The 115,343-nt window shown below is 39.6% G+C and carries 95 protein-coding genes and 2 tRNA genes; 59 read left to right on the plus strand and 38 right to left on the minus strand.

Translation table 11 applies throughout. The features are described 5' to 3' along the window. Positions 1-214: 214 nt before the first annotated feature. From HMPREF9145_RS00150 to glmM, 6 genes are all read left to right on the plus strand, one after another. Positions 215-1,747, plus strand: coding sequence for a leucine-rich repeat protein (locus tag HMPREF9145_RS00150; protein ID WP_052026725.1), 1,533 nt, complete (start codon positions 215-217; stop codon positions 1,745-1,747). A 19-nt stretch (positions 1,748-1,766) separates the two neighbouring features. Further along, a complete protein-coding gene (locus HMPREF9145_RS12540; protein ID WP_021824429.1) occupies positions 1,767-1,952 on the plus strand; it encodes a hypothetical protein in 186 nt (61 codons plus the stop codon). Positions 1,953-2,465: 513 nt separating this feature from the next. Further along, entirely contained in the window at positions 2,466-3,521 is a 1,056-nt protein-coding gene (locus HMPREF9145_RS00155) for a DUF6261 family protein (RefSeq protein ID WP_021824348.1), read from the plus strand. 240 nt (positions 3,522-3,761) lie between these two features. Next, entirely contained in the window at positions 3,762-4,799 is a 1,038-nt protein-coding gene (locus HMPREF9145_RS00160) for a DHH family phosphoesterase (RefSeq protein ID WP_021824395.1), read from the plus strand. A gap of 99 nt (positions 4,800-4,898) precedes the next feature. Then, positions 4,899-5,525, plus strand: coding sequence for a DUF4827 domain-containing protein (locus HMPREF9145_RS00165; RefSeq protein ID WP_021824376.1), 627 nt, complete (start codon positions 4,899-4,901; stop codon positions 5,523-5,525). Positions 5,526-5,536: 11 nt separating this feature from the next. After that, positions 5,537-6,925 (plus strand): phosphoglucosamine mutase, encoded by a 1,389-nt coding sequence (glmM, locus tag HMPREF9145_RS00170; protein WP_007134193.1) that lies wholly within the window; start codon positions 5,537-5,539, stop codon positions 6,923-6,925. A 141-nt stretch (positions 6,926-7,066) separates the two neighbouring features. On the opposite strand, the gene HMPREF9145_RS00175 is transcribed toward glmM, so the two are convergent. From HMPREF9145_RS00175 to epsC, 12 genes are all read right to left on the minus strand, one after another. Next, entirely contained in the window at positions 7,067-7,543 is a 477-nt protein-coding gene (locus HMPREF9145_RS00175; RefSeq protein ID WP_021824390.1) for a DUF4112 domain-containing protein, read from the minus strand. Next, a complete protein-coding gene (locus tag HMPREF9145_RS00180) occupies positions 7,527-8,273 on the minus strand; it encodes a hypothetical protein (protein WP_021824403.1) in 747 nt (248 codons plus the stop codon). The genes HMPREF9145_RS00175 and HMPREF9145_RS00180 overlap by 17 nt, the downstream gene beginning before the upstream one ends. Next, entirely contained in the window at positions 8,254-9,276 is a 1,023-nt protein-coding gene (queG, locus tag HMPREF9145_RS00185; protein ID WP_021824383.1) for a tRNA epoxyqueuosine(34) reductase QueG, read from the minus strand. The genes HMPREF9145_RS00180 and queG overlap by 20 nt, the downstream gene beginning before the upstream one ends. Beyond that, the gene (locus HMPREF9145_RS00190; RefSeq protein ID WP_021824380.1) at positions 9,254-9,865 is read right to left on the minus strand and encodes a polysaccharide deacetylase family protein; all 612 of its coding nucleotides are present in this window, start codon (positions 9,863-9,865) and stop codon (positions 9,254-9,256) included. The genes queG and HMPREF9145_RS00190 overlap by 23 nt, the downstream gene beginning before the upstream one ends. A gap of 22 nt (positions 9,866-9,887) precedes the next feature. Beyond that, positions 9,888-13,238, minus strand: a complete 3,351-nt coding sequence (locus HMPREF9145_RS00195; protein WP_021824404.1) for a glycosyltransferase family 117 protein — start codon at positions 13,236-13,238, stop codon at positions 9,888-9,890. 853 nt (positions 13,239-14,091) lie between these two features. Further along, a complete protein-coding gene (locus HMPREF9145_RS00200) occupies positions 14,092-14,790 on the minus strand; it encodes a metal ABC transporter ATP-binding protein (RefSeq protein WP_021824453.1) in 699 nt (232 codons plus the stop codon). Further along, a complete protein-coding gene (locus HMPREF9145_RS00205; protein WP_021824370.1) occupies positions 14,787-16,016 on the minus strand; it encodes a metal ABC transporter solute-binding protein, Zn/Mn family in 1,230 nt (409 codons plus the stop codon). Before HMPREF9145_RS00205 ends, HMPREF9145_RS00200 begins: the two co-directional genes overlap by 4 nt. Beyond that, positions 15,992-16,933 (minus strand): hypothetical protein, encoded by a 942-nt coding sequence (locus tag HMPREF9145_RS00210; RefSeq protein WP_021824423.1) that lies wholly within the window; start codon positions 16,931-16,933, stop codon positions 15,992-15,994. Before HMPREF9145_RS00210 ends, HMPREF9145_RS00205 begins: the two co-directional genes overlap by 25 nt. Further along, positions 16,934-18,202 carry a phosphoribosylamine--glycine ligase gene (gene purD / locus HMPREF9145_RS00215; RefSeq protein WP_021824382.1) on the minus strand — a complete coding sequence of 423 codons (1,269 nt, stop codon included), beginning with the start codon at positions 18,200-18,202 and terminating at the stop codon, positions 16,934-16,936. A 9-nt stretch (positions 18,203-18,211) separates the two neighbouring features. Then, a complete protein-coding gene (locus HMPREF9145_RS00220) occupies positions 18,212-20,389 on the minus strand; it encodes a S9 family peptidase (protein ID WP_021824402.1) in 2,178 nt (725 codons plus the stop codon). A 3-nt stretch (positions 20,390-20,392) separates the two neighbouring features. After that, entirely contained in the window at positions 20,393-21,886 is a 1,494-nt protein-coding gene (locus HMPREF9145_RS00225) for a THUMP domain-containing class I SAM-dependent RNA methyltransferase (protein ID WP_021824408.1), read from the minus strand. Then, a complete protein-coding gene (epsC, locus tag HMPREF9145_RS00230; protein ID WP_021824357.1) occupies positions 21,870-22,811 on the minus strand; it encodes a serine O-acetyltransferase EpsC in 942 nt (313 codons plus the stop codon). The genes HMPREF9145_RS00225 and epsC overlap by 17 nt, the downstream gene beginning before the upstream one ends. 869 nt (positions 22,812-23,680) lie before the next feature. On the opposite strand from epsC, the gene HMPREF9145_RS00240 reads away from it, so the two are divergent. Both HMPREF9145_RS00240 and HMPREF9145_RS00245 read left to right on the plus strand, forming a co-directional pair. Continuing rightward, the gene (locus HMPREF9145_RS00240) at positions 23,681-24,460 is read left to right on the plus strand and encodes a GIN domain-containing protein (RefSeq protein WP_231369730.1); all 780 of its coding nucleotides are present in this window, start codon (positions 23,681-23,683) and stop codon (positions 24,458-24,460) included. 110 nt (positions 24,461-24,570) lie between these two features. Beyond that, a complete protein-coding gene (locus tag HMPREF9145_RS00245; protein WP_021824416.1) occupies positions 24,571-25,008 on the plus strand; it encodes a GatB/YqeY domain-containing protein in 438 nt (145 codons plus the stop codon). A 94-nt stretch (positions 25,009-25,102) separates the two neighbouring features. Here HMPREF9145_RS00245 and HMPREF9145_RS00250 read toward each other — a convergent pair whose 3' ends face one another. Beyond that, positions 25,103-25,600, minus strand: coding sequence for a hypothetical protein (locus tag HMPREF9145_RS00250; RefSeq protein WP_021824409.1), 498 nt, complete (start codon positions 25,598-25,600; stop codon positions 25,103-25,105). 351 nt (positions 25,601-25,951) lie between these two features. Between HMPREF9145_RS00250 and HMPREF9145_RS00255 the strand changes: the two genes are divergently transcribed. The 15 genes from HMPREF9145_RS00255 (at position 25,952) to HMPREF9145_RS00325 (ending at position 55,036) form a co-directional block, all read left to right on the plus strand. Further along, complete coding sequence (locus HMPREF9145_RS00255) at positions 25,952-26,674, plus strand: nucleotidyltransferase family protein (RefSeq protein WP_021824442.1); 723 nt, start codon at positions 25,952-25,954, stop codon at positions 26,672-26,674. After that, positions 26,671-27,465, plus strand: coding sequence for a hypothetical protein (locus HMPREF9145_RS00260; protein WP_021824450.1), 795 nt, complete (start codon positions 26,671-26,673; stop codon positions 27,463-27,465). The genes HMPREF9145_RS00255 and HMPREF9145_RS00260 overlap by 4 nt, the downstream gene beginning before the upstream one ends. Beyond that, positions 27,462-28,382, plus strand: coding sequence for a CDP-alcohol phosphatidyltransferase family protein (locus HMPREF9145_RS00265; RefSeq protein WP_021824437.1), 921 nt, complete (start codon positions 27,462-27,464; stop codon positions 28,380-28,382). The genes HMPREF9145_RS00260 and HMPREF9145_RS00265 overlap by 4 nt, the downstream gene beginning before the upstream one ends. Positions 28,383-28,423: 41 nt before the next feature. Then, on the plus strand, positions 28,424-29,122 hold the full coding sequence (locus HMPREF9145_RS00270) for an HAD family hydrolase (protein ID WP_021824407.1): 699 nt from the start codon (positions 28,424-28,426) through the stop codon (positions 29,120-29,122). A gap of 31 nt (positions 29,123-29,153) precedes the next feature. After that, positions 29,154-31,679: a DUF5686 family protein gene (locus tag HMPREF9145_RS00275; protein ID WP_021824430.1), complete on the plus strand. Its 2,526-nt coding sequence runs from the start codon at positions 29,154-29,156 to the stop codon at positions 31,677-31,679. Positions 31,680-31,791: 112 nt separating this feature from the next. After that, on the plus strand, positions 31,792-32,430 hold the full coding sequence (locus tag HMPREF9145_RS00280) for a helix-turn-helix transcriptional regulator (protein WP_021824364.1): 639 nt from the start codon (positions 31,792-31,794) through the stop codon (positions 32,428-32,430). A 777-nt stretch (positions 32,431-33,207) separates the two neighbouring features. Next, positions 33,208-34,218 carry a LacI family DNA-binding transcriptional regulator gene (locus HMPREF9145_RS00285; protein WP_021824347.1) on the plus strand — a complete coding sequence of 337 codons (1,011 nt, stop codon included), beginning with the start codon at positions 33,208-33,210 and terminating at the stop codon, positions 34,216-34,218. A 203-nt stretch (positions 34,219-34,421) separates the two neighbouring features. Next, entirely contained in the window at positions 34,422-37,571 is a 3,150-nt protein-coding gene (locus HMPREF9145_RS00290) for a SusC/RagA family TonB-linked outer membrane protein (protein WP_036906053.1), read from the plus strand. Positions 37,572-37,590: 19 nt separating this feature from the next. Next, positions 37,591-39,303 (plus strand): RagB/SusD family nutrient uptake outer membrane protein, encoded by a 1,713-nt coding sequence (locus HMPREF9145_RS00295; protein WP_021824419.1) that lies wholly within the window; start codon positions 37,591-37,593, stop codon positions 39,301-39,303. Positions 39,304-39,346: 43 nt separating this feature from the next. Then, a complete protein-coding gene (locus HMPREF9145_RS00300) occupies positions 39,347-41,182 on the plus strand; it encodes a hypothetical protein (protein WP_036906085.1) in 1,836 nt (611 codons plus the stop codon). 42 nt (positions 41,183-41,224) lie between these two features. Continuing rightward, positions 41,225-42,907: a hypothetical protein gene (locus HMPREF9145_RS00305; protein ID WP_021824454.1), complete on the plus strand. Its 1,683-nt coding sequence runs from the start codon at positions 41,225-41,227 to the stop codon at positions 42,905-42,907. Positions 42,908-43,014: 107 nt separating this feature from the next. Continuing rightward, on the plus strand, positions 43,015-44,745 hold the full coding sequence (locus HMPREF9145_RS00310; protein ID WP_021824361.1) for a cellulase family glycosylhydrolase: 1,731 nt from the start codon (positions 43,015-43,017) through the stop codon (positions 44,743-44,745). 619 nt (positions 44,746-45,364) lie between these two features. Further along, positions 45,365-49,483 (plus strand): hybrid sensor histidine kinase/response regulator transcription factor, encoded by a 4,119-nt coding sequence (locus HMPREF9145_RS00315; RefSeq protein WP_036906056.1) that lies wholly within the window; start codon positions 45,365-45,367, stop codon positions 49,481-49,483. Positions 49,484-49,618: 135 nt separating this feature from the next. Beyond that, positions 49,619-52,564, plus strand: a complete 2,946-nt coding sequence (locus tag HMPREF9145_RS00320) for a TIM-barrel domain-containing protein (RefSeq protein WP_036906089.1) — start codon at positions 49,619-49,621, stop codon at positions 52,562-52,564. Continuing rightward, positions 52,565-55,036, plus strand: a complete 2,472-nt coding sequence (locus HMPREF9145_RS00325) for a glycoside hydrolase family 2 TIM barrel-domain containing protein (RefSeq protein WP_021824389.1) — start codon at positions 52,565-52,567, stop codon at positions 55,034-55,036. A 1,066-nt stretch (positions 55,037-56,102) separates the two neighbouring features. Here the strand turns inward: HMPREF9145_RS00325 and HMPREF9145_RS00330 are convergent. Beyond that, positions 56,103-56,741, minus strand: coding sequence for a DUF4230 domain-containing protein (locus tag HMPREF9145_RS00330; protein WP_021824358.1), 639 nt, complete (start codon positions 56,739-56,741; stop codon positions 56,103-56,105). Then, complete coding sequence (locus HMPREF9145_RS00335) at positions 56,731-57,405, minus strand: DUF4230 domain-containing protein (RefSeq protein ID WP_021824354.1); 675 nt, start codon at positions 57,403-57,405, stop codon at positions 56,731-56,733. Before HMPREF9145_RS00335 ends, HMPREF9145_RS00330 begins: the two co-directional genes overlap by 11 nt. A 216-nt stretch (positions 57,406-57,621) precedes the next feature. Between HMPREF9145_RS00335 and HMPREF9145_RS00340 the strand changes: the two genes are divergently transcribed. Further along, a complete protein-coding gene (locus HMPREF9145_RS00340) occupies positions 57,622-58,197 on the plus strand; it encodes a DUF4738 domain-containing protein (RefSeq protein ID WP_007134155.1) in 576 nt (191 codons plus the stop codon). Positions 58,198-58,310: 113 nt separating this feature from the next. Then, entirely contained in the window at positions 58,311-58,796 is a 486-nt protein-coding gene (locus HMPREF9145_RS00345; protein ID WP_007134154.1) for a ferritin, read from the plus strand. Positions 58,797-58,960: 164 nt separating this feature from the next. Here HMPREF9145_RS00345 and HMPREF9145_RS00350 read toward each other — a convergent pair whose 3' ends face one another. The 3 genes from HMPREF9145_RS00350 to HMPREF9145_RS00360 are packed head-to-tail and all read right to left on the minus strand — an operon-like array spanning position 58,961 to position 60,526. Then, positions 58,961-59,341: a hypothetical protein gene (locus HMPREF9145_RS00350; protein WP_007134153.1), complete on the minus strand. Its 381-nt coding sequence runs from the start codon at positions 59,339-59,341 to the stop codon at positions 58,961-58,963. A gap of 8 nt (positions 59,342-59,349) precedes the next feature. Continuing rightward, complete coding sequence (gene ribH, locus HMPREF9145_RS00355) at positions 59,350-59,826, minus strand: 6,7-dimethyl-8-ribityllumazine synthase (RefSeq protein WP_021824451.1); 477 nt, start codon at positions 59,824-59,826, stop codon at positions 59,350-59,352. A 1-nt stretch (position 59,827) separates the two neighbouring features. Then, positions 59,828-60,526 (minus strand): tetratricopeptide repeat protein, encoded by a 699-nt coding sequence (locus HMPREF9145_RS00360; protein ID WP_007134151.1) that lies wholly within the window; start codon positions 60,524-60,526, stop codon positions 59,828-59,830. A 163-nt stretch (positions 60,527-60,689) separates the two neighbouring features. On the opposite strand from HMPREF9145_RS00360, the gene recF reads away from it, so the two are divergent. Together recF and HMPREF9145_RS00370 are read left to right on the plus strand one after the other, a co-directional pair. After that, positions 60,690-61,790 carry a DNA replication/repair protein RecF gene (gene recF / locus HMPREF9145_RS00365; RefSeq protein WP_021824431.1) on the plus strand — a complete coding sequence of 367 codons (1,101 nt, stop codon included), beginning with the start codon at positions 60,690-60,692 and terminating at the stop codon, positions 61,788-61,790. Further along, positions 61,790-62,080, plus strand: a complete 291-nt coding sequence (locus tag HMPREF9145_RS00370; protein ID WP_021824369.1) for a DciA family protein — start codon at positions 61,790-61,792, stop codon at positions 62,078-62,080. The genes recF and HMPREF9145_RS00370 overlap by 1 nt, the downstream gene beginning before the upstream one ends. Positions 62,081-62,294: 214 nt before the next feature. Here HMPREF9145_RS00370 and HMPREF9145_RS00375 read toward each other — a convergent pair whose 3' ends face one another. The 12 genes from HMPREF9145_RS00375 to HMPREF9145_RS00430 all read right to left on the minus strand — a co-directional run bounded on the left by HMPREF9145_RS00375 (position 62,295) and on the right by HMPREF9145_RS00430 (position 72,993). After that, entirely contained in the window at positions 62,295-62,951 is a 657-nt protein-coding gene (locus HMPREF9145_RS00375; protein ID WP_021824372.1) for a DUF4476 domain-containing protein, read from the minus strand. 141 nt (positions 62,952-63,092) lie between these two features. Beyond that, complete coding sequence (locus tag HMPREF9145_RS00380; RefSeq protein WP_021824410.1) at positions 63,093-63,839, minus strand: outer membrane beta-barrel protein; 747 nt, start codon at positions 63,837-63,839, stop codon at positions 63,093-63,095. Between the two features lie 27 nt (positions 63,840-63,866). Further along, the gene (locus HMPREF9145_RS00385; protein WP_021824426.1) at positions 63,867-64,397 is read right to left on the minus strand and encodes a 5-formyltetrahydrofolate cyclo-ligase; all 531 of its coding nucleotides are present in this window, start codon (positions 64,395-64,397) and stop codon (positions 63,867-63,869) included. After that, positions 64,390-66,096 (minus strand): S41 family peptidase, encoded by a 1,707-nt coding sequence (locus HMPREF9145_RS00390; protein WP_036906060.1) that lies wholly within the window; start codon positions 66,094-66,096, stop codon positions 64,390-64,392. Before HMPREF9145_RS00390 ends, HMPREF9145_RS00385 begins: the two co-directional genes overlap by 8 nt. Then, entirely contained in the window at positions 66,077-66,529 is a 453-nt protein-coding gene (locus tag HMPREF9145_RS00395; protein ID WP_007134144.1) for a deoxycytidylate deaminase, read from the minus strand. Before HMPREF9145_RS00395 ends, HMPREF9145_RS00390 begins: the two co-directional genes overlap by 20 nt. Then, positions 66,519-68,615 carry a M3 family metallopeptidase gene (locus HMPREF9145_RS00400; protein ID WP_021824432.1) on the minus strand — a complete coding sequence of 699 codons (2,097 nt, stop codon included), beginning with the start codon at positions 68,613-68,615 and terminating at the stop codon, positions 66,519-66,521. The genes HMPREF9145_RS00395 and HMPREF9145_RS00400 overlap by 11 nt, the downstream gene beginning before the upstream one ends. Positions 68,616-68,627: 12 nt before the next feature. Beyond that, a complete protein-coding gene (locus HMPREF9145_RS00405; protein WP_021824417.1) occupies positions 68,628-69,314 on the minus strand; it encodes a Crp/Fnr family transcriptional regulator in 687 nt (228 codons plus the stop codon). A gap of 6 nt (positions 69,315-69,320) precedes the next feature. After that, the gene (locus HMPREF9145_RS00410; protein WP_021824406.1) at positions 69,321-70,352 is read right to left on the minus strand and encodes an FAD:protein FMN transferase; all 1,032 of its coding nucleotides are present in this window, start codon (positions 70,350-70,352) and stop codon (positions 69,321-69,323) included. Next, on the minus strand, positions 70,349-71,041 hold the full coding sequence (locus HMPREF9145_RS00415; RefSeq protein ID WP_052026726.1) for a DUF6048 family protein: 693 nt from the start codon (positions 71,039-71,041) through the stop codon (positions 70,349-70,351). Before HMPREF9145_RS00415 ends, HMPREF9145_RS00410 begins: the two co-directional genes overlap by 4 nt. Next, positions 70,992-71,438 carry a DUF6452 family protein gene (locus HMPREF9145_RS00420; protein ID WP_394357107.1) on the minus strand — a complete coding sequence of 149 codons (447 nt, stop codon included), beginning with the start codon at positions 71,436-71,438 and terminating at the stop codon, positions 70,992-70,994. The genes HMPREF9145_RS00415 and HMPREF9145_RS00420 overlap by 50 nt, the downstream gene beginning before the upstream one ends. A gap of 70 nt (positions 71,439-71,508) precedes the next feature. Further along, positions 71,509-72,459: a glycosyltransferase family 2 protein gene (locus tag HMPREF9145_RS00425; RefSeq protein ID WP_036906066.1), complete on the minus strand. Its 951-nt coding sequence runs from the start codon at positions 72,457-72,459 to the stop codon at positions 71,509-71,511. A gap of 18 nt (positions 72,460-72,477) precedes the next feature. Then, complete coding sequence (locus HMPREF9145_RS00430) at positions 72,478-72,993, minus strand: DUF4199 domain-containing protein (protein WP_021824355.1); 516 nt, start codon at positions 72,991-72,993, stop codon at positions 72,478-72,480. Between the two features lie 122 nt (positions 72,994-73,115). Between HMPREF9145_RS00430 and HMPREF9145_RS00435 the strand changes: the two genes are divergently transcribed. Continuing rightward, complete coding sequence (locus tag HMPREF9145_RS00435) at positions 73,116-75,665, plus strand: endonuclease MutS2 (RefSeq protein WP_021824439.1); 2,550 nt, start codon at positions 73,116-73,118, stop codon at positions 75,663-75,665. A 192-nt stretch (positions 75,666-75,857) separates the two neighbouring features. Further along, positions 75,858-75,931: transfer RNA gene (locus tag HMPREF9145_RS00440), tRNA-Thr, on the plus strand. An 819-nt stretch (positions 75,932-76,750) separates the two neighbouring features. On the opposite strand, the gene HMPREF9145_RS00445 is transcribed toward HMPREF9145_RS00440, so the two are convergent. After that, complete coding sequence (locus HMPREF9145_RS00445; protein ID WP_036906068.1) at positions 76,751-77,437, minus strand: hypothetical protein; 687 nt, start codon at positions 77,435-77,437, stop codon at positions 76,751-76,753. Positions 77,438-77,618: 181 nt separating this feature from the next. On the opposite strand from HMPREF9145_RS00445, the gene HMPREF9145_RS00450 reads away from it, so the two are divergent. Together HMPREF9145_RS00450 and HMPREF9145_RS00455 are read left to right on the plus strand one after the other, a co-directional pair. Continuing rightward, a complete protein-coding gene (locus HMPREF9145_RS00450; RefSeq protein ID WP_021824438.1) occupies positions 77,619-78,158 on the plus strand; it encodes a hemerythrin domain-containing protein in 540 nt (179 codons plus the stop codon). A gap of 94 nt (positions 78,159-78,252) precedes the next feature. Further along, positions 78,253-78,630 carry a rhodanese-like domain-containing protein gene (locus tag HMPREF9145_RS00455; protein WP_007134132.1) on the plus strand — a complete coding sequence of 126 codons (378 nt, stop codon included), beginning with the start codon at positions 78,253-78,255 and terminating at the stop codon, positions 78,628-78,630. A gap of 141 nt (positions 78,631-78,771) precedes the next feature. Here HMPREF9145_RS00455 and HMPREF9145_RS00460 read toward each other — a convergent pair whose 3' ends face one another. Then, on the minus strand, positions 78,772-79,101 hold the full coding sequence (locus HMPREF9145_RS00460) for a DUF2752 domain-containing protein (protein WP_231369733.1): 330 nt from the start codon (positions 79,099-79,101) through the stop codon (positions 78,772-78,774). Here HMPREF9145_RS00460 and HMPREF9145_RS13880 point away from each other — a divergent pair. Beyond that, a complete protein-coding gene (locus tag HMPREF9145_RS13880) occupies positions 79,034-79,174 on the plus strand; it encodes a hypothetical protein (protein WP_021824440.1) in 141 nt (46 codons plus the stop codon). The genes HMPREF9145_RS00460 and HMPREF9145_RS13880 overlap by 68 nt on opposite strands. A 33-nt stretch (positions 79,175-79,207) precedes the next feature. Here the strand turns inward: HMPREF9145_RS13880 and HMPREF9145_RS00465 are convergent, their stop codons facing one another. After that, complete coding sequence (locus HMPREF9145_RS00465) at positions 79,208-79,639, minus strand: acyl-CoA thioesterase (protein WP_021824360.1); 432 nt, start codon at positions 79,637-79,639, stop codon at positions 79,208-79,210. A gap of 539 nt (positions 79,640-80,178) precedes the next feature. On the opposite strand from HMPREF9145_RS00465, the gene HMPREF9145_RS00470 reads away from it, so the two are divergent. The 26 genes from HMPREF9145_RS00470 (at position 80,179) to HMPREF9145_RS00595 (ending at position 108,003) form a co-directional block, all read left to right on the plus strand. After that, positions 80,179-80,358, plus strand: coding sequence for a hypothetical protein (locus HMPREF9145_RS00470; RefSeq protein ID WP_021824368.1), 180 nt, complete (start codon positions 80,179-80,181; stop codon positions 80,356-80,358). After that, entirely contained in the window at positions 80,342-81,955 is a 1,614-nt protein-coding gene (locus tag HMPREF9145_RS00475) for a hypothetical protein (protein WP_155945242.1), read from the plus strand. The genes HMPREF9145_RS00470 and HMPREF9145_RS00475 overlap by 17 nt, the downstream gene beginning before the upstream one ends. A 520-nt stretch (positions 81,956-82,475) precedes the next feature. Continuing rightward, positions 82,476-83,513, plus strand: a complete 1,038-nt coding sequence (locus HMPREF9145_RS00480) for a DUF6261 family protein (protein WP_052026728.1) — start codon at positions 82,476-82,478, stop codon at positions 83,511-83,513. Positions 83,514-84,136: 623 nt separating this feature from the next. Further along, positions 84,137-85,321: a UDP-galactopyranose mutase gene (gene glf, locus HMPREF9145_RS00485; protein WP_021824356.1), complete on the plus strand. Its 1,185-nt coding sequence runs from the start codon at positions 84,137-84,139 to the stop codon at positions 85,319-85,321. 231 nt (positions 85,322-85,552) lie between these two features. Continuing rightward, entirely contained in the window at positions 85,553-86,326 is a 774-nt protein-coding gene (locus HMPREF9145_RS00490) for a LicD family protein (protein ID WP_231369731.1), read from the plus strand. A gap of 36 nt (positions 86,327-86,362) precedes the next feature. After that, positions 86,363-87,814 (plus strand): lipopolysaccharide biosynthesis protein, encoded by a 1,452-nt coding sequence (locus tag HMPREF9145_RS00495; protein ID WP_021824378.1) that lies wholly within the window; start codon positions 86,363-86,365, stop codon positions 87,812-87,814. A gap of 15 nt (positions 87,815-87,829) precedes the next feature. Beyond that, entirely contained in the window at positions 87,830-88,798 is a 969-nt protein-coding gene (locus tag HMPREF9145_RS00500) for an acyltransferase family protein (protein ID WP_021824398.1), read from the plus strand. Continuing rightward, positions 88,764-89,741 (plus strand): glycosyltransferase family 2 protein, encoded by a 978-nt coding sequence (locus HMPREF9145_RS00505; protein ID WP_021824377.1) that lies wholly within the window; start codon positions 88,764-88,766, stop codon positions 89,739-89,741. The genes HMPREF9145_RS00500 and HMPREF9145_RS00505 overlap by 35 nt, the downstream gene beginning before the upstream one ends. A 3-nt stretch (positions 89,742-89,744) precedes the next feature. Continuing rightward, entirely contained in the window at positions 89,745-90,431 is a 687-nt protein-coding gene (locus HMPREF9145_RS12440) for an acyltransferase (RefSeq protein WP_021824346.1), read from the plus strand. A gap of 220 nt (positions 90,432-90,651) precedes the next feature. Next, positions 90,652-91,023, plus strand: a complete 372-nt coding sequence (locus HMPREF9145_RS00515; protein ID WP_231369732.1) for a DapH/DapD/GlmU-related protein — start codon at positions 90,652-90,654, stop codon at positions 91,021-91,023. Further along, positions 91,023-91,889 (plus strand): hypothetical protein, encoded by an 867-nt coding sequence (locus HMPREF9145_RS00520; RefSeq protein ID WP_021824363.1) that lies wholly within the window; start codon positions 91,023-91,025, stop codon positions 91,887-91,889. The genes HMPREF9145_RS00515 and HMPREF9145_RS00520 overlap by 1 nt, the downstream gene beginning before the upstream one ends. A 6-nt stretch (positions 91,890-91,895) precedes the next feature. Beyond that, on the plus strand, positions 91,896-93,143 hold the full coding sequence (locus HMPREF9145_RS00525; RefSeq protein WP_021824413.1) for a glycosyltransferase 61 family protein: 1,248 nt from the start codon (positions 91,896-91,898) through the stop codon (positions 93,141-93,143). Positions 93,144-93,269: 126 nt separating this feature from the next. Further along, a complete protein-coding gene (locus HMPREF9145_RS00530) occupies positions 93,270-94,310 on the plus strand; it encodes a glycosyltransferase family 4 protein (RefSeq protein WP_021824396.1) in 1,041 nt (346 codons plus the stop codon). Positions 94,311-94,370: 60 nt separating this feature from the next. Next, entirely contained in the window at positions 94,371-95,306 is a 936-nt protein-coding gene (locus HMPREF9145_RS00535; protein WP_021824436.1) for a glycosyltransferase family 2 protein, read from the plus strand. A gap of 633 nt (positions 95,307-95,939) precedes the next feature. Further along, positions 95,940-96,875, plus strand: a complete 936-nt coding sequence (locus tag HMPREF9145_RS00540) for a hypothetical protein (RefSeq protein WP_021824424.1) — start codon at positions 95,940-95,942, stop codon at positions 96,873-96,875. Positions 96,876-96,877: 2 nt separating this feature from the next. Further along, positions 96,878-97,699, plus strand: coding sequence for an acyltransferase family protein (locus HMPREF9145_RS00545; protein ID WP_021824444.1), 822 nt, complete (start codon positions 96,878-96,880; stop codon positions 97,697-97,699). A gap of 190 nt (positions 97,700-97,889) precedes the next feature. After that, a complete protein-coding gene (locus tag HMPREF9145_RS00550; protein ID WP_081697664.1) occupies positions 97,890-99,062 on the plus strand; it encodes an EpsG family protein in 1,173 nt (390 codons plus the stop codon). A gap of 2 nt (positions 99,063-99,064) precedes the next feature. Continuing rightward, positions 99,065-100,060, plus strand: coding sequence for a glycosyltransferase family A protein (locus HMPREF9145_RS00555; RefSeq protein WP_021824386.1), 996 nt, complete (start codon positions 99,065-99,067; stop codon positions 100,058-100,060). 23 nt (positions 100,061-100,083) lie between these two features. Beyond that, on the plus strand, positions 100,084-101,124 hold the full coding sequence (locus tag HMPREF9145_RS00560; RefSeq protein WP_021824445.1) for a glycosyltransferase: 1,041 nt from the start codon (positions 100,084-100,086) through the stop codon (positions 101,122-101,124). After that, positions 101,114-102,019: a glycosyltransferase family A protein gene (locus HMPREF9145_RS00565; protein WP_021824441.1), complete on the plus strand. Its 906-nt coding sequence runs from the start codon at positions 101,114-101,116 to the stop codon at positions 102,017-102,019. Before HMPREF9145_RS00560 ends, HMPREF9145_RS00565 begins: the two co-directional genes overlap by 11 nt. Positions 102,020-102,030: 11 nt before the next feature. Continuing rightward, positions 102,031-102,993, plus strand: coding sequence for a glycosyltransferase family 2 protein (locus HMPREF9145_RS00570; RefSeq protein WP_021824367.1), 963 nt, complete (start codon positions 102,031-102,033; stop codon positions 102,991-102,993). 373 nt (positions 102,994-103,366) lie between these two features. Next, on the plus strand, positions 103,367-104,476 hold the full coding sequence (locus tag HMPREF9145_RS00575; RefSeq protein ID WP_036906111.1) for a glycosyltransferase: 1,110 nt from the start codon (positions 103,367-103,369) through the stop codon (positions 104,474-104,476). A 21-nt stretch (positions 104,477-104,497) separates the two neighbouring features. Next, positions 104,498-105,601: a glycosyltransferase family 4 protein gene (locus HMPREF9145_RS00580; protein ID WP_021824400.1), complete on the plus strand. Its 1,104-nt coding sequence runs from the start codon at positions 104,498-104,500 to the stop codon at positions 105,599-105,601. A gap of 37 nt (positions 105,602-105,638) precedes the next feature. Next, a complete protein-coding gene (locus tag HMPREF9145_RS12445) occupies positions 105,639-106,715 on the plus strand; it encodes an acyltransferase family protein (RefSeq protein WP_021824351.1) in 1,077 nt (358 codons plus the stop codon). Between the two features lie 41 nt (positions 106,716-106,756). Beyond that, positions 106,757-107,326, plus strand: a complete 570-nt coding sequence (locus tag HMPREF9145_RS00590; RefSeq protein ID WP_021824401.1) for a GNAT family N-acetyltransferase — start codon at positions 106,757-106,759, stop codon at positions 107,324-107,326. Beyond that, complete coding sequence (locus tag HMPREF9145_RS00595) at positions 107,323-108,003, plus strand: sugar transferase (RefSeq protein WP_021824414.1); 681 nt, start codon at positions 107,323-107,325, stop codon at positions 108,001-108,003. Before HMPREF9145_RS00590 ends, HMPREF9145_RS00595 begins: the two co-directional genes overlap by 4 nt. Positions 108,004-108,158: 155 nt before the next feature. On the opposite strand, the gene HMPREF9145_RS00600 is transcribed toward HMPREF9145_RS00595, so the two are convergent. The 5 genes from HMPREF9145_RS00600 to sppA all read right to left on the minus strand — a co-directional run bounded on the left by HMPREF9145_RS00600 (position 108,159) and on the right by sppA (position 113,170). Then, positions 108,159-108,231 (minus strand) — tRNA-Phe (locus tag HMPREF9145_RS00600). 158 nt (positions 108,232-108,389) lie between these two features. Next, positions 108,390-109,508 (minus strand): thiamine-phosphate kinase, encoded by a 1,119-nt coding sequence (thiL, locus tag HMPREF9145_RS00605; protein WP_021824420.1) that lies wholly within the window; start codon positions 109,506-109,508, stop codon positions 108,390-108,392. A 16-nt stretch (positions 109,509-109,524) separates the two neighbouring features. Further along, a complete protein-coding gene (locus HMPREF9145_RS00610) occupies positions 109,525-110,334 on the minus strand; it encodes a purine-nucleoside phosphorylase (protein ID WP_081697665.1) in 810 nt (269 codons plus the stop codon). Continuing rightward, on the minus strand, positions 110,219-111,400 hold the full coding sequence (gene lpxK / locus HMPREF9145_RS00615) for a tetraacyldisaccharide 4'-kinase (RefSeq protein WP_021824428.1): 1,182 nt from the start codon (positions 111,398-111,400) through the stop codon (positions 110,219-110,221). The genes HMPREF9145_RS00610 and lpxK overlap by 116 nt, the downstream gene beginning before the upstream one ends. Positions 111,401-111,403: 3 nt before the next feature. Continuing rightward, positions 111,404-113,170, minus strand: coding sequence for a signal peptide peptidase SppA (gene sppA / locus HMPREF9145_RS00620; RefSeq protein WP_021824422.1), 1,767 nt, complete (start codon positions 113,168-113,170; stop codon positions 111,404-111,406). Between the two features lie 499 nt (positions 113,171-113,669). Between sppA and HMPREF9145_RS00625 the strand changes: the two genes are divergently transcribed. Continuing rightward, positions 113,670-115,091 carry a GDSL-type esterase/lipase family protein gene (locus tag HMPREF9145_RS00625; protein WP_021824418.1) on the plus strand — a complete coding sequence of 474 codons (1,422 nt, stop codon included), beginning with the start codon at positions 113,670-113,672 and terminating at the stop codon, positions 115,089-115,091. The last annotated feature ends 252 nt before the right edge of the window (positions 115,092-115,343 follow it).

Genomic DNA, 115,343 nt, shown 5'->3' on the forward strand with positions numbered 1-115,343 from the left:
GTCTACTCTCTCTCTCTCTCTCTCTCTCTCTCATAGGCGCCACGCCAATAACTACACTTTAAAATTTTTTCTCCTACGCGCGCGTGAGGCGTGGTGTATCTCCCATAAACAAAGGGCTTTTCAAGGTTCCCTTTGTTCGCTTTTTCATGCCCTTTTGCTAAGCTGCACAAGAGGGAAATAACAAAAGTTTTCATAATATAATTCACATAAAAAAATGATGAAACAAACATTTACACTTTTCTTATTGCTTGTAGCATTATTGCTGCCCGAAAGCTCAGCAGCGCAAACGGTCTACAGTGTCGTTTCCGAAGGACTTACCCTCAACTTCACCGTAAACGGCACAGAAGCAACCATTACGGGAACGCCAGACAAAACACCATCGCCCACAAAAAGTTCCAGCTATGTATTAAACAATGGTGGTGTTCTTAAAATCCCTGCAACGGTGAATGTGGGAGCAAATACTTACACGGTCACTCGAATAGCAAGACAAGCATTTTATGCCTGCGGTATTACCTCTCTAACCTTACCTCCCACACTGAAAGTAGTAGGGGAAGGAGCTTTTTCCATGAATAGCACTGACATTGCTTATGATAATTTAATTATCCCTGCCAGCGTTCAGAGGATTGAAAGCCAAGCATTCAGAAATCATCGAATCAAGCATCTTTCTTTCGAGGCAGGCTCACAACTCTCTTATTTAGGAACTGCCGCTTTCGGAACTTATCGTCCTGCATCAATATCATGGGATGATACTTTTACTGGGCAGTCTTCTGAATACAACATTGAATACTACGACTTTTCCAACACACAATTGACGAGTGCTATGTTTGATTCTTATCGTCAACAGTTTTATGCGTTCTTTCGGCTTCGAGGCCGAATCTTGATGTATCTCCCGGCGACTTTCAATGTTTATCCTTGTGGAGGTTTAAATGAGCCTGATATGAATGGTGGTGACATAAGCCAAACTGCAGACGAGACTAACATCGTGCGTGCCGACGGTTACTGCGACAACCTGCTCATCAGCGACGACTTGTCGTTCCGCGCGCCCAAAGCATTCACGGCCAAGAAAGCCACCTACAACCGCACTTTCAGCAACACCACAGGCAAGGCCGTGAGCACCCTCTACCTGCCGTACCCCACCGACCTGCCCACCGGCATGCAGGCTTACACCCTCACCCAGAAAGGCCTTGACAGCAACGGTGATAAGGCCTTCTTGTTCTCGGCCGTACCCCTCGGCACCCGCCTTGAGGCCAACAAGCCCTACCTCGTGCGCATCACCGACGGTCAGTCTCACACCCTGCCCGAAATGCGAAATGTTCTTGTCCCTGTAACTCCAGACATACAATCTTCAGCTGTAGAAGCAACTGCTGATGGTGATTGGAAATTCTATGGCACCACAGAGTTTATACATAATACTGTCGCGTCAACTAAAAAGGCTTACTATCTTAATGGCAACAAGTGGTGGGCTGTACAAAACGGCGTCACGAACGACTACATTGCTCCCTACCGCTGCTTTATTGCCAGTCCTACGGGTGCTGTACCTGCCAAGAGTTTCCTTATGGTTTTGGATGATGAATTCAACAGCACAACAGCTGGAATTCGACAACTTGAGCATACCACCGAAGCAGACATCCAGAGTGGTCGTTATCCATTCTATTCCATTGATGGTCGTCAGCTCGGCACAAATTATAATGCTCTCAAAAGTGGACAAATCTATATTGTCAATGGCAAAAAATTCTATAAATTCTAATCATAGGAGGACTTGAAAAATGAAAAAACGGATTTATATACACCCCACGATACAAGTATTAACAGTAAATTCCGAGAACTTTATTTGTCTTTCTGTCCCCATCGCATCTGGCCCGGGTCCTGGAGGCGGCGGACAAGCTAAGCGCGACCCCTTCTTTGATGAAGAAGAGGTGTCTGACAACAATCCATGGGATGAAGATAACTAAGATATAGTAGGAAGTCCATAAATAAGTTCTTCGTCGGTCGACTAAAAGCTGAAAATAAAAACAAGCTGTTGTCGGCCGACGAAACATAAAAACCACGCTTCTGCACATTGCAGAAAGACCAAAAAGAAGTTTTTCGTGCTTCTGAACATTTCAGAAAGGCCAAAATGAAGTTTTTCACGCTTCTGAACATTTCAGAAAGGCCAAATGGAGATTTTTCACGCTTCTGAACATTTCAGAAAGGCCAAAATGAAGTTTTTCACGCTTCTGAACATTTCAGAAAGGCCAAATGGAGATTTTTCACGCTTCTGAACATTTCAGAAAGGCCAAAATGAAGTTTTTCACGCTTCTGAACGTTTCAGAAAGGTCAAAATGAAGTTTTTCATGCTTCTGAACATTTCAGAAAGGCTCAAAAGAAAGATAATGAAAGAAAGTAATGTGTAGAATACTAAGAAACAATAAAAAGAAGGTGGTACGTAAAACCATCTTTATAATTTTTACTTTAATATAATACAAATGGAAAAATTTAAGATTAAGATTCCTAAAATGGCGTTAGTAAGCGGCAGTCATTGTGCCCGCTACACCAATTCTCATCACCTCCAATTCATGTTCAACGTCTATGCATTGGTAAAAGCTGGCGACAAACTAAAGTTGCACCTCACCGACGAACTGCTCAAGAGCTGGAACGATTGCATAGAGTTAGAAACGGAGCTAAACAAGCAAGCCACGGCCACGGTGCACACTGAACAGATGGCAGCACTCGACCGCCAGCGCGACACACTGCTGACCAACCTCTTTGGCATCGTGCGTGTGCAACTGAAATCGCCCGTGCAAGCCGTTAAAGAGGCTGCCCAAAAGCTCGACAAGGCGCTCGGAGTTTATGCAGGCATTCAAAGCAAAGCGGCTGATGCCGAAACGGCCGAAGTGCGCGGATTGTTGAAAGATTTGGAGCGTTTCTCAGCAGAGATGACCACCTTGAGTCTTGCGCCTGTCATGACAGAGTTAAAGGCCGTGAACGAAAAGTTTCAAACCGTCTACAACGAACGCCAAGTGAAAGTTGTTGATGCAAAATTGCCCCCACTGGCTGAGGTTCGCCCTCAAACCGACGCCGTTTTCAATGCCGTGTGCCACTATATTGAGGCCAGTTATCTGCTCGCAGCGACCGAAGACGACCGTCCGCCGATTGAGCGTTTGGTGGACCAAATCAATCAGGAGGTAGACCACTTCAAAACGGCCTATAAACAGAGTGCGGCGCAGAAAAAGCCGTCGCCGGCAGTGAAAGAACGCGAAGAAAAACTCAAAGCGGCCATTCCGGCCTTCGCAGAAAAGGCTGGCTATGACGAGGGCACCCTCACCTACACGGGCAAAGGCAAGGGCGCAGGCATGAAACGCCAATATGAACTCGCCATAAAAGACCGCAAGGGCGCTGATGGCAAACCTGCCACAATTTGGGTGGTCATGGCCAAAGATGGCTCGCTGTTTCTCGTAGAAAAGGCAAATGAAAAGCCAAAAACGGGTGGCGGAACAACCGAACAGCCCGACTTTGGGATTAAACATAAAAACCAACCATAAAAATTGTCGAGCTTAGGGAAATGCGCAAGGCCGCATTCATAAATTAACTCTTATTGCGACGAAAACCTACGCAGCGGCGTAGTTATACAATAGGTATCGTCATAAATACTCCTAAGTCTAAAGTGGTGGTGCAGCGCTGTTGCGATAACAATGCTGCACCCTTTTTTTGCATTCATCTTTCATTTAACTCATCGCATTTTGTGTTGTCTCTCAACCTTTTTTATTATCTTTGTGCCCATTATGCAATTAGAACTAATCACAGAACAGGAAGTCGAAACCTTGAAGGCGGCTATCCGTGATGCCGAAAATATTATTGTTTTGGGGCATAAAAGTCCTGATGGCGATGCCCTGGGAGCATGTTTAGCCTGGACGGAATATTTGAAACAATGGGGGAAGACGGCCCATATTATCGTGCCTGATGCCTTTCCCGATTTTTTGAAATGGCTCCCTGGGACAGATGATGTGTTGCGTTTTGATAAACAAACTGACGAAGTAAAGGCACTTTGTCAACGTGCTGATTTGATGTTTTGTCTTGATTTTAATGACACGAGTAGACTTGAAGAACTTCAAGAAGTCATAGCGCTTTCAAAGGCAAAACGCGTGCTGATAGATCATCATCTCAATCCAACAATCGACGGCATTGTCACCATTTCTCATCCCGAAGCCAGCAGCACATGTGAACTTGTGTTTCGAGTTATCTGCCAATTGGGTGGATTTGAGCAGCTCACTCAACAGATTGCGGCTCCGATTTATTGTGGAATGATGACCGATACAGGAGGGTTTACGTATAATTCTACGCGTCCGGTAATCTATACAATCATTGGGATGTTGCTCACAACGGGAATAGATAAGGATAAAATCTATCGCAATGTGTTCAACAATTATAGTCAATGGGCCATCAGGTTACGAGGCTTTTTGATGAGCGAACGCCTGTGTGTATTCGATGAATATCATGCCGCCTACTTCACAGTGAGCCGTCGTGACATGAAGAGATTCCATTTTGTGAAAGGTGATTTGGAAGGACTTGTCAACGAACCACTGCGCATAAAGGGGCTGAAGTTTTCGGTTTCATTGCGTGAAGACGACCGACACGATAACCTGATTCTTGTGAGTTTGCGCTCGGTTGATGATTTTCCATGCAACGAAGTAGCTGCCGAGTTTTTCAATGGAGGTGGGCATCTGAATGCCAGTGGGGGCAAATTGCATTGCAGTTTGAAAGAAGCTGAAGTCATTATGCAGCGTGCGCTCTTGAAATATGCCGACCGATTGAAAGCTTAAAAATTGGGAAATATCAATAAAAACTATCATAGAAATCTATTAAAGTGTAAGGAAATTAGTAACTTTGCCACGTTATAAATAAGAACAAAACAGATAGAAATGAAGAAAATAATATATTTATTCGTAGGCCTTATCGGTGTGATTGCGTTTGCATCTTGCAAAGATAATGAAACATATGCAGACAAAAAGAAGAAAGAACGCGCTGCAATCAACCAGTATATTGCAGACCATAAGGTGAATGTTATTAGTGAACAACAGTTTCTTTCACAAGATACCACGACAGATACCACCAAGAATCAGTTTGTGCTTTTCAATAGTTCGGGTGTGTATATGCAAATTGTTCGTCGCGGAAGTGGTGAGGTTTTAGGTCGCAATGCCTCTGCAAATGTGTTACTAAGATACACAGAAACCAATCTGCTTACAGACTCGGTGCTTTCTTCTAACAATATCATGACCTTTTCATCTATCCCAGATGTGATGAACGTTAAAATGATTTCAGGTTCGCCTTACGCACAGTTTGAGTCGGGAGTAATGAAGAGTGTCTATAGAACAGCTACTGTTCCGGCTGGACTTTTGGCACCACTTTCTTATATCAAACTTGGCAAATTGTCGGCACAAGGCATTGCAAAAGTGAGACTGATTGTGCCTTCTGCACAAGGAACGGCTGTTGCTTCGGGAGCTGTTTACCCCTGTTTTTACGAACTAACTTACCAAAAAGGTAGATAAATCTAAATATTATGACTTTAATAAAATCTATCTCCGGCATCCGAGGAACTATCGGAGGACGAGCTGGTGACACATTAAATCCATTAGACATTGTTAAGTTTACATCGGCTTATGCAACCTTTATTCGCCGCAGTAATCAGTCGAAGAGCAACACGATAGTTGTCGGAAGAGACGCTCGTATCTCTGGAGAGATGGTGAAGAATGTAGTTTGTGGTACATTAATGGGCATGGGATATGATGTGCTTAATATAGGACTTGCTACCACGCCTACTACTGAATTGGCTGTTCAAATGAGCCAAGCTGCAGGCGGAATCATCATCACAGCAAGCCACAATCCACGTCATTGGAATGCCTTGAAGCTATTGAATCACAAGGGAGAATTCCTCACAAAAGATAACGGAAACGAGGTGCTTGCGATAGCAGATAAGGAAGATTTCGAGTTTGCCGACGTTGATCATGTAGGTAAATACAAAGAAGAATCTTTCAATCAACGCCATATTGATAGTGTGCTTGCATTGAAATTAGTAGATACTGAGGCTATTCGCAAAGCGCACTTTAAGGTGGCTGTGGATGCAATCAACTCGGTTGGAGGAATCATTTTGCCAGAATTGCTTGATGCTTTAGGTGTAGAATACACCTTCCTTAATGGTGAAGCGAATGGTGATTTTGCACATAATCCTGAACCATTAGAGAAAAATCTCAGTGGTATTATGGCCGAAATACGAAAAGGTGGCTATGATTTGGGTATCGTTGTAGACCCAGATGTTGACCGCTTGGCATTCATTTGTGAAGACGGAAAGATGTTTGGTGAGGAGTATACTTTAGTCTCAATAGCCGACTATGTGCTTAGTAACACGCCAGGAAATACCGTATCTAACCTGAGTTCTACACGCGCTCTTCGCGATGTAACCACAAAGCATGGCGGTGTTTATACGGCTGCTGCAGTGGGTGAAGTGAATGTAACAACGAAGATGAAAGAGGCGAATGCCATCATTGGTGGTGAGGGAAATGGGGGAGTAATCTATCCCGAGAGCCACTATGGACGTGATGCTTTGGTGGGTATTGCACTCTTCTTATCGAGTCTTGCACAGAAGAAATGTAAGGTAAGTGAACTCCGTGCTACCTTCCCTGAATACTTTATAGCCAAGAATCGTATAGATCTTACGCCATCAACTGATGTGGATGCAATCTTGGAAAAGGTGAAAGAGCAGTATGGAAAAGAACCCGATGTGCAGGTAACTGATATAGATGGCGTGAAACTTGACTTCCCTGACAAGTGGGTTCACCTGAGAAAGAGTAACACAGAGCCTATTATCCGCGTGTATAGTGAGGCATCTACAATGGAAGAAGCTGATGCTTTAGGAAAGAAACTCATGCAGGTGGTTTATGATATGCAGTAGAAAATAATGCTCTTTTGACTTGTTTTTATGGATAAGTACAGGCATTTTACATCATAGTTAAACAGAAACAGACCTTGTAAGTGAATCCTTGTTGCTTACAAGGTCTGTTTGTTTATATAGATTTTCGATAGAATCTTTGCGTTAAGTAAATAGCCAACTGCCTACCTGTTCTGCGAATTTGATTAATGCCCAAAGCAGGATTGCTATACAAACAAGTAGTAGGAATAGGATGATGGCAGACTGAACAGCCTTTTTGTTGACTTGATGAATGATATCTTTATCGTCATTTAAGAAGCCATCTATTAGTGCCATGTTCTTCTTATTGGACTTATAGAAGAAGTCAATGGCATCTCCTACATAGAAAGGTAGCATGCCAAGGAAGACATCGCGAAGCATATTGTTCAATAAAGCCAATGTCAAAGGAATCGAACGAAGCTTGAATAGGCCAAAGTATACATGCGAAAGAGAGAACAAGCCACCGAGAATGTCACCAAAACCACCTGGGATTAATCCGATGACAAAATCGAGATAATATCCATCTGCAAGCTGAGTGACCTTCTTAATATGGTGATATAGCTTGCTGTTTCGTAGTGCTTCTTTTCTAATTTCCTTGCTCATAGTGTGTGTAAAGTCCCTCTTCTTGTGCTAATTCTTCATAGATTTCATCCAACGAATTGAATAAAACATTGAGATTGTTTTCGTTTCCGCATGCCTCTTGGAACAGCAGTATGAGATCTTCTTCGTTTGATTTGAATGCACAATCATTGAGTAACAATTGTATGTTTATCAGCAATATGCGATAGATTGTGGCTTGATTGAAAGCTTGATGGTTTGTTTTTGTTGCTTTTATCCCTGCGGCATAGGCCTTTAAAATCACCCGAACCATAATGACAATAGCCTTCTGTTCGTCTATAACAGAAAGCTGCAAACCTCGTGGATAGCCTTTAATATGTTCATGAAGTGTTGTCATTTTACCTTGCAAAAGCATAGTAAAATTGCGTCTATATTCACTCAAAAGGGCCTGAAAAAGCTTATCTGTTTTGCAAGCAAATCGTAGATATTCTGTTACATTTAAGGCCTTTTCAGCACTTGCTTCCTTGAGCTTCTCCTGCATTTTCTGTTCATCTTGATAATTGAGTAGCGTCAAAGCAGGAAACATTACCGTGAAGAACTGCTGATTAATTTCTTCATAATGTTCGAGCATGGCTTGCTTAACAGCTTGTGGAGAACGTTTGTTCTCCTTGTTATTTGCCTCTGTCGAGCCATCTAAAATGCCATTTGTATAGGCTTCAAAGAATGCTCTTGTCAACGCAGCTACAGCCTTATAACTATTTATTTTTTTGTTCATTGTCCTTTGTTTTCGTGGATAAAGGTAGGTGTTTTCCTTGAGAATAGCAAGTCGCAGCCTTAATATTTCGCATCAATCCCTTATATTTTACCCGCTTAACCGCACTCCCTTTGAAGAGTTTTTGATAATCCTCTTCGCTGAGAATCTCCCATTCTTGTCGCGTCATTTGCATGAGTTCAGCTTTTGGTTGAAGTTCGGGTGTGTCGTTAGGTATGGCAAATTTATTCCACGGACAAGCCTTTAAGCAGGCATCACAGCCATAGATGGTGTTACCGATTGAGGCAGAAGCCTCTTCAGATAGACATTCTCTATTCTCTATTGTCTGGTAAGAAAGGCACTTCTCGGCATTGATTTCACGCCCTTCATCGATCGCTTTTGTTGGACAAGCATCAATACATCGGTGGCAGTTTCCACAGCGATTTTTTGCTGGTTGGTCATAAACAAGCTCTTCATCTACAATGATTTCGCCCAAGAAAAACATGCTTCCAGCGTGTGGAATGATAAGCTGATGGTTCTTACCAACCCATCCTAACCCTGCTTTTTCAGCCCAATAGCGTTCCAATATGGGTCCAGTATCAACAAAGATTCGGCACATTTTACGCTCCGATTTGAGGCATTTTAGTGCGTCATTAAAGTCAAATCGTGCGGCCAATTGACGCAGTTTGTTTTTCATTATATCATGATAATCCAAACCAAGGGCATAGGAAGCGAGATGAAATTCATTTTCATTGAACTTGTGTTGTGGGGCATAGTTCAACGCAACACAAATGATACTCTTTGCTCCTTCCATTAATAATCGGGGGTCAAGTCGTTTATCAGTGTAGTTCGCCATATACTCCATGTTGGCATATTTGCCTTCTTTGAGCCAGCGGTTGATATGGTCTGTTGTCGCTTTATCAACGTGTTCAGCACGTGCTATGCCACAAGCAAAAAAGCCGAGGCGCAGTGCTTCGGCTTTGATTTCATTCGTAAGGTCTTGTTTATTCAAAGATTTTGAACTCATATCCCTGCGATTTTAACCATTCAATTGATTCAGGTAAGGCTGTTTTTAGTTTATCGATACTCTTCAAAGAGTCATGAAACGTGATGATTGAGCCATTCCTTGCATACCTTTTTACGTTTCTTACCACATCTTTTGCAGTCAACCATTTAGAATAATCGCGTGTAACGAGGTCCCACATGATAATCCGATACCTTCTTTTCATCCACCAATAGACTGACATTCTCATCCATCCATGGGGCGGACGGAATAGGTTTGAGTGGATGAGTTCATCGGCTTTATGAGTATTAATGGCGTAGGTGATTGTCCAATGTTTGAAAGATCCTATATGGTTAAAGGTGTGATTACCCACTCGATGACCATCATTGATGATTTGATTATAAAGGTCATGGTATCTCAACACATTCTCTCCAACCATGAAAAAGGTAGCTTTGACATTATATTTCCTAAGCGTTTCAAGGATGAAAGGTGTCGACTCGGGGATAGGACCATCGTCAAACGTGAGATAAACAGCATGTTCGTTAGGGTCCATTCTCCAAGTCGCACCGGGATAAATCCAGCGTAACCATTTAGCAGGTTGCTCTATTATCATCGCTTGTTAGCTTAATTTTGCGTCAATTGTTCTGGTTAGGCAGCACGCCACCTTTGCCGCGATACATATTAAACAGACTTTGGAACTGATGTCCTGTGCGTTGAGCGAGCTTCGGATCTATGATACTTGCCACTCTGTTACACTCTTGCATGATTGACATTTCGCGTAGACAGTCATTCATAGACTGGGCAAAATGGTTGCTGTCGAGGCTCAAATACCAATTCATGTACTGTGTAGAGTTGTTCCAAACGTCGTTAAACAATTCCTTAGCTTTAGCCTTTTGACCTAATATTGCATAGCACTCTGCAAGATCAAGGCTACCACTTACGTAGTTGTTTGGCACATTATAAGCTGGTATTTCAGCTAAACATTTATTCAAAACAGCTAATGCCTGTTTATCTTTATGCTCCATAATGAGTTGTTTTGCCAGCTGAGCAAAGAGACGACGGTGGGTATAACACATACGCATTACAGTTTCATCGATATATAGTCCCTTAGTCTTTAAGCCACCAAACTTATAGCGCGTCATCAAGTTTCGATAGGTTTTGGCTGTATCAAAGTTAGTCATTCCCTTGACAACCTTACCATCTATATTCGTCGTGAATGGCGTAATGCGGTTTGCAAGGCCTTCCTGTACGAAGTTGTTCCCTAAGTTCATGTAGTTATCTTCACCCACAGTGAGAGCTACATAGATAGGGCGCGTCCAGTTACATTGGGCAATCATCTCAAGCATCATTAGGTCGTTCTTGTACAAAGCGTTCTTTCCTGCGAGAGAAATCACCATCTTGTCGGGGATAGAATCAGTCTGCATGAGCATTCCACTGCGTCTAACGGCCTGCTTATCTATAGTTACATAGACTGTATCTGTAGGTATAAAGTGCATGTCATTATCCTTAGATCGTACCCAATACTTCATGATATTCTTCAGTTCAAACGGTTCATCTCCGAACTGAGCCTTAGCTTGTTGTGGGTTATCCTTATAGAACTGAAGGATCTGTTTCTTAGCTTCCGGCTGCACAGTGATATAATCATTTGTCCCCGAACAGAAGTCAATACGAGGCCAACTGATTGGAACCGCAGGCGAATTATAGGCAGGTCGCTTCATTTGGTCAATGTACCAGTCGGTAGCGAGATAGCTTAGGTTGCATACTCTGGCATCAGTTCTGACACCTTCTACCTCTTGATTATACCAAAGTGGGAACGTATCATTGTCTCCATTGGTAAAGATGATAGGGAAACCTTTGTCTTGTAGGGTCATCAAATAGTTCTGGCCAAAGTCTCGACAAGTATATCTTCCACTACGATCATGGTCATCCCAGGTCTGACTTGCCATCTGAATAGGAACCAACAACGCTAAGATTGAAACGACAGATGCCAGTACCTTTTCATTGATATGTAGGTATTTCTTTAGCAAATCATAAATAGCTGCCACACCAATTCCACACCAAATAGCAAATGCATAGAATGAACCTGCATAAGCATAATCACGTTCTCGTGGCTGCATTGGCGTCTGATTAAGATAGATAACAATAGCCAATCCTGTCATAAAGAATAGGAAGAACACAACCCAGAACTGGCGAATACCTCGTTTTCCACGCCAAGCTTGCCAGAAAAGTCCTATGATTCCCAGAAGGAGTGGAAGACAATAGAACACGTTATGGCCTTTATTATTTTGTAAATCGGCTGGAAGTTTACTTTGATCTCCTAAGCGTGCATTGTCAATAAAAGGAATACCAGTAATCCAGTTGCCGTGTTCAAGCTCACCATTACCTTGTATATCATTCTGACGTCCAGCGAAGTTCCACATAAAGTAGCGCCAATACATGAAGTTACATTGGTAAGATAAGAAGAAACGTAGATTCTCTATTTGACTCGGCATCTTAACCGTCATTGGCTCACCACAGCGATCATACGGCACTTCCGAGCCGTCAACACCGCCCATCCAGTCTTCATACGCTTGAGCATATTTCTGTTCATACATGCGCGGGAATACCATATTCTGCGCAAATACGTATTTATTCTTGTGACTAACAACAAAGTATGAGTCTTTCTCATCAGCGCTTTTCTTTTCCTTTCGAGCATAGATTGGCGCACCTTCACTCATTACTGGCTTGCACATCTTACCGTCGTTTTGCAGTGCAACCTGTGAAGTGTAGGCCTGACCATAGGCTAATGGTCTGTCACCATATTGGTCACGACTGAGATAACTGCCAAGAGTGAAGATGTCTTCTGGCGAGTTTTGGTCCATAGGAGGATTAGCCGTTGAGCGTATAACTATAAGGGCATAGCTCGAATATCCAATCATAAGCATTAACATACACAATAAAGTTGTGTTCTTAATGCGTGCAGTTACGAAGCTGACTCTTTTCTTATTAATCGTTCGTTTGTAGTTTAATACAAACCAAAGTATCGTGAGAATAACTACTCCTATGAATACGGATGACCAGCCATATCCATAGAATGGGATGCCAAGCATAGCCACTGCAGCGGTAAACGAAATGTTACTCAGCTTCTCGTTTCGGTCTGAATAGCTTTCATAAATAGCCCAAAGAACCGTTGCTACAAGTAGAATGATGTAGATAATCTCACCAGTATTGAACGGACATCCAAGCACATTGACAAACAAAAGCTCAAACCATCCGCCCACAGTAATGATTCCTGGCACGACGCCATAAAGCACTGCAGCAACAAGAACGAATGAGAAGAACAGCGCAATCAATGAGCCTTTCAACTCAATATTTGGGAACTTGCGATAACAGAACACAAGAACGATGGCCGGAATGCATAGTAAATTCAACAAGTGCACACCGATACTAAGGCCTGTCATATAGGTAATCAACACGAGCCAGCGGTCACTATGTGGTTCGTCTGCATGGTCTTCCCATTTCAAAATGAGCCAGAATACGATTGCGGTGAAGGCAGATGAGTAGGCATAAACCTCGCCTTCAACAGCTGAAAACCAAAAAGTATCACTGAAAGTATAAATGAGTGCCCCGACAAGTCCAGCTCCTTCGATGATAATTGTCTTTGCTGTTGTCAGCTCATTCCAGTCTTTCAGTATTAGTTTTCTCGTCAGATGGGTCACCGTCCAAAAGAGAAACATGATCGTTGTGGCACTCAATAGAGCGCTCATGGTGTTGATCATGCGTGCAACTTCTGATGGATTACTTGCAAAATGCGAGAAAAGATTGGCTGTAAGCATAAAGAATGGTGCCCCAGGTGGATGCCCAATTTCAAGCTTATAGCCTGTAGTGATAAACTCAGGACAGTCCCAAAAGCTGGCTGTCGGTTCGATTGTAGAACAATAAACGACTGCGGCAATCAAGAAAGCAAGCCACCCCAGTAAATTGTCTACTAACTTGTACTGTTTCATTTATTTATAGAATGTATTATTTCGAAATAGTAGTGCAAAGATAATACATTTCATGTAAAGTCGTCTTTCCAATGGAGTATAAACTGCTTATATTTCACTTTTTTAAGCGCTTAGTCAGTGAAATGTCAGTGTTGGCCATAAGTTTTTGCCTTCTTTTGGGACCTTTTATTCTACTTTTTGCAGCTAATATTTTAATTATATGGCTCAAAAGATATTTCTTTCTCGTTTTAGTTGTTTTGTTATTGAATTTACATCATCTTCTACCTTTTGTTGATTTATAAGGCAACTAAATACTAATCATTTAACTTTACAATGCCTTTCAAATAGTGGCGATATTTTATGCGGAGGGACTTTTAATGGATAATACGTGAGTTTTTGATGAGTTTTATAAGCTGTTGAAAATCAAATGAGTATGAACTTTGTCTCTTTTTACAGCCTGTTTTTATGGTGAAATGGTTTGTCATCTGCGTCATATTATCGAGTAATTCAATACAAATCATGGCGTCGTTTGATGCAAATAGCGGAGTGTTTTGATAGAGATTACTGCTTGAAATTAGGCGAAAAGCTTTGCGAAAGCATACAAAACAATCTATGTTTAGACTATTCGCATGATTTATCTTCTATTTAATCAGTGTTCAAGTAGTGCTTTTATTAATATTAATTCTTACAAAAACGACATTTAAAACCTTTGCTTTTGTCCTGTTTTGTCAATAGAATTGCGTTTTCAACACGTTTTAATGGTCTTCTTACTTAATTTTAATTGGTTTAGGACGGATTAGTCATTTGTTCTTAATATTCTTTTATTTACTGAGCGAAGAATATGATTTTATATCACAATATCTATTATTCGCAGTTATATTTTGAGGAAATGTTCCTCCAATTTCTCTTGTGGTAAGTCTGTCGTTTCATGATAATGTAGTCCTTCATTAACGCAAGCGATGTGCTTAACATTATTGAGTATCTCGGCAATATCATGGCTAACCATGACTATTGCACACTGATGATTGATATCAGCTAACATCTCATACATCTGTTCTTGAAAGCGTTTATCAATATAAGTGTTAGGTTCGTCAAGGATAAGTACGTCAGGTTGCTGCACAATGGCACGCGCTAAGAGCACTCGTTGCAGTTGGCCTCCACTCAATGTGCCTATGGGTTGGTGTCTAAGTGCATTGAGTTCCATTTGTTCTATCGTTTGTTTTGCTTGCTGAAGTTGTTGAGTTGTGTACTTGCCAAATAGTTTTTTCTTGAGTCCAGAGATGACAACATCTTCAACATTTATGGGGAAGTTCTTATCAATATTCGTGTATTGGGGGAGATATCCCATGCAAATATGGTCTGTTTTTTGCCCGTTTTTATAGAACGAAAGCTGTCCTTCTTTCGGCTTCATCAAGCCAAGCATAATTTTGATGAGGGTCGTTTTACCGCCTCCATTGGGTCCAATAATCCCTAAATAATCGTCATCATAGACGGTGAGATTTACGTTTTTGAGCGCAGTTTTCTCAGGATATGCCGCAGTAATATGTTGTAATTTGATGATGGGTTGACTCATTTCAAGGCTTTTGCAATGGTTATCATTTGTTGATTCCAATGATAGTTTAGCGGGTCAATAGCCGTAGATGGGAGGTTCAAGTCTTTTGAAACGATCTCCGTATTGCGGTTATTGAACTGCTTTTGGATATATAATGTCTTAATCTTTTGTTGCTTTGCTAAGCGTATAATGCTTTGTAATTGGTTGGCACTTGGCTCGCGTCCCTCTTCCTCTATGGGTATTTGAGTAAGCCGATAGTCGTGAGCGAAGTAGGTTAGGATAGGGTGATAGATCAAGAACGCTTTTGTTTTACCTGCCAAAAGCTTGTTGACTTCTTTGTCTGTTGCATTGATTTTTGTGAGCAATTTATTGAGATTTGCCCTATAATATGCGCTATCCTTTGCGTTCGTTTGTTTCAAAGCATTGAAGATATTGTATGCAATCTGTCGGGCATTACGGCAACTCATCCACGTATGTGGGTCTATTATACCATTCAAAGTCTTTACCGGCGTGATGCCTACTGACGTGTCAACAATGCGTGTATGAGGTGCATTGGCTTTGAGTTTTGACATCCATGTGCGTTCAAAACCAATCTGTCCAACCTTTATATAGAGTGTACTTTCATTGAGGGCCATCATCTGTTGGGCTGTTGGTTCATAGGTTTCAGGGCTCATCCCACCAGGAACCATCGTCACAACTTTATACCGATTGCCAGCAATTTGCTCTGTAAAGTATCGCAAAGGCTCTATGGATACAGTGATTTGTTGACTGGTTTTAGGAGATGAAAAGCTGCAAGAGGTCAGTGTAATTGCCGAGAAAGCCAAGATAACATAACGTGCAAACTTTCCTGCTGTGATGCTAACTGTCGAGATAAGTAAGTTGGAACGCATCAAACCTAATACGATAGTGATGGCACTTCCAATAATCGGCAGAAAGGCAAAGAAGCCCATCCATGCGCCTCTTCCAGCCATAAAGCGTTGTGCTTTCTGAAGACTTGCTGGCTTAACATGTAGATATTTCTCTATCCAATCCATGCGTCCCATGTGTCCAATGGCATAGTTGAAGAGTCCGCCCAACACATTTCCTATTGTGGCATATAGTATAAGAGGCCATGGTTTCAGTCCCGCAGCAAGCAAACCTAACATGACTGCTTCGCTACTGAAAGGGAAAAAACTACCTGCAAGAAAGGCAGATAGCAACATACCTAAATAGCCCCAATCAATTAAAAAAGCAATGATGGAATCCATAAATTATAAGCAGTGAGTAGCAATATCAATACAATGACAACGTGGAACACAATGTTTGTAAACCACGTTCGCGTCAAAGCGAGGAAGTGTCCGAATAATATTGCTGTCGTAATAATCATGATGTGAATAAGAAAACCATAGAGTTGGGGTTGCAAGACAATGAAGATAGTCGTCACAACCTGCATCATTATGAATGTCTCATAGAACATTCTGGTCTTTATTTTGTCTTTATAACTGTTGCGAAGAAAATGGATTATACCAGCTAATCCAAGTATGGCAATGAATGAAAATGTAACAATTTGGTGTTCGGTTACTTGATGATAGTAACTGAAATCGCATAGAACAGCGAGATCGGAGAAGTGGGTCCACAACTTCGGAAGGCTGTTGGTGTAGACTGCATAGCCTGCAACAAACCAATAAGGGAATAGTAAGCCCAAGATTGAGGCTACGAAAGTGCGTAGGCTAAAGGCTAAAATGAAGCCTATGAGTGCTATCCAAAGGAAGGGAACGAAATAGAGAATCTTTACAAAGAAGATACTCGCAATGCCAATCATCGTAAAGGCATAGAAGATGGATGCAGCCCCGTAACGATTTTGATAGGCTTGAAACAGAAACAGGTAGAAAGCAATAGTGCAGAGCGTTACAATCGTTCCATCTGTTGAACTCGTTCGAAAACACACCATTGCAGATAGCAAGAGATATGTGCATGACAGCATACGACTATACACTCTGATGAGCGAATAGCGATTGTTGAGTATTGCAATCATCCCAGTTGCTATGAAAAGGCTGGCTGCTTGCACCCAGAGTCCTTGCTGGATGGTGCCTGCAGCCAATGCAACGACCATGCCATAAACAACTGTTATAGGCAGTGTCAGTCTGCTTGTTGCTATTCTTTCCTGTCTTCTTTTACTTGCCATTTAAAGGTCTTTGCCTATATCTCTTCTAAAATATTTGTCAGTAAACTGAATTTTTTGAGCCTCATTAAAACTCTTTTGCAGTGCCTCAGCTTTATCCTTCCCATAAGATGAAACGGCAATGACACGCCCACCATTCGTTAGAATCTGGCCATCTTTGCTGGCAGTACCACTATGAAAGACGATACTTCCATCTACTTTGTCGATTCCTGTGATAGGATAGCCTTTCTTATATGCTTCAGGATAGCCTCCACTAACAAGCATAACACAAACTGCAGCACGTTCATCGAACGCTATTTCTCTTTGATTTAAGTCACCGGTGGCAACGCCTTCAAAGAGGTCTACGATATCACTCTTCAGACGAAGCATAACACTTTCTGTCTCAGGATCGCCCATTCTGCAGTTATATTCGATAACCATTGGCTCACCATTAACATTGATGAGGCCGAAGAAAATAAAGCCTTTATAGTCTATTCCTTCGTGAGATAATCCATCAACAGTAGGCTTGATGATTCGTTCTTCAACCTTTTTCATCCAATCTTTGGTTGCAAATGGAACTGGAGAAATACTGCCCATGCCTCCTGTATTCAGCCCAGTGTCGTGCTCACCAATACGTTTATAGTCTTTAGCTTCAGGCAGAATCTTGTAGTGTTTACCATCAGTTAAGATGAAAACGCTGCACTCAATACCTGATAAAAACTCTTCAATGACCACCTGTGCACTGGCATTTCCAAACATTCCTCCAAGCATTTCACGAAGTTCTTTCTTTGCTTCTTCAAGGTTAGGAAGTATTAAAACGCCTTTTCCTGCACACAATCCATCCGCTTTTAAGACGTAAGGTGGTTGCAAAGTTTCAAGAAATCGCAACCCCTCTTCAAGGCTGTTGCCATCAAATGTCTTGTACTTTGCTGTTGGAATATGATGCCGTTGCATGAAGTTTTTAGCGAAATCTTTGCTTCCTTCAAGTACAGCTCCGGCTTTAGATGGCCCAATTACGGGGATGTTTTGCGTGCGTTTATCTTGTTTAAAGTTGTCATAAATCCCTTTAACTAAAGGGTCTTCAGGACCTACAACGACCATATCGACGTGGTGATCAACAGCAAAGTCCTTTAACTTTTCAAAGTCATCAGCCTTGATATTGACGTTTTCTCCGCAGTCAGCTGTGCCGGCATTGCCCGGAGCAATATACAACTTATCACACTTTTTGCTTTGGGCTATCTTCCATGCTAAGGCATGTTCGCGGCCACCTCCACCCAATAATAATAGTCTCATGATTGGAATCTATTTTAAATAATCAAAGAAATACTGGCTGATTCGTTCGTGCAGATGCACACTCTGATGTCCTCTCATGTTGTGAGGCTCGCCTGGATAGACGAAGAAGTCAGGCTGTGTTCCTGCTGCTATGCATGCCTTCAAGAAAGAAAAAGCATGCTGTGGTACGACAACGGGGTCGTTAAGACCGATGATTATCTCAAGTTTTCCCTTAAGATTCTTAGCTTTTGGCAGCAAGCTACATGCTGCATAACCTTGTGGATTGGCTTCAGGCGTGTCCATATATCGTTCTCCATACATGGCTTCATACCACTTCCAATCGATTACTGGGCCACCCGCTACGCCGACTTTGAATACATCTGGGTAGGTCGTCATAAGGTTTATAGTCATAAAACCACCAAAACTCCAACCATGTATTCCTAAGCGTTGTGCGTCAACATAAGGCAAAGACTTTAGGAATTTGACTCCTTCCATCTGATCTTTCATTTCTTCTTGGCCCAAATGTTTAAAGGTAACTTGTTCAAATTCCTTGCCTCTGTGCTCGCTTCCTCTATTGTCTAAGATAAAGAGAAGATAGCCGTGTTCGGCCATATAGGTTTCCCATCCACGACTACTATAGTGCCATCGTGCATCAACATTATGGGCATGAGGACCTCCATAGACATAAACAATGGTGGGATATTTCTTGTTTGGATCGAAGTTTAGAGGCTTAACCATTCGATAGTAGAGGTCTGTTACGCCATCAGCTGCCTTAATCGAGCCGCATTCATACGTTGGAACAGTGTAGCCTTGCCATGGATTAGCCGCCTTAAAGTAGCTAATTGACTTGCCGTTTGTTGTATTTACAATCGCAATATTACGAGGAATAGCCGGTGTTTGATAATTATCAACAATATAATTACTACTTTTACTCAAGCTGCCTGAATGCCATCCTTTCCCATTTACGTCAAGAAGTGTTTGCTTTCCTGACGCAAAGTCAATCGCAAAGAGATTCTTTTGTATTGGGCTACAAGCATTACTTTCGATAAAGATACGTTTATTCTTGGCATCGAAACCTAAGAGATCAAGGACTACATACTTTCCTTTTGTGAGCTGACGAAGTGCTTTTCCCTCCTTATTATATAGGTAAAGATGCATGTAACCATCCTTTTGGCTCCACAAGATAAACTTGTTGTTGTCCCAAGGAATGAATGTAATCGGATGGAGAGGTTCAACATATTTTGAATCCGTCTCATGGTAAATTTCAGCTATTGGCTGTCCCGTAATCGTGTTATAACTCATCAAACGACAATCGTTTTGGTCGCGATTAAGTTCAAACATGTATAGCGTTTTGTTGTCAGGTGCCCAACTTATATTCGAGAAATAACGGTCAGTGGGATCTCCTGCGGCAAGATATGTAATCTTGTTTGTAGCTAAATCATATACACCTACGGTCACTTTGTGAATGGTTTCACCTGCCATGGGATATTTATCTGGGTCTGCTTTGGCCATGCGGCTTTGTCCATTAGAAGGTTTCCAGTCAAGCTCTGGAATGTCAACTTGTGGATAATCGCTCACCATGCTTTGGTCCATACGATAGAAAGCCAATCGAGTGCCATCGTGATTCCAAAAGAGTCCACCCGTAATTCCAAACTCATTGCGGTGCACACTCTGTCCATAAACAATCTCACGACTACCATCTGTGGTCAGCTGATGGTCGTTTCCGTGTGCATCAATGACGTGAAGTTGGTTGTCTTTTACGTAGGCTAACGCTCTCGAAACACTGTTAAAGTCTTGTGCTTGCGCACCTTTTGCCATACTGATATTACCTTTCCATATAGCCTTTTTGTGTTTCCAGTCGAACAACATGCGTTCATTCCCGTCATTAAGCCATACCAATGACTTTCCATTTTCAGGGAAACTAAGATTATAAAGGTGCCGAAGTTTCATTCCGCTCCACTGATTTAATTCAGAGAGTGTAAACAATCGACTTTCTTTTCCCGTCGATTTATTGACGAGAAAACATTCTTCTGTATCCAAGTGCACAAGCTCATCACCCCACCAAGTGGTGTAACGCGTCTTGGGAACCATGTTATGATAGTTCGTTCCTCCAAAGTTTAAGTCCTCTAAAGTCAAAGGCTTTAACTCTTGTGCATGTACAGTTAATGCGGCAACCATTGTCAATATCAGTGTGAAAAACTTTCTCATGGCTTAATCTTCCTCATCAAAATGTGATCTTCCTTTATTGAATCCGTTTCGTTTACTGCCTTTATCAAATCGTTTGTTTCCTTTTCTTTCGTCACGACCTCCAAAAGAATTACCACGTTTTCCACGTCGGTTCTCATTGTCATGGCTATCGTCATGGTCTCTTGTTGTACGCTTTTTGCGTCCCGAGAAGCCATCAATCTCATGCTTGTGGAAGGTGAAATTACGAATATCTCCCTCTTCATTGCTGCTCTCTTCTTCAAGTCGTTTCGTGAATTCCCGATTCTTTTTAAAGCGATGTTTCTGTGCCATCTCTTTCTTTTCTGCAGCAGTTTTCACGATGCCTCCATCTGCTCTGAACTCTTTCATCTTGCCATCGAAGAGCGAATATTTACGGAATTCACACTCCAAACTACCATTATAAAGAGGTATTTTGATGCTGGGCTTAAGACCAATCTGGTCAAAGCATTCTTCACGATAACTCAAAACCCACGCTTCATTGCCTCCAAACTCGTGCTTTAATCGTTCACCTATCATCTTATAAGTGCCCAAAAGGTTTGGTGTTGAGATGCGTTCTCCATAGGGAGGATTAGTCATTATAATACTCTTTTCGGCTGGTTTCTTGAAGTTCTTGAAATCTTGTTGTTCCACGGTTACAAGCTGAGAAAGACCTGCTGCCTTAACATTCAAACGAGCAGTATTAACCGCTTTCATGTCAATGTCATAGCCATAGATGTGATGATCGAATTCTTTCTCTTGTGAATCATCATTATATATCCGGTCAAAGAGGTCCTGATCATAGTCTGGCCACTTCTCAAATGCAAATTCTTTTCTAAATACTCCCGGACTGATATTACGTGCGATGAGCGCTGCTTCGATGAGGATTGTGCCCGAACCACACATGGGATCGATGAAATCTGAATCCCCTTTCCAACCACTCATGAGTATCATTCCGGCGGCAAGGACTTCATTTAATGGCGCCTCTACACTCTCTTGACGATATCCTCTGCGATGAAGGCTCTCGCCACTAGAGTCAAGACTTAACGTCGCTTTATCCTCTGCGATGTGTATATTGAGTCGAATGTCAGGGTTACTCACACTGATGTTCGGCCTGATTCCAGTCTTTTCACGGAATTGATCAACAATGGCGTCCTTCACTTTATATGTGACAAAGCGCGAGTTTCTGAATTCTTCTGAGTAGACAACTGAATCAACACTGAAGGTCTTTCCCTTCTCAATATATTTACTCCAGTCTATTTTCTTCACCTCATCATACATATCTTCAGCCGAGCGGGCTTTGAAATGAGCGATTGGTTTGAGGATTCTTATGGCCGTATGTAGTTGGAAATTGGCGCGATACATCATCTCTTTATCTCCTGTAAACGACACCATTCGACGTCCAGTCTGTACATTATTGGCACCCAGTTGGGTGAGCTCTTGAGCCAAAACGGGTTCAAGTCCCATGAAAGTCTTGGCAATGAGTTCAAATTCCTGTTCCATTGTTGTATTGAATATCTATTATATCTTTCTTTATTTTCTTATATTTCTTAGTCTTGGGACGCATATCTTCCATCACCCATGTATTCGCTCCGATGACACAACTCTTACCAATGGTGATGCGACCCAGCACAGTTGCGTTTGAATATACCACCACATTGTCTTCTAAAATGGGGTGACGTGCGATGCCTTTTATTGGCTTTCCGTCTTTATCTAAAGGGAAACTCTTGGCCCCAAGTGTTACTCCTTGGTAGAGCTTTACATGCTTTCCGATAATACAAGTGGCACCAATGACAACACCAGTACCATGGTCTATCGTGAAGTATTCACTGATTTTAGCACCTGGATGAATGTCAATTCCAGTCTCAGAATGAGCCATTTCGGTAATCATTCTCGGTATCAACGGCACGTGCATCTCATAAAGTTCGTGTGCAATTCGATAGTTTGTCAGCGCCTTTATGACGGGATAGCACGAGATAATCTCAGCATAACTATCGGCGGCAGGGTCTCCGTTATAGGCTGCTTCAACATCGGTGGCCAGCAGATTACGGATGTGTGGCAACAAGGAAACAAGCTTTATAGAGATTGTTTCAGCCTGTTTTCGCAGCTCGATAAACTTTTTATCATCGGGTTTCTCACACATATCACCAAAGCAAAGACCTGCCAAAACCTGCTCATAAAGCCGCTTTTGCATGCGCTCTGCATTGACTCCAATGTGATATTTGATGGTTTGTGTGTTGACAGATGACTTTCCATAGTATCCAGGAAAGATGATTGCACGCGACAAATCAACGATTTCTTCAAGCGTTTTGCCTGAAGGTAACGGATAACCGTCATGATGATGATGGCACAAACCTTTCAAAGTGTCGGTCTCCGACAATTCTTTTACGGTCTGTGTCAGTACATGAGTCGGCTCTATATTGCTCATTTCGTTTGTTGTCTCAATATATATTATGTGCAAAGATACTAAAAAAGTGAAGAAGACAAAACGAAAGTTGAAGTTTTTACACGATTATTTTGAAAAACTTTTCAACGAGGATGGTCATTTGTCTTGCCTCTTTTCGTGGTGGCTATTCTATGGACAAATGAAACCAAGTGTGGGGCAATATTTTCTTAGAGAATAATCTTCAAGGTGCAAAGCCTATGTTTATTTTGGCTTGTTGGTCGTTATTCGCTTATGAAAGAGAATGTGTTGATATGTTGATTTATTTCAACTTGAATTTAAATTTAATTCAGTATGTCACATTCTTTGCTATGGAACAGGCAGTGAATGTTACTCTTCCTTCTAATGAATGGAAACATTCTGTTTATCAGGCGCTTACTAAGTGGTAGTCCAACGTCTGACTATTACGTTGTTATTTGTGTCATATTGTCGTGTAATTTGATAGCTTTTACGGCGTAAAATCATAGTCGTTACAAGGTGAATTGTGTGAGTTTGCGATAAGATGTGTGTGGATTGATGCGTTTGTTTTATTTTTGTCATGAATTAAGATGATTCTGACGGCTGGGTTTTTGAAGTATTTTCTTGAATAAACCTGAATGAGGCTGCAAGATGTATCCTTGTTTTCTTGCCTATTAATTCAATGAAATTGAACTTTGTTTTATGGGATATTGTTTCGGAAGAAAATTCGTTCTGTATATGAATAAAAGCTCATTCTGTTTGTCAGGTGATTGTAGCTGTGTTTTATTTTTTCTTTATTGGTTATTCAAATTAATATTTATTTTTTCTTGTTTTCCTGCAACTTTTCTTATTTTTGTTGCGTCTAAGTGATATAATTAATAATTAAAATGATGATTATGAAACGTATCTTTCTATTAACATTCAGTCTTTTCAGCCTCCTTGCAATGGCGAGTTGTGGCATTACATCAAACAATATACGCAAAATGGAGGGTAAATTCAGGGGCCCACAAGTTACGCGTTTGATTAAAAACAAATATTTTTCAAAGATTGAAACGTGTTTAGTTGGTGATGTCATTTATACGCAATCAGATTCCTCAAGCATTCGAATTGTGGGCTCGAAAGCTGCAGTTGAGGCTATAAAAGTAGATTTTAAAGGCGATAAACTCGTTATAACAACAGTCGGATCTAATAGTTTTAAGTTGTTTGGTAATGCTGGTCAAGGCGTCAAGGTCTATCTAAGTAGCCCCAATCTTGTGGAGGTTGAGAACGAAGGTGTAGGCGGTTTTAAGGCAAAAAAGATTGATACCGACCAACTGAAAGCTTCTCTTGAGGGGACTGGAAACCTACAAATTGATACCTTGATTTGCGATAATTTCAAAGGAGAAGTCGATGGAACGGGCAGCTTAAAAGTGGGGTATCTCGAAGCCATGTCAGTCAAAGCGTCTCTTGATGGCACGGGAGATATCAAGATGTTTATGGTCAAAGTGCCGAGTGCAGTGCTATCGCTTGATGGCACAGGAGATATCCGTGTTCGTGTGAAAGATTGCGGAACGGTCACTTCAACCATTGATGGTACGGGCGATGTAGTATTGAAAGGCACGTGCAAACATTGGATTCAGCATAATGATACGTTTGGTAAGAAGACAAAAGAGCTTTTTAATGTCAACATCAAATAAAGCTATAGTTTAACTATCTTCACAGTAAAAAGTGTGTGTTTTCATTGATAATTTCCTATCTTTGCAATCATTGTAAGGTGCAATGATTGCAAAATTAAATATTAAAGTGTATGTATAACGAGGAAATTAACAAGATGATTATGACTTCAATGAAGTCAGGTGAGAAAGAAAAAGCAGCCGTTTATCGTCTCCTAAAAAGTGAATTCCTGAAGTTTAGTACGGCAAAAGATGCCAAAACCTTAGACGATTCAGCAGAGATTCAGATAATCCGTAAGATGGTAAAAGAGCGCAAAGAGTCTGAGAAAGTGTATGCTGATGCAGGTAGAAATGACTTGGCTGAGAATGAGAAGAATGAGTATTTGATTCTTGAAGCCTTACTTCCTGCAGCACCAAAAGATGAAGAAATCGAAGCTTTTATTGTCGCTTCATACCCTGAAGGCATTGAACAAAAGCAGATGGGAAACGTGATTAAAGAAGTGAAAGCCAAGTGGAGTGCTGCCGATGGAAAGACAATTTCAGAGCTTGTTCGTAAGCATTTGAAGCATTAAATCATATTGATTAAAGTTTGAACTTTAGGAGTTGACTTGTTAAATAAAGGCAATCCTAAAGTTCAAATCTTATTTTTCAGCCCTCAGGGGCTTATTAATTGTTGGCAGCTTCAGTCATGGTTGCCAAGAATTCTGCAACTTTTTGGCTTTGATCTTCACCGAAAGTGTTGCGTTTACTGAAGTTCAATATCGTCTCTTTACCTTTGATAACGAAGGCCATTTTTGTTCCGTTGTCGTTGATTCCGATTTGTTGAATGCCCAAAAGTGGGATGTGTTCGTTTCTGTCTACATAGGAATCGGGGGCATTAAGCTGTGTACCTGTGAGATTACGTGTTGCAGGAATCAAGAAAAATTCATTCGAATTATAAGCGATAAGCACAGGGATGCGCACTTCAACAGCGCTATATGTTCTTGTACATTCTAAGAATTCATACTGCTGAATATCAAGAGCTGGGTAGATTTGTCTAAATAGTTGTCGTGCGGCTACAGCATAACTACCTTTTGCACCGAGTCCTTTTGTCTTCATATATATCATAGCTCCCACACCAACGAGAAACCATAAAATAATAATAACGAGCATAGTTGTGTTCATAAGCGTAATGTTTAATGATTGATATTAATAGTTGTTGAATAATGAGGGCAAAGATAATGTTTTTTCTTTGAGGCTGCAATAGGAAATGAAAAGATTTTCTTTGTGCATTGCTATTGGCTTAGTTGCAAGGTAGAATCGCATAGGAGATAATTTTTTAGGCGATGTTTTGGTATTGTGTTTGTAGCAGATGACAACACTTTTTGTTTGATATCAGGTTGAAATTCTGCTGTTTTTATTCCATTGTTTCCGTCATTTCCAGCGTTCAAAAAACAAAATATAAAATAAAAGTTTTCTCAGTTTCATATATAATATGTATTTTTGCAGCATATAAGAAGTATTAAACAAGAAGAAATGAATTATGTAATTATAGCCGCAGGTGAAGGTTCTCGGCTTGCACAAGAAGGGATTGTGACTCCTAAACCCTTGGTAAAAGTTAACAATGAACGGCTGATAGATCGTTTGATTCATATCTTTATGGACCATGATGCCGACCAAATCTCGGTGATATGTAACGCCTTAACATCGGATGTAAGCCGTCATTTGATGCACATAGAAGAGGATGGTCTCGAAGGAAGACCTATCCCTTTGAACTTCATTGTGAAGACAACACCAAGCTCAATGCATAGTTTTTATGAATTAAGTAAAGCCATGAAACCGGCTCCTTTCGTTCTAACAACTGTTGATACGATATTCAAAGAAGAGGAGTTTGACGCATTTCTTCGTGCTTTTCAGCAGCAGTTGGCAGACGGAGAAGATGGAGTGATGGGAGTTACTGACTTTATTGACGATGAGAAACCACTTTATGTGGAAACGGATGAGGCTATGAACATCACGGCTTTCCTTGATAACAACGTTGAAGGAACATGCAAATTTATTTCTGGAGGCATATATGGTTTGGCGCCAAATGCCTTTCAAACACTTCAAGAATGTATGCAACGAGGTGAAAGTCGCATGCGAAACTTTCAGCGAGGGCTAATTCGTGATGGTCGAAAATTAAAGGCTTTTCGCTTCTCTAAGATAATGGATGTCGACCATGCAGATGATATTCGTAAGGCCGAAGCATTCTTAAGATGAAAATAGTAGGCATAAAACGCGACGCAATCTTCTCGCCTAATTCAGTCGAAAAAGACCGAATGATTTTGCAACAAGTGCTTGATGGACTCGGAGATTCAATCAAAATGATTGATGAAAAGATGCTGACGAGCGAAGAAAATGCCGATGTTTATGTCTCGATGGCACGTCATTCGACGACACTTGAGCTATTGAAAGAAAAGGAGAATGAAGGTGCTTTGGTCATCAATTCGGCTTATAGTGTGGAGCGATGTGAACGTGGTTGGCTCAATGAAGCTATGAGAATAGAGGGCCTTCCCATTCCCGATTCAGAAGGAAAAGAGGGCTATTGGCTGAAAAGAGGAGACATGTCAGCTCAAAGTAAGGCTGATGTTGTCTATTGTAAAGACCGTGCAGCGTTGGCCAATCAACAGGCTTCATTTGTTATTCGCGGTGTAACGAATTGGATAGTTCAGGCACATATCCCAGGCGATCTCGTCAAATTCTATGGTGTTCGCGGTGGTTTCTTCCGTTATTATTATCCGAATGATGATGGAATATCTAAGTTTGGAGATGAAAAATTGAATGGAGAAGCACATCATTATGACTTTGATGTTGATGCTTTACAAGCCATTGCAGAACGTGTTTCAATGCTTACGGGCGTGGAAGTCTATGGAGGTGACGCCATTGTTACAGCCTCTGGAGCCTTCTATATCATTGATTTCAACGACTGGCCCAGCTTTTCACGCTGTCGAAATGAAGCATCTGAGGCTATCATTCATTATATAAAGAACAAAATAAACAGTCAGATATGAGTAATTTCAAAGCCTTGTTACAGGCTTCTTTCAAGTCCAACGATACAGAAGAATGGTTAGATGTGCACTTCACTCGACCCATAGGACTCGTCTTTGCCTTGCTATGGAATCGGTTAAATGTACATCCTAACGCGATAACTATACTCTCAATATTCCTTGGAGCAACGGCAGGTTGCATGTTTTATTATACCGATTTGCAACATAATCTGATAGGGATGGTGTTGCTGATGCTGGCAAATTTCTGTGACTCTACAGACGGACAGATGGCTCGTTTGTCGGGAAAGAAAACACTCATTGGGCGTATGCTCGATGGCTTTTCAGGCGATGTGTGGTTCTTTTTCATTTATGTTGCGATAGCTTTACGTTTATATCATCAACAGATTCCATTCACAGATGTGCATTGGGGCATAGGAAGTTGGGTGTTATGTAGCGTTGCTGGCTTCCTATGTCATGCTCCTCAAAGCTCTCTTTCCGATTATTATAGGCAGATACATCTATTCTTTTTAAAGGGAAAAGAAGGCAGTGAACTTGATAGTTACCAAAAACAAGCAGAGATCTTAAAGGCACTTCCCAAGCACGGGGCATTCTGGGATCGACTCTTTTACAGTAATTATGCGAAGTATTGTCATAGCCAAGAGAAGCGAACTCCAGCCTTTCAGAAGTTCTTTATGAAGTGGAATGCAAGCTCAAAAGACGACGAATTGCGTCGCCGTTTCCTTGCCGGCTCACGCCCATTGATGAAGTATACCAACCTGCTTACATTCAATTTGCGCGCTATTGTCTGTTATATCGCGTGTCTAACGAATGAAGTTTGGGTGTATCCACTATTTGAAATCATCATCATGAGTGCCATGTATGTTCACATGCACCATGAACATGAGCAGCTATGTGAGCGACTTTACAAGGAGATGGCATAGTGTTTTTATCTTAATATAATGTTTCTTTGCAGTTAACGACAATGATAAAAGGTTATATTTTCGATTATGGCGCAACGTTAGATACGGCAGGTCAGCATTGGGGAAAAGTGCTTTGGCATGCTTATGAGCGTCAAAACGTGCCCATAAGTGAATCCGATTTCCGAGACGCTTACGTCTATGGAGAGCGCACTTTAGGTAGTTCTCCTTTGATAAAACACGATTATACGTTTCGTAAAACCTTAGAAATTAAGTTGCGTTTAGAGTTTGAATATCTCTGCAAAAAAGGGCTTTTGGACATTGATGAAACGTCATTCAATCGTTTACATCAGGTGCTTTTAGAAGATGTTTACGCCCAAGTGGTGAAGACAACAACGCATAGTCGTGCTGTGTTGGAACGTCTTCATGAGCGTTATCCAATGGTACTTGTGAGCAATTTCTATGGCAATGTAGGTGTTGTTTTGAAAGAGTTTGGACTCGATTATCTGTTTAATGATATTATAGAGAGTGCCGCAGTAGGGATTAGAAAGCCTGATCCGAGGATCTATAAGCTTGGTGTTGAGCGACTAAACTTACGTGCCGAAGAGGTCGCAGTCGTAGGAGATAGCTTCTATAAAGACATCGAACCGGCTCATAAAATCGGTTGTCATACCATTTGGTTTAAGGGAGAAGGCTGGACCAATCAGCAGTATGATGAAACGCTTCCCAATCAAATTATCACAGATATTGCCCAACTTCTTTAGCTAACGACAATATAAATAAGGTAATAAAGATATGATTTTCAGGAGATATATATTCGTTCTTTTAGTGCTTTTTGCTGCATCTCTTTCTGCAATGGCACAGATTCGAGGCGTTGTAATAGATGCACAGACTGGGGATACTATATTATATCCGAGTGCAACTTATAAGGGACATCAGATTGCAGTGAGTGGAGATGCACACGGACAATTTACAATTGACCGTCACGAAGGATGGTTATTAACGATTAGTGCCGTAGGATATCAGAGCAAAGAATATGCAATCAAGGAAGGCTCTGCGGCCTTTTTGAATGTTAAACTCAAACCCGACACACGTACTTTGAAAGGTGTTGTTGTCAAGAGTAGGCGCAATCGGTATAGCCGAAAGGATAATCCTGCAGTCGAATTAATGCGTCGTGTCATTGCCGCAAAGAAGAAAACAGACCTCAACAACCATGACTTCTATCAGTACAATAAGTATCAAAAGATAACTGTTGCAGTCAATGATATTCATCCTTCCGATTTAGATAGTGGCTTTTTTGCCAAGAAACAATGGCTCATTGACCAAATAGAGACGAGTCCTTACAATCATAAACTGATTCTTCCTCTATCGGTTGACGAGACTGTCACCCAACACTTATATCGCAAAGACCCAAAAAGTGAGAAGGATATCATTATGGGGCAGCAGTCAACGGGTGTCAATCAATTCTTGGAAACGGGGGATATCATCAACACGATGCTCAAAGATGTCTTCACAGATGTAGACCTTTATGACAATCAAGTGCGGCTATTGCAGCATCCATTCACAAGCCCTATCGGCAAGGATGCTATCTCTTTCTATCGTTATTATATAGAAGACACGGTCTATGTTGACCAGAATCTCTGTTATCATTTGCAGTTCTTACCCAACAATCAGCAAGACTTTGGCTTCCGAGGTGACTTATATATCCTGGCAGACTCAACACTTCATCTGAAGAAATGCGTGCTGTCAATACCCAAACGCAGTGATGTTAACTTTATAGACGACCTTACCTTGACGCAAGAATACACCAAATTGCCAAACGGAGAGTGGGTGTTGAGCGTAGATGATATGGTGGTTGAACTGAAGGTTGCTAAGTTCTTGTCGAAAGCTTTGGTAGTACGTACGACACGATTGAGTGATTATGCCTTCGACAAACTGCCCAAACAACTCTTCAAAGGCAAGGCTTCTACTCGACGAGAAGCCAATGCTATGATGCGCGATGAAGCCTTTTGGAATCAATATCGCACGGTAGAACTCACGAAGAGTGAAGACGGAATGTCGGCCTTTATCCATCGAATCGAACAACTTAACGGCTTTAAGTATGTTTTGTTTGCAGGCAAAGCATTGGTTGAAAACTTTGTAGAAACAGGCGATATGTATCATCCCAGCAAGGTAGATATAGGTCCTGTCAACACAATGCTTACTTCTAACTTCATTGACGGGCTTCGAACACGTGTGAGTGCACAAACAACTGCCAACCTCAATAAACACTGGTTCCTCTCTGGTTACTATGCACATGGATGGAGAAGTCGACGCAATTATTATAAAGGTGAACTCACTTATTCGTTCAATAAGAAAGACTATTTGCCACGAGAGTTCCCAAAACGCACGCTGACTTTTACCTCTACCTATGATATTATGTCGCCTTCTGATAAGTTCATGCATACAGATAAGGATAATGTTTTCACGGCTTTGAAGTGGGCAAAGGTAGATAAGATGATGTTTTATAACCGTCAGCAGCTTCAGTTTGAATGGGAGTCAGAAGGTGGATTGCGGTCTATTGTTGGCGTAAAGACTGAAGAAGATAAGCCCGCGGGTGCCTTGTTATTCCCTGTTGACCATCTTCGCACTACCGAATTTAACGTGAATTTCCAGTTTGCTCCAGGCAGAACATACATCAATACGAAGCAACGTCGCATACCAGTAAACTTAGATGCTCCAGTGTTTACCCTCGGTCATACAATGGGAGTAAAGCTACTTGGAGGCCAATATCATTATAATTTTACGGAAGCGGGTATCTTTAAACGCTTCTGGATGAATTCATGGGGAAAGATAGATGCTTATGCTAAGGCCGGGATTCAATGGAATAAAGTGCCTTATCCATTGCTAATCATGCCGGCAGCGAACTTAAGTTACATCACACAAGACGAGACTTTCAACATGATTAATAACATGGAGTTCCTCAATGACCGTTATGCGAGCCTGCATGTAAGCTGGGATTTGAACGGAAAACTATTCAATCGAATACCTCTTTTGAAGAAACTTAAGTGGCGAGAGTACCTTGGTGTGAAGACACTTTGGGGGAAATTGAGCGATAAGAACAATCCAAACTTGTTGGCAAATAGCGGAGATCCTGCCGTGTGGGCCTTCCCCACAGGCAGTTATGTCATGGATCCTAAGCGCCCATACGTAGAACTTATTGCTGGAATCCACAATATTTTCAAACTGCTTCACGTGGAGTTTGTTCACCGATGCAACTATAATTCGTTGCCAACGGCTAAGAAAAACGGAGTGAGATTCATGCTGCGTGTGACCTTCTAAGCAATAGATGAGGCTGATGATTGACAGAGTTTTGGATAGAATCATCAGCTTTTTTGGTTTCAATTTTTGCCTTTTCATGATTTTATGTATCTTTGTAGGAAATAGGATTTGAATGGAAATACTTTTAGCCGATAGGCAAGATATTACGCGAGCTGGCTTAATGTATGTCATCGAAAGCTTCAATGGAATCACCACACGCTATATAGAAGACAAAGCCGAACTGCTCGTTGCGCTGCAACATGATGCCAATCGTGTCGTGGTTCTTGACTATACACTCTTTGATATCAATGATTCTGCTGAACTGATGATATTGAGTGAGCGCTATACCAAGGTGCATTGGGTGCTGTTCTGTGAAGATTTGAGTGTTGATTTCGTACATGTTCTTGTGTCGTCTTCCCCTCGTTTTAGCATCTTACTTAAAGAATGTAATCTTCAAGAGATTAGAGTTGGCCTCGATTATGCCATTCATGACCGCCGATTTATATGCCAACGAATGGCTGAAATGCTACTCGCGCCAGCACAACCTCAATTGGAACACGTGAAACTGACGCCTACTGAAACCGAGATTCTAAAGGATATAGCACTCGGAATGACTACGCGTGAGATAGCAGAAAAGCGTTTTTCCAGCTTTCATACCGTCAATACGCATCGTAAAAACATTTTTCGTAAGCTTGGAGTAAACACGATTCATGAGGCTACGAAATATGCCTTGCGGGCTGGGTTGATAGATTCTGCAGAATATTATATTTGATAATAGGGCCTTACGCCATTCTCTTTTGGCCTCAAAATAAATATTTTAATATTATTTTACAATAGCTTACTCAGGATTAAGCTATTCAAAACCAAATGTTTTTCATTTCAGAATACGGCGGTTTTACAGCGGTTTAGTAAGATGCTGACTATCAAAGTGATAGGTGAAATCATGGAAAATACGACATGAAATGTTATGAAAATAAATGTATTTCCTATGATTTTATGTAGTAATATGGCTTGAATTATCGTGTGATTTGTGGGTGTTTACGATGTGATAACAGGCGTTTAGTGAGATGATATGACCCAGTTCATATCATGTTATCCGTTTTTTGAAGGAAACGTTTATTTGATTTCATGCCAGAAAGGCTCATGTTTCGTCTCCTCTTATTCTAATTGCCTTCTTCTCAACTCCTCTTTTTTAGGCTATATTTCTTTACAATTTATGTCGTAAAACACTTCATTATTTGCCTGTTTTTCTTTTTGTGAGGTGAGAGAAACTCATGACTTTTCATCCTTAGTTCAATAATATGATACCACGTTTTAATGGTATCGCTGAGCGAATTGTTATAATCTTACGAAAAAATATATCATGTTTCTTGCGCTTATATTTGCCGTTTTGTTATCTTTTAAGCAGTTTTTTAGATAAAAATAGGAGATATTTTGCATTGTGATTACTTATTTTATTGCAGATGTTTATTGTCATTTTTTATTTTTTTCGTATCTTTGTCATCGAGCAAAATGAATAAATCTTTTTCAAAAACATAATGATTTTGTCATGAAGCCACATAGAACCTCGTTGAAAGATTTAGCGCAAGCATTGGGTGTTAGCATTGCTACGGTGTCACGTGCACTGCGTGGTAGTCATGAAGTGGGGGAGGAGATGCGACAGAAAGTGAAGGCTTTGGCCAAGCAAATGAACTATCGTCCGAATCCTTTTGCACAGAGTCTACGCAAAGAAGCAGCGCGTGTGATTGGGGTGATTGTGCCCAATCTCGTCACACATTATTATGCTTCAGTGCTTGATGGCATTGAAGATTACGCCTCACGCCATGGTTATTCAGTTGTTAGTGCAAACAGTCATGAAAGTCATCTACGTGAAGAGCGGGCAATAGAGAACTTTCTTTCTCTGCACGTTGATGGCATTATAGCCTGTCTTGCGCAAGATACGGTCGACTATGAACACTATCTTCAGCTTTACGATATGGGCATTCCTGTGGTCTTTTTCGCCCGAACTTGCTTGCCGGAGAAGTTCTCTCAGGTTGTTGGTAATGGTGCAGAGGCAGCACAAGAAGCCACAGTTCATCTCATAGAACGAGGCTGTCGGCGTATTGCTTTCATAGGAGGGCCAAACCATCTTGACATGGTAAAGCGCCGTAAACACGGCTATCTTGAAGCCTTACGAGAGTATCGTTTGCCGATAGATCGTGACTTGGTGTGTTGTGGAAAGATTGATTTCGACGAGGCACGGCTGTCAACTTTGCAGTTGCTTCAACGTGAAAATCGCCCTGATGCCATTCTGGCGTTCAATGATATCCTTACTTATGCGGCCTTTGATGCTATCAAAACATGTGGTCTTCAAATACCGAATGACGTGGCAATTATTGGCTTTACAGATGGCGACTCGGCTGCTTTTGTGACACCAAAGCTTAGTGCTATCATGGACCAGGCACATGAACAAGGTTCTAAAAGCTGTGAATTGTTGCTTCGACATCTTGCAGGTGACAAGCACATTTATAAGGAAATAGTTCCTATGATCCTTAAAATCAGGGAGAGTTCCGAGAAATAATATGTGCCCATCTATGCCTGATTAACAAAACATACTACTTGAAGAAACATTTTATACACGACTAATTACGTTTAGTTTACACCTTGAAAACATCAACTATAAAGTGCTTTTAAGATTCTAACTAACTTTGCATACAATAAACCTAAAGAAGAATAGATAAACAACAAATTAACAATCAATTTTAAACCTAATACAAATTAGCTATGAGAAGATCGTTTCTTAGTCAAAGCAAAACAATCTTTTGCAAAGCTGTTTTAACAGTTTTCATGCTGTTATCAGTGTCAAATCTCTGTGCTAAAACCATCACAGGAAAGGTCATTTCGACTTCCGATAATGAACCTTTAATGGGTGCGACGGTTGTAGTGCAAGGCAAACAAGGCGGTACAGTGACCGACCTTGATGGAGTATTTACCATAGAAGCCGCAGAAGGACAGACGTTAGTGGTCAGTTATATCGGCTATGTGACAAAACGCGTAAAGATTAGTGATGGGCAATTGGTCATCAAATTAGATGAAGAAGCCAACTCTTTGAACGACGTTGTCGTAATTGGTTATGGCGTACAAAAAAAGAAACTTGTCACTGGAGCCAATATAAACGTGAAGGGAGATGACATTGCCAAGCTCAACACTTCTAATCCTTTGCAAGCTCTTCAAGGCCAAACTCCTGGTATGACTATTATCTCAGAGAGCGGTCAACCGGGTTCAGGCATGAAGGTAAACATACGTGGTATGGGAACGATTAACGGCAGTGATCCTCTTTATATCATTGATGGCATTCGTGGAGATATAGCATCTTTGAATCCCGCGGATATCGAAAGTATAGATGTTTTGAAAGATGCGGCATCGGCAGCTATATATGGTTCTCAATCAGCTAATGGCGTTGTACTCATCACAACGAAAAGCGGTAAGGAAGGAAGAGCCGTAGTAAGCTTTGACGGATATGTCGGATGGCAGAATAAACCGCGTTCGATAAAGATGCTAAATGCTAAGGAATATATGACAATCCTTGACGAACAAGCAGTGAACTCTGGTAAATTACCCTATGATTGGAGTGCCTTCAAGAGTATTTATCATGAAGATGGCAGCATCGTTGACACTGATTGGGTGGGACAGATGTTTAAGAAGAATGCGAAGACTGGCTCATATAATATAGGTGTTACAGGTGGAAGTAAGTCTGGAAACTATGCAATGACGTTAGGATATATGAATCAAGAGGGCATTGTTGGTGGTAAAGATGTCAGCAACTATGAGCGATATAACTTCCGTGTTAATTCAGATTGGGCCGTTAAACCATGGTTGAAAGTGGGCGAACAAGTTAGTTTTATCTATACGAAAAGCCGTGGAATAGCCGTTGGAGGCGCCTATGATAATAACTTAAGAGGGGCATTCGGTATGCCTCCTATAGTGCCTTTGTATGGTAAGAACAATTATAAGAGCCCCTACTTGAATACAAAATTCATGGATTGGCAAGACGTTCAAGGACTCGGAAACCCTTATGGTTTGATGATGACTAATACCAATAATGAAAACAATGCGGCTCGATTTAGCGCCAATGTTTATGCAGATGCCGAGATCATTAAGAACCTTCGGTTTCGCACAGTGTTAGGATATGAGTACTATAGTGAGGACTATCGCCACTTCACTCCACTCTATGAATTTAGTGATTTTTCTCGTAACATCAATCAAACTCGTGTTTCTCAGAGTGCAGGACACAATCAACAGTTGACTTGGACGAATACGTTGAGTTATAATTGGAAGTGGAATGACCATTCGTTTAATGCGCTGTTAGGAACAGAAGCCTATCAATTTTTTGGCGTAGGAGTTAGTGGTAATCAAGGAAAACTAAAGGGAGGATTTGATGATTGGCGGCATGCTTATGTGAGTAATGGCTCTGCTTCAACTCCCGAAGAAGGGCTTGGAGCAAGTGGTGCGCCTGCTTTGGATCAGCGAATGTTCTCATATTTCGGCAGAATTGGATGGAACTGGAAGGAAACTTACATGTTTAATGCAACGTTACGTGCCGATGCTTCCAGTAAGTTTGCTAAGGGAAACCGATGGGGTTACTTCCCTTCCATGAGTGCAGGTTGGTTAGTTTCTAACGAGAAGTTTTGGCAACCATTGGCCAAGGTGCTTGATTATTTCAAGCTTCGTGTTAGTTGGGGGCAAGTGGGTAACCAAAATATAGGAGACCTTATGTTTGTATCGCCAATCACAACAAGTTGTGTTTATTATCTGTTTGGCAACAAATATGGAGCTGCAGCGCAAGCCCCTTACTATGGAGCTTATGAAAGTCGTCTGGCAAATGAAAAGGTTCGGTGGGAAACTTCAGAACAGATTGATTTGGGATTTGATACGCGTGCGCTTGGCGGAAGACTGAATATAAACTTCGATTGGTATTATAAAAAGACGAAAGATTGGTTAGTTGTTGCTCCAATTCTGGCCACAGCAGGAACAGGTGCGCCTTATATTAATGGTGGAAGTGTAAAGAATACCGGTGTAGAATTAGGCTTAGGATGGAATGATCACATAGGAAAGGACTTCCATTATTATGTCAATTTGAATGGTGCTTACAATCATAATGAGGTGGGAAACATACCTACAGAAGATGGAATTATTCATGGAACAGACGGTAACGGACAGCTATATGACAACTCAACTGAATTTTATCGCTCAAGTAATGGACGCCCAATAGGTTACTTTTGGGGTTATAAGACGGCGGGAGTATTCCAGAATCAGCAGGACATTCGTAATTGGATAGCCGCAGGTAATGGCATCTTACAGAACGATGTGAAGCCCGGCGATTTGAAATATTATGATGTTGACCACAATGGTATCATCAATGATGCCGATAAAGTGAATCTCGGTAACGGCATGCCAGACTTTACTTATGGTTTCTCTCTTGGCTTTGATTATAAAGGTTTCGACCTAAACGTGACGGCAAATGGTATGGTTGGTAATGACATTGTACAGACTTATCGCAATGTTGGGGAGAAAACCGCGAACTATACTACTGAAGTTTTGAGCCGATGGACAGGCGAAGGAACGAGTAATCGCTATCCACGTGTAACGGAAATCAATGTTAACTGGCAGTTCTCTGATTTGTTTATACATGATGGAAGCTTTCTGCGTATTAGCAATATCACCTTGGATTATGACTTTGTTCGACTTATGAAGACAAAACTTTTCAGTCAAGCTCGCTTGTATTTACAGGTCCAGAATGCCTTCACCTTTACCAAATATAATGGTATGGACCCTGAAATTGGCTATGGAATCAATGGTTGGGCCTCTGGAATTGACCTCGGATATTATCCTCGTCCTCGTACCGTTTTGGTGGGATTAAATCTTAAGTTCTAATTAATAACAAGTATTTGATATGAAAACAAATATATTAATATTTTCTGTTTCCAGTTTATTCGTTGCAGGAACACTATCTTCTTGTACTGAAAGTTGGCTTGATGTTGCATCTAAAACAGAAAGTAATTCCTCCAATTATTATAAGAGTCAAGATGATGGTTTGCGTTCTTTATACGCATGTTATGATGGTTGGCAGCGTACGGTTTCAGGCGGACCAGACTTTACACTCTATCAACTTACTGAGACAATGAGTGATGAATGTTTCGGTGGAACAGGCAATACAGATGGTCGAAACACGCAAATCTTGGATCGTTTTGATATGAATGAGGCGCCCTCTTATACTGATATGCACAATAAGTTGTGGGGACTTTACTATGCAGCTGTATTCCGTTGCAATGAATTTATCGACAAAGCAGAAGGTATTTCGTGGGATGATACACGTGCAAAAGATACATATCTTGGTGAGACACATGCTATTCGAGCTATTTGTTACTTTGATATGGTGCGCACATGGGAACGTATTCCGCTGTTGATTCATGCCACAAAGGATAATGTTCCACAAGCAAATCCAGACTCAGTTTATTCACTTATTGTCAAAGACTTAACCTATGCAGCCGATAAAATCCCAGCAGATGCCTATCCAAAAGCCGATGCTGCCACAAACGATGGACACATAACACGTTATGCTGCCATGGGAATGTTGGCGCGAGTCTATCTGTTTTATGATGGTGTTTATAACAATAATGAAGGTAAACCCATGCCGGGTGGACTCACAAAGGCCAAAGCTTTAGCCTATTGTGAAGCCATTATACAAAGTGGAGAGTATGGCTTAGTGAATCGTTTCAAAGACCTTTGGCCAGCTTCTTCTGATGATAAGACCGGTAACTACATTGATCATTGGGTGGATAAATCGTCATATGCTGGCGTAGGTAATAAGGAAACGGTTCTCTCTTTGAAGTTTAACTATACGGGAGATTACGATGGTAACGAAGATGGTAACCGCTTTGTAGTGATGCTTGGCCTACGAACGAATGGCGATGTATATAATCGTTATGGACAAGGTTGGGGCGCATTAACGGTTAATCCAAAACAAGCTGCAGTCTATGGACAAGGAGATTCGCGTCGACAAGCATCCATAATAGACTGTCAGCAGCTGCAAAACTATGAACAGAAATACATAGCTGACCAGCGAGAATATACGGGTTATACCATTAAAAAGTATACCCCTTTGAGCAAAAATATGACAAATAGTGACGGAACGACATCGCTTGTATCTTACCTTCAAGGTGATATGGCGGGAGACTTTATGATTTCTCAGTATCAAGATTGGGTGCTTCTGCGTTATGCCGACGTGCTTTTGATGGCTTCAGAATTAGGGAGTAGTCACGCGCAAGACTATCTTAATGAGGTCAGAAAGCGTGCATACACTCAGTCAGATGGCTCACTCAACGGCAACTATACGGTGATTTCAGCCACGAAAGAAAACATTTGGCGTGAGCGTCAAAAGGAGTTTGCCTTTGAAGGCATTAGATATTGGGATGAACTTCGACAGGGATTGTCTGTTGCATCGAATCAAATTGCTGAACATAATACCGTGCTATTAAGTGGTGGAGTGAAGGAAAAGGTCAACATAGATGCTCTAAATATCGTGAAGAAACGCGGCTTCTGTCAGATTCCTCTCACTCAAATTACCTTGAGTAATGGCGTGTTAAAACAGAACGCCGGATGGTAAAAGACTGGTTATTTCAAAGATTTTATAGTTAAGAATGAAGTTTATGAAAATAAAACAATACTTATATCTGCTGATTACTTCAGTCATAATGCTCCTTCAAACGAGTTGTTCTCCCGACTCATTTAGCTTGGGTGATAAAGATTTATCAGCTGATGATCTCGTCGAAGGCATAGCTTATGAGATAAAACATGACGCTTCTAACCCCAATATTATCATCGTAAAGAGCTTGCTTCCTAATCGTTATTCGGTGACAATAGATACTCCTCAAGGACGTTATCAGAGTGATGAAGTGACATTGAAGATGCCTTTCAAGGGCACGTATAAAGTCAGAATGGGAGCTGAAACGCGTGGAGGCTTCGTATGGGGACCTTACACTGAGTTTACGGTTAATACCTTTTTTGCAGGCTTTGTCAATGATCCTTTGTGGACAATGATTAGTGGTGGAGTAGGTCATTCCAAGCGATGGAAACTCGATATCGATGCAAACAAGATTACCAAACATTCTGATTTATGGGCAGGTCCATTGGGTTTCTGGGGCACAGATGACAATTGGAATAGTGTGATGTTAGGCCAAGAGATCGATGGAGACACCTGGAGCTGGATACCAGATATAGCAAGTAACGGATGGGTTATGAAGGCTATGGACCATGGTTACATGGAGTTTGATTTGAAAGATGGTGCTCATGTCACGATCTATGATGCCGAATCAGGGAAGACAATGAAAGGAACTTATATGTTAGATCCCGAGAAACATACCATTACTTTCACTGATGTTAAGTTGCTTCACAATGCAGAACACGATGGTGTTGTAACCAATTGGAGTAGTAATCTATCACTCTTCGGCTTGGATAATGACCGACTTCAGGTAGCTGTTTTGCGTGATAACTCTTCAGAAGGTCCATGTAAATTGTGTTACAATTTCGTATCACAGGAATACTGGGATAACTGGAAACCCAACGCAAAGCCCGTCAATGATAATGTTAAACCTACGCTTGTTGAGGGTTGGAAAAACTTGCTTGAGAACACCACGAACCGCGAAATAACTTACAAGTTGGCTAAAGATGATGAGGGAAAAGCCTTTGATTACTGTAATCTTGACGGCACAACGAAGAATCTTTCCCTTGCTCCTGTCTCAGGGTCAGAGGATGCTAAGCTCGTAATGTATTTTGGAAAGGATGCTAACTCACGCACTTATGTCTATACTTCTCCAAGTGGTAGTCAAGTGAAAGGAACCTACACACTTTCTGATGAGGGTGTCTTTACATTCTCAAATGGCTTAGGAAATACTCCTTTATCAGCTGATTTTAATATGTCAACCAATGCTGATCATACGCTAAGAGTACTTTCGGTATCTACTGATAACTATTCTGGCGCACTGAAAGATCTATGGCTTGGTAAGTCTTGTATAGATGATCAAGGCCATGTTTTCCAATATCAGGGCTATCATTGGGTGGCACAAAATAATGCAAATGCAGCCATAAAACGTTATGCCGGCACGCTCTATGTCTTTGATTCTGGCTATAATTCTAAGGCAAGTAACCCTGTATTTATCACAGGAGATGGTGATTATACGTTTACATTAAATGGGTCTCAAACCAATGCTTATGGTGTTTACTTAGATATTCCAAAGCTTTTTAAAGACCATCATCAATGTGATGTGAAGATTGTCAGCATCAAAGTCGATGGTCATGATGTTTCTTTCAACGATGCAACGATTAATCGTGGTACTGCTGATAACGACCATTCAACAGCTCGTCGCTATATTGTTAATCCATGGGGAGCAACAAAGAACGACTGCGTTCATTATAATTTTTCTCATTCTTTGGCTGTAAAGGTACACGTTTCTTATGATTGTGGGTCAAATGTTATGGAGCCTTAACGACATAAAACAATCGATTTTGACAAATTAAATGTAAGGATTATGAAAATTAAACATATCGTTAGCCTCGTGGTTATGACGCTGTTCTTCACGTTATTCTCATGTAGTAACAATGAAGATTTTACGATAGCAACAGGTAAAGTCATCAAAACGGTTGAGACGGGTGATGCAACAGTGACAGCTGTTTCGGCCATAGTAAAAGGTAAAGTAACTGACCTTTCACAGATGAATGCTGCTTCTTACAACGTGGGAGTAGTCTATGGAACGCGTGAGGACCCTAAAACCACTGGACAAAGGGTCGTGGGAACTATCGATTCTTTAGGGGTAGTGACAACACGTTTGCAAGGACTTTCTAAAGGCGTTACTTATTATTATGCCACTTATGTGACGCTCGAAGGTCAGTTAACTACCTTTGGTGACGTGAAGAGTTTTGTCTCAACAGACGCTAAAATAACGACAGATGACGCTACAAATATAACGCCAACAAAGGCTACACTCACTGCTTCTATGCACGGACTTGATGGTATCATGGTTGAAGGACAAACCGAAATACGGTGTGGTTTCAAACTTTCGGCTTCACAAAATGATGTTGAACAAGGTGTTGATTATGCTTTTTCATCAGTAAAAAACAAGTTTTCTTATGACCTTTCGGGCCTTATTCCTGGCCACACCTATTATTATATACCTTACTTTTATTTAGGGGATGGGGTGGTTTATGGTGAAGTTAAGCACTTCAAAACACGTCCGCAAGAGATGGAATACGTTGATCTTGGCTTATCAGTACTATGGGCAAAGTGCAATATTGGAGCCGAAAAGGAACAAGAAATAGGTGTACTCACCGCCTTTGGTGACCCCACTGGACTCATGCAGAGTGATTTCTTGCCCGACTATCCTATAGTGAACGACATTGCTTCAACGGCAAACGACATCGCTACTCAAGCCGATATTGATGGTAATTCAATGGTGAAGTCTTCAATGCCAACCGCAAATCAGGTGAAAGAATTGGTCGAAAAGACGACTCAAAAGGAGGAAACCGTCGGTGGAGTGAAAGGAATCCGTTTCAAAGCAGCTAATGGTAATAGCATCTTTATGCCTTATACAGGCTATCGTAAAGGTCAGGTTGTTTCCACTTCTGATGCAGAAGGGCTATATTGGACAGGCAGTCACTACGATATTGTCAATGATTATAGCCACACCTTGAAGCTTTCCGCGGGCTCAGCAGCTTGTGGTTTATCTACACGTAACCTTGGTTTGGCCGTTCGTTCGGTACGGAAAACTACGGGATTACACCCTCTTTCCAATCGACTTGTTGTCGGAGACCTCGAAAACAACGGCCGAATCAGAATAGAACTCTATAATGAATATGGGGCAACAAAGAATGCTCCGGCTGTTAATCCGGCTCAAATCAAGTTTTCAAAAAACATGGTTGTCACCTTTAATATTACGGGAATAGCCGGTAATATGAAGCCTACAGCGGCAACTTCTCATATCGCTGGACTCGAATTCGCAGATGAATCATGGGCTGTGAATCATTGGAGTAGCCTCTCAGGGGACAAATATGACGCTACAATCCATGGTGATGGCACCTATAAAGTGTGGATGGAGACCACCTCTAATGCTGCTGGTGCAAAGGTGTTCTGCATAGATATAAAAAATCTTGCAACCGATTTGATTGATAGTTCGAAGTTAAAAGTCAATGTCATCAGTGTTGATTTTGACCATTAATAGCGGGATAAGCACTTCTCTTCTCAAAGGGTATATGCCATACCCCCTGTGCATCCGGCGAGAGAGAAGGTTTTCTTCCGACAATGATTAGATAAAAAATAAAGATAATGAAAAGAATAAATCTCTTATTGTTCCTATTGCTTCCTATCACCCTTTGGGCTTTAGCTTCTTGCTCTAAGGAAGACAATGTCACTCCTTTAGACGCTACGTTTACGTTATCTAAAGCCGAACTGCAGTTTGCAAAGTCAGGAGGTGAGACCTTACTTTATGTTCGTGGAAGTGAAAAGCCTGTTGTTTCATCTTCTGAAACATGGCTAAAAGTAACCCCTTTAGCGTCAACTTCGAAGGTAGTTTATAAATATCAGGTTGTCGTTGATTCCAATTCTACTTATAACGACCGTAAAACAACATTCTCAGTCAATGTTGGTGGTGAGACAAAGCAAGTCAATGTGTCTCAAATGTCAACTGAAGGCTTGGTAATTAAGTCAGAAAAGACCATGAACATTGATGCAAACGGGGGAGTAATCTCTGTCAAACTTCAGGCCAACAACCCACTAACGACGACCTTATCTGCTGATTGGCTGAGCGAAATTCCTTTGACTCGAGCGAATATGAAGGATGAAACTCATCAATTTCAAGTGGCAAAGAACTTTGGTTCTGCACGCACTTCAACGATTAGTTTCACACTTTCTCATGGCGATGTAAGCCTTACTGAGTCTGTGACTATCAATCAACAAGCTGGTACACACGCAGGGGGAATGACACACTCTGCCAAAGAACTCGCTGCGTTGATGGTCCCAGGGTGGAACTTAGGCAATACTCTTGAGGCCGGAGATGCTGTAAACAATTTCACGAATCAAGGCGGACTTTCAAGTGAAACGGCTTGGCAAGCAACGAAAACCACACAAAAAGTTATTGACGAAGTAAAGAAACAAGGTTTTAAGAGCGTGCGTTTACCTGTCTCATGGGTAATGGGTCACCTCACGGATAAAGCCAAAATGTCGATTGACGAGGCTTGGATGGCGCGTGTGAAAGAAGTCGTTAACTACTGTCTTGCCGATGGTCTCTATGTCATTATTAACGATCATTGGGACGGAGGCTGGCTCGAAGTAGATGGTTTTAGTAGGTCTCGTGATAATTTTCAAGTCGTAGATGAGGCTACAATCACTGAAAAGACAAAGCAGCTCAAAGCACTTTGGACGAACATAGCACAGGCTTTCAAAGACTATGACGAGCATGTTGTCTTCGCAGGTCTTAATGAACCCTTCCAGGAATATAAGCTTTTTAATGGTCATCATCAAGAGCTTACGCCGATATTGCAGCGTTATAATCAGGCTTTTGTAGACGCTGTGCGTGCTACCGGAGGTAATAACGCATCGCGTGTACTTGTTGTTCAGGGTCCAGCTACAAACATTCAGTCTACTTGCAACTATCTGCAAATGCCACAAGATACAAAGACTGATCGCCTAATGGTTGAGGTTCATTACTATGATCCGTGGAACTTCACAAGCGGAGCAGTGTCTACTTGGAATGATAAAAATAGCATAAAGGAAGACTTTGACAAATTAAAGACAGCGTTTATTGACCGAAATATCCCTGTAATTATAGGCGAATGTGGTGCTGGTTGGCAAAAGAATGAAGCCTCGTTCAACGCTACTTTGAAGTCTTGGTACGCTACAGTCTTCGAGTATGCAGTACGTCGTGGCATCGTGCCTTTTGCCTGGGATATCAATGTTTCCAATTATCCTAATATCTCAATCATAGACCGTCATCAATTGAATGTATGGAATAAACCGGCCATGGAGGGAATAAACGCGGGCGTAGCTGCAGCAAAATAAGAGGGCATTTTATATTCATGCTGTTGCCGTTACTTTTTTCTCAGAAGTTAAAGAAAGTCTGTTGACAACAGTCTCTCAATTCATTGATGTTCCTCATCAGGGTGATTCACATTAAGATTAGCCCCTGATGAGGACATTTTCTTTTTATTGCTGATGCTGAAAAGGTGCCAATACGCAAAACGATATATGTCAAATTACACGATAATCTCTATCATTTTATGCTGTGGTTAACGTCATATTACCCTGTGTTTTGATGTGTTTTAAAAAACACTAAGCAGGGAGTCATGTTGTCATAACTAAAAAACAAGATAATACAAAGGTTGAAACGATGCGTAAAATGCTGTTTTTATGGCTATTGTTTGCTCTTTGAAGATAGGTTAAGGCCTTAAAAAATAGATGGCTTTCTTTATTATCTTGTATGATTTTAACTTCTGAAATGATTTATGGTTATTCATTGCTCGAGGAAGCGAATGCAGTAGTTTGTCCAATCATTATTTGCTAATTTACAATAGCGTAAAAACATACTTGAGCGTCATCCCATGAAAAAAGTCAGATGAAAGTTTGGGATTGCGTTCAAAAAACATTACTTTTGTATCAATCTAAATCTACTATTTATCACATGAAACGTCTGTTATTGTCGCTTTTGTTGTTGTTAATGCTATCGTTTATGAAGGCATTTGCACTTCAAACCCCATTGACATTCTATCGTCTTGGCATTCGAGATGGTTTATCAAATAGCCAAATCAACAGCGTTTTTAAGGATTCAAAAGGCTATATATGGTTTGGAACAGCATCGGGATTAGACCGCTTTGACGGCTTTAGGTTTAGCAATTTCTTTCATAAAGCAGAAGATAAAACCTCGTTGCTCAATGATGTTGTCAATGAGATTCAAGAAGATGCAGCCTCTGATTTATGGGTAAGTACAGGGTCAGGTTATTGCAGATTTATTCGTAAACAGGGTGTTTTTGACATTCAACTTCAAGCGTGGATGCAGGCAAGAGGTATGAAAGGAGTACCTTACTACATGAAGATTGATAAACAAAAGAACATGTGGTTGGGAGTCAGAAAGCATGGTGTTTACTACTATGATGTACGAAAGAAGAAAGCCTTTTTATTTTCTTCACAAGACAAAGGGCGTCGAGTGATTCAAGAATCAGTTGTTACTGACATTGCCGAAGATAACGGATGCGCTGTTCTTATCTATGATGATGGAACACTTGTTAAGGCAGATGGCATGAAACGCCGCGTGGTTTGGGTGGATAAAACGTTGAAAATAGCGTCACGTGGAAAGTTCTTTGATTACAGAATCTTTATTGATAAAACGCACAACCTTTGGCTAACGTTCGCAGGAAAGACTAAGGTTTGGAGTGCAAGTGACCATCGATGGTATGATTCTGCAGATGCATTTCTGGTTGCAAAAGGATATAAATTACAGACAAAGAACATTGTAGTGAAGTGCTTAAACAACGACGAAACAGGACGTCTTTGGATAGCAACCGATCATGATGGACTGCTTTGTTTGGATCCCATTAGCCATCGTTCAGATGTTTATCAATATGAAAAAGGGCAGTCAACAAGTATCCCCGATAACACCATCACAAGTTTTTGTTTAGACAACAGAGGTGGACTTTGGCTTGGATCCTATAAGAATGGCGCTGCTTATTGTTCGACTGCAGATGCACGTTTCAAGCTAATTGCTTTGGGAGATGTGTGTTCTATTGTTGAAGACCAACGTGGAAATCTTTGGTGTGGGACTAATGATTGCGGCATCGTTACATACAACCCAGCAACTGGGAGCATACGTTCTTTTCGGTCGAATGAAACTGGTTTGGGCAATGATATAGTCATAAGTAGTACTGTTGGCAAGGATGGTGCCTTGTGGTTTGGTTCATTTAACGGAGGACTTACATGCTATAAGGATGGACGATTCAAGGCTTACAGGGCATCGGCAAATGGAAAAGGCTTGGTCAATGATAACGTTTGGGCCTTGAAGACAGAAGAAAATGGCAATATAGTGATTGCTACTTTGGGCGGAGGATTACAGCTATTGAATCCACAAACAGGGCAATTTACGACCTATACAACGCATAACTCACCGCTTGTTTCAAACTTCTTATCGTCAATAGCCTTTGATTTGACAGGCAACATCCTAATGGGACATGCGCAGGAATATTCGATTTTGGATGCAAAAACGCATAAAATAAGGAGGCTTATTCGCCCAAAGTCTCATAAGTTTTTATCGGTATCATCCATTAATCAGATATTTGTTGACTCACGAGGACTATTGTGGAATGCAGGTTCTTCAGGTCTTTCGGTCTATGATTCTCAGTCAGATAGTCTTATGACTATACCTTTGTTTGCCGATCGGAAAGCAGGTACTGTTTATGCGATTGCAGAGGATTTGTCACATACTTTATGGGTAACGACCGACCAAGGAGTTTCACATTTGATTGCAGATAAGGATGAAGGACGATGGAACTTCTTTGTAACTAACTATACAGATGTTGATGGTTTGCAAGACAGACAATTCAATAGTCGTGCTATTTTGTTGTGTAAAAATGGAACAATTATTGTCGGGGGACAAGATGGAATTAATCTGCTTACACCACAATCAGAGTCAAAGTTTGATGTGACAGCAAAGGCTTTATTTTCTGGTTTGCTTGTGTTCAATCAGCCAGTAAGGGTGGGTGACGACTATAACGGGCATATAATTCTTGATGAAGAGTTACATGATGGGGGAAAACTAAAACTGAATCATGACGAGAATGCATTTACAATTCAGTTGTCTTCTGATGCAGTTTGTTTGCCCAATCGATGTCGTTTTCTTTATCGTTTGAAAGGCTTTGATGACAAATGGCTACAGACTACTGACGGACAACCAGCTGTAACGTTTACTAATCTGACGTCGGGTAGCTACACACTTGAAGTGAAAGTGGTTAATGCAGACGGCATTCAAAGTAGCGAAGTCAGTCGATTGAAGATTTTGATTCGCCCTCCTTTCTACCTGTCGGCATGGGCTTATGCGTGCTATTTTGTGTTATTTTGTCTGTTGTTTTATGTCATAAATCGCATACTTCTTAGGCGGGCGAACGACCGAATGAGAATAGAACAAGTGACAAGAGAAGCCGAACAAGCGCGTCGTCTTGATAAGATGAAACTTGATTTCTTTGCAAATATCAGCCATGAACTGCGTGCTCCTTTATCATTAATCCTATCTCCTTTGTCGGTGTTGATTAGTCAAGAACATGACAAAGTGAAGAAAACAAAGCTGCAATTGATATCACGTAACGCCACGCGTTTGCTGGGATTGGTCAATCAAGTGCTTGACTTCAGGAAGATAGATGAGGATTGTCAGCAGATGAAACTTGTGACAGGAGATGTTGTTTTGTTTGTGCGTGATATCTGTAATACGTTCCTTCAGTTAATGGGACAACACAAGTCATTGACCTTTTATTCATCTGTGGATGAACAGATGATGTCATTTGATGCAGAGAAACTTCGTAGAATCATGGAAAATCTGCTTTCGAATGCATATAAATACACGCCTGATGGGGGTAGGATTGACGTCGCCTTACGTGTCATAATGCAAGGAAAAGAGTTGCAAGCAGAAGGCAAACAGCTTGAAATCAAGGTTAGTGATACAGGTGTTGGCATTGAGGATGAGGCAAAAGTACATGTCTTTGAGCGTTTCTATCAAGCTCCTCATGAAGGTAAAATCGTTGCCAGTGGGAGTGGTATTGGCTTGAGTATAGTGAAGAAGTTTGTCGAAATGCATGGCGGAAAGGTTTCTGTTACCGATAATCCCGGCGGTGGAACCGTATTTATTTGCTTAATTCCTTTGCGTAAGGAAGAAGGAGTTCCGATGTTAATACCTTCTAATGCTGAAAGCGAAGAGGTTGATATGCAGAATCAACTGCAACACGATGTGCATGAAGATGTGTTCGATGATGATGTGAAGTCAATGGCATTAAGGGTGGAAGGAACTCGAAAAGCAGACTTACTTATCGTTGATGATTCAGAAGATTACTTAGCGTTTATGGCGGAAGTACTATCACAATACTACCATGTTCGTGTGGCACATCATGGTAAAGAGGCTTTGGAGAGCATAAAAGTTCAGCGTCCTGATGTTATTTTAAGTGATGTAATGATGCCTGAAATGGACGGGAATACGCTCTGCAAAACATTGAAAGGCGACAGAAATACATGCGATATACCATTCATTATGCTTACGGCGCGTGTGGCAGATGCCCATAAATTGGAGGGCTTGGCACTTGGAGCAGACGATTATATCACAAAGCCTTTCAGCATAGAATTATTGATTCTCCGCATTAATAACCTCATAAAGTGGCATAATGGGACAAAGAATAAGCTTGTAGATCCTAAGATTAAGCAGGTGGAAATCACGTCAATGGACGAAAAAATGGTGAAAGATGCAACAGAATATGTTGAGAACAACTTGTCAAATGCAGACATAAGTGTTGAAAGTTTGAGTGCTTCGTTGGCCATGTCTCGTGTGCAATTATATAAGCGTTTGTTATCAATTACAGGATTGACACCGTCAGAATTCATTCGGAATATACGCTTACGGCATGCTGAACAGTTATTAAGACAGAGCCAAAGAAGTGTGAGTGAGATTGCTTATCAAGTGGGATTTAACAATCCTCGCTATTTTTCTCGTTACTTTTCAGAGATGTATGGTGTCACACCTTCAGTGTACAAGCAACGTTATGGTAAGTAGTTAACATTATATATGCGTATTGGAAACATTATGGTAGGCTTCACATCAGTTTCAAACATGCTCTATAAACAAAGTGAATGGCAGGCTTCTTTCACAATGAAGTATCTTTGCATTATGAACAAAATAAATGAAAACATGAAATCCGCAAAGACTCTTTTGATTGTTTTTTTAGCTTTATGCTGTGGTAAGATGACTGCAGCTGACTTTACACGTGATGGTAATTACGTGACAATTCCAGTGAAAGCTCCTGTTGTATCGGGTGCAAAGATGCTCCGTTTACAGGTTGTTGGTGACAAGATTATTCGTGTTCAAGCGACTAATGAGCTGTTGTTTAAGCCGAAAAAAAGCTTGATAATTGTTCCACAAACTGCTAATCCACGTTATCAAGTGATGGAGAAAGCAGGAAAAGTAATTGTTTCTACCGCTGCAATGAAGGCTATAGTTGAAGCAAAGACGGGACATATTGCCTTTTATTCTCATGATGGTAAGCCTTTATTGTCAGAGAGTAAATCTGGTGGAAAGACTATCGTTCCGTTTAAAGTTCCATCTCGTGAGATTGGCGCTGATAGCCATTTATCTGAAGAACAGCTTCAAGGTGTTAGCTGGCATGCCTTGTTTGATAGTCCAAAAGATGAGGCTTTCTATGGTCTTGGGCAGCATCAGGCAGAGGAATTAAACATGAAAGGGAAGAACGAAGACCTTTATCAATACAACACAAAGGTTAGTATTCCCTTTGTGATTAGTAACAAAAACTATGGTATTTTGTGGGATAGCTATAGCTTTTGTCGCTTTGGAAATCCTGAAGATTACATGCAATTGAATCGTGCTTTCACTTTATATAATAAGGAAGGAAAGCGTGGTTCGCTTACAGGTACATACATAGATAAAGATGGAAAGCGTCTTGTTCGTAATGAAGACAGCATCTATTATGAGTTCGCTTTACCCGAATTAGCGCGGAAGAAGGCTGGAACGGACGTTGGAGTAGCTAATCTTCCGGCATCATTTAAGTTGAATGGTGCCCATGTTACCTATGAAGGGTATCTCGAAGCGCCTGTAGAGAATGTCTATCGCTTTATGCTTTACTATGCAGGATATATGAAAGTGTATCTTGATGGCAAGGAAGTTGTGCCTGAAAGATGGCGAACCGCATGGAATCCCAATAGCTATAAGTTCACCTTTCCAATGAAAAAAGGTCATAAAGCGAAACTCTTAATCGACTGGTTTCCCGATGGAGATGTTAGTTATTGCGGTCTTCGTGTGGCGTCACCTCGTAGTGAAAATGAGCAGAATAAACTTAGTATATGGAGTGAAATGACTCCAGATATGGACTATTATGTTATTACTGGTAACACGATTGACGACATCATATCAGGTTATCGAACGTTAACTGGCAAGGCAAATGTATATCCAAAGTGGGCTTTAGGCTATTGGCAGAGCCGCGAACGCTATACAAATAGCAACGAGATTGAAGCCACTTTAAGTGAGTTTCGCAGGCGAAACATCCCAATAGATAACATTGTTCAAGACTGGAATTACTGGCGAACGGACTCATGGGGAGACCATACTTTCGATGCAACTCGATATCCAAACCCTCAACAAATGCTTGATAGTGTGCATGCACTTCATGGCAGATTTATGATTTCTGTGTGGCCAAAGTTCTATTGTTCTGTTAAGAATTACAAGGAGTTGGAACGTCAAGGTTGGATCTATCAGCAGGCAGTTCAGGACTCAATCTATGACTGGTTAGGTTATATGGGGTCTTTTTATGATGCTTATAGTGACGGAGCTCGTAAGATGTTTTGGCTTCAGATGAATGATAATCTCTATCAAAAGTATAAGTTTGGTATTGATGCTTGGTGGATGGATGCAAGCGAACCAAACGTTCGTGACTGTACTCCTATGTGGTATCGAAAGGCACTTTGCGGCCCAACGGCATTAGGAAGTAGCACTGAATACTTTAATGCTTATTCTATAGTTAATGCTGATGCAATCTATAATGGGCAGCGAAGCGTGAATCCGAATCAGCGTGTTTTTCTGCTGACAAGAAGTGGATTTGCAGGCGAACAGCGTTATAGCACAGCCACATGGAGCGGAGATATTGCCACAAGGTGGGAGGATATGCGTGCTCAAATGACTGCAGGCATGAACTATAGTATTAGTGGTTTACCGTTCTGGGGCATGGATCAAGGAGGCTTTTGCGTGGAGAATCGTTACGTAAAGGCACAGCAGTTATTTGATAAAACAGGTGAAGAGAATGAGGACTTAAAGGAGTGGCGCGAGCTACAAACACGCTGGAATCAGTTCGGTTGCTTTATACCTATCTACCGTTCTCATGGACAATGGCCTCTAAGAGAAGCGTGGAATATTGCTCCCGACAATCATCCTGCCTATCAAACCATCGTTGCTTACGACCGACTTCGTTATCGAATGATGCCTTATCTGTATAGTATGGCAGGTGCAGTGCATTTTAATGATTACACGATGATGCGCCCTTTAGTGATGGATTTCAATGGGGATGCACGCGTTTATGATATCAAAGACCAGTGGATGTTTGGCCCTTCGTTCATGGCTTGCCCTGTAGGTACATACCAAGCACGTACACGTGAGGTCTATTTACCAAAGCAACGAGGATGGTATAATCTTTATACGAACGAGTATTATGCAGGCGGACAGACGATCACTGCCGATGCTCCATACGAAAAAATACCTGTATTTGTGCCCGAAGGTGCTATCATTCCGTTTGGTCCTGCAATGGAATGGAGTGATGAAAAGCCTGCAGAGCTGATCACCTTATATATATATGGGGGGAAGAATGGGCAGTTTACACTCTATGAAGACGAAGGAACAAACTATAATTATGAGCGTGGAAAGTATGCTACTATACCTTTCTCTTATGATGATAAAACACAAACGCTCACGATAGGAAAGCGAGAAGGCGGCTTCGATGGCATGCTTCAATCGCGTCGTTTCAAGGTTGTCTATCGTCATCCAGGTGTGAAAGTACAGGATTTAGATATTGATGGAGTCGATGGAATGACTGTCACCTACTCTGGAAATGCGATGAAAATTAAACTCAAATAAATGAAAATTAAAATCTTAACAACACTCATTGGATTGCTTTTTGCCTTGAATGGCATGGCATCTGAACGTAAATTGTTTGATGATCATTGGCGTTTTGCTTTGCAAGACTCTGCAACAATGTCGTCACCTAACTTTAATGATAATGCATGGAGACGCTTATCATTGCCCCATGACTGGGCAATTGAAGGAGATTTTCAAGCTACTAATCCATCAGGAGCCACAGGTGGTGCGCTGCCTGGAGGCATAGCGTGGTATCGAAAGCATTTCGATGTACCGGCTTTTGACCGAAACAAACATTATTTTATAGACTTTGATGGGGTCTATATGAATGCTTCTGTCTATCTGAATGGCCACTTATTGGGCACACGTCCTTATGGCTTTATTGGTTATCGCTATGAGATGACCCCTTATCTTAAAGCAAAAGATAATGTGATTGCTGTCAGAGTAGACAATAGTGAGCAGCCAAACTGCCGATGGTATAGTGGTTGTGGCATCTATAGGCATGTCTATTTGGTTAGTTCCAACACCCTACATGTAGCCCATTGGGGTACATTTGTCACTGCAACAACCGATGGAAAGGTATCTGCAGAGATAAAAGTGGATAACCAATCTCAGCGTCGTGAAGTGGTAACGTTACGCAATACAATACTTGATTTGTCCAAGAAAGTCGTCTCTACAACCACATATAAGCAGACAATCCAGGCTGATGCACAGGCTACATTCAATGTGAATATGTTGGTTAACGAGCCAAAACTCTGGTCAATAGAACAGCCGAATCTTTACGTTCTGCGTACAGAAGTCATGCGAGGTAACCGTGTTGTCGACACCTATGAAACGACTTTTGGTTTCCGTTCGTTTCATTTCGATGCGCAAACTGGCTTTTGGTTGAATGGAAAGAATATGAAAATAAACGGCGTTTGCAATCATCATGATCTTGGTTGCTTAGGAGCTGCCGTGCATCGTGATGCAATCTATCGCCAGTTAAAGATGCTTAAGGACATGGGATGTAACGCAATACGTTGTTCTCACAATCCTCCCGCACCCGAACTGCTTGAACTTTGTGACTCAATGGGCTTTATTGTGATGGATGAAAGCTTTGATATGTGGCATCGAAAGAAAACAAAATACGACTATTCTCGTTACTTTGATGCGTGGTTTGAGCGTGATCTTAGCGACATGGTGAAGCGAGATCGCAACCATCCAAGTATCTTGATATGGAGTATTGGCAATGAAGTCTTGGAACAATGGAACTCTGCTGATGCCGATCAACTTACGCCAGAACAAGCCAATCTCATTCTAAATGCGGGCCATGCCATTACGCATGACAGTACAGACAATGGCACTTTGAATGTCAATTCCCAGTTAACCAAGCGCATGGTTGATATCGTTAAGCAACTTGATCCGACGCGACCTGTGACGGCAGGATGCAATGAACCTTCGCCCGATAACCTCTTGTTTAAGAGTAACGCCTTAGACTTGATAGGGTATAATTACCATATTGAGAACATCAAAGACGTACCAAAGAACTTCCCGAATAAGCCTTTTATCATGACCGAATCGGTCTCTGCATTGCAGACAACGGGCTATTATATGATGCCGAGTGACTCTGTTCGTCGTGCACCTCAAGAGTGGTGGATGCCTTATACCAATCCTTCCTTCATGTGTAGTGCCTATGATAACATGCACGCTGCATGGAGTAGTACGCACGAAAGCACTTGGGATGTCGTCAAGAACAATGACTTCGTGGGCGGCCAGTTTATATGGACAGGATGGGATTACTTGGGTGAGCCCACGCCTTATGGCTTCCCAGCTCGCAGTAGCTATTTTGGCATCATCGATCTTGCAGGCTTTCCCAAGGACGTTTACTACATGTATCAAAGCGAATGGACGCAAAAGCCTGTGTTACATCTATTCCCTCACTGGAACTGGTTAGACGGACAACAGATTGATATGTGGTGTTATTTCAACCAGGCTGATGCTGTTGAGCTCTTCATTAATGGCAAAAGTCAGGGCATTCGCCATAAGAAACCGCATGAATATCATGTGATGTGGCGTGTCAATTACGAACCAGGAACAGTCAAAGTTGTGGCATATAATCAAGGAAAGGCTGTGCGCCAAACGGAGATTTCCACTGCAGGAGCACCCGATCACATACGATTACGTGCTGAAAATAGCACTTGCAAACCAGGTGGATTGGCTTTTATTGAAGCCGAAGTTGTTGATAAAGATGGGCGCAGATGCCCTTGGGCAGACAATCAACTCTATTTCGAGACAGAAGGAAATGGCGAGATTGTTGGCGTAGATAATGGCAGTCAGTTTTCTATGGAGCGTTTCAAAGCAAACCAACGCAAGGCATTTTTTGGACGTTGTCTTGTCGTTGTAAAGATGGATTCACCTGCAAGCAAACTGAAACTTAAGGCTCGTGGCATAGACTTAAAGGCTGATACAATTACAATTGAAAGTGCAAAATAATCGCATTTCGACTGGTTTCAAGTGCTGGTTGTCTTGATTATTTGTATAAAAAGAATAGCTACTGCACTTTAATTTCAGGCATTGAAGCTTTGTATTCCATGCTTTAATGTACATAAAAAGATAGAAAGGGAGTCTTATAAAGGCTTCCTTTCTTCCTTTATAAGTAGTTGGTTATATGCCAAAGTAACTTTGTCCGCGTGGTACAAACGTATAGAGAACAAAGAATGTTAATAGTAATCATGAAACTTTACAATAGGTTTCGTAGAACTCGCGTATTTGAAACAGCTCCTCATTTCGTTGCAAATAGTCCCTGTTTTTAAGCACTTTGTTATCCGTTGAGCTTCAGTTGGTTACGTGAAGAATGGCCGTTGAGGCTATGAATTGTCATGTAAAAAGCTTGTAAAATGATAGGAATCACATGGTTTTTCCTATCGTTTTACGCTGTGAAATGCGTAATTTGGTAGTGTGGTTTGCATCATATTGTGTCATGAAACGTATCAAAACCAGTTAGGTTTTGGTCTAAATGACTACAAAATTAAGGTTTACTGACCTTATAATTTTACAGAAGGAGTCTTCTAAAGATGTTAAAAAATAGACGTAAACTTTACAAATTAGAGTGTGATAAACGTGGAATTAAAAGGAGAGACGGCTTATCTTTATTGAAAATATAATTTATTCAATCCTATTTTTTGCTGTAAAAAGGGCCATTCATGGGGACTATTTACGTCGTATTATGCAAACGTTTACCCAGTAGAATGTCAAAAAAACAACGTTCTTTTGAGTGATCATAAGAGATTAGTCCTATTTTTGTATTGTCATTAAGTGCTGTTGTTTTTACGCGAGTAAAGTCAAAACAGGCTGATATTGATAATTGAGAGAGAAATTAAACATGATATTTCGATAGGTTCTATATATTTAGGTTCAAAATGTTTAGGTGGTTTTGAAGTTTTTTTGTGTTTTGGTAGATTAATAATTTGATTACAAATCCCAGAATCACGGGATGTTAGTTTTTGTTGATTTAGTGAGAAAAGGCCCGATAGCGTGACGCTATTGGGCCCTTTGTTTTTTATTTATCTTCGTGTGCAAAGCTTGCTTTTACCTTGCTAAATCCCATACTTTTCATCAGGTTCTCTACCTGTTCGCATGCAATTTGCTGTGCCGTTGTGATGTTCTTTTGCGTCAAACTGCGTTGCTTCATGCGTTTATATGCGCGGTTGAAAAGCTGTTTTCTGTCAGCCTCCGACCATCTCCCAGTTTCATAAAACGATTTAGTTCTGGCTTCATCAATAAAGTCTTGATCGAGCAAATGAATGGGAGGGAGAGTCAGTTTCAGGCTGTCTTTGTCCTGATATATCCATCCTGGTGTTGCATGATGTAGGTTTATACCAAGTCGTAGCGTTCCATAGTAGATGCGAGCCAACTCACTATCGCCGAAGAAACCATGCTTAATGGTGTCTACAAGCTCTTCATCGGAGATTTGAAGAAACTCCCATTCGCCAATTTCTTCAATGTTTTTGATCAGTGCCGGCGTGAGGTCTATGTTCTTATTTTCACCAATTTGCAGGCTGGTTCCCGTCTTTACCCATTTCACTGCACAAGTAATCATGATGAATAGCACCACAATCAACACCAGTATAAATATGATTTTAGCCGTCAGTTTGTTGAGAACAGATAGCCCGAATGAATTTCGTTTCTTATTTTCCATGTTCAAAAGTTTTGTCTATCAGCGTTGGAAGATCATTGCTGTGCAGGTCGTTTCGGAAGCTGATTGTGATGTTTTGTTCCTTAAATCCTAATTGTTGAAGTATTGGAACGAGGATTCTTGTGGCGCTGATGCGTGCATTTTCTAAGATATCTGTTTGGGGAATAGCTTGCAATATCTGTTGACGTCCTTGACGTTCGAAGTCAGAAAGTTCAGCATCTGAAAAGTCTGAGCGTGTGAAACTAACGTATTTGCGGATTTGATCATGGTCAATCTTCGTGCTTGTCAATGTGATTCGTGGATCAGGAAGAATGATTTCAATCTTCTCTCCGTTACGTTTCACATTCTCGTTACTAAAGTCTGCGAAGTCAATATAGCCTTTAAGGGTCGCATCCATGGGTATAGCTACTCTGCGCTTTGTTAGCGGAATCTCTATATTTATATTCGCATTAAAGAGTTTTCCCTTAATTGCTTTCTCGTCATCATGCGTGATTATCTTATGAATCTTATACTCTATGGTGTAAAGTTTAGAGCATTTCTGGACACGATTGATTAGCATTGGAATCGTATCGACAGCCTTTTCTGTCTGCTGTTGCTTATTACTTTTGCAGTCAAGGAAGGTCAAAAGTAATAGTAATGAAATGGGAAACAGATGTTTATAATTCATTCTTTGTTGGTTGATTGAACGCTACAAAGATAATAAAAAAAATGGGTTTAGTGTCCTCTTCGATTATTTTTTGTCGGTTAGTTGAATGACGTTGTCGCGTGGAAAAATTGTACTTTCTTTTTGATATTTGGCAGTTTTATACTACCTTTGCATCAAGTTATCTACACACGGCAATTGAAGCATTTGATTGTTTGCTTGTAATTGAAAAAAGAAAAGATGAGAAAATACAATAGTTTACTAATCTGTTTTGTTGGAATCCTTGCTGTTTATGGTTGTAAGGAGAAGAAAAACACGGGAGATATCATTACCAAGAAGCCTGTGACAATTGTTCAACGAAAGATTCAGCAGACAGGAAACTATGTTCAAAGCCGTAAGATTAAATGGTTAGGTGGAGTGTATACGGTCGAAACAAAGCGTGTGGCTGATACTTCATTGCCATTGATTGAGGATGGAAACACTAAGTATTATGACAATAAAATCATGATAAGGATTTTGCGGTCAGATGGTAGTGAGTTCTTCAATCATACGTTTACGAAGGTTGATTTCAAGGATTATATTGATGGTACTTATTCAGATGGTGCACTCGTTGGTATTGTTTTAGACCGTGCCGAGGGGGATAATCTGTTGTTTGCAGCCAGTGTTGGCTCGCCAGATAAAATGAGTGATGAGTATATTCCATTGCTGTTGAAGGTGTCACGCCAAGGGAAAGTTTCGATTTCTAAAGACACTCAACTTGATACAGGAAGTTCAGAAGCGTCAGAACAAGACCTCTCTGAGGAAGAGGGAATGTAGGGATTAACAAAATATAAGATATAAAATAAGCGTTAAGAAAATGGCAAAAAGAAGCTTATTTCTTTGTTTTTTTGTATCTTTGTCTTATCAGATAACATTTAAATAATAACATTATGATTTCAAATTCACTTGAAAAGGCACTCAATAATCAAATTGTGTGCGAGATTTATTCAGCTAACTTGTATCTCTCTATGTCTTTCTATTTGGAGAAAGAAGGCTATACCGGTTTCTCAACTTGGATGAAAAAGCAAAGTGCAGAAGAGATGGATCACGCTTCACAAATGGCAAGTTACATCATTAAACGTGGTGGAACAGCTGAGGTTAACACTATAGAAGCAGTGAAAAAGACATGGGAAAACCCACTCAATGTATTCGAAGATGCTTATGCTCACGAGTGTAAGATTAGTGAAAGTATTAATAATCTGCTCGCACAAGCACAGAAAGAAGGCGATAATGCAACACAGGATTTCTTGTGGCAGTTTGTTCGTGAGCAGGTAGAAGAAGAGGCTACAGCAAGTGGAATCGTTGACCGTATCAAGCGAATGGGCAATAACTCTTTGTTCAATCTTGATGAACAATATGGTCGTCGCCAAGCTTAAGTATTAAGTTTTAAGGCATTTTAAGCCGATAATAAAGATAGAATAGGCAGTGATTGCATTTCGTGTAATCACTGCTTTTCTTTTATCTGATGGTTTTGTTATAAACAAAAAAATGAGATGAAAGATTCTACTTCCATCTCATTTTAATATGCTTTGTAATTCGTTTACTCTTTTAATAGCGCTTGATGTGCCTCTTCAAACTGACGAGGATAATTGCTTATAAAGCACATATTGACTAAACAATTGGCCAAAACCTCAGCATCATTGAGGTCAACTCCTTTCTCTCGGGAGACGTCTTTGCCGAGAATCACCTCCCAATTTCCTTTGAAATTCGCGTCCTCAGCACCCATATATTGTTCTTCTCCCTTGCCTTTGATGAGCTTATAACGAATGCTCTTGCTTGAGTTTACAGGCTTCATGCCTACCATTATGTCGTAAGCTTTCTTCAAAGGCTCACGATATTTCGCTGTGCCTGGAAACATTTCATTAATCACAGGCATAAGTTCGTCGAACTCATACGCTTGTAACAATTGGTGAAGTTTCATCTCTTTATTTAGAATTTAGCCATTTTTATTGCTACAACAGCACACTCATCACCTTTATTTCCCAATCTTCCTCCGCTGCGATCTTTTGCTTGTTGGAGGTCGTTTGTTGTCAAAAGGCCATACACAACAGGTATTTCCTGTGTGGCATTTAAGCGTGCTATGCCTTCAGTTACACCTTGACAGATGTAATCAAAGTGTGGAGTTTCACCGCGAATGACGCTTCCTAAGATAATGACAGCATCGTAACCGCCATGCAAAACCATTTGATGTGCACCATAAATCAATTCAAAACTGCCTGGAACTGTCCTCACATGAATGTTCTCTGGGAGTGTTCCATGCTTCTGAAGTGTCGTCATTGCACCCTCAAGTAAGGCATCAGTTATCTCTGGATTCCATTCAGATACAACGATGCCGAAGCACATATTACTTGCATCAGGAACTTTATTGACGTCATAATCTGACAGATGATGTAATTCTGTTGCCATGTTATCTTGATGCTCTTTCTATGTATTTATCAATCTCTTGGCTTTGTACAAGGCCAGAATTTACATACTTTTTCTTGATATCTTGATATGTCTTCAGTGCGTCATCTTTCTTTCCTTGGCTCTCCAAAAGAATGCCAGCTTGCAGTCTAAAGGTAGGAGAAAGGGAGTTGTTTGCATCATCTTTTGCCTCTTTGTCAGCCATATCAGCAGCTTTCTGCAAGTTTGTTATGGCTTTATCCAATTGATTTACGTGAGCATAAGCATTGCCAAGTGCCGCTACTGCAGCAGGACTTACCATGGCATCATCGGCAGGTGAGTATTCATCGAGATACTTAACAGCCTCATTCCACTTATTTAAGTTCGCGTAACATAAGCCAACATAGAGGTTCGCAAGATTTGCTGCATCCGTACTTCCGTAGTTATTGATGACATTAAGTAAGCCAGAAAAGCCTGCACCATCACCCTTAAGAGCTTTATCAAACTGCTCCGCGTTGAAGTATTCTTGGCCTTTTGCCAACTCCGTACTGGCCTTTTCTTCGCGTGGTTCAGCTACATAAGCTTTGTAAAGGAAAGCACCTACAATGATAACGACTATTGCTATAAGTGCAATAATGATTGCTTTCTTGTACTTCTCAAAGAAGACTTCCGACTTAATGAGTGCCTCGTTGTCGAGCGCCCCCTGTTCATTTTTGTTTGCCATTGTTATTAGTTGTTTTTATTTATTTTTCAATTTGTGGCGTTTCTACCCTCTAAATGCACGGTATATAACGTCGCAAAATTACGTAATAATTCTCACATATTGAAATTTATTCATTCTTTTTTTCGTTTTTCTCCTATTAAACGGTAACTTTGCAGAATAGATTATGATACTCAAAAGACTTTCAGTTATCAATTATAAAAACATTCGTGAAACAACGATTTCATTGTCTTCGAAACTCAATTGCTTTATAGGAAGCAACGGAGTTGGTAAGACTAATGTACTCGATGCGGTTCATTATTTGTCGTTTTGTCGTAGTGCTTTCAACCCAATTGATGCCCAAGTAATCACACATAATCAAGACTTTTTCGTCCTCGAAGGTAAGTATTCATCAGATGAAGGGGATGAAGAACAGATTTATTGTGGAATGAAACGTGGCACGAAAAAGCACTTTAAGCGTAATAAAAAGGAATATCGCAGACTGTCACAGCATATAGGTCTCATCCCACTTGTATTCGCTTCACCTGCCGATTCGATATTAATAGAGGGGGGAAGTGAAGAGAGAAGACGACTTCTTGACGTAGTAATCTCTCAGTACGATCATGCATATATCGAGGCTCTTTCAGCCTATAATAAAGCACTTCAGCAGCGAAATGCCTTGTTGAAAATGGAGGAAGAACCCGATAAAGCCTTACTCGAAATATGGGAAGAGCAAATGGCTTTGAATGGAGAAATCATCTATCAGAAGCGTAATTCGTTTGTAGAGAGACTCGTTCCCGTATTCCAAGACATCTACACGCATATCTCGGGAGGACATGAAACAGTAGCTCTGAATTATGTTTCTCATGGACAACGTGGGCCATTACTTGACACTATACAACGTGATAGGCATCGAGATAGGGCCGTAGGTTACTCACTTCATGGGGTACATCGTGATGATCTTGAGATGCTGTTAGATGGATATCAGATGAAGAGAGAAGGCAGTCAAGGACAACACAAGACTTATGCTTTGGCGTTAAAGCTGGCACAATTCGATTTCCTTCGACGCACTTCACACAATACTCCATTGTTGCTTCTTGATGATATTTTCGACAAGTTAGATGCCAATCGCGTTGAAAAGATAGTGCAACTTGTTGGCGGTGATGAGTTTGGTCAAATCTTTATAACTGATACTAACCGTGATCATCTCGACCAAATACTTGCTCGTGGTGACTTCGATTATAAGTTGTTTTCGGTTGATAATGGTGAAATTGAGGAGAAAAACTAATGTTTAAGCGTGATGTTAAATCTCTATCCGACCTCTTGCAAATGGTACTTCGCAAGGAAGGTTTTGAGACTCCACTGCTTCAAAGGCGGCTTATCGCGTCGTGGGATGCTGTGGTTGGTCCAACGATTTCGCGTTACACCAGTGATAAATTCATAAAAAACCAAACGTTATTCGTAAAGATTAATAATCCAGCTTTACGCCAAGACCTCAGTATGATGCGTCAGAAACTTGTGCAACGACTCAATAGTCAGGTTGGAAGTTTCATCATTAGTGATATTAAATTCTTTTGAATGGTGAGATAATATGCCTTATCGCTTCTCGCTGTTTGCGTCAAATGACCGTATGATGTGACGTATATCACACGGTCTTTTGAGGCAGATTGCAGTGTCACTTGATGCAAATCGCAGCGCGATTTGTAAGTGGTTGAGTGTCAATAAGATTGGAGAAATATCTCTTTTTATGTTTTTATGACTTTTAGTTGCTATTCAAATCCAGTGTTGTTTTCTATCGCATTTGACGCTCATGGATAATTCTTGCCGCCTTATCTTTATCGCTATCAAACGTGAAATCCTGATAGATAACGTATGCATTCTGTGGGTCTACAATCTGACGCGCCATGAAACGTAGGGCCTTTAGTTTGCTATCACTGAATGTAAACAACTTCAACAATTGTGCACTTTGACGGCAAGTGAAAAGACTTCTCAGGCAAGCCACCTCAAGAAGTGCCATTCTATTGTCATCAAAATTAGCTTTGTTCATTCGGTCATAGAGTATAGTAAACTCGTTTTCACTTAGACATTCATCGTAGAAAGCAGGGTAGGGATGACGAAATTCATCAGTAGGATTGCCGACAATCATGTTGTTTTGGTTAGCCGCTTGACGTGGTATAATGGTTTCTTGATAGTTGACGACGCGGTCACGGTTGTCAAATTCGATGCGCACATATACGTCGTAAATGTCTAACAACTTACTCTTGATGTACTCCCAACGCGTTCCTGCCTGATCAAAACTTGAGGCTTTCGGGGTACCGAGAATACTCATTACTTCCTGTTTTGTCATGCCTCTCTCAATGATTCGCTTGTCTTTTGCTGCAGCTTCAAAGCTGAAAGCCATGAGGAGCATAACGAATAATAGGCTGAATCTGTGTAGTTGTTGTTTCATAGTTGTATAGTTTTGTTTATCGCAAATATAGAAACAGAAAGTGATTTATCGTGAAGGATATCCCTATTTGCTTATAGGTTAATCCCTATTTCCTGCAACTTATTTTAGCGACTGATTAATTTCATGAGGCTATATAGGGTGTTAGAGCTTAAATTTATAGCCTGCTGTGATGCCAATATAAAGGTTTCGCAGTCCATGTTTGTCTGACATTCCGCCACCAGGAATATAGATTTTATCATACGTATAGATTCTATTGAGGTCGATATGCACAATTCCTGTCATGACAAACTGTTTGTAGTCATAACTGATTCCGACGGGAATAGCAACACAAACGCGTTTGAAATCGTTATTCTTCTCTGTTGTTTCATGATGACTATAGTCATGCCATACATACTTTGTAACGTCATCATCTGAGCTATATCCATCGTTTCCTGGTAGTGGATCGGCCATCTTTCCATAACTATGAGCGTGAAGTTTTGCCGTGAGCAGACCGCTAACTTCAACTCCTATCTTAAAGGCGAGATGGGGTTTAACGTAGAAATTATACATGACGGGCAGTGCAATATAGTTCATGTTGAGGCGTTCCAACTTGTCGGTGCCTTTCATGTACCACATGTCGTGAATCTCCTTGTAGTTGAACCCACAGCCAATCTGCCGATATGCTAAGCCAAAAGAGAGTGAATTGTGGGTGGAAACAAACCATTCTGCCTCAACACCTGCTTCATAACCAGCCTTCCATTTGGGACTATAAAGGAGTCCGCTACCAACGAATTTAGACATATTGAAGCCTAATCTGGGTTGAATGAAGAAGTCTCCTTTAGTATATTGTGCACTGATAGATAGTGAAAAAAGGCTTAATAGCAAGGTTGCAATGATATTCTTTTTCATAAGTGAATAGATTTTATTCGTAATTTATTAAAGAATTTCGTCCATTTTTACGTCATAATCTTCTACAGGTACGGCATCAACCTTTTGGAAATCGAAACATAATCCCAATTTATAGGCCTGAGGAACGAGTTTTAGAAAGCGGTCATAATAGCCCTTTCCACGTCCTAAACGATTGCCTTTTAGGTCGAAACTTAAGCCAGGAACAATGACGAGTTCAATCTTGTCAAGAGATGAAAAAACGTCACCAGTTGGTTCCATGATATGGAAAGCACGTCCTTCTTTAAGGCTTTTCTGCCCCTCATAACGCCTGACTTCGAGGCTGTTCTCTAAGGTTACAGGGAGCAATATCGTTTTTCCTTGTTTGTAGAGTGTGTCTATCAACTCGTGTGTATGCACCTCATCGGGCATGGAATAATAGAGAAGGATGGTTTGAGCAGCGTTGACACGAGGGTGGGAAAGCGCCTTATTGACAAGCAAAAGCGATTGCTCACGCAGCTCTTCACGTGTGAGTTGTCGCTTTTGCAAGTTTATTTCGTGTCGTAATTCGTCTTTACGCATGCGCTATAAGATTGCGTTCAAAATACAGGTTTTCGTTTCCTTGCAGTATAGCTAACTTCCTTTTTGTGGGTTTGGCCTTTTTCTTTTTGGGGAAAGCTGCATTGTTTTTGAACACGCGAAGTGCCGTTTGGATAACCGGATCATCTTGGTTGATGTATTCAATCCAAGCTTGTTCATCAAGCATATTATAGATAATACGACTATCTATGTATCGGTTGAGGAGCTTACGACTCTTCTGTATCATCAAGTTTCGACGCTTAAGTCCATGCCTGTCCGCATAAGTGGCAAACTTATCTACCATATTTTGCTTCTTAAGATAGTCGCTAAGTTGCATCATGTCTTTGAAGTTATTCAGCTTAATGCGGTTATCGTCGGTATAAGTATAGGCAAACTGGAGGATGAGTCCACTCATTGCAGCCTGTTTATAATAGGAGGTGATGTTCAAAGTATCTTCAGGAACGAAGATGTCTGGAGTGATTCCACCTCCTCCATACACGATCCTTCCGATGCCCGTATGATAGGCAGGACCTGTGTGCTTAATGCTATCTGATGAGAAGAACTCACCGTGTTGATAACGTGACATGAGGTCTTGTTGGTAGTCAATATCCTCTCCGTTGGTGTATGGTTTCTGTATACAACGTCCGGAAGGAGTGTAATATCGTGCGATGGTTAGACGAATCATACTTCCATCATTGAATCCAATCTGCTGCTGAACAAGCCCCTTTCCAAACGAACGTCGACCGATAATGGTTGCTCTATCGTTATCTTGCATGGCACCAGCAAAGATTTCTGCGGCTGAAGCAGAACCCTCGTTAATCAGTACAACGAGTGGAATGTTCTGATAACTACCACGTCCATCCGAGCGATACTCTTGGCGGGGACTCTTCCGTCCCTCTGTATAAACGATGAGTTTATTCTTTGGAAGGAACTCATTGGCTATCTGAACAGCACTATTCAGATAGCCTCCTGTGTTGTCACGTAAGTCAATGATGAGATTACTGAAACGGTTTTGAGAAAGCTTTGCCAAGGCAATGAGTAACTCAGGATAGGTGGTTTCACCGAAGTTTTTGATGCGGATATATCCTGTTTTATCATCAATCATATAGGTGGCAGATATGCTCTTGGTTGGAATTTCGCCACGTGTTACGGTGAAATATTTAACGGCTTTTTGACCATAGCGTTTCACTCCAATCTTCACTTTCGTATCTTTCGGCCCCTTTAATCGCCGCATAGCTTCTTCGTTTGTTACGATTTTACCGACAAAAGGTTTACCATCTACGTTGACAATCTTGTCGCCTGCCAGAATGCCTGCACGGTCAGCAGGACCATTTTTAATAACATTCTGCACATGGATGGTATCTTGTCGAATCGTAAACTCAATGCCTACGCCTGAGAATGAGCCTTTCAAGTCGTCGTTAGCAGCCTGAACATCCTTCGCACTAATATAGACAGAGTGAGGATCAAGCTCTCCCAATATTTGAGGAATAGCCTTATCTACGAGCGAGTCAATATTCACTTTGTCGACATATTGGTCGTCAATAATGTGCAAAAGGTTACTGAGTCGGCTGCTACCAGAATTGATAATGTTGAGTCGATTGCCCGAAAAATGATTGGCATAAAAGGTTCCCATGAAGATGCCCGCTATAACACAAAGGGCCATAATGAGTGGCATCCACCGGTTATTTTTCTTCTGTTCCATAGTCTTTCTTTTGTTCCATGTAAATCACTTCAGTCCCCGCTTTGCGCAATAAGTCTATTCCATCTTCCAAACGATACTTCTCTGCATAGACGACGCGCTTGATACCAGCCTGTATAATGAGTTTCGCACACTCGATACAAGGTGAAGCTGTCACGTAAAGCGTACTCCCATCACTATTATTATTGCTGCGAGCGAGTTTGGTAATAGCGTTTGCTTCTGCATGCAAAACATAGGGATAAGTAACTCCTTCGTTATCTTCGCACACGTTGTCAAAGCCACTTGGTGTTCCGTTGTAACCATCGCTGATAATCATTTTGTCTTTAACAACAAGGGCACCAACCTGGCGACGGAGGCAATATGAGTTCTCTGCCCAAATCCGAGCCATGCGAAGATAGCGGTTATCTAAATTATATTGTTTTTCTTCAGCTGTCATGTTGTGCTGTTTTATATTCTATTCCGTTTCTTTCTAACAGTGCTTTGATGGTGGGTTCTTGTCCACGGAAGCGTTTATATAGAGTCATAGGATGCTCTGTTCCGCCTTTAGAAAGTATGTTATCTCTAAAACTTTGTGCAGTCTTTTGATCAAAGATACCATTCTTTTTGAATACACTGAAAGCATCAGCATCAAGTACCTCTGCCCATTTATAACTGTAATAGCCTGCTGCATAGCCTCCAGCCATGATGTGACTGAATTGAACAGTCATGCACGTATTAGGTAATTGTTTGTTGAGAATAGCCTTTTCCCATGCCTTTTTTTCAAACGAAATAATATCTTCATTGAAAGGCTTTGTCTGCGTATAATAGGCCATATCCAAGAGACCGAAACTCACTTGGCGCAGACATGCATGGCCCGCCATGAAGTTCCTACTTTTGATGATGCGGTCAATAAGCTCGTCAGGAATTGGCTCTCCGGTTTTATAATGGAAGGCAAAGGTGCGTAGGAATTCTTTTTCTACAGCGTAGTTCTCCATGAATTGCGATGGAAGTTCTACAAAATCCCACCATACATTCGTTCCACTTAGACTCTCAAAACGAGTATTTGCGAACATTCCGTGCAGGGAATGTCCAAACTCATGGAGGAATGTTTCAACCTCTCCGAGTGTCAGAAGTGCAGGCTTTTCTGCAGTAGGTTTAGTAAAGTTCATCACCAAACTGACGTGAGGGCGGCTGTTGTTTCCTTTATAATCAATCCATTGTCCTTTGAATTCAGTCATCCATGCACCTCCCTGTTTCCCCTTACGTGGGTGGAAGTCAGTATAAAGCACAGCCAAAAAACTTCCGTCTTTGTCGTAAACTTCATAAGGTTTTACGTCAGGATGATAAACAGGAATCTTGTCGTTAGGTTTAAAAGTAATGCCATAGAGTCGATTGGCAAGCCCAAACACACCTTCAATTACTTTTGAAAGCTCAAAGTAAGGGCGTAGCATTTCCTCGTCTAAGTTATATTTTTCCATCTGCAACTTATGCGAATAGAAGCCAACATCCCATGGCTTCATTTCAAAATCTTCGCCTTCCAATCTTTTAGATAGGGCTACAAGAGCCTCTTTTTCTTTGATTGCTGTTGGCTTGTAAGCAGCTATAAGTTCGTCAAGTAGATTGTAAACATGTTTAACATCACTGGCCATACGATGCTTTAAGACATAGTCTGCATAGGTCTTAAAGCCTAATAGTTGTGCGATTTCACGACGCAGATTTATCAATCGTTTACAAATCTCAAGATTATTCTCGCTGTTGTTGTGCGTACATTCAGTGTTCTTGGCCATAAATAGCTGTTTGCGCAGCTCCCGTTGGGTAGAGTATGTCATGAAAGGAGAGTAGCTTGGGAAGTCAAGTGTAAACAACCAACCAGACTTTTCCTTTTCTTTTGCCAAATGAGCAGCTGCATCCTTGGCTGTGTCGGGTAGCCCATCAAGTTGCTTCTCATCTGTAATGTGCAATTCAAAAGCCTTTGTTTCTTTCAAGACATTTTGTGAAAATTGCAGTGCCAACATGCTTGCTTCTTCTGTAAGCTTACGTAGTTGCTCCTTTCCTGAAGCGTCTAAGAGCGCTCCACTCCTAACAAAGCCGTCGTAACTTTTGTTGAGTAGCATCTGCTCTTCAGGCGTAAGTTCGCGATTGGGATGGTCATATACATATTTAATACGTTCAAATAGTTTCTCGTTGAGGCTGACATCATTTGCATGTTTAGTGAGGATAGGACTCATTTTCTGTGCCAATGCGTCAAGTTCATCATTGGTTTCCGCACTTAACATGCACGAGAAAACGGTTGAAACATGGTCGAGGAGATCATAATAACGTTCTCCTTTCTCTACATCCACACGTGCTAAAGTGTTTTCAAATGTAGGAGTTGAAGGGTCATTGACCATCTTCTCTATTAGTTCATCATCTCGTCTGATTCCCTCCATAAAGGCTTCTTCATAATCAGAAGTCTTTATTTTAGGAAATGGTATTGTATAATGTGGTGTACCATAATCCTCAAAAAACGGATTAATTCTCTTTTGTTCAGTTATCTTATCCATATTAAGTCCTTCTTATAATTCAATATTTTGCAAGGCATCCTCTATATGTTTGATCTCAACGAAATTACGTTTGAGTGACACAATGCCTTCTGTTTCCAAATAATTTAAAGCTTTTGACACGTTTCTTCGACTGTCATTGAGTTCGAGTGCCAGTTGAGTCATCTTTATTTTGATTATCTTTCGTCCTGCTGGTCGTATGCATCTATCTGCAAAAAAGCGTATGATTCTGCTCTCAAGAGATTTCGCATGTTGTCGTAATAGCATACGTTCATACTTCTGTGTACACGTAGATAGGATATTGAAAAGATTAATTCTAAAGATTAAAAACTCGTCACTTAGTCGTATAACTTCACTCTTTTCAACCGTTAAAATGCTGCAAGTTGTCACAGCTTTAAACGTCTTTGAGAAGTGTTGAGTGAGTCCAAACAGGCGCTCAAGTTGTAGTAATTCGGGAGCCATTATGGTCTCCGTAATTTGGTAACTATGGCCTGCAGCTATGGTTGTTACTTCTATTTGTCCTTTTAAAAGGAAAAAGAGTCGATTACAAATATCATTTTCTGAGACGATAATCTCTCCTGCTTCATATTTATGAAAGCCTAATTTCGTGTGAGCAACGACAGATTCTAAGTCCGCCTTTCCTAATCCTTGGAATAATGGTAGGATTAATAACTGGGAATATAATTGTAGGTCGTACTCCATACTTTGTTATTTAGTAATCTTCTTTTCCAATGAAGGTGAATACCAAACTTTATTCTTCCCTCCCTTATCGGCATAGATAAAGTAGGCCATTAGTTCAGGATGTTTGTCCAAAACAGCCTTTGCTTTCTCTATTCCGAGCACCATAAAGGCTGTTGCATAGCCGTCAGCTTCAGCGCAACTTTTAGCTAATACTGTCGCAGAAAGAAGGCTATGTTGAACAGGATAGCCTGTACGTGGGTCGATAGTGTGGGCCAATTTCTTTCCTTTATTATAATAGAAGTTCCGATAATTACCACTGGTAGCCATACCCTTATCGGTCACATTCAAGACTGTTTGCAGTTCTTGCTTTGTATTTAAAGAGTCATCACTTGGTTTTGTTACGCCGATTTTCCAAGGTAAGCGCTTTTCACTTAGCCCACTGGTGATAACTTCTCCACCTATCTCTATCATGTAGTTTTTGATATCATGGCGTCGCATCACAGTAGCTACTGCATCACTTCCGTAGCCTTTTGCTATGGCGCTGAAGTCAAGCATTAATCCTTTGTGTGTCGATTTGATTAAAGTCTTTCCACGAGTATGTTCTATTTTGATGTATTGCATACCCATTAGAGCTCGTAAACTATCCACTTGTTGGCGGTCAGGTAATTGTTGGTGTTTGAATCCAAAGCCCCAAGCATTAACTAAAGGAGCAACTGTAATGTCAAAAGCATCGCCGGTTTCCTTATTAATGGTTTGGGAAAGAGTGAGTACCTGCATAAACATCTTATTGGCTTCTATCGTTTTTCCTTGGTTAAAAGCAGTTACTGTAGAATGTTTATTGAACATAGAGAACTCGTTATCCACCTTATTTAATTCTGCAATTATTTCCTTATTGAGGTCTTTATCGTATTGGTATGCGGCGTGATAAACCGTTCCAAAGATGAAACCTTCATTGTGTTGATAGGGCATATCACGTTGTTGACGAATAATAAGGATTGTCCCTACAATTAAGAAGAGCAGAAATGCCGCCTGAATATATATTTTTTTACCTTTTCTCATAGTTCCATTGTGATGTTAAACTCACCGCCAAGACGGCTATTCCCGTTACGACCGAAGCCAGGAATATACCATGGTTCTCCGATGTCTGCATGTGAATGGTAGAGCCTTCTTTTATAACGCACACTCCATCCCATTCTTAGTGGTCCCCAGATTTTAGCGTCAATAGAGAATGAAAACTCAAGCCAATGGTAGTCAGCTTTTTGTTGGTGTGCGGTGAAATCTATTTGATTTCCCCATATTGGGTCAGTAATATTCTGCCCATCAATATCATATTTAAATGTTGTATAAGCGTATCTTGCTCCTCCATAAATACGATAAATATCGTGTTTGTTTTTACTTAGGTTCCAATCCATACCGATTCGACCATACGGAGCGCTTGTCTTATAAGCCATTTTTGTCGTGATATCCTTAGCATCAGCTTTGCCATAGCCTAATTCTACAATAGGAAACCATTTGTCTTTTAAGTTCAATCGTAGCGAAGCTTGAACTTGACCATAGTCTCCAAAGGCTAATTGTGCAGGGCCAACCAAGTCTGTTGAGACCGCAATTCCCCTAAACAGAGGTATAGTGTCACGCTCAATCGTGTTGGTTTTCACTTTCTGTTGTGCAGACGTTGTTAATGAAAGTAACGAACAACTACTAAAAATCAGCACTCTTAAAGTAAATGAAGAAATTACTCTTTGTAACATTATTGGTTACGTTTGGTTGTTTGATGACAATAGAATCTATTGCGTGTTGCGTATAGTTTATTGCCGTAATCTTATGAAATATGGCAGGACTGCAATCCACAGATTCAAAATGTGGCATGTCGGTTTTCGTCACTGCAATCGTATCTCTCAAATTAGTTGTCGTACCATTGATATCAATGTAGAATGTATCTATAGGCATACTATAGCTCATTGGAAGTTCAAAGCTGTCGGTCTTTTCCGCTTGATTGATGATAACAGAATCATTCCCATTATGTAAATTGGCAGTAATGGTCATTTTACTATTAAGCGTTTTTATCTCACCTGCAAGCTTATACTTACATATTACACGATTATTGAGTGAACAATCGATAGTCGAACAGCCTACAAGTATAAGCATTACAGTGAGCAGACCGATGGAATAGGTTGCTAATTTTGATTGATTCTCCTTCATGATGTTGCTATCTTTGTTAGATTTTCTTTTCTATTTGATAGTCATTTCTATTTGGATTTTGTCGACTAATCAAGTCTCCAATGAAGCCTGCAAGAAAGAATTGACTTCCCAAAAGCATCATCGTTAATGCAATAAAGAAGTAAGGGGAGTCTGTGATAAGTCTTTGTGGAATATGACAAAAGAGTGCATAAGCCTTATCAGCTCCAATACATACCACTGCAATAAAGCCGATAAAAAACATTAAACTGCCTAAGAAACCAAATACATGCATGGGTTTCTTTCCAAAGTTACTAAGGAACCACAGTGTAATAAGATCTAAATATCCATTGAAAAAGCGATTTAATCCAAACTTACTCTTGCCATATTTGCGTGCCTGATGCTGCACAACCTTCTCTGCAATGCGGTCGAAACCTGCATTTTTTGCCAGATATGGGATGTAACGATGCATCTCTCCATAGACTTCTATGTTTTTAACCACGTCCTTCTTATATGCTTTTAACCCACAATTAAAGTCGTGAAGATTATGTATTCCACTAATCTTTCTTGCCGTAGCATTAAAGAGTTTTGTTGGTAAAGTCTTTGATAATGGGTCGTAACGTTTTTGCTTATATCCCGAAACGAGGTCGTAATTCTCTTCTTTTATCATGCGATAGAGCTCTGGAATCTCGTCAGGTGAGTCTTGAAGATCTGCGTCCATAGTGATGACAACATCACCTTCTGCTTCTGCAAATCCACAATATAAGGCAGGACTCTTACCATAATTACGGCGAAATTTGATGCCTTTTACATTTGAATCTTTATGTGCTAAGTCTTCAATTACATTCCATGAATGGTCTGTACTGCCGTCATTGATGAAGATAATCTCGTAGCTGAACTGGTTGTTTTCCATCACACGTTTAATCCATGCGTGGAGTTCGGGTAACGATTCTTCCTCATTATAAAGAGGGATAACAACTGTTATATCCATTGGTTTCAAATAAAAATTTTAATGTTTAAGTTTTGCAAAGAATGCAATAAATATCGAACAGAACCATCCTATCATTATTCCGTAGATGAAAATCAAGAAAGATAGTTCCATTGGGGTGAGCTGTTCAAGCATTGCCAAGCCATCTGTCAACTGTTGAGTACTTACTCCATTCTGCTTATAGAGTGGCATCATTTGGAATACTGCGGAGCTCATCACGCCAAGAAATCGGCCATTGTCTATGAATCTAAAATAGATAAAAAGGGCAACTCCGAATAGAAGTGAGGCGTAGAAGAACGTATAAAAGCAATAGACAAGCGCTCTGCGGTAGCTCATGATGCCGTCAAGAGCATAGTTGCGAAAGCGAATCATTCGCCACGCGACAAACAAAGGAGTCGAGAAAACGAGCAGTCCGCCAATGTCCGTCTTGGGCAAATAAACCACCAATGCAAAGGTTATCATCCATAACATACTCAGAAATACGCCGTCCTGTCGTGCAAACGCCTTTGTCTGGGTAATGGCATTAAAACTAATCATCAATTAAAATTACGTTTATAAACATTGCAAAGATAACGTTTTTCCACCACATATATATAATACGTCATTACTTTTTGTCTTATTTTTATTTTTTATTACCTTTGCAATCGATAGTAATAGTTATGATATATCCAGATAATTTTGAAATAAAGATTGGTTTCTCAGAGATACGTTCTATGTTGAATGAGCGTTGTCTTTCGCCTTTAGGGCAGTCTCAAGTCGAAGCAATGACCTTCTCTGATGATGTAGAAACTGTAAATGAATGGCATCAACAGACAGACGAACTTCGGTTGCTTCTTGAAGAAAATCCCGATTTTCCATTAGACAATATCTTTGATGTGCGCGAGAGTGTGAGCCGTGCACGTATAGCAAATACACACTTGGAAGAAGAAGATTTCTTTCATTTGCGCCGGTCGCTTGACACTATTCATAAGATTGTTACAATCCTTCATCCTGATGATGATGAGCAGATGGTTGGCAAAGCGCTATTCCTTTTGTCTGATGGTATAGCCACTTTCCCAAACCTTGTGCAGCGTATTGATCAGGTGATTGATAAGTTTGGACACATGCGTGATACTGCTTCGCCCGAGTTACAGCGTCTTCGACGTGAACTTTCGCGCGCCGAGGGTTCTGTTTCACGTACCATTTACGGCATTCTTCGTGCAGCACAAGTAGATGGACTCATTGATAAGGATGTTACACCGGCTGTTCGTGATGGCCGGTTGGTTATCCCTGTAGCTCCTGGTTTGAAGCGGCGCATCAATGGAATAGTACATGATGAGAGTGCAACAGGACGTACTGTTTTCGTAGAACCAACAGAAGTTGTTGAAGCAAATAATCATATTCGTAAGTTAGAGGCTGAGGAACGCCAAGAGGTAATACGTATTTTAACCGCATTAACACAGCATGTTCGTCCAAATGTTCGTGAGATATTAGATTCTTTTCACTTTCTTGGTATCATAGATTTCCTACAAGCTAAAGTGCAGTTTGGAAAGCAAATACGAGGACTTTCACCTCAGTTGAGCACTTCACCCTATATGGATTGGATAGAAGCTCGTAACCCTTTACTTGAAAAACAATTGGAAGTTCGCGGTGCAAAAATCGTTCCTTTGAACATTACTTTGACGCCTGAGAAGCACATACTTATTATCTCTGGTCCGAATGCTGGAGGTAAATCGGTTTGTTTGAAAACGGTAGGGTTGTTGCAATATATGTTACAATGCGGAGTCCCTATTCCTGTTAGTGAACGTTCTTCGTGTGGTATCTTTGAAGACTTGATGATTGATATTGGTGACGAACAAAGCATAGAGAACGATCTTTCTACTTATTCTTCCCACCTGCTCAACATGAAAAACATGATGAAGCAGGCCACAAGTCGTACATTAATCCTTATAGATGAGTTTGGAACTGGCACAGAACCTCAAATAGGTGGAGCCATTGCAGAGAGTGTTTTGGATAAGTTCTGTCGGAAGGGAGCGTGGGGTGTCATAACAACTCACTATCAGAATCTGAAACATTTCGCAGATACCCACCCGGGAGTAGTGAATGGTGCCATGCTCTATGACCGTCATGAGATGCGTGCTCTCTTTCAGTTGGCCATAGGAAGACCTGGTAGTTCGTTTGCCATAGAGATTGCACGAAAGATTGGATTGCCTGAAGATGTTATCGCTGAAGCGTCAGAAATCGTTGGAAGTGATTATATTCAGAGCGATAAATATCTTCAAGATATAGTGCGAGATAAGCGCTATTGGGAGGGAAAACGGCAGACTATCCATCAACGCGAAAAGGAGATGGAGAAAACGATAGAACGCTATGAACAAGAGATTAAAGAACTTCAGCAACAACGTAAGACAATTGTCACAAAGGCAAAAGCCGATGCTGAAGAATTACTTCGAGAGAGTAATCGCCGTATAGAGAATGCTATTCGTGAGATAAGAGAGCAGCAAGCAGAGAAGGAAGTAACGAAAAAGATTCGTGAGGAACTCCATCAGTTTGAACAGGCTGTTAAAGAAGGACAACCCGTGAAAGGCAAACAGGGGCATGGGCTCATGTCAGATGATGAGTTTGAAAAGAAGGTTGAACAGCTGCGTCAGCGTAAATTGCGTAAGGAGAAACGTAGACAGGAGAAGTCTGAACAGGCTGTTTCTGCAAGTAAAAAAGAGGAATTTACAACCAACTTCGCTGTAGATAAGACAAAGGCTGTATTGGCTGTTGGAGACACCGTACGTATTCGGGGACTGAAGTCGACTGGAACAATAGAGTCGATAGATGGGCAAATGTGTACTGTTGTCTTTGGAGATATGCGCTCAAAAATACGTGTGAATCGATTAGAGGCTGCTACATCATCAACAGAATCAACCTCACAAAGTGTTGAAACAGCCTATCAAGTGAGTCGAACAACACGCGATACAATTGATGACCACCGCAAGAACTTTAAGCAAGATCTTGATGTTCGTGGCATGAGAGGAGACGAAGCTTTGAATGCTGTACAATACTTTATTGACGATGCCATATTGATGGGGATGAGCCGCGTGCGTATTTTACATGGTAAAGGAAATGGTATTTTGCGCAATCTCATACGTCAATATCTTTCAACAGTGCCCAATGTGGTGCATTATGCAGATGAACACGTTCAATTTGGTGGTGCTGGAATAACCGTGGTTGATTTGTAAATAGACGTTAAAAGAGCAGAGATTACTTCACGTTTATTTTGCATTTACAAATAAAATCCCTACTTTTGCACGCGCTTTCAAAGGCAAACATGGGCAAGTCCCTTACGGTCTGCTCCCTCGGAATCCCCCAGGATGGGAACGTAGCAAGGGTACTTGGTTGTAGCGACGCGATAAGGATAGCTTGCCCACCTCGCCTCTTTAGCTCAGTTGGCCAGAGCACGTGATTTGTAATCTCGGGGTCGTTGGTTCGAATCCGACAAGAGGCTCAAAGAAAAAACGACTGAAAACTCAATTTGATTCAGTTTTTTCTTCAAGATAAAGAGAGACAGAAGATAGTCAGACTTAGCCGATATAACAATTATATTTGCAAGGTCTGATTTTTTTTGTGCATTTCCTTCATCATCATGTTAGCTGTGTTTTCAATAGATTTTGCACTTCAGATGATTTGTCTATCAAACAAGAATGTTGTCATTTATACTTATTCTTGATAGCTATAGGCACACGAATATGATGTTTGTTTCGACTGCTTAATGAAAAGGTGGAAGTGAGATTTACTTCTGTTTTGATGAATTGTTTGATACAGATGGTTATTGTCAATTTTATGAACAGAAGGCTTCTGAGAATTGGACTCGTTTTGAATCAATCGTAACTTGAGGTTAAATCGGTGAGTTTTTTAGCTGTATTGTAAGCTGTTGGCGTTCAGATATTTATAATAAACACATGGCTTTATGCCTTGCTTTCCTTGATTTTGATGTGTAAAATGATTGTTATTGTGGTTCAATATGACTGGTTTTAGCTTGTGGATGCAGGCTTTTTGTGAACTTATCTGATTGATTTAGAAAATTGAAATGAGGCATATTAAGGCTTAAATACCCCAAAATGGATATCTTATTTGTTGGAAGTCTTGGAATTTTAACAACTAAATCGCTGTTTTATTTCTATTTCATCAAAAAATAATCTCTGTTTTATTGATATTTTTTATGACAATTTTCTTGCTGCGTTTATACATGAATGATTGGCATAAACCCTTATGCTTACTCCTAAAATCATAAGGGTTTATGCCGTGATAGAAGTTTGAATGGAAGTTACCTACGTTTGCCGTATCTGTCAATCAAGATGTGTTTCTTCCCTTGAATGCCCTCAAAATAAGGTGGTTCGCAGCGCAATTGCATGTCATCGTAAATGAATTCAGCTATCACCGTGTCTTTTCCATCAGGGAGAATCAAGCCCATCTTGCCATTCTTTTCAGCGATAACAGGCATCATGCAAAGGTCATCTACGTAGACATATGGTGTGCGAAGGAAATCATAGAGCGCATGAACAAGAATCTTTCCTTCGTGATTTTTGATGCCAAACTTACCGTTTTCTTCGAACACTTCATGAAACTTGATGTATTTTTTCTTGATGCGTTGCAGGTAGGCTACTATCTTTCGGGGGTTATTAATCATTTGAAGCCAGTAGCCATACGTGTCACAATAGTTGGCCGAAGCACGTATAATGACCATCTTCCAATCTAATCCACTGATGACCTTTCGGTTCAAATCTATGTATTGAGCGATTGCGTTTTCCTTCTCTGTAAGGCTTAGTTTGGAGAGAGATTCTTCGAATTTGAGCATGATATTCTTTGAACCTGACATGCCTTTTATATAGCGATGAATCTGTCTGCTCATCTCGTTACAAACAAATTTATCAATCTCTGCCAGCTCAATTTTGTCTACATAGAGTTCATCAAAGTTCTCGGCAGTAATCTTTTTCATTGTAATGTCCTCCATTGTTTTTGCCAAAGGTAATAACTTTTTAATGGTTTGAGGAATTAATTCGAATAAAATTTGCTATGGATATGTTATAAAACATACCTTAACCATTATTAACCAGTAGAGGGTAACAATTGTTACGTGGACTTTATTTGTTTTTATTTAACTTTGCACACATTATTAAATAAGAAACAAAATTATGAATTCTATTTATCCATTCGAGCAATGGCCGCTCGACTTATTGGTTGATTATGTATTGAAAGTGCATCATAGAGGGATACGTGAACAAGGACCTGCTATCTTGAATAAACTCATTGAGGTGGCAGAAGCACATCGCGAAGACAATCCAAATTTATTGAAAGTAACGGATCATTTCCGCAATTCGCTTTATGATCTCGAAACACATTGCACGAAAGAGGAGCGTGTGCTCTATCCGTATATCCTCGAAATGTATAGTGCATACAGCATAGGTCAGAAGATAGAGCCATTTCATTGCGGTTCTATTCAAGGCCCAATAAGTGTGATGATGGCTGATCATGGCGATGAAACTGAACGTCACAATCGCATAGCAGCATTGACAAACAATTATACTGCGCCCGAAAATGCAGATGAAGACTATATGGAAGCGATGAATCTTTTGAAACAGTTCCGTCAGGCACTTGACGAACATATTGCTATGGAAAATGAGGTTGTGTTTCCTATGGCGATGAAGTTGGAAGGCTTGTCTGCTGGATATTAAGTCGTGATTTAGAAGTTGTTATATATTAATAAGGTGTTGTTTGAGATGATATAAACTGATTCTTTACAGCACATTCAAAATAATAAATGTATAAATGAATAAGATTAAAGCAATACTTTGTATGTTATTGAGCGGTGTATTATCAGCGTGTGCACAACAAGAGAATATAACTTCTGTTGATGCAGCAGCCTTTCAGAAGGCAATAACGAAAGACAGTGTGCAACTTCTTGATGTTCGTACGGCAGAGGAATATGGTGAAAGACATATCCTTTATGCGGTGAATATTGATGTGTTGCAGCCTGGTTTTAAGGAAAAAGCAGAGAAAGTGCTTGATCCTTCAAAACTTGTTTATGTTTATTGTAGGTCAGGAAAACGTAGCATGACCGCTGCAACACTTCTTGCCGGCATGGGATTTAAGGTGATAAACCTCAAAGGTGGAATCTTGAGTTATCCTTTTTCATCTTCAAAATAGAACATAAAGAGGGTATGAGTGCCTAATTGACGAATAATTGAAAAAGCCTTTCCTGAATGTAAACGTCAGGAAAGACTTTATTTTATTGTATCTTTGTGTGTGCTTGTCTTTATGGAAAGAAGAGACGTTTTTGCTTCATCATCAAAGATGATAGCTGTTTCTGATGATGAGCCACGCAAAGAATGTGATAGCGTAGAACCATAAAACAGGTTTGCTTATAATAATATTCTTCACTCTCTTTTTTGTTTTCCCTTGTGGAAGTAATGTGAAAACAAGACATGAGAAAGTGTAGGGGAGGGCTAGAATTAAATAATAATTGTAAGCTATTGCATGCGAGAAATCTCCATGAAGAAAGGCATATAATGAACGTTGTAAACCGCAAATCGGGCAATCGAAGCCTGTAATGAGTTTGAAAAGGCACTTGGGCCAGAATCTGCTTGTTGAAGGATTGGCAACCGAGAAGATAACGATTATAAAGACAATAGAGAGTAAGATTGCAGTAGTCTTTCTCTTTCGCGCACGTGAGGTGTTATCTAATAGATGATGAATCATTGAAAGCAGATACTCTTTTTGAGGCTTATCCCTTCCTTCTTACATCGCGACCTTCAAATTTGCAGATTGCATCTATCCATTCAGGCAACATCGGCATAGATTTATTTTGTTTGAGATCGTATGCCACCATGATGGTGCGGCCTATGCACTTCACCTCTTTTGTGTCGGTATCCACAAGTCTTTGAAGTAATGTAAAGCTCTTTGTGCCTACTTCGGTAATAGCTGTTTGCACTTCAACATGGTCAGTGCTATGTACCTGTGCAAGGAAGTCTGCCTCGACATGAGCAGCAAAAATGGCATAATTACCTTTTGGGATATCACACACTTGACGCACATAGTCAATCTTTGCCGTGTCATAATATTGAAAGTATGCCGTGTTGTTGATGTGTCCAAACTGGTCTGCGTCTGTAAATCTAAGTTGCATTGGTAGCCTGTGATGATATTCAATCTCTTCCATTTTCAAATGCTTTTTCTTCCTATTGATATTATTTCCAACATTCAAATGCTTGTAAGCATTTTATTTTCGTTTGCAATATTCGCACTTTTTTGCGACATACACAAATATTTCGTGTATGATTTAACAAAATAGAGAGTAGAGTTTGTGTCTCTAAAAAAAATGTCCACCTATTCATAAAAGGTGGACAACAAGAAAAAAGAAAAGTTTAAGGTAGATACAAACTTTCTGAGAAGGCTTTATATAAAGGCTTTGAGAAAGTAACCAAGTAGATTTATGAGTAATTCTTTCTGTATGATTATACAAACATTCACTGCAAAAAGACAATAAAATATTTGTTTGTTTCGCTTAAAAAGCCTAATTTTGCAGGCGTTTGCAAGGTTTTTGTCCACCTTTTATGAATAAGTGGACAGCAATAAGACAAAAATACGGCTAAAGATATATAAACTCTCAACAGCAATACTTATAACGCTTTAAACATAGGAAATATAGTACTTAACAAAAAGATAATGGAAACAAATTGCAAGAAAAAGAGGTATTCTATGCCTCAAATTAAGATTGTGCCCATCTTAACAGAGAGCCTTCTTACTACACCCTCAACAATTTCGGGAGGACATAAGAAACCAATCGTTAATCCACCGATTGGTGATGTAAAGAAGAATGTATTTAGCGATTACGATAACAACTTTTTTGAACAAAATGAAGATGAAAAAGATAATTAATATCAAATGCTTAGCACTAATGCTTGGTTTGTTTGCCATGACTGTAAGTTGTACAAATGATGACCTCACAAAAGGTGACACAAAGGGCGATAAACAAACAGACGGAACTGTGTTTGTTGGAGGAAAGAGTAGTGCAAGTGCTGGCGCAAAGAGTAGAACAGGTTTCGATTATAATTATAGTAAAGGACCTAATTCTAAGTTTTTTTGGACAGCAGGTGATAAGGTATATTTAGCTGACGGAACAGCAAGTAAACCATGGGGTGATACCTCAATGTGGCCAATTCAGACAGCAGATGTAGCGGACTTTATTTTCAGAGGTAAGAATTTTACAGAGCCTTCATACGACATCTATTATCCAGGGAAAAATGCAACAGCTTATAATAAAGTAAATATTGTTGTAAATGGCAATGGAGACTATGCTTGGCATACACGTGAAAATGGTGATTTTTATACTACTTTTGATGATGATTGTGGTTATGCTAAAGCTATTCGAAAGCCTGATGGTAAATATTATTTTGAATTGGAGCACCTCTGTGCATTTTTATATTTGTTACCTTATGCGCAGGCAGAAGCATCTGGATATTTTTATATCCCAAAGCGCATAAAAATAACAGCAGATACCAATATTGCCGGAGAATTTACTATTACGCCAACTGGATTAACAGGCACAGGTAGTTCTAATTTCGTAGTATCTGACTTTACTGTAGGTGGACTAACTGGTACTTCTACTGGTGGTGTATGGATTGATGGTTCTCAGAAATACAGAGATTATAACTATTTTATGTTCCATATTGCCCCTGCAACTACAAAATTAAAAATAGAGTATAATTTTAGTATTAAAGCTAAATATGCCAGTGGTTATAGCAATAGTTTAGGCGACCGAACAATAGATAGAGTTTTTATAAAAGAAATTCCGCAGTATACATATCAAAAAAATACTGTTACACCTATTACTTCTCGCATAGCCTTACCAATGTATGAGCCTAAATTCTATACATGGGACGCTGCAGAAGGAGAAGATTATCTAAAAGGCTATGAAGACCAGATAGAGTATTGGTATTTTCCAACGCTATCCAATGATAAGGTTCCTAATGTTTATAATAGACCGACAGATAGACGTTATTATAATCCTACAACGGGGGTTGCCACTCGTTCAGGAAAGAACCTTCCGAACATGATTGAAGCAACATGGTATGCATCTCATGGTGACCCTCATTTTGACGAACAATATCTATGGGAAAATGGACATGTAGTATATTGTATGGGTATGTGGGTAAAGAAAAAATCAGAGATTCCAGGTTTTAGTAGCACAAATTTACCATCAGATGTGACCTTTAGTCACAATTACTATGTAAATAGTTCTGTTACCCAAGGAACTCCTAATGATACTTCTAAGTACTTCTTTTTGCCTTTACAAGGTGCAATGGAAGCTGTAACGTCTTCGAGTAGCGATTTGGAAATAGGATTATCAGGTAAATATTGGACAAAAACTTCATTGGATAGTAAGTATGCCTGGTACTTAGGTTTTGCTAAAAGTCAAATTTATATAAGGACTGGTATGAAGGAGATGGCTACACCTTTATGGAATGCACAATAATAAAGTAATCGGTCCTAATATTTAGGTTCATAAAGCCTTTCCCCTAATAAAAATTTATTTTGTAAGTTTACTTTTGGGAAAGGCAAACTATCTGAAAATTATGATAAGATAAAAACGAATTTAAGAGTGAGAATGCATGATTTCAACGCCAAAAATTAAAATTTCATGCCAGATACGATGTATCTAATGCCAAAATTCAAAATTTCATGCCAGATACGATGGTTCTAATGCCAAAATTCAAAATTTCATGCAAGATACGGCGTATCTAACACCAAAAATCAAAATTTCATGCCAGATACGGCGTATCTAACATCAAAAATCAAAATTTAACGCCAGATACGATGGTTCTAACACTAAAAATCAAAATTTAATGTAAGATACGATGTATCTAATGCTAAAATTTAAAATTTCATGCGAGATACGATGGTTCTAACACTAAAAAACGATTTTCGGACAAAAGAATTAAAGAAAAAAGTGACCAATAGTCGCTAAAATAAAATATCAATAAAAATTTATTACTATGGAAAAATTTAAAATTACAGTTCCTAAAATGGCCTTGGTGAAAAACAGCCTAAGCACTCATTACAGCAATTCGCATCACCTGCAATTCATGTTCAACGTGCATGCACTCGTGAAAGCTGTAGACAAACTGAAGTTGCACCTCACCGACGAGTTGTTGAAGAGTTGGGCCGATTGCATCGACATGGAAACCGAACTCAACAAGGTTGCAAATGCCACCTTGCATGCCGAGCAAATGGCCGCGCTCGACCGCCAGCGCGACACGCTGTTGACCAACCTCTTTGGTGTTATCCGTGTGCAACAGAAATCGCCTGTGCAGGCTGTGGCCGAGTCTGCTCGAAAGCTCAACAAGGCCCTTGCGGTTTATTTGGGCATTCAGAGTAAGGCTGCTGATGCCGAAACGGCCGAAGTGCGCGGGGTGTTGAAAGATTTGGAGCGTTTCTCAGCCGAGATGACCGCCTTGAGTCTTGCGCCGGTCATGGCAGAGCTAAAGGCCGTGAACGAAAAGTTCCAAACCATCTACAATGAGCGTCAAGTGAAGGCTGTAGACGAGAAACTGCCTGTCTTGAAAGAGGTGCGCGCGATGACCGATGCCGTCTTTGGTGTGGTTTGCCGCTATATAGAGGCCAGCTATCTGCTTGCAGCAACCGAAGACGACCGAGCGCCGATTGAACGTTTGGTGGACCAAATCAATCAGGAAATAGACCATTTTAAAACGGCTCATAAACAGAGTTCGGCGCAGAAAAAGCCGTCGCCGGCTGTGAAAGAACGCGAAGAAAAGCTCAAAGCGGCCATTCCGGCCTTTGCAGAAAAGGCTGGCTATGACGAAGGCGCCCTCACCTACACGGGTAAAGGCAAGGGCGCAGGCATGAAACGCCAATATGAACTTGCCATAAAAGACCGCAAGGGCGCTGATGGCAAGCCTGCCACAATTTGGGTGGTCATGGGCAAAGATGGCTCGCTAAGCTTGGTGGAAAATGTGGAAAAGAAGGCTGAACCAAAGGAAAATACCGAGTTTGGAATAAAGCCGAAGCATTAAAGCCTCACCCCCAACCCCTCTCCAAGGAGAGGGGAGGCGTTGGTAGAGTCTTTTTACAGAATTGACGAACCCCATTGCCTTCTGTTTTTGATAGCCATTTCAAAAGGAGGGAGAGCACAAAGGATGTTTGCAGAATTGACGGATCCCATAAGGGTTCCGCTTTTGATAGCCCAGGGTTGGCGAGCATAGCGAGCTACCCTGGGTTAGCGTATGGTTTGTGGGGCACAACGCCATCGGTGTTGCGCTTCTTTAATTTCATCTCTTGTCAAATGAAAGAGCGGCGCAAAGAGAGTACATGAAGGAGACGAACCCATATTGTGGTATTTTCATAAGTGCAATGATTATTTGATAGTCTTAATCAAATGCCTTTCTTCTTTATTTTGTGATGCAAAGTTGTAGATAAATTTGGAACATTTGCAGAAATGATTTATCTTTGCAAAGTAATTAGTACATGTTTGTTCTACCACGATTCGTATTCATGGATGTTTTAACACTATGTGGTGGCCACTGCGAGCTTGTTAGTTTTTAGATAAGTCAAATGCGGTTAGCTGTGTGATATCGTGGATTCCCCTTTGGTTTATTGCCGAAAGGGGGAGGAAGTTCTATATATTTCTTCATTTAAAATGAATTCTATTTACGATTATATTATTGTTGGTTCTGGCCTTTTTGGTTCAACCTTTGCTCACTTTGCACGAAAGCAAGGCAAGCGTTGCTTGGTGATAGACAAGCGTACTCATTTGGGTGGAAATCTTTATTGTGAGGATGTGGAAGGAATTCATGTGCATAAATATGGGGCACATATATTCCATACCAATTCAAAACGTGTTTGGGACTTTGTAAATTCTTTAGTAGAATTCAATCGTTACACAAATTCTCCTGTTGCTAATTATCAAGGAAAGCTTTACAATCTGCCGTTTAACATGAACACATTCTATCAGATGTGGGGTGTACATACACCTGCTGAAGCGCAATCTAAATTGGAAGAACAGCGTGCGGAAGCCATTACGAAAATGAAAGCTGAGGGTGTGGATGTGCCTCGAAATCTTGAAGAGCAGGCATTAGCACTGATTGGTAAGGATATTTATGAGAGGTTGATCAAAGGTTATACGGAGAAGCAATGGGGAAGGAAATGTACAGAACTTCCTGCTTTTATTATAAAACGCCTTCCTGTGCGCTTAGTTTTCGATAATAACTACTTCAATGATAGCTATCAAGGTATTCCTGTAGGAGGATATAATAAGTTGATAGAAGCTTTGTTGGATGGTGTAGAGACGATGACGGGTGTAGATTTTTTCGCTTGTGAACACGCTTATGATAATCTTTCAGGAGTTCATCACATCAAGAATTCAACGTTTGACGTTCAATGTAAGCAACTAATTTTTACGGGCAAGATAGATGAATACTTTAATTACAGCTTAGGAAAGTTGGATTATCGAACTGTTCGTTTTGAGCAAGAGACGTTAGAAATGCCGAATTATCAAGGAAATGCTGTGGTGAATTATACGGAAGCTGTTATTCCCTATACACGTATTATAGAGCATAAACATTTTGAAGTGTTTGGACAAGCTATTTATGATAATCCCAAAACGGTGATATCACGTGAATATTCTACAGAATGGCAGGAGGGTATGGAGCCATATTATCCTGTGAATGATGATAAAAATAACAGACTTGCGCAGCAGTACCGAACTTTAGCAGCACAGGAGACAGGAGTTGTCTTTGGTGGTCGTCTTGCAGAATATAAATATTATGATATGGCTCCTATTGTAGAACATGTGATGAGGATGTTTGAAAGTAATAAAGGATAAATGCTTATAGTAAGTTATTTTAAATTGGAAATAATAAATTTACTCTTTGTTGAGAAATTGTTATTTAAGATTTACAATAAATAATTTCTATGTACAAAATATCTCGTTGAAAGTTATACGCGTATATGGTAAGTGATTATAATTTAAATGAATTCAAGTGCTATTTGTTAGAAACATTTAAGGCTTTTATAGAATTTTGTCAGCAACATGGTTTAACCTATTATGCTGCATATGGAACAGCATTGGGGAGCCATTAGGCATCAAGGTTATATCCCATGGGATGATGATGTCGATGTTTATATGCCTCGTAAGGATTATAACAAGTTGTTGGAACTTCGTTGTGAATTAGAAAAATCAGATTATGAAATTATAGATATTGAAAATAAAGGATATTATTTATATTTCGTAAAATGGTGTCAGCGTAATTCTACTTTGATAGAAAAGCCGGGAGAACCTTCTTTAGGCATTTATGTTGATATCTTCCCTTTAGATTATTATGATGATAAATATTGTAAGCCTTTGATTAGGTATAATGAACTTTATCGTTATTTGTGGTTAATATATGGATATGGGGCTCGTAAACATTCTATTTATAGTTTATTTCATATTGTAAGATCTGGGAAACAACATTTTCACATTAATTTTACAGCATTTTTAGATATATCAGTATTTAAGTTATTACAATTGCCAGCGCGTTATTTGATAAATAAATTTCAGAATCGACTAATGAATGCACCTAAATCTGATTATTTTTGGCTTTATTCAATTATTTCTTGTGAGAGTTTTCCAATGTCGATAGAATGGTTTGGAGAAGGAAAAATGATGGCGTTTGAAAATATTGAGGTTTGTATGCCAAATAATTATGATGCATATCTTACTCGTGTTTACGGTGATTATATGACTCCTCCTATAGGAAAACGCCCAAGTCATCATGCTCGATATTTTGTTGATTTCCAACGAAGATTAACTACAGATGGAATTCTGAGAATTAGATTAAATAAATAGATTAAGTAACTTTTTATTTTCTTCAAAAAGTATAGTATGAGTTTAAAAAGGGAGATTATTTCTAGTGTTTTATGGACAGCATTAGGCAAGTATTCGGGAATGTTCTTTTCGATTATTATCTCCATGGTACTTGCGAGATTGATATCGCCTGCAGAATTTGGGATAGTAGCTATAGCACAGATTATTATAAATTTCTTCTGTTTCTTTGCTGATTTAGGTATAAGTTCAGCTGTAGTACAGAATAAAAGTTTAACGGATAAAAATTTAGATTCATTATTTACTTTTTCTATTATTCTTGCTTTTATTTTATCAATTGCTTTTTATGTGATTTCACCTTTAATTGCTTCTTATTATAAAAATTCAGAGTTAATTAATATTTGTCATATACTTGCATTTAATTTATTTATAGGGACGATAAGTGTTGTGCCTTCTGCTTTATTTAATCGTGATAAACGATTTAAATTTATAGCGAAACGTAGTCTTTTGGTTCAATTACTTTCAGGTCTTTTGTCTATTATTTACGCTTTTTATGGGGGTGGGGTGTATGCTTTAGTTTTCCCTTTGACAATCTCAACATTTTGTATATTATGTGTGAATCTTTATGAATATCCAAGGCATATTGATTGGAAATTTAACCTTGAGCCGATAAAAAGAATATTTTCATATTCATCTTTTATTTTTCTATACGGTATAGTTGATTTCTTTTCAACAAACTTAGATAAATTGATAATAGGCCGCTCTTTGGATATGAAATCTCTGGGACTTTATCAAAAATCGTATAGTTTGATGCTTATGCCTATGGGGTATCTATCTTTTGTTATCACACCAGTATTACAGCCTTATTTATCTGATTATCAAGATGACATTAACTTTATAAAGGAAAAATACCTACAGTTAATAAAATTACTTTCTATAATTTCTATTCCAATCGGGATCTTCTCTTTTTTTGCTGCGAAGGAGCTGATAAGAATTTTTTATGGCGAGAATTGGCTCATGGCAGTCCCTTCGTTCTCTATCCTTTCTTTATCAATTCCATTCTTATTGGTATTGTCTACTGCAGGGAGCATTTTCCAATCAACGAATAATACGAGATTATTGTTTATCACAGGACTCGTTAATACAGCCTTTGTCGCATTGGGTTTTTTGATTTGCGGAATATTAAAAGGCTCTCTTGAAATGTTTTCATATGTTTGGGATATAGCCTGCATTTCCAACTTTTTATTTACTTTTTATGTTTTGTTTAAGAGGGTTTTCTTTTCTTCTATGGTAGAATTTTTGCTTGCATTAAAACATCCTTTGATCTATTGTATATCTTTAGTTCTTGTACTGACCCCTATATCTATATATAGTGTAGATGTAAACTATATAGTCTTGATTATTTTGAAATTTATAACAATTCTTTTTATAAGTTTGAGTCTGAACTATTTTATGAAAGATATAAATATAACAGGCATCATTAATCAATTAACTGTAAAGTTTTTAAAATAGTTTTTGTATAGTGAAATGGTTAGTAGAAACTACTCTATAGATGTATTGAGACTTCTTTTATCTTTTGCTGTTGTTGTCATACATGTTCATAGTGGAAAATGGTATGATTATGTAGACCCTATCTGCAGATTAGCAGTTCCTGTTTTCTTTATAATTTCAGGCTATTTTATATATGATGAAGGCATTAATAAAAAAGTAAAAAAAGGATTAGCTAAGGTATCTAAGATTGCATTTTGGTCAACGGTGATATATGCCTTGCCATTTCTGCCCCATTTGTTGAATGGCGATAAAATTAATTTTTCATTAATGAATTTCATTTTATTCAATTCAACTCCTTTTGGTGGACATCTTTGGTACTTGTTTGCATATATTTATACGTTAACCTTTGCACTATTGTTGAATAAATCTAATTTGTCCAAGTTTATAACTTTAATACCAACTTTCTTTTTTGTGGGATTATTGTTTGGGAGATATAGTACTTGGTTATTTAATCAGGACCTGCCTGGTTTTCTTTCTCAAAATTTCTTTTTAGTAGGGTTCCCTTTCTTTTTTACAGGGGGAATACTTCGTAAATATTTAATAGTACAACGCATACATGTTTTGTCTATTATATTATTATTGATGATTACTATTGTCATATTATACGTAGAATGTTTTTTCTTTCATAATGAAAATCCATCGGGTGTTAATTATATAATGGTTTATCCTTGTTCTATCCTTTTGTTCTTGTTATTCCTAAAGATAAATATTCGTGCAAATGCTTTCTTTATGTATTTAAGCCAGGCATCACTTTATATCTATATTTTCCATCCTATGGTTGCACTTCTTTTGCAAAAAGTATTTAGCAGGAAAATGGTAGGATATTCTATAAGTGAACTTTCGATAAATCCTATATTTATCTTCTTTCTAACATGGGGAGGATACCTTTTCATACATCATAGTGTCAGATATGCCAAAAATCTCAGTAATAGTTCCTGTTTATAATGCAGGGATATATCTTGAAGAATGTTTGAAATCTATTCTTCAACAAACATTTCAAGATATTGAGGTCATTCTTATATTAGATTGCCCTACAGACGGGAGTGATAAAGTTTGTCAAAGTTTTGCAGAGAAGGATAGTCGCATAAAGATTATTTATAATAAACATAATTTACACATAGGCTTAAGTAGAAATCGTGGTTTAGATATTGCTCAAGGTGAGTATATCGCTTTTTCAGATGACGATGATACTCGTGAGTTAAATATGTATGAGATTCTTTATAATAAGGCAAAACGAGAGGATGCAGATATGGTTGTTGGATTAACAGTTAATGCTTATAAGGATCGACTGCAAGTATTTGAATATCCTGCGTTAAGAGAAGATGATCTTCGTGATTTTGCGTTGATAGATTTAATAAGTTGTGGAGGAATTCGTTCCGATACCCCTCTTTGTGTGAATATTCATCCACATTTATATAAACGTTCTTTATTGGACAAGTATCAACTGAGATTTGTTGATACAAAGTCTATTGTTCCAGAGGACCGTCTGTTTAATATCAATGTTTTATTGTATGCAAGAAAAGTAGTATTGGAAAGGACTCCTCTGTATTTTCATAGGATTATACAAAACAGTGAGTCACATTCACAATCATATTTTGATTTTAATAAGCATGTTTGTTATATTAAGAATATAAATAGTTTACTACAATCTACTCGGTCATTTCAATTGTATTGCTTTGCTTTTTATATAGGAGCAGGGAAGTTACTTATGTCTGATATTTTAAATAGCTTAATTACTAATAAGTCAATACGAGAATTTATTTGTCGTATAAGATTATTAAAATCTGATGCAATATTTTCTTCTATATTTCACTTTTATGTTGTCTCTCAAGCAGAAAAAAAACATATAAGATTTTTTAAAAAGATGGTTTGTTGTTTATTAAAATAAAAAATGCTGATTCAAGTTGTAAAATTACTTAAGAAATACCCTATATTATTATATAGTGCATCTTTTCTCTATAGTCTGATACATAATCGATATTATCTATCTTTTGTGTTTCGAAAAGATATAATTTGCAAAGGAGTTTTTTTTAACAATACCCGGATAGGAGGACATGGTAGAAACAAATATATTGAGATTCTTCCTAAGACCCAATTAAAAAATTGTGTTTTGACAGCTGAGGGGGATAGCTCCTCTATTATAATAGGAGGGGCCGGTTCTGTGATAAAAAATAGTGCTTTTCATACTCTTGATGCTGAGTCATGCATAGAAATCCAAGATGGTTTTACAACAGAAGGAGTTTGGATCATGGCAACTGAAGGACATTCGATAAAAATAGGTGAAGATTGTATGTTTTCAAGTGGTATATCAATTATTAATGGGGATTCACATGCAATATTTTTAAACGATGATTCACATAAACGAATTAATCCAGCAAGTAATATAGTAATAGGGAAACATGTGTGGATATGTTCAGATGTCAAAGTGTTGAAAGGGAGTAATATACCTTCTTATAGTATCATAGGGGCAAATAGTGTTGTTAATAAGTATTTGAGTACTGAATACGCTATGTATGTGGGATGCCCGGCAAGGCAAATAAAGTCAAATGTGGATTGGAGTCGTTCTTTAACATGTTAGTTTAGTTATGTTACCTATAGGTATTCTTATCAGATTATTTTTATATGCTCCATTGTTCTTACTGCATGAGATTGTATTCTTCTTCTCTCCTTCAAGGGATTTGATAAAAGAAGATTTGCGGAATTTTCGTCAATGGCCAGAGTTGATGTGTTCTACATATTCATGTATAAATCTATCTGTAGCATTAGTTATTTCAAAGGAGTTCAGAAATGTTTTCTATATGCGTGTTGGACACAGTTGGAAGTCTATTCTATCTTTCTTTCTACCACCATTGAAAGATGTTTATATGCCGTCTAATCCTAATATAAAAGGAGGGTTTTGTCTAATTCATGGCTTTGGAACTGTAATAAATAGTAATAGTCATATTGGGAAGAATTGTATTGTTTTGCATGGCGTTACGATTGGCGAAGATTGGAAGGGAGGAACTCCAGTGATTGGTGATGATGTTTTTATAGGATGTAGTGCAACAATCATAGGAAAGGTACATATAGGTAATCGTGTTAAGATTGGTGCAGGTGCTATTGTTGTGGATGATATCCCTGATGATGCAACCGTTATAAGTCCTAAGGCAACTATAAAACAATATAGATAATGAACATTTTCTCTTATATTTTAAGGTATTGTTATGGCTTTATAAAAGCACGTCCGGGATTCTATCATCGAGTGACTAAGTCTGGAGTAAACGTCACAGAAAGGCGTGAATGTCGTGTTATTGTGTCTTTAACATCATTTCCCACTCGTATACATATTGTTGTATATACAATAGAAACTTTATTGTCACAAACATTTAAGCCCGATTTAGTTGTTTTGTGGCTTGCTAAAGAACAATTCCCACGTCGTGAGGATAATTTGCCACGTCGACTGCTTAATCTAAGGAAATATGGGCTGATTATCCGTTGGTATCATGATATCCGATCTTTCAAGAAGTTAATACCATCTTTAGTTTCATATCCAGACGATATTCTTGTTACTGCTGATGATGACGTGTATTATCCACCTTCTTGGTTGGATAATTTGGTTACCTCTTATCTGAAAGATAAGGATGCAATTCATTGCAATCGAGGAAATATTATAATTTCAGATGATAAGGGGTTCCCTCTGCCTTATAATTCGTGGGGGATTTCTTTTTTAAATACAAGTGTAAAAGGATTCAATGTGTTGATGACAGGAGTAGGAGGAGTTCTTTATCCGCCTCATAGTTTGTATAAAGATGTTGTAGATGAGGAGCGTTTCATGAATTTATCTATAGATGCTGATGATTTATGGTTTTGGGCAATGGCAGTTTTGGCTAACACTCCAATTAAGGTAATAGAGGGTAACCAAAATGATTTTGAACCAGTTTACATGGTGGGTAATCAGTCCCTTTGGTCTTCTAATCGTGAGGGGCATAATGATGAAGTCATTGCCAGATTATTTACAGTTTATCCTCAACTATCAGATGCTTTGAGAAGGACGTAAAAAAGTATGAGTTACAATTTTGATTATGTAGATCCGTGGGCAAAGGAAGAATTACGGCAGCAAACTTTATTTAAGAGGCAGGAAGAGGATATTCTGAAACTTAAATATGTAAAGAATGCAACAATTCTTCCCATGCAGTTTAATACAGATTGTATATTAGGAGGCGTTGTTGATAATGAAGATCATTTTATTTCGAACACAGGCTTTCATGTTGGTAAAGAAGGGTATTATCCATTTCCTAAAGGGAAAGTTATCTGTCACCATAGGCAAGCATTCTATTTGGGATATTTCAATGGAACTTGGGGGCACTGCTTTACGGATAATTTAAAGCTTTTGTGGCCGTTTGTTGATGATTTGTTGAAACATATAACTGACAACTCTGAGTTTGATTTGGTCTATATTTGTGATGAGGATTTCGAATTATCAAAGAACTTTCAGGAATTACTCCAGCTGCTTGGTATCAATATTGACAGACTTAAACCCATTGAAAATATTACTCGTTATGACATCTTGTATGTCCCAGATGCTTGCTTTTATACAAAAGGTAGTGAAGAGCGATATTATACTAAGGAATATGTTAAGCTCATCAATACAATAACAACAGGTGTCCAATCTGTTAATGTAGATAAGATATATCTTACTCGCACGGCTTTAAAGCATGGAAAGGATCAGGGCGAGAGGGATATAGAATGTGTTTTCAAACGTCTTGGTTACAAGATTATTTCTCCTGAAAAATTGGATCTCCGCACTCAACTTGCTTATATTAAAGGTTGTAAAACCATGGCAACTACAGAAGGATCAATATCCCATAATGCTGTGTTTATGAGCAAGGGTGCAAATTTGGAGATTGTTAGAAAGGTACCTTTTGTTAATGAATATCAGATTGCACTGAATGAAATCAATAATCTTCATGTAACCTACATTGATGCACATTTATCAGTTTTTGCAAGGAAGGATGCACTTGCTGCTGGTCCATTTTTCATATATGTTAATGATAACTTAATACGTTTTAGTGGGATAAAAGGTCTTTCTAATACGTTTTCACTTGATAAATTTAAACGGTATGTGAATTCATGCATCATGTTGCCACATTTGGAGCAAAGAATTCTTTTATCCTCATATTATTATGAAAAGGCGAGCTGTGAAATAGAACGAAAAAAAACGGAAATGAAAAATATATTAAATAAAATACCTTTTCTTTCTTCTAACATAAGGCAGAAGATTTTATTATGGGGGAAAAAAATCCTAAGCTGAACATTAATGATAGAGAATATAACTATCATATATTGTTGGATTAACGTAATATAGTTTGTACTACTTTCTAAAATATTTTTCGTGAAAATCGCATACATTATAAATGGTTTATGGAATTCCGCAGGCATGGAAAGAGTCTTTACGGTACGGGCAAACTTTCTTTGTAATTATTTCGATATAACTTTTATTACCAAAGGACAGGGAGACAGACCTGATTATTTTAAGTTGGATAAGCGTATTCATAGAATTGATATATCCGACAATATTCCTTATAAGGATGGACTGCAAAAGATTTTGTTAGCGAATAGATATGATATTACTGTTGCTACGGGAGGTATAGAATCTCATTATCTGTATAAGATTAAAGATGGCAGTAAGAAAATATATGAGTTCCATTTTTCTTATGATATGTCTAAGATTTGGAAGAAAGGCATAAAGAATCCTATAAGACGTTTTCTTGCAATCCAGTATCAGAAGTTTGGGCGCATCTATGTAGCAAATCATTATGATAAGGTAGTTGTGTTAAATAAAGCCGATTGTAATAAATGGAGGAGATGGCTTCCCAAGACAATATATATTTATAATCCTTCTACAATTACATGTGAGCAAGCAACTACATGTGAAAATAAGCAAGCCATTGCTGTAGGTCGTCTTGACATACAAAAAGGCTTTGATTATCTTATAGATGTATGGGAAAGAGTGCATCAAAAATTCCCTGATTGGCAATTGGATATATTTGGTGAAGGAGCATTGAGGTCAGAGTTACAAGCAAAGATCCAGGAAAAAGGATTAGCTAATATTATAAACATAAAAGGTGTTACAAACGATATTGTGAAAGAATATCAGAAACATTCAATCTATTTGATGAGTTCTCGCTCTGAGGGGTTCCCCTTGGTTCTCATAGAAGCAAGTTCATGTGGCTTGCCAATCGTTTCATTTGATTGTCCCAGTGGACCGAGTGAGATTGTTGAGCATGGAGAAAATGGATTTTTAGTCAGCCCAGTTGGTAATATTGATGCCATGGCTAATCGTGTCATGCAGTTAATGGCTGATGAGTCTTTACGGCAGAAAATGGGACGACGTTCATTAGAGTTATCCCAAAGGTTTAAGCTTGAAAATATCGCTGCCGAGTGGATTGAACTTTATAATCAATTGGTAGGTTCGTAAGGAATTCAAGGAAGAATTAAAACCTTTATTGATAATAAGCGTAATAAAGTCTGTAGTTGTATGAAGAAACTTTCGATATTAATCCCTGCTTACAACGTAGAGCGTTGGCTTCCCCGATGTCTGAATTCAATATTAAGTCAAGTAGAGGATGATGTTGAAATCGTCATTGTAGATGATGGTTCCACAGACACTACATTGCAATGTGCCAATGAGTTTGCTGAGAAGTGGAATGACATCAGGGTGTTTTCTAAGCATAATGAAGGTGTGGGGGCAGCCCGGAATTATCTTTTAGATAAGGCTTGCGGAGAGTTCATCTGGTTTATCGATTCGGATGATTATATTGCCGAAGGCACTCTTCGGCACATTCTTTCGGAGTTGAACAGCACGATAGATTTGTTGAGCGTTTCATATAATGGCGGTGGGTTTACGCCTTTTGAAGGGAGTGCCATTGAATATATACAAAAAGGATATATCAATGGTTATCTTTGGACGAAGATAATAAGACGGAGTGTCATTGAAGACGCTTATATCCGTTTTGACCCCCAAAGATATTCTCAAGAAGACTGGTTTTTCCTGATGCAGGTCTATCCATTATTGGGAAATATTAAGCAGATTACGCTGCAGGCATATGTCTATTGCGATGACAATGAAAATTCCGTGATGCGAGAAGCGCATGCAGAACATACAAGAAGGAATGTGGCTGACTCCCGAGAAACCATTTGTAATTTCAAGAGGTTTATAGATAGTCATCGTGACCAATCCTATAGCAGCGCCTATGAACAATGGATGAATTTCTCTGCAGCTGGCTATCTCTACAGTCTCTTCCCGATTGATTATGCCATGGAGGAGATAAAAAACGACATCAAGATATTCAGGGAGAAAGGGGTTTATCCGGTTGGGAAAACAGGGCGTAGGAAAGCTGATTTGTTCTTGATGTTTGCCAATCATGAGAAGATTTATCTTCTGTTGATCAGGTTGTATCGGATATTTAAGTAGAAACTTAGGTCTGTCTCTCTGAGGTTTACAGATGATTGTAAGTCGCATCTAAACCATAGAACAGCTTCATTTTCAATATACAAAACGACCTTTAAGATTGCTTTAACGTGTCGGTTTTGTAAGTATTATTATCCGAATTTTAACATTTCAGAATGCTGCCTTATAGAATATAAAAGATGAAAAATGGGGAATGATTTTACGATTTGGCTGTGACATCCACAGATTTTGAGGCATTATATGCCGTAACCTGATGCAGATGATAGGGTCAATTGAGTCAGAATGTGTGATAAAATCATAGAGATTTTCCCGTAATTCAATGCAGATAGCAGTGCTTTTTCATGTGATTTTATGTCATGTTTTCATGTGAGTGTTTCTAATGTTATAATAATCAATGAGTTGCAAATTTACAGAAAACAGCACTTATTTTGGGCGAGGTAGCATCTTATTTGAAATGTGCGAGTTTTGTGAAAGAGATTGTAAATATTTTTAAGAACTTATCATATATAATTTACTATATGTAATTATGTGGATGAATTTAATGGATATTGTTAAACAGTAAGATTAATGTTAGAGAAGATATTCAATTTTTTTCTGCCTCTTTTATATTTTACCCCAATATTACGTCATAATTATATGTGCAGGCGTCAATTGCTTCTGCCTTTGTATCATCGTAAGAAAACGGGAAAAAGTAGAGCCAAAGACAGAAAGACTATCATTTACATGGTGCAGCCGGAAACGACATTCTCCGGTGGATTGTCTGATCGTCTCAGAGGTATTACCTCTGTTTATGCAGAATGTAAACGCCGGAATCTGCCTTTTAAGATAGTCTTTGAACCTTTGCATTTGCAGGATTATTTAGTGCCTAATCTGTATGATTGGCAGATTGATGAGAAAGATATCTGTTGGAATACGGAGGAGGTTTATCCTTGCACGCTTCTGACTTATCATCATAATCTTCGTAACTGTTTGCAACTATTTGCACAAAGAATCATTCTACGTTGCTATTTGAGAAAGCCTTATCAGCAAATCCATATCTACTCAAATATGGCAATTGCGGATAAGAAATTCAGTGTTTTATTCAACGAACTCTTTCAACCTTCTGAACAACTGCAAAGGCATATTGATTATCATCTTGGCCAGTTGGGAGGGAAAAAGCAATATATCTCATTGACTTTTCGGTTCAGACAGTTGTTGGGAGATTTTAAGGAAGGCGGAGAAATCTTGCCGGAGCGGGAGAGAGAGGCTTATATTCTTAAATGTATAAAAGGCGTTAAGAAGCTGCATTCGAAATATCCTGATGAGCATGTCTTGGTGACCAGTGACAGTAAGACGTTCTTAGACCGACTTTCTGTGCTTGATTATGTCTATGTTATTCCCGGTATGGTTGTCCACATGGGCTTCACCTTTGACGCGAGTCAAGATGCTTATATGAAATCTTTTATAGACTATTTTATGTTGAGTTATGCGAAGAAGGTGTATCAAATGACAGATAAACGGTTGTTCAGAAGTGGTTTCCCACGTCGGGCTGCCATGTTGAATAATGCTCCTTACGAGGAAATAAAGCTTTAAGAATGGTTAAAGGAAAATCCAAACGAGTTGTTTATCTCGATACGGTTAAGTTTCTTGCTATTTGGATGGTATGCATTGGGCATTCTTATAGATTGGTAACTATGGATTCTACTTCAATTCTAAATCGTTGGATATATTCTTTCCACATGCCGTTGTTTATGTTGCTGTGTGGGTATTTCTCTTTGAATTCGTTTCAGAAAACATTCTTGGTTTTCCTGAAACAAAAGACCATTCAACTATTAGTTCCTGCCGCTTCTATCACTTTATTGACTATATTTGTCTGTTATTTTATGAAGGTTCCTAATCTTTCGATAATAGTAAAGTCGGAATTGATTGGTGGAATGTGGTTTCTGAAAACATTGTTTTGCTGTTTTGTCTTTACTTATATTGCAGAGCGTATAGGAAAGAATGATTTGGTAACCGCAATAGGTTCAATAGTTTTTGCATTATTGTTTCCTCATGGATATTTCCTGCAGTTTAACTGGATGTTGATATTCTTTTGGACAGGATTTTTCCTCAGGTCATATTCCAAAGCTTATGAAAGATATCGCTTGATAGTGACAATAAGTTCTTTGCTTATATTTGTTTTATTGTGCAATCATATAGCCCCACAAGTGCTTACTTATGAAGTACTCTTTCGTCATCCTTTGCAACTTCCGCGGCAATATATCACGGGCTTGTCCGGTTCTTTGTCGCTGATTGGTTGTACTTATTATGTGTGTAAGTGGTTGAAAGAACAGACTTGGCTTATCAACAACTTGGCTGAAATAGGTACATATACCTTGGGAATTTATGGATTGCAAGTAATTGTTTTGGAAAAGTAGCTTACAGGAAGAATTCATATCAATAATATTTTTTTATGGATTGGGAGCTTGATTTTATTATAGTACCGTTTGTAGGCTTTATCTCTGTGCTTTTATGCTATGCACTTATACAAATATTGAAAAGAAGCAAACCTTTAGACTTCCTTTTGTTTGGTAATCAATATTAACAATTGGATATAAAATAATAAAAATGTTATTCATTTTCTTATATATAATAGTATCTGTTATTTGTTTTCGTTCGTATGCTAATCATAAACAAATAAATCGTATAGAACTGATACCTATCCTAACGGTTTTAGCTCTAATTGTTGGTTTAGGCGATATGTTGGGGGGCTATGATCGATACATTTATGGAGAATTGTTTGATAGAAATGCCGATTTGATTCGTAATGGTGGGCCTTTTATAAATTTGGAAAGCCCTATTATGGGGTATCAAAGTGAGATTTCCTATGTAATATGGAATTCTCTTGTCGCTTATATAACACCTAATCGGTATATCTATATTCTTTTCACTACGCTGTTTATCTATATTCTCCTATTCATCTCTTTTCGTAAAATGTTTATGGAGTATCCCATTTCAGTTTTGCTGTTCATGGGATTATGGTTCTTCTTTACATTCACATATTTACGTCAGGCAATGGCTGCCAGCTGTACTTGGCTGGGCTATCGTTATGTTATAAAGCGTGACTTACTGAAGTTTTTGATTGTTTGGTTCATTGCTTATAAGTTTCATAACTCTGCCGTTATCTTTCTTATATTCTATTTTATGCCACAGAAAAAATGGAGTAAGACAACCATTGTGATAGTGCTTGCTGTTTTATTGGTCATAGGTGCGACTGGCCTGCCTATGTCTTTGTACAATCTTTATGGCAATGCTGCGGATAGTTCACGTTCCATGAGTTATGCAGATGACCACCCCGGTTTCCGTTACGATTATGTTTTTGAGGTTGTAACGATGATGTATCTCATTTTTAATAGATATGATAAGATCCCTGAGGACAGAGAAAATATCGTATATCTAAATGCTTCTCTGATGTTCTGTTTTATTTTGTTTGCGTTTATTCAATCATCCAATGCTGGGCGGCAAAGTTGGTATTATATCATGGGGATTATCTATCTTCTTTCTTTCTTGTCTGCGAAAGGTAATGGTTTTGATCAATATGTTAAGACTGTTTATATTGTAGCAACGATACTTTATTTGCGTTTTGTGTTTAATTGGGGCATTTTAATCTCTCCATATAAAACGTTCCTTACAAATGGACATCGGCAGGGAGATATTATATATGAAATTTTTGAGTATGACGATCATTATGATGAAGATAAGTTTTATCGTAAACCTTTTGATATCTATATTCCACGTTAATTATGGAAAAAGATACATTCTATTATAGTGTTGCTATTCGCACCGTTGGGAAAGCAGGCGACAAATTTATTCAAGAGTTAGAATCGCTTCATACACAAACCATAAAGCCGAGCCATATCTATGTGCATCTTGCTCATGGATTTGAGCGTCCTAAGGAGCAAGTCGGTATAGAGGAATATATTGATACTCCTAAAGGATTGGTACATCAACGAGCCGCGGCCAATATGGTAGAAGAAGAATATGTGCTGATTATTGATGATGATGTGTATTTCCCGAAAGATGCAGTAAAAAGAATGTATGATGCTTTGCAAAAGTATGATGCAGATGGTATAGTGCCAGACACATTCCCTTCACAGAACTTGAGTCTGAAATCTAAGATAGGAGCTTATCTGACAAATACAGTTAGTGGGCGTAAAAATGATGGTTGGGCGATACGTATTAAGCGTTCGGGGGCTTTCTCTTTTAATAATTGTCCGGAGAAAGGAGCTGTTTATCCAACCGAGAGTGGAGCCGGAACTGCTGTGTTCATGAAGACATCGGTGTGGAAAGCTATTCATTATGAGCAAGAAGCATGGATTGATCAGTTCCCTGCCGGTACCTTTGGTGAAGATCAGCTGATGTATCAAAAGATAATAGAGAATGGTTATAAACTCTTGATGTGGTATGACTCAGGGGTGCTTCATTTAGATGCGAATAGCAACAAGGCAAGTCAGAAGACTTATGACAAGATTTATTATCGGGCTATGGCACAATATCTGACGTGGTATCGTTGTGTCTATGATTTGCCAAGGAATACGGGAATGGATAGGATAAAAGACAAATGGGCTTATGGCTATCGGTTTGTATTGAGTTGTGGGGTACGTTCTCTTTATTCTGTCTTGCGATTTTCACCGCGGTTTTTGGTGGCCCATATAAAAGGAAATATCGCTGCACGTAATTTTGTTAAGAGCAAAGAATATCTCAGTTTACCCAAGTTTATTCTTTCAACTGACGAATGAAAACTTATTTTCAATCCTTATAAATGAAAATAGAAACACCGAAATTCAGTATAATTGTTCCTGTATACAATGTAGAAAAGTATCTCCGCAAGTGTATAGAATCTCTACTTCGACAAGGAATAGATAATGTTGAAATTTTGTTAGTGAATGATGGCAGCACAGACTCTTCATCAGAAATCTGTCAGGAGTATGTAGATAACTATTCGAATATTAAATTACTTCATCAAGACAATCAAGGGGTATGTGCTGCAAGGAATAATGGTATTGTGCATGCCACTGGCGAATGGATTGTTTTAGTGGATGCCGATGATTATCTGTTGGATAATGGATTAGAGGCTGCTTTTGAAGCGGTCTGTTCTCCTGATTCATTTGATGTTATACAATATGGTAGTAGTTATGACTTCTGGCCTAAAAGGAAATTGTCTTCAGAACTTGTGTTTAAAGGAAGTGGGCATGAGTATATTTTGAAGTATGGGTTTGTGTCATTCTGTTGGTTGTGTTTCTACAGGAGAGAATTCCTACGAACGAACGGTATTCGATTTCATAATCATTATATTGTTGGCGAAGATCAGCTGTTTGTAGCGAATGTGTTCCTGCATAATCCGAGAATAGCCGCAGTCTCTACGGATCTCTATCGCTATGTCGTTCATGACGACAGTGCTACGACAAAGCGTGATATTTCTCATACCAGAAGATGCGTCGATGATTATCTGCTTTCTTATCATGATATCTGTATGCTTGCAGAAGATCTGACGGTTGATAACAAAGTTCGGACATCAGTTTATAAGGCTTTGAATGGAAAAAAAATGTTTGGTTACAGTAGGATGTTGTCAGCCCAATATGACTATCATCTGTTTTGTGAAGTTTCAAAAAAAGCTCGACAATACAGGTTTTATCCGATAATGCCGGTTGGTCATGGACTGAAAGGAAAGGTCATGAGTATACTCATGAATCTGACTATCAAGTATTTTGTTTTCTATAAATTGGCTTGTTGGGTATTTAATGGGATTATTTCCAAAAGTGTATTGCCAAGATTAAGAATGAACTTGAAAGATGGAAAATAAGACAATCACAGTTGTTACTCCTACTTATAATCGGGCTGACAAGCTGCATAGATTATTTCAGAGCTTGTGCGGTCAAACATCCAAAGATTTCAAGTGGCTTTGCATTGACGATGGAAGTACGGACGGCACAGAGCAACTTATAGTGAATCTTATTCATGAGCAACGAGACATAGCGAATGGTATTCTGATCCGATATATAAAGAAAGAGAATGGCGGTAAGCATTCTGCCTTGAATGTTGCCTTTAGGGAGGTTGATACCGAACTACTCTTCATTGTCGATTCCGATGATGTATTGACAGACGACGCAATAGAGACGATCTGTACGGATTGGAGTCAGCTTATCAATCGTGATAAACTTTGTGGTATAGGCTATCTCCGTGGTTATTCAGAATATTCCCGAATAGGAGATGCCTATTCTGCTGATCGGTTTTTAAGTAATTTCATCACAGAGCGTTATAATAAGGGAGTGGATGGAGATAAGGCAGAAGTGTGGGTCACAGAGAAATTGCGTGGTTTCCAATATCCGGAAGTAGAGGGGGAAAAGTTTATCTCCGAGTCGGTTGCATGGATTTGGTTGGCAAAGCAATACGATATGTTCTTTGTTAATAAGATCATCTACATCACAGAGTATCTTGTTGGAGGGCTGTCTGATGCGGGGAGGATTTTGCGATTTAAGTGTCCTCATCTGATGGCTTATGGTTCATTGATGACAATGTCAAGGGAGTTTTCTGTTAAGATACGTGTGAAAGAGGCTCTGCTATATATAGTCTATTCTTTATTTGGAAAGCAGACTATGAGGGAAATACTTTGTTGCAGATATCATGTACTCGTTCTCTTGAATATCATTCCGGGCTATCTGCTTTATCGGTTTTGGAAAAGGAAGTATCTTTTATAAAAAATAAAGTTATGATTTCTATATTAATTCCAGTTTATAATACAGCTTCTTACTTGGCAGATTGTTTTAACAGTGTCATAAATCAGTCATACCAAGATTTTGAGGTTATAGTCATTGACGATGGGAGTACCGACGAGTCTGCCCAAATTTGTGATGAATGGGCAAAGAAGTATGCCCAGTTTAAAGTGTTCCACCAAGAAAATCAAGGACTGATTGCTGCCCGTCGGGAAGGTTGGAAACATGCTGCCGGTGAATGGATAATGTTTCTGGACTCTGATGATATGTTGCCAAAGGACTCCTTGAAAACGCTTCATGCAGTTGCAGAGCACACCGATATGGTTATTGGTGCTTGCGGTGGGGGGGGGGTATGTGCTGCTCCGGTGAACTCATTGCATGCCTTCAGACAACAGAGTATCACGGGAGGTAATTGGCCTATATCAGTTTGGGGTAAATTATACCGTAAGAGTTTGTTTGAAGATGCTGTGTTTGATGTGCCTCGCGAATGTTATAAAGGGGAAGATATGCTGCTGAATATTAAAGTGGCATTTCGAATTAATCGCCTGCCCCATTTTGTCAATGCTGATGTGTACACTTATCGTCTCAGGCAGGACAGCATTACCCACACGTCTTCGGCCAGTCTGGATTATGAGGCGCTTTTTGACAAGTATCGGATAGCCTCCATTCCTAAACCTTTTCTGTCTGAATACATGAATGATATTCTTCTGTCACGTCTCAATGGTCTTAACGAAGTTGCCGTGTCCGACACTTACTCATTAACAATGAAACATCCATTTGTGAAACGGATATGCGATGATGCTGAGCAGGCTGGTTTCCGGTTGCCTTGGGTTTATGTTGTTTTGTTACGAACCAATATTTTCTGGTTGAAACGGAGTATTGGTTTCTATTTCCGACTCCGGAATTTTATGAGGTTTAGGTGGAGACGGCTTTGTCAACGTTTCATTTCTAAACAATAGTGCAGACTATTGGATTTAGGCTTTGTCTGATTTATACGTGGATTCGGTTTGAAAGTTTGTTTAAGTTTCAATGGGGTGACGGAGGTGAAAAAATGACCGTCCGAGGCCTCGGATGAGTGGGAAACTGAAAAAAACAGTTTTCCGACTACTCGGATGAACAAAAAATCGAAAAAAATGACCGTCCGAGGCCTCGGATGAGTGGGAAACTGAAAAAAACAGTTTTCCGACTACTCGGATGAACAAAAAATCGAAAAAAATGATTGTCCGAGACCTCGGATGAGTGGGAAACTGAAAAAAACAGCTCTCCAATCCCTTGGAAGTAGAAAGATAGATACTTAAACCGAATTCGTGTAATTTATAGAAACTGTTCATGATGAGAATACTGCAAGTCGTTACGTCTTTGGAAATGGGAGGAGCAGAGATGTTGATCGTTAATATGATTCCAAGATTGCGATCTTTAGGACATATAGTGGATTTATGTATTTTTAATGGTGTGGAAACTCCATTGATGCAAAGGTTAAGGCGAGAGAGTCCACAGACAAAGATATATGCATTGGGATGTGGAGTTTATAATCCTTTATATATCTTGAAATTGATAAAGATAATGCGAGGATATGATATCGTTCATACACATAATTCTTCCCCACAGCTTTTCGCTGCTGTTGCTAAAGTGGTATGCTCGGTGGAGCTTGTCTCCACCGAGCATACCACTTCCAATCGCAAACGCGATTGGAAGTGGTATGCTCCTATAGAGAGTTGGATGTATGGACAATATGCTCATGTGGCCTGTATCAGTAAAGTTGCAGAAAAGAAGTTACGGGAGTATATCGGGGGTGGATGGTTAGATAAATCTTCTGATCGATATCATCGTATCTCTACGATTAATAATGGTATAGATGTAAAGAGTATCAGTGAGGCAGCTCCCGATGCAGAATTGTTGTCTTTGAAAGCGCATAGAAAGGCGATTTTGATGGTTGCAGGGTTTAGAGAGGCAAAGGATCAAGATACTGTCGTTAAGGCTTTGAGTTTATTGGATAGGAATGAGTTTGAAGTCTGGTTTGCAGGTATTGGCGTACGCCAAAATATTGTAAAGCATTTGGCTGATACACTTGGTATTGGTGGCAGAGTGAGATTTCTGGGCTTACGAACGGACATACCGAATGTGCTCAGAGCTGCGGATATGATTGTGATGTCGAGCCATTGGGAAGGATTATCATTGTCGAATATTGAAGGTATGAGTGCACATAAGCCTTTTATCGCAAGTAAGGTGAATGGTTTAAGAGAAGTGACAGAAGGCTATGGTATTCTTTTTGAACACGGGGATGCTCATCGGTTAGCTGCCGAGATTGAACATTTGAGTAAGGATAGCCAATATTATCAGCAAGTAGCAGATGCTTGTTATGAGAGGGCAAAACAATTTGATGTTGACAAGATGATAATGGCTTACGAAAGAATGTATAAGCGTGTTGTCGGTATATCATGATTTTTATAACATACAAGAACATTGGAAAATACCTGTAGAAAAAAGTTATTTAGAGTAACAACAGCAGATATCTCTTTAGATGGTCTGCTGAAAGGTCAGCTGAAATACTTAAATCAATATTTTGAAGTTGTTGGCGTTGCAAAAGATACAGGCGTATTAGAGGAAGTCGGGAAGCGTGAGGGAATACGGGTTATTGATGCTCCTTTAGAAAGGCCGATAAGCTTAATAAAAGATATAAGAGCTTTGTGGTTTCTGTACAGGTTGTTCCGTAAAGAAAAACCTTGGTGTGTGCATGCCAATACTCCCAAAGGTAGTTTGCTGTCTATGATAGCAGGCTTCTTTGCACGAGTTCCTCATCGCATCTACACAGTTACAGGGTTACGCTATCAAGGTGCATCCGGGTTATTGCGCTCTGTTCTTAAGATGATGGAACGAGTTACATGTTTATGTGCAACAAACGTAATTCCCGAAGGGCACGGCGTACTTCATTGTTTGCAGGCTGATGGTATTACTCATAAGCCGTTACGGGTGATATACAATGGAAATATAAATGGAGTTGACACCGAGTTTTTCAAGAAGGAGGAAAGCATACCACATGAAAGTTATACTTTTATATTTGTTGGCCGCATCGTACGGGATAAGGGAATAGCAGAACTTGTGTCGGCTATGAAGCGGCTTCCCGAGGCTCGCTTATTGCTTGTCGGCTCTTTTGAGAAAGGAGACCCGATTGCCGTTTCGGATAAGGATTATCTGAAGAACTCTTCTCAAGTGACTTTTGTCGGCTGGCAGAGTGATGTGCGTCCTTATATGTTACAAGCAGACTGTCTGGTTTTCCCCAGCTATAGGGAGGGATTTCCGAATGTGCCCTTGCAGGCCGGTTGTATGGAATTACCAAGTATCGTAACCAATATCAATGGTTGCAATGAAATTATCAAAGATGGTTTGAATGGCAAGATTATCCGGCCACATGATGCAGAGGCCTTGTATATGACGATGAAATGGATGCTGGAGCATAAGGAAGAAGGTCTGAGAATGGGATGTAATGCAAGAGAGATTGTGCAAGCAAAATATGAGCAGAAAGATGTATGGAAAGGACTGATAAAGATGTATCAAACTTTGGATTAAAATAGCAGCTTTTTATTATCCTCTTTAAGGTATTATTATGAGTAAAATCAGTCATAAAAACTACGTAGCTATAGCAAAGGGCATAGCAATCATACTCATGGTTATAGGTCATTCCGGCTGTCCGGAGGTTGTGCGTAAGACAATTTATTTGTTTCATATGCCTTTTTTCTTTATTTGTTCAGGTTTGTTTTTCAGTCCACAAAATGAAATAGACAAGCTATGGATATTTATCATTAGAAAGATTAAAGGTATATATCTTCCATTTATTAAGTGGTGCCTACCTTTTATCCTCTTACATAATGTATTTTATAGCATCAATCTGTATAATAATCAGTTTGGATTTAATGGGGTCGTATCCCATCCCTTTACAATGGGAGAACTCTTTAGAAATGTATTTTACAATATAGTGAAAATGGATGGTATACCACAGTTGTTAGGTGGTTTCTGGTTTATAAAAGATCTCTTCTTTGCAACTCTGTTTATCAGTGGTATTATGTTTATAGTTAAGAAGGCAACGAAACGAGTAAGAATTGCAATCTTTATCTTTTTGTTTGTTGGTTCGATGTTCTTCAATTATGCCCCTGTGGGCTTTTATTTTATCACAGCACGAGACCTGTTTTGGAGTTCAGCATTTTTGTATAGTGGTTATCTGTTGAGAAGTATACAACCGACAAAATATATATATGCATTGTGTTCTTTGGTTTTTGTAGGTGGATTTCTGTTCCCTTGTTATTTAGATTTCTTTTCAGGTGGAGGTTTGATGCCTATTTTTTACTTGACTTCAATAGCTGGTACCATACTTACTCTTAAACTATCTCAGCTGTTAGAAAGAATTGAATTTATGCGTAATTTCTTATATTATGTAGGGAACCATACCCTTGTGATATTAGGTCTTCATTTTCTTGTTTTCAAAATTGTTGATTTGATTATTATATATACAGAGTCTTTGCCAATCGCACATCTTGCGGAATTCCCCGTAATAGCTAATCATATAGGATATAGTCCCGTATATGCTTCTTTTGGTGTTCTCCTACCTCTGGCTATCTATTATGTGAATGATTATTTTAAAGAAATCTTGAAGAAAGGGCTATATAGAGCAGATAAGAAAGATTAATAAGATGCATATAATACTTTGTTCATTATTTTATTCTCTCCATGTTATATAATCTTGCCCATTTTTTGCGTGCACATTGTTCATGGATATGGACAATATTTGAGCTTGTCAATGCATGGCTTTTCGTGCTGCGATATGCTCATAAATTACCAGTAGTGATAGCGGGAAACATTGTACCATTGACTGTAGAGCGCATAGAAGCATTGGCTCAATTCTTCAAACGACAGCCCGAAGATGCATTTATTTATTTTCGTCCTCATGCCTTTGATGTGAAAACTTTGCATTCCTTGGTAAGGAATAAGGCCTTTTTAGCTTATCTTGTCATTGATGATAATGGGGGAATCATAGGATATTTCTTTCTGCGTTGTTTCTTTTGGGGGAAATGTTATCGTGGATATATGACCGATTATGCACATCGTAGGCAGGGAATTAATCGCTTAATGGGAATAGAGGCCACGAAGATAGTTCGACATCTACATCTGCGTATGTTTGGTTCTATTGCTCCAAATAATGTTGCCAGCATGAAATCTGCCCAAGCTGTTAATGATATTAGAATAATAAAAGTACTACGTAACGGCGATTATTTAGTGGAATATCTACCGAAATCATGATGCTTAAATTTGTTTTTGATAAGGTTGTATCTCTTGTCGGGCTAATCGTTCTTAGTCCAGTCCTATTGATAGTGGCCTTACTTATCAAATGGAAGATGCCTGGGCCTATATTATTCTGTCAGCAACGCGTTGGTCGTTATGGTAGGATATTCACGGTTTACAAGTTCAGGACAATGACTGTAAAAGCTGAAGCATCTGTTGCAAGTCGCAATTCTGAAGCATCTTCTATTGCTTCTCAAGAACAAAGTCGAATTACACTATTAGGAGAAAAACTCCGGAGATATAAACTTGATGAGTTGCCTGAATTGTGGAATGTGTTGAAGGGCGATATGAGTTTTGTTGGTCCACGGCCAGATGTGCCGGGCTATGCAGACCAATTGCAGGGTGAAGACCGCGAGGTTTTGCTCTTACGCCCAGGTATTACAGGCCCTGCCAGTTTGAAATATCGCGATGAAGAGGATATTTTGGAAGCTGTTGATGAAGCATTACAAAAAGGGAGAAGCGGACTCCCAATGGGTATTACAACAGTGCAAGAATATAATGATAATGTAATTTATCCCGATAAAGTTCGGCTTAACCGCTATTATCTTCATCATTATTCATTCATAAAAGATATTCAGATGATTGTCTGTACGGTCTTAGGAAAACGAATGGAGTATGCCGGAGAACAAATTTAAAGTCCAATATAGTGAATAATAGATAAGCAGTTGGCTAATGAGCCATGGTTATCTTCGGGGATAGGAGAGTAAGGATAGTTGTTCTTTGCTCTCCTGTTGTGTTATATAAGGGGTGTAAAAACAAAGAAAGCAGTCATCTCTGACTGCTTAATATGTGGTACCACCAGGAATCGAACCGGGGACACAAGGATTTTCAGTCCTTTGCTCTACCAACTGAGCTATGGCACCATGTCGCTTATTTGCGCGTGCAAAGGTAGGAAATATTTATCGAAAACAAGCAGTGGATATAAAGAAAATACTTGCAGTTTGTATTTATTAACATAACTACATGCGGGATTATTACCCATAAAATCATTGTATTTTCTTTATATCCAAGCCGTTGTTATTTACTTTTCATCGCGAAGTGGATTCCAGCCTTGTGCCTGAAGTTCAAACTCATTGTTGTCTCGTGTAACAAGCATACAGCCGAGATTTTGCTTTGTTATATAGCCTATCTGACGAACACCCTCTATATTTTTGATTTTCTCATGGTCCCCGATAGGAACTGTAAAGAGTAGTTCATAGTCTTCTCCGCCATTGAGTGCACAAGTTGTTAGATTCATATTGAATTGTTCTGCAGTGACAGCTGTTTGATAATCGATAGGAATCTCTTTTTCATATATACGGCATCCACATTTACTTTGTTTACAGATGTGTAGTAATTCGCTACTCAATCCATCCGAAATATCCATCATTGCAGTGGGTTTAATATTTGCTTCGCGTAACTTTTCTATGATATCTCCGCGCGCTTCTGGTTTTAGTTGGCGATCAAGTAGATATTCCTTTCCTGCAAAGTCTGGTTGAAAATCCTCTACAGATTGTCGTTGCTCACGTAATATTTTGAGCTTGGCTTCATCATGGTTTGTTTGAGCCTCACGTACTTTTTTATTGTAATCGTCAATCTGAGAATAGTAAACTGCTTTCTCACGCTCAAGGATTTGCAAGCCCATATAAGCCGCACCAAGGTCACCAGTCACACAGATTAAGTCTGTTTCCTTAGCCCCATTACGGTAGGTTATCTGTTCTTTTGGCGCATCACCCACACAAGTTATACTAATAGCTAAGCCTGTTCTTGAGGATGTAGTATCACCACCTACTATATCAATATCCCATTTGCTACAAGCTTCTTTCATTCCTGTATAGAAGTCATCTATGTCTTCTATACTGAATCTTTTGCCTAATGCAATACTGACAATAAGCTGATGTGGTCTTCCATTCATTGCGAAAACATCACTGATATTGACCATTGCCGCTTTGTAACCTAACGTGCGCATGTCTGTATAAGTGAGGTCAAAATGAATGCCTTCCATTAGCATATCTGTCGTGATAAGCACCTCGCTATTGGGATAACTCATAACGGCACAGTCGTCTCCTACGCCATAACGAGTACTTTTGTTTTTTATTTTAATGTCTTTGGTGAGTCTTTCGATAAGTCCAAACTCACCAAGTTTTGATATTTCTGTCATCCTATTATCTTTCTTTTTATGAGCGACGAATCATCTCGCGCATAATTTCTGTCATCTTTGGTTGGGCTTCATTAGCTGCTTTCTGCACTTCTTCATGACTCACTTCAACTGGAACATCGAAACCTCCTAAGTCAGTAATGATGCTGATTCCAAATACTTTTATGCCACAATGGCGTGCAACGATTACCTCTGGAACGGTACTCATGCCGACAGCATCAGCCCCCATAAGGTGATACATGCGATATTCTGCCGGTGTTTCAAACGTTGGTCCTTGTACTCCCATATAGACTCCATGCATTAATCGAATTCCTTTTTCCTTACCAATTTCATCAGCTAACGCAATGAGTTGATGGTCATAGGCCTCGTGCATATCTGGGAAGCGCGGACCCGTTGGAAAGTTCCTTCCATGCAACGGATGCTCTGGGAAGAAGTTGATATGGTCTTTTATAACCATTAGATCACCAATCTTAAATTCTGGATTCATGCCTCCTGATGCATTACTAACAAACAACGTCTCTATTCCCAGCTCGTACATGACGCGTTCCGGGAATGTAACTTCCTTCATGTTATAGCCTTCATAGTAATGGAAACGACCTTCCATAGCCATGATATCTTTACCTCCTAACTTTCCAAAGATTAGTTTTCCGGCATGACCTTCAACGGTAGACACAGGAAAGTTGGGTATTTCACTATATGGGAATTCATAACTTTCAGTTATCTCTGAAGCTAATTGTCCGAGGCCTGTTCCCAGAATTATGGCTGTCTTTGGACTTGTGACCATCCTTTCCTTTAACCAGGATGCTGTTTCTTGAATTCTTTCGTACATAGTCTATAATTTTATCATTAAATTCTTCTTCTTGGTTGATCATGAACTTCACCTTAATTGGAAGTACATATAGATTTTGTTTCACCTCTTCACTGAGTCCTTCGAGCTGCTCAAGTCGCGTAGCATCTTTTTCCGTTGTAACGATAATCTTTTCTCCTTTGATAGCATTGAAAGTCTCGTTAATCTTCATGATGTCTTTGCTCTTAAACTGATGATGATCTGAAAAGGTCAATGTTGTCATCTCTTTCACATGTGGTTTCAAGTCGATGATAATTTGTTTGGGCGAAGCTATCCCAGTAATTAGCATAACATGCTTGTCTTCTAAGGCCTTTTTTTCTATCGTAGACTTCTCTTTTGCAAAGAGGGGAGTCAGTGATTCATATTCAATCGTGGTGAAATACAAACTCTGATATGGATAGAGATTCATGGCTTTTGTGAGTACTCTAAACTCCATGGGCTTCAAATCTTTAGGACATTTCGTAATGATTACTATGTCTGCACGATTCTTTCCCGATTGAGGCTCACGTAATCGCCCAGCCGGAAGCAGCTTATCATAGATGATTAACCGATGATAGTCTACAAGAAGGATATTAATTCCTGGTTTAACATAACGATGTTGGAAAGCATCATCTAACAAAATCACATCGGTATCATTAGTCTCTGCATCACCCGTGATATGGGCAATCCCGTCAACACGTTTCTTATCTACGGCGATGTGTACGTCTTGATACTTCTGTTTCATCTGGTAAGGTTCATCTCCAATGTCAGTCACTGTCGAACTATCGTTGGCTAAAACATAACCATGAGTCTTGCGTTTATAGCCACGTGAAAGCACAGCCACTTTTACTTTGTCTTTCAACAAACGAATTAAATATTCCACATGAGGGGTCTTTCCTGCACCGCCAACAGTGATATTGCCCACCGAAATGATGGGAATGTCATAGTCATGTTGCTTTAACAGCCCAATATTGAATAGTTGATTACGAAAGCCGACTCCTATTCCATAAAGCCAACTCAATGGAATCAACCATTCATTTATATGTATGAAGTCACCTTCTGTTCTCATCTCCTATTTAATTTTGATGATATAAGGCATGCGTGCCTGTACTTTATCAATGGTTTTAATGTCATTCATAATCTTGAATGGCTCGTAGAATTCACCCAAATAGCTTTGCATCTTACTGTCAAGCAGGTCATCGCTTCCTGTATAACTGCCAATTAGCTGCTCCCAACTGCTTAATTGTGATGGATAAGAAGCTGTTTTATAGTCTGTGAGATTAGCCAATTTTGCAGCTTTTTCGATAGCATCGTCTAAGCCACCAAGCTGATCTATGAGTTTCAACTTTATGGCATCTTGTCCTAACCACACGCGACCCTGCGCAATTTTCTCTACCAGATCCATTGGCAGCTGACGTCCTTCAGCAACTCGTTTTTTGAAAAGCATATAGCCTCTGTTTATATTTCGCTGTAGCAATGAAAGCTGTTCGGGAGTAAATGGATGACCTGATGCACCGAAAACGGCATTGCGATTGGTTTTCACCTCAGCGTATTTGATTCCAAGTTTCTTGGTAAGTAGTTCGCTCCAATCAGGGAATAAACCAAAGATTCCTATGCTTCCAGTGATGGTTGTAGGGTCGGCAACAATCCAATCGGCATTACAGCTGAGGTAATATCCACCAGAAGCAGCTGCACCGCCCATCGAAACAACGACAGGTTTAACCTTCCTGAGCTCACTTATCTGGTGCCATATCTGCTCAGATGCATAAGCTGAGCCACCACCTGAATTTACTCTGATTACAACGGCTTCCACATCATCGTCATCAGCAAGGTCTTTTAGGTCCTTACACATGTCATTTCCTACAATTTGGCGTGCATCTTGGAAGATGCTTTGAGGCGAAGCTTTGTCAACAATGTCTCCATACGCATAATAAACTGCAATGTGTTTGCCTGAAACTTGATCTTCATCGTCGTTCAAATCATCAACAGTTATCTTGTTGATATCGTCATCTTGATCAATGCCTAATTGCTTTTTGACAACTCCCGAGATATCATCGTTGTAGATAAGTCCATCGACCATCTTATATTTCAATATGTTTTCAGCCGGTTCTAAGCTGATAACGCGGTCGGCGTATGCGTTGAGGCTATCCTTGTTTAAATGCCGATTTTGCGCTACTGTCGTAAGAATCGTGTTCCACCAGCCATCAAGATAGCGTTGCGTTTGTTCGCGATCAGCATCACTTATGCTATCAGCGGTCATCTGTTCTACGGCACTTTTGTATTTACCTACCTTTGTAGTGATAAACTTAATGCCAAATTTTGCCAACGCATTCTTATAGTAAACCTTCTCTCCTCCGATACCGGCCCACTCAACACCTCCTTGCTTATTCATATAGATTTTATTCGCTGCAGAGGCTAAGTAGTAGCTAAGTGTGCTGTAATCTTCACCATAAGCAATAATCCATTTCCCCGATTTACGGAAATCTTGCAGTGCTTTCTCAATTTCTTCTGCTTGAGCTAAGTCTGCGCCGAATTGCCCGGCTTCGAGATAAATGCCTGCAACCTTGTCGTTTTCCTTGGCTTTTTTAATGGCATTCATTGTGCCTTCAAAGCTCAAAGTCGACACTCCTTGCAAGCTGTTCATCACATTTTCTTCGTTCTGTTCAGTCATATTGCCATCAAGTTTCAGCACTAAAACCGAATTCTTATCAATCTTTGTGGTTGTTGATGAAGTTGCAATTAGTCCAATGAGACAAAGGAATCCAATGATACTTATTACACATCCAAAGAGAAAAATGCCCAACATTGTGGCGAGAACATTCTTGAAGAAATCTTTCATACGTTTATTCTAATTTGCTTGTTATTTATCAATCCGTAGTTAATATGTGTTGTTTTCATTTGTCATTTGCGTGGTTGCTGAGAATCTCTTACAACACATTATTATATATATAGATGCAAAGATAAAAAAAATAATTTAGTTTTATGGGTTTGTAAGGTCTTTTTTAACTTGCTTTTTCCTTTGAAAATATTTGGGAAGATATCAGCCTTCTTTTTTGATTTCTTAGATAGTCACAAGTTGTTTTATTTTCAATGATATTGGATGGAATGTTGGATTACTTGATAAAATCGGATATTCTTTATTATGTTAGCCTTCATGATGTGTTCTGATTTGTATTGTTTTACCGCCTAAAATGCGTCATTTTATCGTGTAAAGTGAGTCTAATGATGCAACCTTTTGCCTCAGTTTACAAACTGATGAATATTTTTCTATGAATTAAGTCCATTGAATCTAAATAAAAATCTTTATCTTTGTGGGTGATATTCTAATAGCAATAAAAATGAAATCGATTATTAAGTATCTGTTTGTCTTAGCGTTGTCGCTGTCTGTAATCCCCCTCTATGCCCAACATAACAAGGCTAAAAAGCAGGTTATGCATCACAAAATTATAAACAAAAACTTAGAAGGGGATCTTGTTCATCAGTCACATGGACGGGTAATTGTAGCGTTGTGTTATGACAATCAAGAACAAACGTGTCAATCTTCACTGCTCAATGCGTTGAAGAAGTCATTCTTCAAACAAGGCGTTTCCTTCTTTGTTTTGAAAGATAAGTTGTCTGGTCGTAACGCGTTTCAATTGACAACAAAGGCCGAAGAGACTATAAAGCTGTTGCGTGATAGTGCTTCTTGCTGGCATCTTAACCCTTATGATATAGGTATAATGGGCTTTGGAGTTGGCGGATATGTCGCTGCTATGGTGTCCTGTAAGGCTCCGTTTGCAGAGCGACCCAACTTTAGTTTGTTATTCAATCCTGTAATTTCAGGAATTGATTTGAAAAGAAATGGTTTATTGGCAGATGTCGCTTTGCCTTCGAAAGACGCTGTTCTGTCAGTTGATGAGACTGGCTTTGTCGCATCATTTGTGAGACGTCATCTCACCCCCGAAGCTGCTTTGTTTCTGACAAACGATGATGTTGTTGTCAATCCAGTACAGAATGGTGTGGCTTATTATACTGAAATGCGAGGCAACGGCAATAATTGTTCGCTCTTTATTTATCCTAAGGGTGGGCACGATTTAGGTTTGTTGGCGGATGAGGCTTGTCGAAAGCAGCTGATTGATGATGTCAATTCATGGCTTGAAAACCATCAACCGATTGCGACTCCACAATCTATTCGCGTGGCGTGTATAGGCAATAGTATTACAGATGGAGCTGGAATTGACCTGGCAAGTGAAAAAGGTTATCCCGCGATGTTGCAGAAACGGCTTGGCAAAGGCTTTGCGGTAAGAAACTTTGGAGTGTCGGCACGTACTCTACTTCGACGTGGAGATTTGCCCTATGTCAATGAGTTGGCGTGGCGAGATGCACTGGCTTTCAATCCTAATATAGTAGTATTAAAGCTCGGAACAAATGATTCAAAGCCTGAAAACTGGCGCTTTAATGACGGCTTTGAACGAGATTTGTTGGCAATGGTTGACACTTTGCAGGCTCTTCCAGCCCATCCAAAGGTATATCTTGCCACACCTATTCCTGCATTCAAACCCACTTGGAATATTAATGACTCGGTGATTGTAAACGCGATTATGCCGATTATACGTAAGGTTGCACGCAAGCGACATTGTAAAATCATTGATTTGCACACAAAATATGCACCATATGGCGAGTTAATGCAGGCTGATGGCATTCATCCAACAGCTGAAGGAGCTGCAAAAATGGCTGAAATCATTGCCGAAGATTTGTCTAAATGTGAGGTGAAAAAATGATTTTTCATTAAATAAGGAGTATTATTCTCAAACAAATTCAAGAGTTTTCTATAAGACTTTTGATTTTGTTTGAACAAGAATATTCACTGAAAATCAACGTTAAATGATAACTTTGATATCAAGGCTACTATTATTTAGCGTAGCAGAAAATATCAGAATAAGAAGTATATAAAGACAAAGTGACTCCTTTAATGAGTTTGTCAGTAGTGTCACATCATACTGACAAATTTGTCATATCATTTTTATTGGCAC

Source organism: Segatella salivae F0493 (assembly GCF_000477535.1).
Classification (GTDB): Bacteria; Bacteroidota; Bacteroidia; order Bacteroidales; family Bacteroidaceae; genus Prevotella; species Prevotella salivae.

Excerpts from the sequence above, each read along its gene's own strand:
- thiL (WP_021824420.1), bottom strand. The coding sequence starts at position 109,508 with ATGACAGAAATATCAAAACTTGGTGAGTTTGGACTTATCGAAAGACTC.
- sppA (WP_021824422.1), bottom strand. The coding sequence starts at position 113,170 with ATGAAAGATTTCTTCAAGAATGTTCTCGCCACAATGTTGGGCATTTTT.
- HMPREF9145_RS00430 (WP_021824355.1), bottom strand. The coding sequence starts at position 72,993 with ATGATTAGTTTTAATGCCATTACCCAGACAAAGGCGTTTGCACGACAG.
- HMPREF9145_RS00150 (WP_052026725.1), top strand. The coding sequence starts at position 215 with ATGATGAAACAAACATTTACACTTTTCTTATTGCTTGTAGCATTATTG.
- HMPREF9145_RS00575 (WP_036906111.1), top strand. The coding sequence starts at position 103,367 with ATGAGAATACTGCAAGTCGTTACGTCTTTGGAAATGGGAGGAGCAGAG.
- HMPREF9145_RS00555 (WP_021824386.1), top strand. The coding sequence starts at position 99,065 with ATGGAAAAAGATACATTCTATTATAGTGTTGCTATTCGCACCGTTGGG.
- HMPREF9145_RS00325 (WP_021824389.1), top strand. The coding sequence starts at position 52,565 with ATGAAAATTAAAATCTTAACAACACTCATTGGATTGCTTTTTGCCTTG.
- HMPREF9145_RS00375 (WP_021824372.1), bottom strand. The coding sequence starts at position 62,951 with ATGAAACAACAACTACACAGATTCAGCCTATTATTCGTTATGCTCCTC.
- HMPREF9145_RS00195 (WP_021824404.1), bottom strand. The coding sequence starts at position 13,238 with ATGAAACAGTACAAGTTAGTAGACAATTTACTGGGGTGGCTTGCTTTC.
- HMPREF9145_RS00420 (WP_394357107.1), bottom strand. The coding sequence starts at position 71,438 with ATGCTTATACTTGTAGGCTGTTCGACTATCGATTGTTCACTCAATAAT.
- HMPREF9145_RS00385 (WP_021824426.1), bottom strand. The coding sequence starts at position 64,397 with ATGCGTAAAGACGAATTACGACACGAAATAAACTTGCAAAAGCGACAA.
- HMPREF9145_RS00410 (WP_021824406.1), bottom strand. The coding sequence starts at position 70,352 with ATGAGAAAAGGTAAAAAAATATATATTCAGGCGGCATTTCTGCTCTTC.
- HMPREF9145_RS00370 (WP_021824369.1), top strand. The coding sequence starts at position 61,790 with ATGTTTAAGCGTGATGTTAAATCTCTATCCGACCTCTTGCAAATGGTA.
- HMPREF9145_RS00550 (WP_081697664.1), top strand. The coding sequence starts at position 97,890 with ATGTTATTCATTTTCTTATATATAATAGTATCTGTTATTTGTTTTCGT.
- HMPREF9145_RS00625 (WP_021824418.1), top strand. The coding sequence starts at position 113,670 with ATGAAATCGATTATTAAGTATCTGTTTGTCTTAGCGTTGTCGCTGTCT.
- HMPREF9145_RS00610 (WP_081697665.1), bottom strand. The coding sequence starts at position 110,334 with ATGTACGAAAGAATTCAAGAAACAGCATCCTGGTTAAAGGAAAGGATG.
- HMPREF9145_RS00590 (WP_021824401.1), top strand. The coding sequence starts at position 106,757 with ATGTTATATAATCTTGCCCATTTTTTGCGTGCACATTGTTCATGGATA.
- HMPREF9145_RS00595 (WP_021824414.1), top strand. The coding sequence starts at position 107,323 with ATGATGCTTAAATTTGTTTTTGATAAGGTTGTATCTCTTGTCGGGCTA.
- recF (WP_021824431.1), top strand. The coding sequence starts at position 60,690 with ATGATACTCAAAAGACTTTCAGTTATCAATTATAAAAACATTCGTGAA.
- HMPREF9145_RS00350 (WP_007134153.1), bottom strand. The coding sequence starts at position 59,341 with ATGAAACTTCACCAATTGTTACAAGCGTATGAGTTCGACGAACTTATG.
- HMPREF9145_RS00435 (WP_021824439.1), top strand. The coding sequence starts at position 73,116 with ATGATATATCCAGATAATTTTGAAATAAAGATTGGTTTCTCAGAGATA.
- HMPREF9145_RS00155 (WP_021824348.1), top strand. The coding sequence starts at position 2,466 with ATGGAAAAATTTAAGATTAAGATTCCTAAAATGGCGTTAGTAAGCGGC.
- HMPREF9145_RS00535 (WP_021824436.1), top strand. The coding sequence starts at position 94,371 with ATGAAGAAACTTTCGATATTAATCCCTGCTTACAACGTAGAGCGTTGG.
- HMPREF9145_RS00205 (WP_021824370.1), bottom strand. The coding sequence starts at position 16,016 with ATGGATTCCATCATTGCTTTTTTAATTGATTGGGGCTATTTAGGTATG.
- HMPREF9145_RS00545 (WP_021824444.1), top strand. The coding sequence starts at position 96,878 with ATGGTTAAAGGAAAATCCAAACGAGTTGTTTATCTCGATACGGTTAAG.
- HMPREF9145_RS00320 (WP_036906089.1), top strand. The coding sequence starts at position 49,619 with ATGAAATCCGCAAAGACTCTTTTGATTGTTTTTTTAGCTTTATGCTGT.
- HMPREF9145_RS12440 (WP_021824346.1), top strand. The coding sequence starts at position 89,745 with ATGCTGATTCAAGTTGTAAAATTACTTAAGAAATACCCTATATTATTA.
- HMPREF9145_RS00200 (WP_021824453.1), bottom strand. The coding sequence starts at position 14,790 with ATGAGTCAACCCATCATCAAATTACAACATATTACTGCGGCATATCCT.
- HMPREF9145_RS00345 (WP_007134154.1), top strand. The coding sequence starts at position 58,311 with ATGATTTCAAATTCACTTGAAAAGGCACTCAATAATCAAATTGTGTGC.
- HMPREF9145_RS00395 (WP_007134144.1), bottom strand. The coding sequence starts at position 66,529 with ATGACAGCTGAAGAAAAACAATATAATTTAGATAACCGCTATCTTCGC.
- HMPREF9145_RS00360 (WP_007134151.1), bottom strand. The coding sequence starts at position 60,526 with ATGGCAAACAAAAATGAACAGGGGGCGCTCGACAACGAGGCACTCATT.
- HMPREF9145_RS00305 (WP_021824454.1), top strand. The coding sequence starts at position 41,225 with ATGAAAATTAAACATATCGTTAGCCTCGTGGTTATGACGCTGTTCTTC.
- HMPREF9145_RS00160 (WP_021824395.1), top strand. The coding sequence starts at position 3,762 with ATGCAATTAGAACTAATCACAGAACAGGAAGTCGAAACCTTGAAGGCG.
- HMPREF9145_RS12445 (WP_021824351.1), top strand. The coding sequence starts at position 105,639 with ATGAGTAAAATCAGTCATAAAAACTACGTAGCTATAGCAAAGGGCATA.
- HMPREF9145_RS00465 (WP_021824360.1), bottom strand. The coding sequence starts at position 79,639 with ATGGAAGAGATTGAATATCATCACAGGCTACCAATGCAACTTAGATTT.
- HMPREF9145_RS00525 (WP_021824413.1), top strand. The coding sequence starts at position 91,896 with ATGAGTTACAATTTTGATTATGTAGATCCGTGGGCAAAGGAAGAATTA.
- epsC (WP_021824357.1), bottom strand. The coding sequence starts at position 22,811 with ATGAGCAATATAGAGCCGACTCATGTACTGACACAGACCGTAAAAGAA.
- HMPREF9145_RS00165 (WP_021824376.1), top strand. The coding sequence starts at position 4,899 with ATGAAGAAAATAATATATTTATTCGTAGGCCTTATCGGTGTGATTGCG.
- HMPREF9145_RS00405 (WP_021824417.1), bottom strand. The coding sequence starts at position 69,314 with ATGGAGTACGACCTACAATTATATTCCCAGTTATTAATCCTACCATTA.
- HMPREF9145_RS00340 (WP_007134155.1), top strand. The coding sequence starts at position 57,622 with ATGAGAAAATACAATAGTTTACTAATCTGTTTTGTTGGAATCCTTGCT.
- HMPREF9145_RS00255 (WP_021824442.1), top strand. The coding sequence starts at position 25,952 with ATGAATTATGTAATTATAGCCGCAGGTGAAGGTTCTCGGCTTGCACAA.
- HMPREF9145_RS00380 (WP_021824410.1), bottom strand. The coding sequence starts at position 63,839 with ATGAAAAAGAATATCATTGCAACCTTGCTATTAAGCCTTTTTTCACTA.
- HMPREF9145_RS00285 (WP_021824347.1), top strand. The coding sequence starts at position 33,208 with ATGAAGCCACATAGAACCTCGTTGAAAGATTTAGCGCAAGCATTGGGT.
- queG (WP_021824383.1), bottom strand. The coding sequence starts at position 9,276 with ATGAGTTCAAAATCTTTGAATAAACAAGACCTTACGAATGAAATCAAA.
- HMPREF9145_RS00330 (WP_021824358.1), bottom strand. The coding sequence starts at position 56,741 with ATGGAAAATAAGAAACGAAATTCATTCGGGCTATCTGTTCTCAACAAA.
- HMPREF9145_RS00520 (WP_021824363.1), top strand. The coding sequence starts at position 91,023 with ATGAACATTTTCTCTTATATTTTAAGGTATTGTTATGGCTTTATAAAA.
- HMPREF9145_RS00175 (WP_021824390.1), bottom strand. The coding sequence starts at position 7,543 with ATGAGCAAGGAAATTAGAAAAGAAGCACTACGAAACAGCAAGCTATAT.
- HMPREF9145_RS00470 (WP_021824368.1), top strand. The coding sequence starts at position 80,179 with ATGCCTCAAATTAAGATTGTGCCCATCTTAACAGAGAGCCTTCTTACT.
- lpxK (WP_021824428.1), bottom strand. The coding sequence starts at position 111,400 with ATGAGAACAGAAGGTGACTTCATACATATAAATGAATGGTTGATTCCA.
- HMPREF9145_RS00335 (WP_021824354.1), bottom strand. The coding sequence starts at position 57,405 with ATGAATTATAAACATCTGTTTCCCATTTCATTACTATTACTTTTGACC.
- HMPREF9145_RS00455 (WP_007134132.1), top strand. The coding sequence starts at position 78,253 with ATGAATAAGATTAAAGCAATACTTTGTATGTTATTGAGCGGTGTATTA.
- HMPREF9145_RS00505 (WP_021824377.1), top strand. The coding sequence starts at position 88,764 with ATGCCAAAAATCTCAGTAATAGTTCCTGTTTATAATGCAGGGATATAT.
- HMPREF9145_RS00315 (WP_036906056.1), top strand. The coding sequence starts at position 45,365 with ATGAAACGTCTGTTATTGTCGCTTTTGTTGTTGTTAATGCTATCGTTT.
- HMPREF9145_RS00400 (WP_021824432.1), bottom strand. The coding sequence starts at position 68,615 with ATGGATAAGATAACTGAACAAAAGAGAATTAATCCGTTTTTTGAGGAT.
- HMPREF9145_RS00260 (WP_021824450.1), top strand. The coding sequence starts at position 26,671 with ATGAAAATAGTAGGCATAAAACGCGACGCAATCTTCTCGCCTAATTCA.
- HMPREF9145_RS00495 (WP_021824378.1), top strand. The coding sequence starts at position 86,363 with ATGAGTTTAAAAAGGGAGATTATTTCTAGTGTTTTATGGACAGCATTA.
- HMPREF9145_RS00240 (WP_231369730.1), top strand. The coding sequence starts at position 23,681 with ATGAAACGTATCTTTCTATTAACATTCAGTCTTTTCAGCCTCCTTGCA.
- HMPREF9145_RS00415 (WP_052026726.1), bottom strand. The coding sequence starts at position 71,041 with ATGTTACAAAGAGTAATTTCTTCATTTACTTTAAGAGTGCTGATTTTT.
- HMPREF9145_RS00310 (WP_021824361.1), top strand. The coding sequence starts at position 43,015 with ATGAAAAGAATAAATCTCTTATTGTTCCTATTGCTTCCTATCACCCTT.
- HMPREF9145_RS00425 (WP_036906066.1), bottom strand. The coding sequence starts at position 72,459 with ATGGATATAACAGTTGTTATCCCTCTTTATAATGAGGAAGAATCGTTA.
- HMPREF9145_RS00450 (WP_021824438.1), top strand. The coding sequence starts at position 77,619 with ATGAATTCTATTTATCCATTCGAGCAATGGCCGCTCGACTTATTGGTT.
- HMPREF9145_RS00270 (WP_021824407.1), top strand. The coding sequence starts at position 28,424 with ATGATAAAAGGTTATATTTTCGATTATGGCGCAACGTTAGATACGGCA.
- HMPREF9145_RS00475 (WP_155945242.1), top strand. The coding sequence starts at position 80,342 with ATGAAAAAGATAATTAATATCAAATGCTTAGCACTAATGCTTGGTTTG.
- HMPREF9145_RS00570 (WP_021824367.1), top strand. The coding sequence starts at position 102,031 with ATGATTTCTATATTAATTCCAGTTTATAATACAGCTTCTTACTTGGCA.
- HMPREF9145_RS00300 (WP_036906085.1), top strand. The coding sequence starts at position 39,347 with ATGAAAATAAAACAATACTTATATCTGCTGATTACTTCAGTCATAATG.
- HMPREF9145_RS00210 (WP_021824423.1), bottom strand. The coding sequence starts at position 16,933 with ATGGCAAGTAAAAGAAGACAGGAAAGAATAGCAACAAGCAGACTGACA.
- HMPREF9145_RS00190 (WP_021824380.1), bottom strand. The coding sequence starts at position 9,865 with ATGATAATAGAGCAACCTGCTAAATGGTTACGCTGGATTTATCCCGGT.
- HMPREF9145_RS13880 (WP_021824440.1), top strand. The coding sequence starts at position 79,034 with ATGAGTTTGAAAAGGCACTTGGGCCAGAATCTGCTTGTTGAAGGATTG.
- HMPREF9145_RS00220 (WP_021824402.1), bottom strand. The coding sequence starts at position 20,389 with ATGAGAAAGTTTTTCACACTGATATTGACAATGGTTGCCGCATTAACT.
- HMPREF9145_RS00280 (WP_021824364.1), top strand. The coding sequence starts at position 31,792 with ATGGAAATACTTTTAGCCGATAGGCAAGATATTACGCGAGCTGGCTTA.
- HMPREF9145_RS00500 (WP_021824398.1), top strand. The coding sequence starts at position 87,830 with ATGGTTAGTAGAAACTACTCTATAGATGTATTGAGACTTCTTTTATCT.
- HMPREF9145_RS00250 (WP_021824409.1), bottom strand. The coding sequence starts at position 25,600 with ATGAACACAACTATGCTCGTTATTATTATTTTATGGTTTCTCGTTGGT.
- HMPREF9145_RS00530 (WP_021824396.1), top strand. The coding sequence starts at position 93,270 with ATGGAAAGAGTCTTTACGGTACGGGCAAACTTTCTTTGTAATTATTTC.
- glmM (WP_007134193.1), top strand. The coding sequence starts at position 5,537 with ATGACTTTAATAAAATCTATCTCCGGCATCCGAGGAACTATCGGAGGA.
- HMPREF9145_RS00490 (WP_231369731.1), top strand. The coding sequence starts at position 85,553 with ATGGAACAGCATTGGGGAGCCATTAGGCATCAAGGTTATATCCCATGG.
- HMPREF9145_RS00390 (WP_036906060.1), bottom strand. The coding sequence starts at position 66,096 with ATGGAACAGAAGAAAAATAACCGGTGGATGCCACTCATTATGGCCCTT.
- HMPREF9145_RS00480 (WP_052026728.1), top strand. The coding sequence starts at position 82,476 with ATGGAAAAATTTAAAATTACAGTTCCTAAAATGGCCTTGGTGAAAAAC.
- HMPREF9145_RS00290 (WP_036906053.1), top strand. The coding sequence starts at position 34,422 with ATGAGAAGATCGTTTCTTAGTCAAAGCAAAACAATCTTTTGCAAAGCT.
- HMPREF9145_RS00515 (WP_231369732.1), top strand. The coding sequence starts at position 90,652 with ATGCGTGTTGGACACAGTTGGAAGTCTATTCTATCTTTCTTTCTACCA.
- HMPREF9145_RS00540 (WP_021824424.1), top strand. The coding sequence starts at position 95,940 with ATGTGCAGGCGTCAATTGCTTCTGCCTTTGTATCATCGTAAGAAAACG.
- HMPREF9145_RS00295 (WP_021824419.1), top strand. The coding sequence starts at position 37,591 with ATGAAAACAAATATATTAATATTTTCTGTTTCCAGTTTATTCGTTGCA.
- HMPREF9145_RS00565 (WP_021824441.1), top strand. The coding sequence starts at position 101,114 with ATGGAAAATAAGACAATCACAGTTGTTACTCCTACTTATAATCGGGCT.
- HMPREF9145_RS00265 (WP_021824437.1), top strand. The coding sequence starts at position 27,462 with ATGAGTAATTTCAAAGCCTTGTTACAGGCTTCTTTCAAGTCCAACGAT.
- HMPREF9145_RS00445 (WP_036906068.1), bottom strand. The coding sequence starts at position 77,437 with ATGGAGGACATTACAATGAAAAAGATTACTGCCGAGAACTTTGATGAA.
- HMPREF9145_RS00245 (WP_021824416.1), top strand. The coding sequence starts at position 24,571 with ATGTATAACGAGGAAATTAACAAGATGATTATGACTTCAATGAAGTCA.
- glf (WP_021824356.1), top strand. The coding sequence starts at position 84,137 with ATGAATTCTATTTACGATTATATTATTGTTGGTTCTGGCCTTTTTGGT.
- HMPREF9145_RS00225 (WP_021824408.1), bottom strand. The coding sequence starts at position 21,886 with ATGGAACAGGAATTTGAACTCATTGCCAAGACTTTCATGGGACTTGAA.
- HMPREF9145_RS00180 (WP_021824403.1), bottom strand. The coding sequence starts at position 8,273 with ATGAACAAAAAAATAAATAGTTATAAGGCTGTAGCTGCGTTGACAAGA.
- ribH (WP_021824451.1), bottom strand. The coding sequence starts at position 59,826 with ATGGCAACAGAATTACATCATCTGTCAGATTATGACGTCAATAAAGTT.
- HMPREF9145_RS00275 (WP_021824430.1), top strand. The coding sequence starts at position 29,154 with ATGATTTTCAGGAGATATATATTCGTTCTTTTAGTGCTTTTTGCTGCA.
- purD (WP_021824382.1), bottom strand. The coding sequence starts at position 18,202 with ATGAGACTATTATTATTGGGTGGAGGTGGCCGCGAACATGCCTTAGCA.
- HMPREF9145_RS12540 (WP_021824429.1), top strand. The coding sequence starts at position 1,767 with ATGAAAAAACGGATTTATATACACCCCACGATACAAGTATTAACAGTA.
- HMPREF9145_RS00560 (WP_021824445.1), top strand. The coding sequence starts at position 100,084 with ATGAAAATAGAAACACCGAAATTCAGTATAATTGTTCCTGTATACAAT.